This window comes from Nocardia vermiculata NBRC 100427, assembly GCF_001613265.1.
Lineage (GTDB): Bacteria > Actinomycetota > Actinomycetes > Mycobacteriales > Mycobacteriaceae > Nocardia > Nocardia vermiculata.
Window position 1 is genome coordinate 171,315 of sequence record NZ_BDCA01000002.1, and the last position, 113,899, is coordinate 285,213.

Annotated in this window: 113 protein-coding genes and 2 tRNA genes (2 of these 115 only partly in view); 56 read left to right on the plus strand and 59 right to left on the minus strand. The window is 66.0% G+C overall.

The window, feature by feature from the left end; genetic code table 11:
* A protein-coding gene (gene mca / locus NV2_RS04435; RefSeq protein ID WP_067870319.1) for a mycothiol conjugate amidase Mca crosses the window boundary here: on the minus strand, positions 1-472 show its 5' portion. It extends 413 nt beyond the left edge of the window; only the first 472 of its 885 coding nucleotides appear in the window; it begins with the start codon at positions 470-472; its stop codon lies off the left edge, out of view.
* A 182-nt stretch (positions 473-654) separates the two neighbouring features.
* Here mca and NV2_RS04440 point away from each other — a divergent pair, with 182 nt between their 5' ends.
* The gene (locus NV2_RS04440; RefSeq protein ID WP_067869728.1) at positions 655-1,146 is read left to right on the plus strand and encodes a DUF4307 domain-containing protein; all 492 of its coding nucleotides are present in this window, start codon (positions 655-657) and stop codon (positions 1,144-1,146) included.
* A gap of 273 nt (positions 1,147-1,419) precedes the next feature.
* Positions 1,420-1,914, plus strand: a complete 495-nt coding sequence (greA, locus tag NV2_RS04445) for a transcription elongation factor GreA (RefSeq protein ID WP_067869731.1) — start codon at positions 1,420-1,422, stop codon at positions 1,912-1,914.
* Between the two features lie 102 nt (positions 1,915-2,016).
* Here greA and NV2_RS04450 read toward each other — a convergent pair whose 3' ends face one another.
* The 3 genes from NV2_RS04450 to NV2_RS04460 all read right to left on the minus strand — a co-directional run bounded on the left by NV2_RS04450 (position 2,017) and on the right by NV2_RS04460 (position 5,992).
* On the minus strand, positions 2,017-3,165 hold the full coding sequence (locus tag NV2_RS04450; RefSeq protein ID WP_067870321.1) for a cystathionine gamma-synthase: 1,149 nt from the start codon (positions 3,163-3,165) through the stop codon (positions 2,017-2,019).
* A gap of 158 nt (positions 3,166-3,323) precedes the next feature.
* A complete protein-coding gene (locus NV2_RS04455; RefSeq protein WP_067869734.1) occupies positions 3,324-3,944 on the minus strand; it encodes a transglycosylase SLT domain-containing protein in 621 nt (206 codons plus the stop codon).
* 653 nt (positions 3,945-4,597) lie between these two features.
* Positions 4,598-5,992 carry a cystathionine beta-synthase gene (locus NV2_RS04460; protein ID WP_067869737.1) on the minus strand — a complete coding sequence of 465 codons (1,395 nt, stop codon included), beginning with the start codon at positions 5,990-5,992 and terminating at the stop codon, positions 4,598-4,600.
* A gap of 161 nt (positions 5,993-6,153) precedes the next feature.
* On the opposite strand from NV2_RS04460, the gene NV2_RS04465 reads away from it, so the two are divergent.
* Positions 6,154-6,555, plus strand: a complete 402-nt coding sequence (locus NV2_RS04465) for a hypothetical protein (RefSeq protein ID WP_245662438.1) — start codon at positions 6,154-6,156, stop codon at positions 6,553-6,555.
* A gap of 122 nt (positions 6,556-6,677) precedes the next feature.
* Positions 6,678-7,898, plus strand: a complete 1,221-nt coding sequence (locus tag NV2_RS04470; RefSeq protein ID WP_067869739.1) for an acetyl-CoA C-acetyltransferase — start codon at positions 6,678-6,680, stop codon at positions 7,896-7,898.
* Positions 7,899-8,187: 289 nt separating this feature from the next.
* On the opposite strand, the gene NV2_RS04480 is transcribed toward NV2_RS04470, so the two are convergent.
* The 3 genes from NV2_RS04480 to NV2_RS04490 form a co-directional block, all read right to left on the minus strand.
* Positions 8,188-8,457: a type II toxin-antitoxin system RelE family toxin gene (locus NV2_RS04480; RefSeq protein ID WP_067869745.1), complete on the minus strand. Its 270-nt coding sequence runs from the start codon at positions 8,455-8,457 to the stop codon at positions 8,188-8,190.
* Positions 8,454-8,738 carry a type II toxin-antitoxin system Phd/YefM family antitoxin gene (locus NV2_RS04485; protein WP_245662439.1) on the minus strand — a complete coding sequence of 95 codons (285 nt, stop codon included), beginning with the start codon at positions 8,736-8,738 and terminating at the stop codon, positions 8,454-8,456. The genes NV2_RS04480 and NV2_RS04485 overlap by 4 nt, the downstream gene beginning before the upstream one ends.
* An 81-nt stretch (positions 8,739-8,819) precedes the next feature.
* Positions 8,820-9,401 (minus strand): TetR/AcrR family transcriptional regulator, encoded by a 582-nt coding sequence (locus tag NV2_RS04490; RefSeq protein ID WP_067869748.1) that lies wholly within the window; start codon positions 9,399-9,401, stop codon positions 8,820-8,822.
* A 111-nt stretch (positions 9,402-9,512) separates the two neighbouring features.
* On the opposite strand from NV2_RS04490, the gene NV2_RS04495 reads away from it, so the two are divergent.
* Positions 9,513-10,115, plus strand: coding sequence for an NAD(P)H-dependent oxidoreductase (locus tag NV2_RS04495; protein ID WP_067869751.1), 603 nt, complete (start codon positions 9,513-9,515; stop codon positions 10,113-10,115).
* 60 nt (positions 10,116-10,175) lie between these two features.
* Here NV2_RS04495 and NV2_RS04500 read toward each other — a convergent pair whose 3' ends face one another.
* The 10 genes from NV2_RS04500 to NV2_RS04540 form a co-directional block, all read right to left on the minus strand.
* Positions 10,176-10,568, minus strand: coding sequence for a HepT-like ribonuclease domain-containing protein (locus tag NV2_RS04500; protein WP_067869754.1), 393 nt, complete (start codon positions 10,566-10,568; stop codon positions 10,176-10,178).
* Positions 10,558-10,854, minus strand: a complete 297-nt coding sequence (locus NV2_RS04505) for a nucleotidyltransferase family protein (RefSeq protein WP_067869757.1) — start codon at positions 10,852-10,854, stop codon at positions 10,558-10,560. Before NV2_RS04505 ends, NV2_RS04500 begins: the two co-directional genes overlap by 11 nt.
* An 861-nt stretch (positions 10,855-11,715) precedes the next feature.
* Positions 11,716-12,243 (minus strand): hypothetical protein, encoded by a 528-nt coding sequence (locus NV2_RS31310; protein ID WP_157102738.1) that lies wholly within the window; start codon positions 12,241-12,243, stop codon positions 11,716-11,718.
* A 4-nt stretch (positions 12,244-12,247) separates the two neighbouring features.
* A complete protein-coding gene (locus tag NV2_RS04510; RefSeq protein ID WP_067869760.1) occupies positions 12,248-12,973 on the minus strand; it encodes a hypothetical protein in 726 nt (241 codons plus the stop codon).
* Complete coding sequence (locus NV2_RS04515; RefSeq protein WP_067869763.1) at positions 12,970-13,290, minus strand: type VII secretion target; 321 nt, start codon at positions 13,288-13,290, stop codon at positions 12,970-12,972. The genes NV2_RS04510 and NV2_RS04515 overlap by 4 nt, the downstream gene beginning before the upstream one ends.
* Positions 13,291-13,415: 125 nt before the next feature.
* A complete protein-coding gene (locus NV2_RS04520; protein ID WP_245662440.1) occupies positions 13,416-14,183 on the minus strand; it encodes an ESX secretion-associated protein EspG in 768 nt (255 codons plus the stop codon).
* Positions 14,180-15,388 carry a WXG100 family type VII secretion target gene (locus tag NV2_RS04525; protein WP_067869766.1) on the minus strand — a complete coding sequence of 403 codons (1,209 nt, stop codon included), beginning with the start codon at positions 15,386-15,388 and terminating at the stop codon, positions 14,180-14,182. Before NV2_RS04525 ends, NV2_RS04520 begins: the two co-directional genes overlap by 4 nt.
* Positions 15,388-15,897, minus strand: a complete 510-nt coding sequence (locus tag NV2_RS04530) for a hypothetical protein (protein WP_067870330.1) — start codon at positions 15,895-15,897, stop codon at positions 15,388-15,390. Before NV2_RS04530 ends, NV2_RS04525 begins: the two co-directional genes overlap by 1 nt.
* Before the next feature lie 47 nt (positions 15,898-15,944).
* Positions 15,945-16,517, minus strand: a complete 573-nt coding sequence (locus tag NV2_RS04535; RefSeq protein WP_067869769.1) for a DUF3558 domain-containing protein — start codon at positions 16,515-16,517, stop codon at positions 15,945-15,947.
* 384 nt (positions 16,518-16,901) lie between these two features.
* Positions 16,902-18,461 (minus strand): serine/threonine-protein kinase, encoded by a 1,560-nt coding sequence (locus NV2_RS04540; RefSeq protein ID WP_067869771.1) that lies wholly within the window; start codon positions 18,459-18,461, stop codon positions 16,902-16,904.
* 382 nt (positions 18,462-18,843) lie between these two features.
* Between NV2_RS04540 and NV2_RS04545 the strand changes: the two genes are divergently transcribed.
* Together NV2_RS04545 and NV2_RS04550 are read left to right on the plus strand one after the other, a co-directional pair.
* Positions 18,844-19,251 carry a PPOX class F420-dependent oxidoreductase gene (locus NV2_RS04545; RefSeq protein ID WP_067869774.1) on the plus strand — a complete coding sequence of 136 codons (408 nt, stop codon included), beginning with the start codon at positions 18,844-18,846 and terminating at the stop codon, positions 19,249-19,251.
* Positions 19,252-19,391: 140 nt separating this feature from the next.
* On the plus strand, positions 19,392-20,195 hold the full coding sequence (locus NV2_RS04550) for a CPBP family glutamic-type intramembrane protease (RefSeq protein ID WP_067869777.1): 804 nt from the start codon (positions 19,392-19,394) through the stop codon (positions 20,193-20,195).
* 47 nt (positions 20,196-20,242) lie between these two features.
* On the opposite strand, the gene NV2_RS30640 is transcribed toward NV2_RS04550, so the two are convergent.
* Positions 20,243-20,437 carry a DUF397 domain-containing protein gene (locus NV2_RS30640; protein ID WP_084473870.1) on the minus strand — a complete coding sequence of 65 codons (195 nt, stop codon included), beginning with the start codon at positions 20,435-20,437 and terminating at the stop codon, positions 20,243-20,245.
* A gap of 18 nt (positions 20,438-20,455) precedes the next feature.
* Positions 20,456-21,364 carry a helix-turn-helix domain-containing protein gene (locus NV2_RS30645; protein WP_307612843.1) on the minus strand — a complete coding sequence of 303 codons (909 nt, stop codon included), beginning with the start codon at positions 21,362-21,364 and terminating at the stop codon, positions 20,456-20,458.
* Positions 21,365-21,518: 154 nt separating this feature from the next.
* On the opposite strand from NV2_RS30645, the gene NV2_RS04565 reads away from it, so the two are divergent.
* Genes NV2_RS04565 through NV2_RS04575 form a run of 3 tightly spaced genes read left to right on the plus strand, consistent with a single transcriptional unit; the run spans position 21,519 to position 22,734 of the window.
* Positions 21,519-21,800 (plus strand): hypothetical protein, encoded by a 282-nt coding sequence (locus tag NV2_RS04565; protein WP_067869783.1) that lies wholly within the window; start codon positions 21,519-21,521, stop codon positions 21,798-21,800.
* Positions 21,797-22,132, plus strand: coding sequence for a hypothetical protein (locus tag NV2_RS04570; protein WP_157102739.1), 336 nt, complete (start codon positions 21,797-21,799; stop codon positions 22,130-22,132). Before NV2_RS04565 ends, NV2_RS04570 begins: the two co-directional genes overlap by 4 nt.
* Positions 22,129-22,734 carry a hypothetical protein gene (locus NV2_RS04575; protein ID WP_157102740.1) on the plus strand — a complete coding sequence of 202 codons (606 nt, stop codon included), beginning with the start codon at positions 22,129-22,131 and terminating at the stop codon, positions 22,732-22,734. The genes NV2_RS04570 and NV2_RS04575 overlap by 4 nt, the downstream gene beginning before the upstream one ends.
* A 2-nt stretch (positions 22,735-22,736) precedes the next feature.
* Here NV2_RS04575 and NV2_RS04580 read toward each other — a convergent pair whose 3' ends face one another.
* From NV2_RS04580 to NV2_RS04590, 3 genes are all read right to left on the minus strand, one after another.
* Positions 22,737-22,925, minus strand: coding sequence for a type II toxin-antitoxin system Phd/YefM family antitoxin (locus tag NV2_RS04580; RefSeq protein ID WP_245662441.1), 189 nt, complete (start codon positions 22,923-22,925; stop codon positions 22,737-22,739).
* Positions 22,926-23,182: 257 nt separating this feature from the next.
* Positions 23,183-24,031: a Bax inhibitor-1/YccA family protein gene (locus tag NV2_RS04585; protein ID WP_067869793.1), complete on the minus strand. Its 849-nt coding sequence runs from the start codon at positions 24,029-24,031 to the stop codon at positions 23,183-23,185.
* Between the two features lie 128 nt (positions 24,032-24,159).
* Positions 24,160-25,311 carry a class I SAM-dependent methyltransferase gene (locus tag NV2_RS04590; RefSeq protein ID WP_067869796.1) on the minus strand — a complete coding sequence of 384 codons (1,152 nt, stop codon included), beginning with the start codon at positions 25,309-25,311 and terminating at the stop codon, positions 24,160-24,162.
* A 73-nt stretch (positions 25,312-25,384) separates the two neighbouring features.
* Here NV2_RS04590 and NV2_RS04595 point away from each other — a divergent pair, with 73 nt between their 5' ends.
* From NV2_RS04595 to NV2_RS04605, 3 genes are all read left to right on the plus strand, one after another.
* A complete protein-coding gene (locus NV2_RS04595; RefSeq protein ID WP_067870332.1) occupies positions 25,385-25,969 on the plus strand; it encodes an AMIN-like domain-containing (lipo)protein in 585 nt (194 codons plus the stop codon).
* Positions 25,970-26,019: 50 nt separating this feature from the next.
* The gene (locus NV2_RS04600; RefSeq protein WP_067869798.1) at positions 26,020-26,502 is read left to right on the plus strand and encodes a DUF6153 family protein; all 483 of its coding nucleotides are present in this window, start codon (positions 26,020-26,022) and stop codon (positions 26,500-26,502) included.
* Positions 26,503-26,579: 77 nt separating this feature from the next.
* Entirely contained in the window at positions 26,580-27,215 is a 636-nt protein-coding gene (locus tag NV2_RS04605; RefSeq protein WP_067869801.1) for a DUF305 domain-containing protein, read from the plus strand.
* Between the two features lie 75 nt (positions 27,216-27,290).
* Here NV2_RS04605 and NV2_RS04610 read toward each other — a convergent pair whose 3' ends face one another.
* A complete protein-coding gene (locus NV2_RS04610) occupies positions 27,291-27,578 on the minus strand; it encodes a hypothetical protein (protein ID WP_067869804.1) in 288 nt (95 codons plus the stop codon).
* Between the two features lie 227 nt (positions 27,579-27,805).
* Here NV2_RS04610 and NV2_RS31315 point away from each other — a divergent pair, with 227 nt between their 5' ends.
* The 3 genes from NV2_RS31315 to NV2_RS04620 all read left to right on the plus strand — a co-directional run bounded on the left by NV2_RS31315 (position 27,806) and on the right by NV2_RS04620 (position 29,892).
* On the plus strand, positions 27,806-27,970 hold the full coding sequence (locus NV2_RS31315; RefSeq protein ID WP_157102742.1) for a hypothetical protein: 165 nt from the start codon (positions 27,806-27,808) through the stop codon (positions 27,968-27,970).
* A 107-nt stretch (positions 27,971-28,077) separates the two neighbouring features.
* On the plus strand, positions 28,078-29,301 hold the full coding sequence (locus NV2_RS04615; protein WP_067869807.1) for a PucR family transcriptional regulator: 1,224 nt from the start codon (positions 28,078-28,080) through the stop codon (positions 29,299-29,301).
* Positions 29,302-29,319: 18 nt separating this feature from the next.
* The gene (locus NV2_RS04620; protein WP_067869810.1) at positions 29,320-29,892 is read left to right on the plus strand and encodes a hypothetical protein; all 573 of its coding nucleotides are present in this window, start codon (positions 29,320-29,322) and stop codon (positions 29,890-29,892) included.
* A 39-nt stretch (positions 29,893-29,931) separates the two neighbouring features.
* Here NV2_RS04620 and NV2_RS04625 read toward each other — a convergent pair whose 3' ends face one another.
* From NV2_RS04625 to NV2_RS04640, 4 genes are all read right to left on the minus strand, one after another.
* Positions 29,932-30,333 (minus strand): nitroreductase family deazaflavin-dependent oxidoreductase, encoded by a 402-nt coding sequence (locus NV2_RS04625; RefSeq protein WP_245662442.1) that lies wholly within the window; start codon positions 30,331-30,333, stop codon positions 29,932-29,934.
* A 90-nt stretch (positions 30,334-30,423) separates the two neighbouring features.
* A complete protein-coding gene (locus NV2_RS04630; RefSeq protein ID WP_084473873.1) occupies positions 30,424-31,971 on the minus strand; it encodes an amino acid permease in 1,548 nt (515 codons plus the stop codon).
* 88 nt (positions 31,972-32,059) lie between these two features.
* Positions 32,060-33,223: a phosphotransferase enzyme family protein gene (locus tag NV2_RS04635; protein WP_067869813.1), complete on the minus strand. Its 1,164-nt coding sequence runs from the start codon at positions 33,221-33,223 to the stop codon at positions 32,060-32,062.
* A complete protein-coding gene (locus NV2_RS04640) occupies positions 33,220-34,575 on the minus strand; it encodes a purine-cytosine permease family protein (protein WP_157102743.1) in 1,356 nt (451 codons plus the stop codon). Before NV2_RS04640 ends, NV2_RS04635 begins: the two co-directional genes overlap by 4 nt.
* Before the next feature lie 84 nt (positions 34,576-34,659).
* Here NV2_RS04640 and NV2_RS04645 point away from each other — a divergent pair, with 84 nt between their 5' ends.
* The 3 genes from NV2_RS04645 (at position 34,660) to NV2_RS04655 (ending at position 38,484) form a co-directional block, all read left to right on the plus strand.
* Positions 34,660-35,964 carry a glycosyltransferase 87 family protein gene (locus NV2_RS04645; RefSeq protein ID WP_067869819.1) on the plus strand — a complete coding sequence of 435 codons (1,305 nt, stop codon included), beginning with the start codon at positions 34,660-34,662 and terminating at the stop codon, positions 35,962-35,964.
* A gap of 136 nt (positions 35,965-36,100) precedes the next feature.
* Complete coding sequence (locus NV2_RS04650; protein ID WP_067869822.1) at positions 36,101-36,964, plus strand: hypothetical protein; 864 nt, start codon at positions 36,101-36,103, stop codon at positions 36,962-36,964.
* Between the two features lie 104 nt (positions 36,965-37,068).
* Positions 37,069-38,484: an amidase gene (locus NV2_RS04655; RefSeq protein WP_067869825.1), complete on the plus strand. Its 1,416-nt coding sequence runs from the start codon at positions 37,069-37,071 to the stop codon at positions 38,482-38,484.
* Here NV2_RS04655 and NV2_RS04660 read toward each other — a convergent pair whose 3' ends face one another.
* Positions 38,485-39,306 carry an alpha/beta fold hydrolase gene (locus NV2_RS04660; RefSeq protein ID WP_067869828.1) on the minus strand — a complete coding sequence of 274 codons (822 nt, stop codon included), beginning with the start codon at positions 39,304-39,306 and terminating at the stop codon, positions 38,485-38,487. It lies immediately after the preceding gene.
* Between the two features lie 147 nt (positions 39,307-39,453).
* Here NV2_RS04660 and NV2_RS04665 point away from each other — a divergent pair, with 147 nt between their 5' ends.
* On the plus strand, positions 39,454-40,308 hold the full coding sequence (locus tag NV2_RS04665; protein ID WP_067869831.1) for a DUF1266 domain-containing protein: 855 nt from the start codon (positions 39,454-39,456) through the stop codon (positions 40,306-40,308).
* 14 nt (positions 40,309-40,322) lie between these two features.
* Here NV2_RS04665 and NV2_RS04670 read toward each other — a convergent pair whose 3' ends face one another.
* Positions 40,323-41,180, minus strand: a complete 858-nt coding sequence (locus tag NV2_RS04670) for a hypothetical protein (RefSeq protein WP_157102744.1) — start codon at positions 41,178-41,180, stop codon at positions 40,323-40,325.
* A gap of 175 nt (positions 41,181-41,355) precedes the next feature.
* On the opposite strand from NV2_RS04670, the gene NV2_RS04675 reads away from it, so the two are divergent.
* The 3 genes from NV2_RS04675 (at position 41,356) to NV2_RS04685 (ending at position 45,746) form a co-directional block, all read left to right on the plus strand.
* Positions 41,356-42,561: a phosphatase PAP2 family protein gene (locus NV2_RS04675; protein WP_084473878.1), complete on the plus strand. Its 1,206-nt coding sequence runs from the start codon at positions 41,356-41,358 to the stop codon at positions 42,559-42,561.
* A gap of 353 nt (positions 42,562-42,914) precedes the next feature.
* Positions 42,915-44,375: an MDR family MFS transporter gene (locus NV2_RS04680; protein ID WP_067870338.1), complete on the plus strand. Its 1,461-nt coding sequence runs from the start codon at positions 42,915-42,917 to the stop codon at positions 44,373-44,375.
* 144 nt (positions 44,376-44,519) lie between these two features.
* Positions 44,520-45,746, plus strand: a complete 1,227-nt coding sequence (locus NV2_RS04685) for an acyl-CoA dehydrogenase family protein (protein ID WP_067869838.1) — start codon at positions 44,520-44,522, stop codon at positions 45,744-45,746.
* Between the two features lie 6 nt (positions 45,747-45,752).
* Here the strand turns inward: NV2_RS04685 and NV2_RS04690 are convergent, their stop codons facing one another.
* Genes NV2_RS04690 through NV2_RS04700 form a run of 3 tightly spaced genes read right to left on the minus strand, consistent with a single transcriptional unit; the run spans position 45,753 to position 50,895 of the window.
* Positions 45,753-47,054: an amidase gene (locus NV2_RS04690; protein ID WP_245662443.1), complete on the minus strand. Its 1,302-nt coding sequence runs from the start codon at positions 47,052-47,054 to the stop codon at positions 45,753-45,755.
* Positions 47,000-48,817: a hydantoinase B/oxoprolinase family protein gene (locus tag NV2_RS04695; RefSeq protein WP_084473880.1), complete on the minus strand. Its 1,818-nt coding sequence runs from the start codon at positions 48,815-48,817 to the stop codon at positions 47,000-47,002. Before NV2_RS04695 ends, NV2_RS04690 begins: the two co-directional genes overlap by 55 nt.
* Positions 48,814-50,895, minus strand: a complete 2,082-nt coding sequence (locus NV2_RS04700; RefSeq protein WP_067869841.1) for a hydantoinase/oxoprolinase family protein — start codon at positions 50,893-50,895, stop codon at positions 48,814-48,816. Before NV2_RS04700 ends, NV2_RS04695 begins: the two co-directional genes overlap by 4 nt.
* Positions 50,896-51,218: 323 nt before the next feature.
* Here NV2_RS04700 and NV2_RS04705 point away from each other — a divergent pair, with 323 nt between their 5' ends.
* The 7 genes from NV2_RS04705 to NV2_RS04735 all read left to right on the plus strand — a co-directional run bounded on the left by NV2_RS04705 (position 51,219) and on the right by NV2_RS04735 (position 59,922).
* On the plus strand, positions 51,219-51,953 hold the full coding sequence (locus NV2_RS04705) for a FadR/GntR family transcriptional regulator (RefSeq protein WP_067869844.1): 735 nt from the start codon (positions 51,219-51,221) through the stop codon (positions 51,951-51,953).
* Between the two features lie 171 nt (positions 51,954-52,124).
* The gene (locus NV2_RS04710) at positions 52,125-52,679 is read left to right on the plus strand and encodes a MaoC family dehydratase (protein ID WP_067869847.1); all 555 of its coding nucleotides are present in this window, start codon (positions 52,125-52,127) and stop codon (positions 52,677-52,679) included.
* Positions 52,676-53,893: a CaiB/BaiF CoA transferase family protein gene (locus NV2_RS04715; protein WP_067869850.1), complete on the plus strand. Its 1,218-nt coding sequence runs from the start codon at positions 52,676-52,678 to the stop codon at positions 53,891-53,893. The genes NV2_RS04710 and NV2_RS04715 overlap by 4 nt, the downstream gene beginning before the upstream one ends.
* The gene (locus NV2_RS04720; protein ID WP_067869853.1) at positions 53,890-55,263 is read left to right on the plus strand and encodes an MmgE/PrpD family protein; all 1,374 of its coding nucleotides are present in this window, start codon (positions 53,890-53,892) and stop codon (positions 55,261-55,263) included. Before NV2_RS04715 ends, NV2_RS04720 begins: the two co-directional genes overlap by 4 nt.
* Positions 55,264-55,279: 16 nt before the next feature.
* Positions 55,280-56,443, plus strand: coding sequence for an acyl-CoA dehydrogenase family protein (locus NV2_RS04725; RefSeq protein ID WP_067869856.1), 1,164 nt, complete (start codon positions 55,280-55,282; stop codon positions 56,441-56,443).
* A complete protein-coding gene (locus NV2_RS04730; protein ID WP_067869859.1) occupies positions 56,440-57,285 on the plus strand; it encodes an HpcH/HpaI aldolase/citrate lyase family protein in 846 nt (281 codons plus the stop codon). Before NV2_RS04725 ends, NV2_RS04730 begins: the two co-directional genes overlap by 4 nt.
* Positions 57,286-57,570: 285 nt before the next feature.
* Positions 57,571-59,922: an arylsulfatase gene (locus NV2_RS04735; protein ID WP_067869862.1), complete on the plus strand. Its 2,352-nt coding sequence runs from the start codon at positions 57,571-57,573 to the stop codon at positions 59,920-59,922.
* A gap of 44 nt (positions 59,923-59,966) precedes the next feature.
* On the opposite strand, the gene NV2_RS32800 is transcribed toward NV2_RS04735, so the two are convergent.
* Positions 59,967-60,470, minus strand: coding sequence for a winged helix DNA-binding protein (locus NV2_RS32800; protein WP_067869865.1), 504 nt, complete (start codon positions 60,468-60,470; stop codon positions 59,967-59,969).
* Positions 60,471-60,687: 217 nt separating this feature from the next.
* Between NV2_RS32800 and NV2_RS04745 the strand changes: the two genes are divergently transcribed.
* From NV2_RS04745 to NV2_RS04770, 6 genes are all read left to right on the plus strand, one after another.
* On the plus strand, positions 60,688-61,227 hold the full coding sequence (locus NV2_RS04745) for a DUF5994 family protein (protein WP_067870344.1): 540 nt from the start codon (positions 60,688-60,690) through the stop codon (positions 61,225-61,227).
* The gene (locus NV2_RS04750) at positions 61,224-61,442 is read left to right on the plus strand and encodes a hypothetical protein (RefSeq protein ID WP_067869867.1); all 219 of its coding nucleotides are present in this window, start codon (positions 61,224-61,226) and stop codon (positions 61,440-61,442) included. The genes NV2_RS04745 and NV2_RS04750 overlap by 4 nt, the downstream gene beginning before the upstream one ends.
* A 574-nt stretch (positions 61,443-62,016) precedes the next feature.
* Positions 62,017-63,711: an AMP-binding protein gene (locus tag NV2_RS04755; RefSeq protein ID WP_084473881.1), complete on the plus strand. Its 1,695-nt coding sequence runs from the start codon at positions 62,017-62,019 to the stop codon at positions 63,709-63,711.
* Positions 63,712-63,715: 4 nt separating this feature from the next.
* Complete coding sequence (locus NV2_RS04760) at positions 63,716-64,621, plus strand: acyl-ACP desaturase (RefSeq protein WP_210748823.1); 906 nt, start codon at positions 63,716-63,718, stop codon at positions 64,619-64,621.
* 13 nt (positions 64,622-64,634) lie between these two features.
* Positions 64,635-64,919 (plus strand): acyl carrier protein, encoded by a 285-nt coding sequence (locus NV2_RS04765; protein WP_067869873.1) that lies wholly within the window; start codon positions 64,635-64,637, stop codon positions 64,917-64,919.
* 3 nt (positions 64,920-64,922) lie between these two features.
* Positions 64,923-65,921 carry a ketoacyl-ACP synthase III family protein gene (locus NV2_RS04770; RefSeq protein WP_067869876.1) on the plus strand — a complete coding sequence of 333 codons (999 nt, stop codon included), beginning with the start codon at positions 64,923-64,925 and terminating at the stop codon, positions 65,919-65,921.
* 34 nt (positions 65,922-65,955) lie between these two features.
* On the opposite strand, the gene NV2_RS30650 is transcribed toward NV2_RS04770, so the two are convergent.
* From NV2_RS30650 to NV2_RS04790, 5 genes are read right to left on the minus strand one after another with little or no spacing between them, the layout of a single operon-like run.
* The gene (locus tag NV2_RS30650) at positions 65,956-66,255 is read right to left on the minus strand and encodes a hypothetical protein (RefSeq protein WP_084473882.1); all 300 of its coding nucleotides are present in this window, start codon (positions 66,253-66,255) and stop codon (positions 65,956-65,958) included.
* Between the two features lie 30 nt (positions 66,256-66,285).
* Entirely contained in the window at positions 66,286-68,883 is a 2,598-nt protein-coding gene (locus NV2_RS04775; protein WP_157102746.1) for an aconitate hydratase, read from the minus strand.
* Positions 68,880-69,722, minus strand: coding sequence for a citryl-CoA lyase (locus NV2_RS04780; protein WP_067869879.1), 843 nt, complete (start codon positions 69,720-69,722; stop codon positions 68,880-68,882). Before NV2_RS04780 ends, NV2_RS04775 begins: the two co-directional genes overlap by 4 nt.
* On the minus strand, positions 69,719-70,924 hold the full coding sequence (locus NV2_RS04785) for a CaiB/BaiF CoA transferase family protein (protein WP_067869882.1): 1,206 nt from the start codon (positions 70,922-70,924) through the stop codon (positions 69,719-69,721). Before NV2_RS04785 ends, NV2_RS04780 begins: the two co-directional genes overlap by 4 nt.
* Positions 70,921-71,697, minus strand: a complete 777-nt coding sequence (locus NV2_RS04790) for an IclR family transcriptional regulator (protein ID WP_067870348.1) — start codon at positions 71,695-71,697, stop codon at positions 70,921-70,923. Before NV2_RS04790 ends, NV2_RS04785 begins: the two co-directional genes overlap by 4 nt.
* A 154-nt stretch (positions 71,698-71,851) precedes the next feature.
* Here NV2_RS04790 and NV2_RS04795 point away from each other — a divergent pair, with 154 nt between their 5' ends.
* From NV2_RS04795 to NV2_RS04810, 4 genes are all read left to right on the plus strand, one after another.
* Positions 71,852-73,261 (plus strand): FAD-dependent oxidoreductase, encoded by a 1,410-nt coding sequence (locus tag NV2_RS04795; RefSeq protein WP_168436054.1) that lies wholly within the window; start codon positions 71,852-71,854, stop codon positions 73,259-73,261.
* 11 nt (positions 73,262-73,272) lie between these two features.
* Complete coding sequence (locus NV2_RS04800; protein WP_084473886.1) at positions 73,273-74,592, plus strand: MFS transporter; 1,320 nt, start codon at positions 73,273-73,275, stop codon at positions 74,590-74,592.
* 26 nt (positions 74,593-74,618) lie between these two features.
* Positions 74,619-76,106, plus strand: a complete 1,488-nt coding sequence (locus NV2_RS04805; protein WP_067869886.1) for an aldehyde dehydrogenase — start codon at positions 74,619-74,621, stop codon at positions 76,104-76,106.
* Positions 76,107-76,342: 236 nt separating this feature from the next.
* Positions 76,343-77,044 (plus strand): DUF8020 domain-containing protein, encoded by a 702-nt coding sequence (locus tag NV2_RS04810; protein WP_067869889.1) that lies wholly within the window; start codon positions 76,343-76,345, stop codon positions 77,042-77,044.
* A gap of 121 nt (positions 77,045-77,165) precedes the next feature.
* Here the strand turns inward: NV2_RS04810 and NV2_RS04815 are convergent.
* From NV2_RS04815 to NV2_RS04845, 7 genes are all read right to left on the minus strand, one after another.
* Positions 77,166-77,239: transfer RNA gene (locus NV2_RS04815), tRNA-Leu, on the minus strand.
* A 56-nt stretch (positions 77,240-77,295) separates the two neighbouring features.
* Positions 77,296-78,774 (minus strand): peptide MFS transporter, encoded by a 1,479-nt coding sequence (locus tag NV2_RS04820; protein ID WP_067869891.1) that lies wholly within the window; start codon positions 78,772-78,774, stop codon positions 77,296-77,298.
* A gap of 145 nt (positions 78,775-78,919) precedes the next feature.
* Positions 78,920-79,867 (minus strand): Ppx/GppA phosphatase family protein, encoded by a 948-nt coding sequence (locus NV2_RS04825; RefSeq protein WP_067869894.1) that lies wholly within the window; start codon positions 79,865-79,867, stop codon positions 78,920-78,922.
* 102 nt (positions 79,868-79,969) lie between these two features.
* Positions 79,970-80,476, minus strand: a complete 507-nt coding sequence (locus tag NV2_RS04830; protein WP_210748863.1) for a DUF501 domain-containing protein — start codon at positions 80,474-80,476, stop codon at positions 79,970-79,972.
* Between the two features lie 74 nt (positions 80,477-80,550).
* Positions 80,551-81,189, minus strand: a complete 639-nt coding sequence (locus NV2_RS04835) for an FtsB family cell division protein (protein ID WP_067869899.1) — start codon at positions 81,187-81,189, stop codon at positions 80,551-80,553.
* A gap of 66 nt (positions 81,190-81,255) precedes the next feature.
* Positions 81,256-82,545: a phosphopyruvate hydratase gene (gene eno, locus NV2_RS04840; protein ID WP_067869902.1), complete on the minus strand. Its 1,290-nt coding sequence runs from the start codon at positions 82,543-82,545 to the stop codon at positions 81,256-81,258.
* A 154-nt stretch (positions 82,546-82,699) separates the two neighbouring features.
* The gene (locus NV2_RS04845) at positions 82,700-83,437 is read right to left on the minus strand and encodes a lytic transglycosylase domain-containing protein (RefSeq protein ID WP_245662445.1); all 738 of its coding nucleotides are present in this window, start codon (positions 83,435-83,437) and stop codon (positions 82,700-82,702) included.
* 224 nt (positions 83,438-83,661) lie between these two features.
* On the opposite strand from NV2_RS04845, the gene NV2_RS04850 reads away from it, so the two are divergent.
* From NV2_RS04850 to NV2_RS04880, 7 genes are all read left to right on the plus strand, one after another.
* Positions 83,662-84,759, plus strand: coding sequence for a TauD/TfdA family dioxygenase (locus NV2_RS04850; protein ID WP_067869905.1), 1,098 nt, complete (start codon positions 83,662-83,664; stop codon positions 84,757-84,759).
* Between the two features lie 13 nt (positions 84,760-84,772).
* Positions 84,773-85,762 (plus strand): ornithine cyclodeaminase family protein, encoded by a 990-nt coding sequence (locus NV2_RS04855; protein ID WP_174550549.1) that lies wholly within the window; start codon positions 84,773-84,775, stop codon positions 85,760-85,762.
* A 61-nt stretch (positions 85,763-85,823) separates the two neighbouring features.
* Entirely contained in the window at positions 85,824-87,245 is a 1,422-nt protein-coding gene (locus NV2_RS04860; protein WP_245662446.1) for a type III PLP-dependent enzyme domain-containing protein, read from the plus strand.
* Between the two features lie 41 nt (positions 87,246-87,286).
* Positions 87,287-88,330, plus strand: a complete 1,044-nt coding sequence (locus NV2_RS04865; RefSeq protein WP_067869909.1) for a PLP-dependent cysteine synthase family protein — start codon at positions 87,287-87,289, stop codon at positions 88,328-88,330.
* A gap of 49 nt (positions 88,331-88,379) precedes the next feature.
* A complete protein-coding gene (locus NV2_RS04870; protein ID WP_067869912.1) occupies positions 88,380-89,795 on the plus strand; it encodes an MATE family efflux transporter in 1,416 nt (471 codons plus the stop codon).
* 153 nt (positions 89,796-89,948) lie between these two features.
* Positions 89,949-90,425: a pyridoxamine 5'-phosphate oxidase family protein gene (locus NV2_RS04875; protein ID WP_067869915.1), complete on the plus strand. Its 477-nt coding sequence runs from the start codon at positions 89,949-89,951 to the stop codon at positions 90,423-90,425.
* 4 nt (positions 90,426-90,429) lie between these two features.
* A complete protein-coding gene (locus tag NV2_RS04880; protein WP_067869917.1) occupies positions 90,430-90,729 on the plus strand; it encodes an MTH1187 family thiamine-binding protein in 300 nt (99 codons plus the stop codon).
* Positions 90,730-90,823: 94 nt separating this feature from the next.
* On the opposite strand, the gene NV2_RS04885 is transcribed toward NV2_RS04880, so the two are convergent.
* The 4 genes from NV2_RS04885 to NV2_RS04900 form a co-directional block, all read right to left on the minus strand.
* Entirely contained in the window at positions 90,824-91,486 is a 663-nt protein-coding gene (locus NV2_RS04885; RefSeq protein WP_084473969.1) for a nucleoside triphosphate pyrophosphohydrolase, read from the minus strand.
* Positions 91,487-91,566: 80 nt separating this feature from the next.
* Entirely contained in the window at positions 91,567-95,178 is a 3,612-nt protein-coding gene (mfd, locus tag NV2_RS04890) for a transcription-repair coupling factor (protein ID WP_067869920.1), read from the minus strand.
* A gap of 85 nt (positions 95,179-95,263) precedes the next feature.
* Entirely contained in the window at positions 95,264-95,911 is a 648-nt protein-coding gene (locus NV2_RS04895) for a TetR family transcriptional regulator (protein ID WP_067869922.1), read from the minus strand.
* A 221-nt stretch (positions 95,912-96,132) separates the two neighbouring features.
* Positions 96,133-96,774 (minus strand): TetR/AcrR family transcriptional regulator, encoded by a 642-nt coding sequence (locus tag NV2_RS04900; RefSeq protein WP_174550554.1) that lies wholly within the window; start codon positions 96,772-96,774, stop codon positions 96,133-96,135.
* Positions 96,775-97,015: 241 nt separating this feature from the next.
* Between NV2_RS04900 and NV2_RS04905 the strand changes: the two genes are divergently transcribed.
* The 5 genes from NV2_RS04905 to NV2_RS04925 all read left to right on the plus strand — a co-directional run bounded on the left by NV2_RS04905 (position 97,016) and on the right by NV2_RS04925 (position 101,043).
* A tRNA-Gln gene (locus NV2_RS04905) sits at positions 97,016-97,086 on the plus strand.
* 174 nt (positions 97,087-97,260) lie between these two features.
* Complete coding sequence (gene glmU / locus NV2_RS04910; protein WP_067869928.1) at positions 97,261-98,751, plus strand: bifunctional UDP-N-acetylglucosamine diphosphorylase/glucosamine-1-phosphate N-acetyltransferase GlmU; 1,491 nt, start codon at positions 97,261-97,263, stop codon at positions 98,749-98,751.
* Complete coding sequence (locus NV2_RS04915; RefSeq protein ID WP_067869931.1) at positions 98,748-99,728, plus strand: ribose-phosphate diphosphokinase; 981 nt, start codon at positions 98,748-98,750, stop codon at positions 99,726-99,728. Before glmU ends, NV2_RS04915 begins: the two co-directional genes overlap by 4 nt.
* 288 nt (positions 99,729-100,016) lie before the next feature.
* Complete coding sequence (locus NV2_RS04920) at positions 100,017-100,334, plus strand: hypothetical protein (protein ID WP_245662447.1); 318 nt, start codon at positions 100,017-100,019, stop codon at positions 100,332-100,334.
* 73 nt (positions 100,335-100,407) lie between these two features.
* The gene (locus NV2_RS04925) at positions 100,408-101,043 is read left to right on the plus strand and encodes a DUF2461 domain-containing protein (RefSeq protein ID WP_067869934.1); all 636 of its coding nucleotides are present in this window, start codon (positions 100,408-100,410) and stop codon (positions 101,041-101,043) included.
* Between the two features lie 16 nt (positions 101,044-101,059).
* On the opposite strand, the gene egtD is transcribed toward NV2_RS04925, so the two are convergent.
* From egtD to egtA, 4 genes are all read right to left on the minus strand, one after another.
* A complete protein-coding gene (gene egtD, locus NV2_RS04930; RefSeq protein ID WP_067869937.1) occupies positions 101,060-102,031 on the minus strand; it encodes an L-histidine N(alpha)-methyltransferase in 972 nt (323 codons plus the stop codon).
* Complete coding sequence (gene egtC, locus NV2_RS04935; protein ID WP_067869940.1) at positions 102,028-102,840, minus strand: ergothioneine biosynthesis protein EgtC; 813 nt, start codon at positions 102,838-102,840, stop codon at positions 102,028-102,030. Before egtC ends, egtD begins: the two co-directional genes overlap by 4 nt.
* Positions 102,840-104,177 (minus strand): ergothioneine biosynthesis protein EgtB, encoded by a 1,338-nt coding sequence (gene egtB, locus NV2_RS04940; RefSeq protein WP_067869943.1) that lies wholly within the window; start codon positions 104,175-104,177, stop codon positions 102,840-102,842. Before egtB ends, egtC begins: the two co-directional genes overlap by 1 nt.
* 71 nt (positions 104,178-104,248) lie before the next feature.
* Entirely contained in the window at positions 104,249-105,535 is a 1,287-nt protein-coding gene (gene egtA, locus NV2_RS04945; protein WP_067869946.1) for an ergothioneine biosynthesis glutamate--cysteine ligase EgtA, read from the minus strand.
* Positions 105,536-105,767: 232 nt separating this feature from the next.
* Between egtA and NV2_RS04950 the strand changes: the two genes are divergently transcribed.
* Positions 105,768-106,958 (plus strand): aminotransferase class V-fold PLP-dependent enzyme, encoded by a 1,191-nt coding sequence (locus tag NV2_RS04950; RefSeq protein ID WP_067869948.1) that lies wholly within the window; start codon positions 105,768-105,770, stop codon positions 106,956-106,958.
* Here NV2_RS04950 and NV2_RS33050 read toward each other — a convergent pair.
* The 4 genes from NV2_RS33050 to NV2_RS04965 form a co-directional block, all read right to left on the minus strand.
* Positions 106,930-107,088: an ADP-ribosylglycohydrolase family protein gene (locus NV2_RS33050; RefSeq protein WP_168436053.1), complete on the minus strand. Its 159-nt coding sequence runs from the start codon at positions 107,086-107,088 to the stop codon at positions 106,930-106,932. The genes NV2_RS04950 and NV2_RS33050 overlap by 29 nt on opposite strands.
* Before the next feature lie 27 nt (positions 107,089-107,115).
* Positions 107,116-107,694 carry an aminoacyl-tRNA hydrolase gene (gene pth, locus NV2_RS04955; RefSeq protein ID WP_067869951.1) on the minus strand — a complete coding sequence of 193 codons (579 nt, stop codon included), beginning with the start codon at positions 107,692-107,694 and terminating at the stop codon, positions 107,116-107,118.
* Positions 107,695-107,716: 22 nt separating this feature from the next.
* Entirely contained in the window at positions 107,717-108,313 is a 597-nt protein-coding gene (locus tag NV2_RS04960; RefSeq protein ID WP_067869953.1) for a 50S ribosomal protein L25/general stress protein Ctc, read from the minus strand.
* A gap of 282 nt (positions 108,314-108,595) precedes the next feature.
* On the minus strand, positions 108,596-109,258 hold the full coding sequence (locus NV2_RS04965) for a lysophospholipid acyltransferase family protein (protein WP_067869956.1): 663 nt from the start codon (positions 109,256-109,258) through the stop codon (positions 108,596-108,598).
* Between the two features lie 180 nt (positions 109,259-109,438).
* Here NV2_RS04965 and NV2_RS04970 point away from each other — a divergent pair, with 180 nt between their 5' ends.
* Both NV2_RS04970 and NV2_RS04975 read left to right on the plus strand, forming a co-directional pair.
* A complete protein-coding gene (locus NV2_RS04970) occupies positions 109,439-110,020 on the plus strand; it encodes a TetR/AcrR family transcriptional regulator (RefSeq protein ID WP_067869959.1) in 582 nt (193 codons plus the stop codon).
* Positions 110,021-110,073: 53 nt separating this feature from the next.
* Entirely contained in the window at positions 110,074-111,693 is a 1,620-nt protein-coding gene (locus NV2_RS04975; RefSeq protein WP_067869962.1) for a peptide chain release factor 3, read from the plus strand.
* Between the two features lie 42 nt (positions 111,694-111,735).
* On the opposite strand, the gene NV2_RS04980 is transcribed toward NV2_RS04975, so the two are convergent.
* Positions 111,736-112,293: a nuclear transport factor 2 family protein gene (locus tag NV2_RS04980; protein ID WP_084473890.1), complete on the minus strand. Its 558-nt coding sequence runs from the start codon at positions 112,291-112,293 to the stop codon at positions 111,736-111,738.
* Positions 112,294-112,382: 89 nt separating this feature from the next.
* Positions 112,383-113,258 (minus strand): DUF4393 domain-containing protein, encoded by an 876-nt coding sequence (locus NV2_RS32130; protein ID WP_245662448.1) that lies wholly within the window; start codon positions 113,256-113,258, stop codon positions 112,383-112,385.
* 269 nt (positions 113,259-113,527) lie between these two features.
* Here NV2_RS32130 and NV2_RS04990 point away from each other — a divergent pair, with 269 nt between their 5' ends.
* Positions 113,528-113,899, plus strand: the 5' end (the start) of a protein-coding gene (locus NV2_RS04990; RefSeq protein ID WP_084473975.1) for a DUF445 domain-containing protein. Its footprint extends 951 nt past the window's final position; 372 of the gene's 1,323 nt are visible here — the first part of the coding sequence; its start codon is at positions 113,528-113,530; its stop codon lies beyond the right edge, outside the window.

The following is a 113,899-nucleotide window of genomic DNA, read 5'->3' on the forward strand; positions in this document are numbered from 1 at the left end:
CGGGGTAGCGCTGCGGGTCACCGGCCGCCTCGAATGCCGCCATCGAGACCTTGTGGCACATGATGTGGTCGGGATGCGGGTAGCCACCGTTCTCGTCGTAGGTGGTCATCACGTGCGGGCGGAACTCGCGCACCAGCCGGACCAGGGCCTCGGTGGCCTCTTCGAGCTCGACGGTGGCGAAGCTGCCCTCCGGTAGCGGCGGCAGCGGGTCGCCCTCGGGCAACCCGGAGTCGACGAATCCGAGCCAGCGATGCTGCACGCCGAGCGCCTTGGCCGCGGCGGCCATCTCCTCGCGGCGGACGTCCTCGATGCGATCGAGAATCCCCGGCACATCCATGGCCGGGTTGAGAATGGATCCGCGCTCACCGCCGGTCAGGCTGACGACCATGACGTCGTTGCCCTCCGCGGCGTATTTCGCGGTGGTGGCGGCGCCCTTGCTCGACTCGTCGTCGGGGTGGGCGTGGACTGCCATGAGGCGCAGCGGCCGATCGAAGCTGCCGCTCACTTCTCGTTCACCTCGTTGCTCACCGTTTCACCTCATAGTGGTCCGCTGTGCCGGTGGCACGCGGGTGTCCGAACTGCATTACCTATAGTTCCATCCGACGGTCTTTTGTTCCGACCTACCCCCTGATCGAGCCATGGGAGCGACCACACATGAGCGAGGCGGCACCGCAGTCCGACCGGTCCGATTCGGATGGTCGTACTGCCGACGCCGCTACCGGGGCGGCAGCGGCCACCGACCGGGTGTCGAATCGTTACGGCACCAAGCCGACGCGCAGCCGGCGCACGATCGTGATCGTGCTGGGTGTCGGACTGGTCATCGGCGCGATCATCGCCTTCGTTCTGTATCGGCAGTACGGACCCCAGGATATCCAGCCCGATCGGATCGGCTACGACGTGATCGACGATTCGACCATGACGATCCAGTTCAAAGTGACCCGGGAGCACCCGGATCAGCCGGTGGTGTGTGTGGTGCGCGCCATGGACGCCGACACGAACGAGGTCGGCCGGCGCGAAGTCCTGATCCCGGCATCCGACAGCGGTACCGTCGAACTGACCACCACCTTGCGCACCACCGCGCGAGCGGGCAACGGCAGCATTTACGGGTGCAGCGGCAAGGTGCCCGATTATCTAAAGGCCGGCTGATCTCGCCGGAAAATTACGGCTTCTACCAGCATATTTCCGATTCGTGCTAGAATGGCGCGGACACGGTTCCGGACGCTCGGAGCCGTGTTTGCTGCATTGACGGCCAGCGCTGCCGGTTCCCGGGCACACAATGCCCGCGGCACCGTCGGGGTCGAGAAACATCCCCCCGGATCGCTCTAGCCGTCGACTGTTGCTGTGCGCGGGCGCTCGCGCATGCGTGACGGGTATCACGGACCCCGGTACGCCGGGAACAACTACTAGGGAGTGATCGAGATGACTGAGACGCAAGTGACCTGGCTCACACCGGAGTCGCATGAGAGGCTCAAGGGCGAACTCGACGCGCTCATTGCCAATCGTCCGGTCATCGCGGCCGAGATCAACGAACGCCGCGAAGAAGGCGACCTGAAGGAGAACGGCGGCTACCACGCCGCACGCGAGGAGCAGGGCCAGCAGGAGGCCCGCATCCGGCAGCTTCAGGAACTGCTCAACAATGCCAAGGTCGGCGTCGCGCCCACCAAGTCCGGCGTCGCACTGCCGGGTTCGGTGGTCAAGGTCTACTACGACGGCGACGAGACCGACACCGAGACCTTCCTGATCGCCACTCGCGAAGAGGGCCTGCGCGGCACCGACCTGGAGACCTACTCGCCGAGTTCACCGCTCGGCGGCGCGCTCATCGACGCCAAGGTCGGCGAGACCCGCGAATACCGGTTGCCCAACGGCAACATGATGAAGGTAACCCTGGTCAGCGCGGAGCCGTACCACAGCTGATCGGATCCCGGCGGGGTGTGCAGCAGCCCCGCCGAGCGCGAAACCATACGACGAAGGGCCGTACCGATTCCGGTACGGCCCTTCGTCGTATGTCCGATCCTGCTATCCGAGAGCACGCTCGACGTCGGCGAGCAGATCACCGACGTCTTCGATACCGACCGACAGTCGCACCAGATCGGCAGGTACCTCGAGGGCGGAGCCCGCGGTCGAGGCATGGGTCATGGCGCCGGGGTGTTCGATCAGCGATTCCACTCCGCCCAGTGATTCGGCCAGGGTGAAGATCTTGGTCTTCGCGCAGAAGTCGAGCGCCGCCTGCTTACCGCCGGCCAGCCGCACCGAGATCATGCCGCCGAAACGGCGCATCTGCTTGACCGCGACCGGATTGCCGGGATGGTCGACCAGACCCGGGTAGATGACCTTGGAGATCGCCGGATGATCGGCGAAGAAGGCGGCCAGGGTCTCGGCGTTGTCGCAGTGCCGATCCATCCGCAGCGCCAGGGTTTTGATGCCACGCATGGTGAGGAACGCGTCGGTGGGGCCGGGCACCGCGCCGGCGCCGTTCTGCAGGAACGCGAACGCGGCGTCGAGTTCGGGATCGTTCGTGATCACCGCGCCGCCGACCACGTCGGAGTGACCGCCCAGGTATTTGGTGGTCGAATGCAGCACCATATCGGCGCCGAGCAGCAGCGGCTGCTGCAGGTACGGCGACGCGAAGGTGTTGTCCACCACCAGTTTCGCGTTGCCCTCGTGTGCGATATCGGCCAGTGTGGCGATATCACCGATGTTGAGCAGCGGGTTGGTCGGCGTCTCCAGCCACACCAGCTTGGTGTTGGGCCGCAGGGCATTACGCACCGCGTCCGGGTCCGAGACCGGCGCCACGGAGTATTCGATACCCCACTGCGTGAACACCTTGTCGATCAATCGGAACGTGCCGCCGTAGGCATCGTCCGGAATCACCAGATGATCGCCCGGACGAAGGTTCGCGCGCAGCACACAGTCGGTGGCCGCCATACCCGAGGAGAAGGCACGCCCGTAGCGTCCCGATTCCAGCGCGGCCAGATTGGCCTCCAGCGCGGTGCGGGTCGGGTTACCGGTGCGGGCGTACTCGTAGCCGCCTCGCATCCCGCCCACGCCGTCCTGGGCGAAGGTCGAGCTCGCGTAGATCGGAACGTTCACCGCACCGGTCTGCGGGTCGGGATCGAACCCGGCGTGCACGGCTCGCGTGGAGAACCCCAGCTGATCGTCGGTCATGCCGACCAGCCTAGATCCGCGCTGTTCGGCGACCGGAACCGGGAACCCCCGGCGGCGGCCCGATGTGACGCGGGCCATGCGACCCGGCGTGCCATCGGCCGGGCGGCGAGGCGTGACGCGATCCGCACAGCAGGCAGTGACACCGACCGGAGCACGAGTCAGTACGCGGAGTCGACGTTGTCCATCGAGCCGTAGCGGTGGGCGGCGTAGTTGCACGCGGCAACGATGTTGGCAACCGGATCCCAGATGTCCCAGGAGGTGCCGTCGACGTGGTACGCCTCGAAGGTCGGCGGGATGACCTGCAGCAGGCCCTTGGACGGGATGCCGTTCATGGCGTTGATGTCGTAGAGGTTGATCGCCTGCGGGTTGCCCGAGGACTCCCGCAGGACGTTGCGGAGAATGCCGTCGTAGCTGCCGGGGATACCGTTCGCGGACATGATGTCGAGCGCGTTGTGGATCCAGCCGTCGAGGTTGTCCGGATAGACCGGCGGCGGCGGGGGCTGCACCGGTTCGGGTGCGGGCATCGGCGCCGGAATGGCCTCCACCGGGGCGGGGGCAGGCGCGGGCGCGGCGGCGGCAACGGCCTCGACCGGTGCGGCCTCGGCGGGCTGGTTCTTGTCGGCGGTCGCGGCGATCTCGGAGGCCAGCGCCACCGGCTTCACATCGTCGCTCTTGTGGCCACCAGCGGAGGTGATAGCAGCAAAGGCGGCAAAGGCCAGAGTGGCGGACCCGGCGGTGCGTGCGGCCGCCTTGGTTCTACTGCTCGTCGTCTTCGACATTCGATGCGTCCCTACTCGTGATGTTGTCGGCCTCGGTGGCCTGCCGCAGGCAGCACGAATCCAGGGCAGGCCCCTGCGGGACTCACCTCGTGTGCTGCTCGCTTTTCTCGATGACGGAAACCGTGTCGTTCGGTTTCGATGCGACCCGATCTGGCTCGTCGGATCCGGCTGTACAACTCGTTGTCTGACAACCGACGAGGTCACAGGATGGTTGCGGTAGGTTAACGTAAACCCAACGAAAGATGAACAGACGGTGCCGCTACTCGTGATTTACCGGGACGCACCCCGAAGTCGTAGCGCTGACCTGGGGATCTACCTTCAGCAAGAAAGTGCCGTAGATCACAGAAAAATAACGCGTGTCGCACCTCGGGTGGGTGATTTGCCCGTTTTTCCGTCAGTTTCGGCAACTGTTCGGTAACGATCCATAACGAGAGGTAACCACCGGGTGGATAGCGCCGATACCTCTCAATCGGCAATCGACCGGCATGCCGCGGCCGGCCGAGACACCCGCACCTCGCGGCCCGGACGCCTGCCGGACCGTGCTCGAGCACTACGGCCGCACGATGGTCACCCCACCTGCGATCAACACAAAGCCCGCCGATCGCGACGCAGGCGAATCGGCGGGCTCGGGACCGTGTGACGGGCCGGTGGGGTCAGTGGTTGGCGCCCACCGAACCGTTGAGGAAGCCCAGCACATCGTGGCGGGTGATGACGCCGACGGGCTTACCCTCCTCGACCACCATCAGTGCATCGGTGGACTCCAGCGACTTCGTCGCCGCCGAGACCGGCTCGCCCGAGCCGATCAGCGGGAGCGACGGGCTCATATGCTTCGACACCGGGTCGGTCAGCTGGGCGCGCCCCTCGAACACCGCCGACAGCAGATCACGCTCGGAGACACTGCCGGCCACCTCGCCCGCCATCACCGGCGGTTCGGCGCCCACCACGGGCATCTGCGACACACCGTATTCACCTAGGATCTCGATGGCATCGCGCAGCGTTTCCTGCGGATGGGTGTGCACCAGATCCGGCAGTTCGCGCGACTTGCCGCGCAGCACATCGGCGACCGTCGGCTCGGTGGTGCTGCCGTCCAGGCGCGAGCGCAGGAAGCCGTAGGAGCTCATCCAGTTGTCGTTGAAGATCTTCGACAGGTAGCCGCGGCCACCGTCGGGCAGCAGCACCACCACGACCGCGTCCGGATCGCGCTCGGCCACCCGCAGCGCGGCCACCGCGGCCATCCCGCAGGAACCGCCGACCAGCAACCCCTCCTCGCGGGCCAGGCGCCGGGTCATATCGAAGGAATCGGCGTCGGAGACCGCGATGATCTCGTCCGGCACGGCCGGGTCGTAGGCGGAGGGCCAGAAGTCCTCGCCCACCCCCTCGACCAGATACGGACGCCCGGTGCCACCGGAATACACAGACCCCTCGGGATCGGCGCCGATGACCTTCACCTTGCCGCCCGACACTTCCTTCAGATAGCGGCCGGTGCCGGTGATGGTGCCGCCGGTACCGACGCCGGCGACGAAATGGGTGATCGTGCCGTCGGTATCGCTCCAGATCTCCGGACCGGTGGTCTCGTAGTGGCTGGCCGGGCCACCCGGATTCGAGTACTGATCGGGCTTCCAGGCACCCGGGATGTCGCGGGCCAACCGGTCGGAGACGTTGTAGTAGCTGTCGGGATCCTCGGGTGCCACCGCGGTCGGGCAGACCACCACTTCGGCACCGTAGGCGCGCAGCACGTTGCGCTTGTCCTCGCTGACCTTGTCGGGGCAGACGAAGATGCACTTGTAGCCGCGCTGCTGCGCGACCAGTGCCAGGCCGACACCGGTGTTACCGGAGGTCGGCTCGACGATGGTGCCACCGGGCTTCAGCAAACCCTGTTCCTCGGCGGCGTCGATCATCTTGACCGCGATGCGATCCTTCGAGCTACCGCCCGGATTCAGGTATTCGATCTTCGCCGCTACCACCCCGGAGTTCGGGCCCACCACGGAATTCAACCGAACAAGCGGAGTATTACCGATCAGGTCGACAACGTGGTTCGCGATACGCATAGCTACATCGTCGCAGATTGGCCGAGGACGGCTGCGAGTGGTCACGGCGACGTGCGGTCGGCGATGCCGGGCGCGGCGCGGGTGGCTGCACTACTATGCGGTGCGTGAGGATGCCGAAGACAGCCCGCGTTGCCGCCGTCGCGGCCGGGACAGTCGGGGCCGTGACCGCAATCGGGTCCGCCTCGGCCAACGCACAGACCGTCGAATTTCCGCAAACGCCGAGCGTGTTCCAGGGCGGATTGTGCGGTGGAAATATTCGAACCTGGGTCGATACCGATCCGGCCTGGCCCGGCCGGGCGGTCTTCAACGTCCAGGCCCTGGCCATTCAGGGCGTCGGCCCCGGCCAGTATCCGTTCGCACCGCTGTGCAACGTCGACACCACGGTGTCGTGGCGCAACGTGAGCACCGGCGCCGCGGGCGAGTACCGCCTCAACGTGGTCTCCGGCATCTACGGAAGTATCCAGTACGCGGCCTTCCAGAACACCGGGCCCGGACATATCGAGGTGACGGTCAGCACCAACAACCTCAACATCCCTGCCCACGGTGCCTTCGACGTCGGCTGAGTCCCACCGAGAGGACGTCGAAGCGGAGTGAGGAGCGAGGGCACAGTACATTCGGGGTGATCTGTACCGCTGCACCGAAACGGTCCGCCGACCGTTTCGGTCGCCCCGAATAAGGAGTCCTCATGCCAGAGGCCGTCATCGTCTCGTTCGCCCGCTCCCCCATCGGCCGCGCGGGCAAGGGTTCGCTGGTGAGCATGCGTCCGGACGACCTTGCGACCCAGATGGTCCGCGCCGCCCTGGACAAGGTGCCGGCGCTGAACCCCGCCGATATCGACGATCTGATGCTCGGCTCCGGCCAGCCCGCCGGTGAGGCCGGCTTCAACATGGCGAAGGCGGTGGCCACCCAGCTGGGCTACGACTTCCTGCCGGGCGTCACCCTGAACCGGTACTGCTCGTCGTCGCTGCAGACCAGCCGGATGGCCCTGCACGCCATCAAGGCCGGTGAAGGTGACGTGTTCATCTCCGCCGGTGTGGAAACCGTGTCGCGCTTCCCGAAGGGCACCGCCGACGGCTGGCCCGACACCCACAACGGCCTGTTCGCCGACGCCGAGGCCCGCACCGCCAAGCGCACCGAGGCCGGCTCCGAGGTCTGGACCGACCCGCGTGAGGCCCGGAACCTGCCCGACGTCTACATCGCGATGGGCCAGACCGCCGAGAACGTCGCCCAGTACACCGGAATCTCGCGTGAGGATCAGGATCACTGGGGCGTGCGGTCGCAGAACCGTGCCGAGGAAGCCATCAAGTCGGGCTTCTTCGAGCGCGAGATCACCCCGGTGACACTGCCCGACGGCACCGTGGTCTCCACCGACGACGGCCCGCGCGCCGGCACCACCTACGAGAAGATCTCGCAGCTGAAGCCGGTCTTCCGCCCCGACGGCACCATCACCGCCGGTAACGCCTGCCCGCTCAACGACGGCGCGGCCGCCCTGGTGATCATGAGCGACACCAAGGCCAAGGAGCTGGGCCTGACCCCGCTGGCGCGCATCGTGTCCACCGGTGTGTCCGGTCTGTCGCCGGAGATCATGGGCCTGGGCCCGATCGAGGCGGTGCGCAAGGCGCTGAAGATCGCCGGCAAGACCATCGACGACATCGATCTCTACGAGATCAACGAGGCCTTCGCCGTGCAGGTGCTGGGTTCGGCCCGCGAGCTGAACATGGACCTGGACAAGCTGAACGTGTCCGGCGGCGCCATCGCGCTCGGCCACCCGTTCGGCATGACCGGCGCCCGCATCACCGCAACCCTGATCAACAACCTGCAGACCAGGGACAAGCAGTTCGGTCTGGAGACCATGTGCGTGGGCGGCGGCCAGGGCATGGCGATGGTCATCGAGCGCCTCAGCTAGTTACGCGCTTTACTTATCGGCCGGTTCGTCACCTGCACGGTGGCGGACCGGCCGATTTGCGTCGGCATTTCCCGCTGGAAGTCGTAAGTTGGCTCACATGACCGAAGAAGACCCACCGGGATCCGGCCCTGCGGCGAGGGTGAGCGTGTCGCTCAGGGCGGGCACTATTCGCGCGGTCAGAGAGCGCGTCGGCTCACGAGGATTCTCGGCCTACGTCGACGCCGCTGTAGAACGCCAGATCGAGCGAGACCTACTGGCGGAGGAAAACGACCACAGCCGCTGAGCAGAGTCATGTTCGATAGATGTCACGGCGATGGTTGACGTCGACGACGGTGACGACCATTCGCTTGTCATCGATGCGATATAGCAGCCGATAGGTTCCACGGCGTGCCGAGAACCTGTCATCCAGCGGCGGTTGCAGCCGCTTGCCGACACGGTACGGATTATCGAGCAGAGGGCCTGTCATGAACTCGAAGGCCGCAACCGCTACCGATTCACTCAGCTTCCCGGTCAGCATCCGACGAACGGTCGGGGTTGTCTCCAGCGTGTACTGGCTCATGCGCTACGGCGGACCGCAGCACGGCGCTGGGCCATCGCCGTAGCCAATTCATCGGCGGTAACAGTCTCGCCGCGGGCCAGCTCGGCATCCGAGGCAACCAGCCGGCTGACCGTCTCCGGATCGGACAGCACGCTGATCGTCTCCTCGAGCGACTCGAGATCCTCGACCGCGACCAGGACCGCCGCGGGCTCACCATGCACGGTGATAGTGACCCGTTCGTGCTGGTCCCGGACTCGGCCAACCAACTCCGAGAGCGTCGCCTTCACCTCTGCCAGCTTCATAGTCATAAGTATGACCATGTAGCCAACACCGGTCAACCGCCTGTCACGCATACGAGTAGACACTCTCGAATCGCTACCTGGTCAGCGGCTGAGGCGTTCCACGGTCGACACGATCGTCGCGGTGAGTTCCTCGTCCGCCTCGTCCCGGGTCACGGTTCCGATGGCGGCAGCCGCCGACAGCGCTTCGGCCGCACCGAAGATCGCCGTCAATGCGGGAGTCGGAACCGTTCCTTCGGCGACGAACGGTTCGAGAATCTCTCGGCAGCGCTGCGCGTACGCCTCGTCCGAGCGGCGCTTGAAATCGGCGAGCTCCTGCGTCCCCTCGAGTGCGGCGACGACCCCGGTGAGCTCGCGCCCCTGACCGAGGAAACAGTCGACGTATGACGTCGCGATGGCATCGGCACAGGCCGGGAGCGATCTGTCCGCAGCAGCAAGAGCATCGGTCAGGGCCACCGCCTGGCGCGCGTCGTACTCCTCGAACAGTGCGACCAACAGTGCGGACCGCGAAGTAAAATGGCTGTAGACAACAGGTTTCGTCACCTCGGCGATCTCGGCGAGATGCCCCAGCGTCAGCGCGTCCGCACCCTCCCGGCGCACGATCGACCACGCCAACGTCACCAACTGCTCGTAACGGGCCTCTCGCGCCATCCGCACCCGAGCCATCTCGGCCTTCCTCTCACTTCTATATACCGAAAGTAACCTACTAGTGGTAACTTACTCTTGGTAACCTACTTTCAGTACATAGTACTGGCCCGTCGAGAGGACCGATCCGTCATGACCGCCCTTGTCGTTGTCGCCCACCCCGACTCCGAATCCCTCACCCACCACCTCGGCCGGTCGATCTCCACGGCACTCACCGACATCGGAGTGGACACCGGATGGGCCGACCTGCACGCCGAAAAGTTCGACCCACGCTTCACCCTCGCCGACCGCCGCCTGTACCAGGGAAACGGACCGATCCCGGCAGACGTCGCCGCCGAACAGCAACGCCTGAACGACATCGACGACCTGGTCCTCGTCTTCCCCGTCTACTGGTGGTCGATGCCCGCACTCCTCAAAGGCTGGATCGACCGCGTCTTCATCAACGGCTGGGCCTTCGACGACCACGTCACCCCCATCGCCCGCAAACTCGGCCACCTGACCATCCACCTCGTCATGCCCGCCGGCGACGACGCCGACAGCTTCCAGCGCCGCGGATACGACACCGCGATCTCCACCCAAATCGAGACCGGCGTGCTCGGATACTGCGGGGCACGAACAGGATTCACCACCGTGCTACACGAAGCCGAAGCTCTCACCCTTGCGGGTCTCGAGGAGAAGGGGCGGGCTGTGGGGGCGGCGGTGGCGGACGCGGTACGACGGCCGATCGGAGTGTGATTCCTGGGAACTGTCCAGCCACTGGCGGCCTGAAAAGAGTGGTTGATCGAAAGAGCCGATCTATTCGCTGTGGTCGGCTCGTGCGTCCCGGCCCCGGAGCTTCTCGCCGAGCTCCGGGTCGAGGATGTCCAGAAATTCGATTGCTTGTTCAGCCAACACAGGCACGTTGATTGTTGCCGTGTTGTAGACGATGTCCAGGTCTACATCGAAGTACTGATGGATCAGCATGTTGCGCATGCCACGCACCAGCCGCCAGGGAATGTCCGGGCGTTGCGCGCGAGTTTCCTCGGAAATCGAAGACGCTGCTTCGCCGATGAGGGAGAGATGGCGGATAACGGCGTCCTGGCGCAACTCGTCGGCGCCGAAGTGTTCTCGTGACAATCCCTGCAGGTAGGCGGCGACCTTGTCCGCGGAGAGGACGATGTCAGCGAGGAACACCGCGTCACGCCGCATGGAGCACCTTCGCGTCGTCCAGCACGCGATCCCGGACGATCCAATTGAGGCCGTTCTTGGATACGACATCGACCGGGCGCCCGAGGAGCTGCTCGAGTTCGTCACGAAGGCCGAAGAACTCCAACCCCATTTCGCTGCCCGGTTTCAGGACGTACAGCAGGTCAACGTCGCTGTCCGGGCGATCTGTGCCACGGGCCACCGAGCCGAATACCGATAGCTCCACAATGTCGTACTTGTCGCACAGAGCGCGTAGCTGAGGAAGCAGTGCGTCGAAATCTATGGTCATCGCCCCTCCATCCGGTACAACGCCCGACCCGCTACAGCATAGTCGGCGCAGCAACTCCAGTGCGATTGCCGACTCGGCGCCGAGCCGTAGTACCGCAGTACGACCTTCGTCGGCCGCGAACCTCACCGGAACTCGCCGCTGGACCGGCCGCGCGGCCACATGACCATTCACGTCGGCTCTTGCCGGGCCGTTCAACCAGGGCTTAAAGCACAGTTCCACGAGATTCGAACGCGGCCACGAAGTTCGGATGGGCCCGGGCTCGCACTCGGGTGGCATCGTCGATCGGATCGAAACGAATATAGGTTGCCGATCCGCGATAGATCGTGAATGAGAGAACAATTCCGAACGGACACCAGATGGGAAACATCAAGGCAGCCATGGGATGTAGCAGGACGTCCGGAACCGTGTCTCCCAGCACCAGGAAGACAGCCGCAGCAGGCACTATGCCAAATGACGCCAGGAAGTCGCCTAGAAAAGTGATCAACTTGCTCGCTCGGTGACACCTGGTACACAACGGCCATTCCCCTTCGAGAACCACCGATTTACTGGCTCTACGATAGATAGCCCCGGCAGAATATGCATCTTTCGGCCACAAACCGAACATTCTATTACGAAGATATCTGCCGAAGAATATCATGTCATTGCGGGCGGTATCCTGAATCCACTCATCCTCGCTCCGAACGAACCTGAAGTCGGCTTCCGTATTACCATTCACCGATTTCCCGTGCCGCAAGCAAACATCGGGTAGATTTTCATCCAACTGTAGGACGAATGGGTTCCCAAAGTCAAAGTCGGGATCCAATGCAAAATCTTCCCGGAGTTTTGTTCGCAAGAACATGTCACGCGACGGCGAATTTCGCCTCATTCGAGCCATCCGCGATTGCGGCGCTCTTGGAAGTAGAGATCATCTTCATCGGGCTCGTCCGGGATGAATATTTGCTCGCGATTCGGCTTCCTCGTTCCCGGCACAACATTGGCGTTTCTTTGCACTGTCCCCGATCCTGGTGTTGCAGTTTCGGGGCCGGCACCCTGCGATTGCTCCTGCAATGTTGCCGAGTAGGTGCCGTCATCCGCCCTGTTATCGGGGTCTTTTCGCAAACGGTCGAATAGCAGTTCCCCGTCTTCGGCCAGTCGTCGACGTTCGTCGTCCGACATGTCCACAACCCGGTCGACTTGTCCCTCCGGAACCTTGTCGAAGATCTGGGCGAATGTCTCCGAGGTGCCAAAACTACGCAGAGAAGCGCGTCCAGCGAGGACATCGTCGATTTGCCGCCGCACGTCCGGATCCTTCGTTGCGGCGCGAATAATACTCAGCGAGTTCTTCAGATGACGAGATATTCCAACATCGCCGTGCGCAATATCGAATATCGGTCCGGATGGCCGGTCCATCGTGTCAGGCTCCTGGGAAATCGTACGAAGAAGAAGGCAGTGGGGGCAGATTTTCAGGCCTGGTCTGGCTCGACAATGAATTCAAAAGCCCGATGGTCCCATAAATAGTCTTGTAGGCCTTCGAAACCAAATCGACCAGTTTCTGCGCCAACTTTATGATCTGCAGGATGATCGCAGCGGCAGCAGCTTCTTCTGCTGCCGCGACACCTACACCAACTCCCGTCGCTGCAGCGGCCGCCGCAGCCGCTTGCGTAATCCCCAGAATTATCGCCTTATCAGCAAGATCTTGCAGAATGTCCCCGACCAGGCGCCCGAGCTCACGCATTCCGGTACTGATATTGGTGAGTTGGCGGTGAATCTCTTCCAGCGGCCGGACTTGGAAGTCCAGTGTCGCCGACAGGTTTTTGAAATACGCTTCAGACGTGCCTGCAGCGTGACCGTTCCACGTCGCCCCCGCGGTCTGCTGCCAACTGTCGGTGATCGATCGGGAGTATGCGCCATTGAAGCGACCGAGGTTGGCTGCCGCCTCTGCAGCCTTCTGAACACCTTCCCAGTCGCCGGTGACATGTTGGCTGGCCCACCCGAATATGTCGAGGTTCAGAGTCTTCTTGAGTAGCTCCGAGACATAGAAGGCGGGCGAAACGAAATTGCCGCCCGCCAGGTACGACACCATGAACGGCATCGGGTCGCTCGCCTGCGGTTCTTTCAGCGTGCTGTCGGGGCGGGTCATCGCGCGGGCTCCGGGTAGGTCTGATCGAGTTGGCGAGCCTGCTCGTAGTCGGTGGTCCGGTAGAGCTGCGCAGCCTTGCCCAGCTCATCAGCCGAACGGTCCGACAAGGTCTGCAGATGCTTGTAGTTGGCCGTCAGATCCTCCTGGATCTGCTCGACGATTTCCTTGACCTGCACGAAGATGCCGGTCTCGGCGTTCTGCAGTTCGAGCCACTTCGTGACATGTTGAACCGCAGCCCCCGCTTGACCTGCGAGATCGCCCATGGCTCCACCGAACTTATCGAGATCGTCTGGTACCACGGTGAATTCTGCCGGCATGTATCCCCCTGACTTGTGATCGCTGAACCAGTTTTACTTCGGACGAACTATCGAGCTGACGATGCAGGCACTCGGTGATCGCGCCGCCGAGCCGAATGCGTGGGCGCTCCGGCAGGGCGGTCGCGTCACCAGGGTTTGGCCTCCTCGCGCAGGCGTTGGAGGGCGCGGTCGATCCAGCCGGTGAAGCAGGCGGCCAGGTCGGTTGTGGCGGCGGGACGGATGGTGACGTGTTCGCGGGTACGTTGTTGGAGGTAGCGGCCGTCGCCTGTGGCGTCGAACCATTCGGTGGCGTACCAGGGGTCGGGGCGGCTGTGGAGGTAGCCGGTGCGCAGCCAGGCGGAGCCGCCGCCGTCGATGGGGCCGCCGACCAGGCGGCGGAAGCGCTCCTGCGGGCTGTTGCGGGTGGATCCGCGTTGTTCGGGGGATCGTAGGTCGTCGCGGTGGAAGGTTTGGGTGCCCGCGCGGCCGGGCGGGGCCTTGGGCACGATGTGGGCCAGGCGGCTCGCGAGCTGTTCGGTGCCGAACAGGCGGCATTTGATGTCGCCGTGGACATTGTCGGCTGCGGTCTGAGTAAGGAGTACGGCGTGATGTGAGGTCCGGGCGCCGACGATCCGGTATTCGCGTGGTCGGCCTTTACCGAGGATGCTGGACTCGCCGTGGATCTCGATGCGGAGTTCGGACTTCTCGAGGGTGTGGAAGGCGAGGGTGAGGAGTTCGGTTTCGTCGGCGTCGTAGCTTTCGCGCACCGCTTTGCGGTGCGCGGCAAGCGGTTCGGCGGTCCGGAATCGACTGGTGTAGGTCAGTGGGCGCGGGAAGCGGTCGTTGGCGTCGGAGAACCACAGTGCCGCGAAGTCGTCTGGTTCCCAATGCCATTCTGCGATCGATGAACTCACTTGGGTGGCGCCTGTTCGGGGTTGCTACCGATGACACCGCCCGGGATCGTCGGCACGTCGGGTCCGAGTAGTTCTTCGGCGTTCTCCATGGTACGCAACCACTCCGGCAACTCGTGCGTGTTCTCTTCGGAGTCCTGCTTGCCACGTGCTCCGCCCATACCGCCCATACCCATCCCTGGCATACCGGCCCCACCCGGCTTCCCGGCGGCAGCTGCCGCCGGACTACCGAGAGAGCCCGGCGTACCAGGTTGACCGGGAACGCTCTTCCCGGGGCCCCCGCCGGGAAGGCTGCCGAGACCACCGCCGGGGATTGCGGAGGTACCACCTCCGGAGTACGGGCCGCCGGATGTTCCCGATCCCATCGAACTCGGTGTGGTGCCCATACCGGCCGGTGCGGTGCTGTCCAGGGCAGTCGGCGCCGTGGGCGACTGTGCTGCAGCAGGATTGGTGGCTGTCGGATCCTGGGGAGAATCCGAGGTTCCTTGTTCTTCGGGCGTTCCAGGCTGTTCGGTGTCCTCGCCGGCGTCGGGAGTACCAGGGGTTTCGAGTCCGTTCGGCGTATCCCCGCCAGGGCTGATCCCGCCGGGTTGCAACCCACCGGGTGGAATCGCACCGGGAACTCCGGGCCCTTGGTCCGGGTTCCACGAATTCACAGGGTTGGTCGGGCTGTCCGGCACCGGCAGCACGGGAATGCTGGCGTTGGCTTGTGCGAAGGGGTTGACGTAGTGGTTCGTCATGGCGATCCGGGCTTTGTCCTTGGCCTCGTCGATCGCCTCCCGGGAACGCGAGCCGTTGAACAAGCTCCATCCCTCGGGGTTGAAGATGTTCCAGCCCACACCGCTGTTTGGCTTGGGCACATTGAGTTTCGTGTCGGCGATATCCATGACCGCCCGGGCCACGGACGAATGGAGGCTGTCGAGCGCGGTCGACAGATCCAGTGCACGCTGAGCGTAATCGCCGACGGCCTGACGGGAGGCTTCGGCGGCCGGGCCCTGCCAGGCGGCCGAACTGGATTGGCGGATGCGGGCAGCGAAGAAGTCGGCCGCGCGCCCGAAGTCTATCGACAGTTGGTTGTACAGGTCCTTGGCTTCCTGAGCCGGAGTCGTATCGAGAGGATGGAAGGTATTGTAAATCTCCCAGTGCTCCCAGCCTTCGGACGTTTCGTGGTCGTTGATCTTGGAAGGCTCATTCGGAATTTCGGTCATTACCAAGACTTCCCGAGACGCGGAGTCGAACCGGGAAGAATTTCCTTACCGATCGGACTCGACGGCATATCCGCTGTCAACCGGTTGTATTCGGCGGCGAAGGCTTCGTCGGTTTGGACGTACATTTGCGCTATCTGGTGGTGGAGAGTTTGGATGTCGTCGACGATTCGGTAGTGCTGGTCGAGAACGCTCCACACGCAATTTACGGTGTCACCGCTTGTCTCCGAGCCAGCCTTGTCGCGATACCATCCGACCAGCGACTGCGCCAGCGTCAGGTTACGATTCTCCTCACCGAGCCCCCAATTTTCGCGCGCCGAGATTGTCTTGGCAATACCCTGAAGACGCCGGATCTCATCCTTGAATGCTTGGCAGTCTCGCTCGATGTATGCAAACTCATCGGCATTGACCATTACATCTTGACTGAAACTGACGGTAAGACTACCGTCTTGCGCCTGCTGAATAAGACTGGCCAGAGGGCCCGGCTTCTTCGGCTGAGTGTCATCGGCCATAATAAATGTTCTCCCCGCGAACTTGTCTAATAAGTAATCCGCCACACCTAGGCATCGGCCGGAATGGTCGGTACCAACTGTTCAGCAAGACGGGTGGCGACGTCGCATGCTGGAGTATCACCAGTTTTCGACCCCGAAGGGGGGTTATCGATGGAGATCTCCATGCTGCCCCCCTTCATCTCCACATTCATCATACAATCGGTGGTCATATCAGTCTTCGCAGCGTCGTGGTAAGTCAATGCCGGGCGACCGTCGACAGTGAGCTCTTGATACACCGCCCATTTTTTGTTAGCGCGCACCATATCCACAGTTATGTTCGTCGTGGCAAAGTTCGCACTGTATCCATTGGAGACAACCCACAAGCACCCCGTCCACCGGATGCCATCGGCCCCCTTCTGATCAGTCGGCGTCGACCGGTCGAGGAATCCCTCCGACTGCATCACCGACTCCGGCAGCTTGCACCCATCGAACGCGGTCGGCGCCTCGGGAGCGATCGTCGGTGAGGTGGACGTGGGCCCGGACGCCTCCGGCTCCGCATCACCCGAGCTGCACCCGGCCACGAGCACCACCGCACCGGCAGCAAGAACCGCACCCCGAACCAGTTTCCCCCAGCTGCTCATCGCGCCCTTTCCTGCCGGTCCGTGGCTCAGAACGGGGCCCGGACCGGCTCTCCGCCCCCTTGAAGCTCGAATCGAACGGTACCGGCCACGCTGACACCACGCAAAGGAACCCAGACATACTCCGCGCTCCCCGCCCTGCTGGGCACACGATTTGACCCAGTCATCTCGGAATGCCCCGTCAGGACAGCCCAGCCACTCCGGGTACCGACTGCGACCGTGTGGGCCGGCGGCCGATAATACGGAGGGAATTGCTGCATCCGCAATCAGCGCAGTCGACGAATGTAGCGGGATACATCTCATTCTTATCACCGGCAACGTGTCAAATATCGACTATATTCCGGCCAACCTGAAGGTTGTCCCCGATCCGGGTTCAAGCAACCCAGTTCAGAATAGTCCCGTCGCATTGAGGAACGCCTTCAACTGGTCAGCAGTCACAGTCTTTCGAAACCCGAAGTTGATCACCAGCAAGGTGCGGGCACTCCGATAGCTTGCCTGTGTATTGTTGTTGATAAATATCTCGGCCGACTTGTCCGAACTCCGGAACCTGTAATCGGTATCGGTCGAGCCTTTATTCTTGCTCATAACGTCCCGGGACTGCCCACTATCAATCCGTGCATCCAATATTCCGGCAAACAAGCTTTCCGGATACGAACTGAGGCTCGCGGGCCGCAGGATCTGGCACGATACTGTTACGACATCCATGCGCCCGTTGTTCTGATTGTCGGTGTCGGTGGTCTTGGGAGTGCATTCATCAACCGATGCCGACAAGGCAGAAGGGAAGACCGACGTCACGTCGTCCGGGCTTTTCGAAACCGTAGGGTACGTCGGCTGCGAATTGCGGTACACGATGCCCCCAGTTACCGCCACCAGAAAGACAGTGAAGGCAGGTACTGTGATCAGGATCCACAACCGACGTCGAGAGACCTTGGTTCGGACTATCCTTTTCATCACGACGGGGGGAACCGGCGACGGGTTCGATTGCGGTGCCGGGTAGCCCTGGCCGTATACGGGTGGCGGCGCCCACTGTTGTGCCACGGTTGGCGGCGCAGGAAGAGGCGATTGCTGCAGACGGGATACGCCGATAGGCACCATTGTCTGCGCTGATGCACCGACTGTCGCTAAAGCTTCACTCACCGCTGCCGCGAACTCACTACAGCTGGCAAATCGGTCGTCCGGGCGCTTCGCCAGCGCGCGACTCAGCACCGCATCGACTGCAGGGGGAATATCTGGGCGTCGCCCGCTCAACGGAGGTGGGGGTTGCCGCATACTTGCCTCGATCAACGCCACCGGATTGGTCGCTGCGAACGGGGCACTACCAGTCAGTAACCCGAACAGCGTGCATGCCAGCGAGTACTGGTCACAATGGTGATCAACCGGCCCACCTGCCAATTGCTCCGGTGCGGCAAATGCCAAGGTCGCGGTGAATGTCCCTGTCCGCGTCAACCCTCCGACATCGTCACGTAACCGCGCGATGCCGAAATCAGCAAGCAGAACACGTTCCGGTTCCCCGGAGTAGGCATTCGCCAGCAGAATGTTTGCCGGCTTCACATCTCGGTGCAGCACGCCGTGACGATGAGCGTGATCGAGCGCAGCCGCGGTTTCTGTGATGATCCGCACCGCCCGGTTCGCGTCGACGATCCCTAGGGATGCGGCGTCTACACCCGCGACGTACTGCATCGCGATCCACAAGAACGTCCCCTCCTGACCCCGATCGTGGACGGTGACAATGTTCGGATGGTCCAGGCGCGCTACAACATCCGCCTCCCGTTCGAACCGCGCCCGAATCTCGGCGTCGGCAAACAAGCCAGGATCGAGCAACTTCAACGCAGTCAACCGTGGCAGTCTCGGGTGGTGAGCCAGGTATACCGTTCCCATCCCGCCCCGACCGAGAACGCCCTGGATTCGATACCCGGCGAACACCTCCTCGGCACGCAGATCGACCATGCCACAGCCCCCGTTTCGGCGTTCTCGAGAATTAGCGTCCCAGCGACATGCTATCGGAGAGACGGCAACTCACGCACACTCGGCCGCAGCGCTAGCGCGTCCGTCGCGACTCTCTCTGTGTCAACTTTTGCGCCGGAGGCTCCGGAGAAGGCGAGGGCACGCCTGTTCTCCGCGGCATACAGGGGACATCGCCGAGTACGAAGCCTTGAACAAGGCCACTCCGGCGGCGACGGCGTCCGGATCAAGCTTGCGTCAGTTGCCCCTGACACTGTGTCTTACGTGGTTGTAACCGATTGGTGTCCGACAGCATGGTGGCCGTAGTTCAGAGTTTCGTCATCGACGTAGTTGGCGGAGTCGTTTCAGGCGGTAAACACTGGGACCCATGGCTTTCAGAGACGATCCGCGACGGGACCAGTTCTTCGCGCTGCGTACCTTCCGTGCCGACGGTTCGGCGGTGTCGACGCCGGTCTGGCTCGCTCCATCAGATGGGCGATGGTACGGCTACACGCCCGCGCGTTCCTGGAAGGTCCGCCGGATCCAGCGCAACCCACATGTCGAGATAGCTCCTGCCGCCTTCGACGGCACACCTCACGGTCGCTGGCAGTCCGGCACGGGACGGATTCTGCCGGATTCCGACCTTCGTGTCGCGAAACGGGCCATGACCGCGAAGTATGGAAACAAGTTCCGCGTCTTCGTGATCACCACCCTGCTCGGCCGCCCCCGCAGGCGCGGCGGCCGTGCGGTAGGGCTGGAGATCTCCCTCGACCCACCCCTGACGGTTGAGGATTGAAACCATCGTTCACACCGCAGATCTTGGCTTCCTCAGCGTCTTGTTCGAGGTTGGTTTTTCGCTCCGTTGCTCGTGACGGCCCGATCCCCATCGGACAAAGCTTTTGACCTTCTACGAGGTACTGATCGATCATCATCGGAGTGGACGACGCCGCCTCCCCCGCCAAGGCCCGAGAAAATCGCGGCAGCTCTACCGGCGGGCGGCCACTGCTTTTCCTGAGTATCGTTACAGCGCTGTCGATTCCATTCTTCGTCATCGGCTCCGTCACGGACACCGTGGAGATCGGCGCACTGCAGTTACCGGTCAGCGCCATGATGTTCGTGCTGCCGGTCGTAGTTGCCGCCGGCATGGTCTGGCAAGCGGCAGGTCGGGCAGGCGCGGTGGCGTTCCTGCGGCGGGCGGTGGATCGGCCCGTCGGCCCGCTGCGCTGGTATGTACTCGCGGCCCTGGTGATTCCGGTGATCGCCGTGTGCTCGCACCTCGTTGCGCGGTGGACCGGCCAGGTCGGCACTGCGCTACCGCTGTCCCTGGTGGCTGCACCGATAGTGTGCGTGGTGTTCGCGTTCTCGGCCACCTGCGAGGAGTTGGGTTGGACCGCATATGCCACCGATCCGTTGCAGCAGCGGTTCGGTGAGCTCGCGACCGGACTGGGACTGGGCGGGTACTGGGCGCTCTGGCATCTGATTCCGCTGCTGCAGGCCGGGCATCCGGTGTGGTGGATCGTGGGGTGGTTCTGGGGAACCGTAGCCGCACGGGTACTCATCGTCACGCTGCACAACCGCACGGGGCACGGTGTGAGCGCAGCGATCGTGCTGCACACGATGCTCAATGTCACCAGCGCCTACACCCCCGGACTCGATCAGGCCGTCAGCACGATCATCACCGGCATGCTCACCGCCGTGGCTGCCATCGTTCTCCTACTCGGAACACGCACCGCACAATAGGACTCGCACACCGAGGGGCATGTCACCGAATCCGTCACCGACACTCCCTACACCGTCGTGCGGAGCCCCCGCACGAAGGCATCCCACTCTGTCGGCGTGAACCGCAGGACAGGCCCCGATCGATCCTTACTGTCCCGAACACCAACGGTGCCATTGTCGAAGAAGGCAACCTCCACGCAGTTGCCGCCGCCCTCACTGAACGACGACTTGACGTAACCATCACGCGGCCGATCCCCGGTCATGCTGTCCTCATTTCCCTACTACTCCTTCGCGAGCATATCCGCGTTCCGGTCGATCAACTCTCGGCTCTCCTCCACCGGCAAAGCGATCTCGTGCAGTTTCTGCCACAGCCGGTCATGGTCGGCGACCTGAGTGTGGTCTCGCAACAACACATCCTCTGTAAGCGACTCGACGATGGCCAACGGAGGATCGTCAGACGCGAACTCGTAGAGCGACATCGGTGACCGCGGAGCCCTCAAACCGAGGAGTTCTCCACCGACCGGCAGGACGCGAATATCGACCTTCTGGTTGTTGTCGATGAGTTCGAGCAGGTATCTGAGCTGTTCGACCATCGCAGGTTTGGGCACCACGACACGTCGCACCACAGTCTCTTCGACGACCGCTTCGATCCGAGGGCCATCTGTACTCAGTGCGTCTTGTTGGCGCCGCTCTCGGGCGCGTACGTCGACAGGGTTGTCCAACGTGCGGTCGTTGGTAACAGTAGCGTCGTGACGTGCTCGCACGTAAGCGGGAGACTGCAGAAGCCCCGGAACGAGCGCGAAGTCATACCAGCGAATGCGACTTGCGCCCGCTTCCAGGTCCGCCGGCAGCGCTTGACGAGGCGACAAGCCTTTGTATGCGCGACTCTCCCACCATCCGGCTCGACTCGCGTCTCTCGCGAGCGCATAGAACCACTGCCACCGCACCGAATGCTGTTCCACGCCTAAGTGTTCGACGACCCTCATGCTGACGTCAGCGGTTACACGCCGCTGACCGGTCTCGATCCGGGTCAGCAGGGTGCGATCCATCCCGACCTCTTTGGCGACCTGATGGATCGACAAGTCCAGCTCTTGGCGAATCCCACGCAGAGCCTCACCAAGATGAAGCCGCCTGCTGCACGGAGAAAACCGCTGTCCATCGGCCGGCACCGAGCCTGGCGACAAGTGCACACCTCCCGGTCGACACTGTGACTAATTGTCACACCCTGCGTAGCGCACAGCATACCGCGTCGCATTCCCCCAAAACCGTTGCACTGATGTTGTCACTGTGACAATCTTTCACTCTGCTGGGAACAGTGTCGGAACTAGAGCATTGGGGTGTGGAATGCCGATCGCGAGAATCCGGTATCGCAGACGCGAACTCCTTTCGATCACACAGGAACGGGTGCTGCAGGCGCTGAGTTACGGCGGCCTGCTCACCGAAACTCAGATCAGGCTTGCGGCAGGTCTTACCGCGTGGCGCACACGCCAGTCCGTCGCCGAACTCGCCCGGCGTGGACTCATCACTTCCGGTGCGCGGCCGGGACGCTACGAGATCACCCGCGCAGGCCGTAACACATTGACCAGCAATCTGTCCCGCGCTCGGCGTTCGAGCGGAGGGCTGTGACGATGCATCGAAACACCCTGGCCACCAGCAGAACTCCGGACAATCGCAAGGCGGCCGACTGGCGGTTACTCGGCGGATCGGCCCATATTCTCAGCGTCCAGCTCCACGATGAACTGTTCGACGGATACCAATATCCGGATACGCCGATCCCGGGCGCACCGACCGGGCAGATCATCTTCGCGCCACATCACACACCCGACCTCGCCGCCGCCCGCGAACTTTTTCCGCAGCACGAAGACCTGTGGGATGCGGTGCGCAAGGACTACTGGGACGCGGTATCCCCCTTCGGGCCTGCCCGGCACCGTCGTCCGGAAATGTGGAGGCAGCGGTGACAGACAGCAACTCCGCACACACACTGCTCGAGCAGTTGCGTCGCATCGGCGCCTGTGACTGCCGCGCCCTCGACGCCGCCACCGCGTTGGTGAGCGACGGCGAGAAAGTCCTGCTCGCCGCGCAACTCGCCCAGGTCGCCACCCATATCCGCACCCATATCGCCAATCCGAGGGGCCTGCCGCCGCCAGACATCCTGCCGGGCTCGAACTCCGGGCGGCTGAACCTGTCGGTGCAACCGGCGTCGGTGACGGTCGCCGCCGTGTTCGTCCGCAATACCCTGCACGGCTGGGGGTGGGCCGACGTTCTGGTCGATACCGAGTACGCGGTGCGGGAACTGCTCACCGCGTTCGTCACCGCCGTCGAAGCGGCCACACCGACCGCCCCGACCCGCATGACGTTGCGGCTCCGGGCATTGTCACATCGGCGACTGGTCGTCGAACTACGCGACTGCCCAGCCAACGCCGGCATCATCGCCGACGCCGGACATCTGGTCAGCGCACAGGTCGAACGAATCAGCGTCCACTCCGGACAACACACCGCGGCCGGCCGCACGGTCCTATGGTGCGAATTGGCCCGCCCAGAACTCTCACGCTGGATCTGAGATCACTCGACGAGGGAATGCTCGGTGTACTCGCCGTTGTGGGTTGCCTCGAGGCTGCGCATCAATCGAGAGGCGTTGGCTTGGGTCGACATTAGATAGGCTGTCTCGGCCAGGGCGTCGTAGTCATCCTTGCTCGGCAATGCGGCCTTCCCCTTCTCCGATGCGGTTCCCAGGAGCAGCATGGTCGACATCGACCTGCTCGATCAATTCGATATCACACCTGTCGAGAAAGGGGGAGATCGTGGCGCTGGACAGGACGACCGATCTACTGACGCTCGCCGGGAGCGTTCGCGTCCCACCAGAGGTCCGACCGCTCTCATGGGACCAGATCCGAGAGACAGCTTGGCTGGAGCGATGGCGGCGGCAGAGCGGACCCGAACGGTCCTGAGCGAAACGGGAACGGGGTGGTTGTCCGGTCGGACAACCACCCCGTTCACCGGAGGAGCAACTAGTCGTTCTGCAGGTAACTCAGCAGACGCAGGATCTCGAGGTACAGCCAGACCAGGGTGACGGTCAGGCCCAGGGCGACGCCCCACGCGGCCTTCTCCGGCGCGTTGGCGCGGATCAGCTGGTCGGCGGCGTCGAAGTCCAGCAGGAAGCTGAATGCGGCGATGGCGATGCAGACCAGGCTGAAGATGATGGCGATCGGGCCGCCGTCACGCAGGCCGAAGCCGCCGTCGGTGAAGAAGGAGGCGACCAGGTTGCCGAGCATCAGTACGACGACGCCGATCATGGCGCCGACCAGCATGCGGGTGAAGCGCGGGGTGACCCGGATGGCTCCGGTCTTGTAGACGACGAGCATGCCGAAGAACACGCCGAAGGTGCCCAGCACCGCCTGCGCGATCAGGCCACCGCCGCCGACACCGCCGAATTCGACGTTGGTGAACATGAACGACAGCGCGCCGAGGAACAAGCCCTCCGCGGCCGCGTAGCTCAGCACGATGGCTTTGTTGTCCTGCTTACGGCCGAAGGTGGCGACCATGACCAGCGCGAAGCCGACCAGACCACCGACGATCACGAACAGCGGGGCCAACGCGTGGTTGGCCGCGGTGAAGCCGTAGGCGATGATCGCGGCGATGGTGACCACACCGAGGGTGATGCCGGTCTTGGTGACGACATCGTCGATGGTCATCGGCCGGGTGGCCGGCGCCTGCTGCTGATACTGCTGGGTGCCGTACGGATCCTGTTGACCGTACTGCGCGAACTGCCCGGCGCCCGCTGCCGCCGAACCGAATCCCGCGTAGCCGCCGTTCTGTTTCGGCAGATTCTTGAAGATCGGGTTGCTTGTGGTGCGCACCGTTCCCGTGCCTTTCCGAAGTCGCGGTCACGTCCGTCGTGTCCGTACTGAGTATCCAACGTTCCAGCCGAGAGGCAAGTTCCCGAACCGGACAGGAAATCGGACATATGAGACCTGTTCCCTGCAATCTACCCTGACCGACCACCCCGTCGCCCGCTCACGGACCGAGTCACAGTGAATTTGCGATTGCGGCCGATAACTTCGGTGGCACCGACGAGGCGGTCCATCACACCGCGATAATTCAGATGGGTGTTGTAGACGGTCCACAGTTCACCGCCGGGGCGCAGGACCCGGCCGGTCTCGGAGAACATCTTGATCGCGGAGCCGGTGTGGACCGCCGCGCCGACGTGGAAGGGCGGGTTGCACAGCACCAGGTCGGTACTGCGGTCGCCGACCGCGGCCATGACATCGTCGCGCACCACGGTGACGCGGTCGCTCACGCCGTTGGCGGTGGCGGTGGCGCGGGCCGAGGCGACCGCGGCGGCGGACTGGTCGGTGCCCACCACGCTGAGGTTCGGGCGCGCCTTGGCCAGGGCCGCGGCCAGGATGCCGGTGCCGCAGCCCAGGTCGATGGCGTCGCGGGCGTCGGGTTTCATCCGTTTCAAGTGCTGGAGCAGGAAACGGGTGCCGATATCGAGGCGGGGACCGGAGAACGCGGCCCCGTGGGCGACCACTTCCAGGTCGAGTTCGCCGAGCTGTTCGTGCACGGGGAAGCGCTGCGTTCCGGGGGCCTTCGGTCCGGTGGCGGTGATGGTTCGCGATTTCTGCCGACCACGGCTGGCCTGCACGTCGTGGAAGTATTCTGCCAGCACTTCGTTCATCGCCGGGGTCAGATACTTGTCGCGGCCGCCGGCGATGACGGTCACCGACGGGTCGGCATAGCGGGCCACGGCTTCGGCGATTTCGGCGAGCCCGGCCAGCATGCGCGGCAACCGCAACAGGACCACGGTCGCACCCTCGAGCAGTTCGGGCCCCAGCGGATACGCACGGTAGCGGTCGGTCAAGCCGGTGGCGCGGGCATTGTTGGCGAGGGCCTGTTCCCCGGTCAGCAGATCCTGATGGACCCGGATATCGCGCAAGTCGTGGGCAGCGGCGGCACCGAGGGTGAGAGCACCGTACCCGTCGTCGATCACCGTTGTCCGGCCGCCACCGGCGGCAGCCAGCAACTCTCGAGCAGTGTCGAGGATGAGGCGGTCGGCGGCATCCACGGCGTAGAGGTTCACCGCTTCCACATCCGGATACCGCCGCAATCGGCTCAGTACGTCGTCGACCTCCAGCATGTGCACCAGTGTGCTAGACCGTTGCCGTGTCGTCACCGGGACCCCGGCCACCGCACGGCATACCATCGGCCTCATGCGCATCAGGCTCGCATCGACCGTGGTCGCCGGGACGCTCCTGCTGGCGGGGTGTTCCCTCGGCGATTCGGATTCGGTGACCCAACTGCCGCAGACCTCGGCGCCCGCGACCGGTACGACCACACCGAGCCCGGCACCGCCCACGGGCACCTCGCCGCAGAATTCCGAGCCGACCAGAGACTCGCGGCTCACGGTGACCGATATCCGGATCGGCCACCACGACGGGTTCGACCGGATCGTGTACCAGATGGACGGCACCGGCGGACCACCCGGATGGCATGTGCAGTACACCGACCGCGCGATCCAGGACGGCAGCGGCCGGCAACTCGACATCGCCGGCGATTCCATCCTCGAGGTGCAGATCCTGGGTTCGGCGTATCCGTGGGACAGCGCCACCACCCCGTACAGCGGTCCCGATCCCGCGACGAATCCGAGTGCACCCGGTATCGCCGGTGTTTACGGCTCGCAGGTCTACGAGGGCACCACCCAGTCGTTCATCGGCGTGAACGGCGACCGGCCCCCGTTCTCGGTGACGGTGCTGGAAGATCCGGTGCGGCTGGTCATAGATATCGCCACCGAGTAGCGCCACCCCATACCTCCTAGGGGTAATCGGGTGATGGGTAGACTGGCCCGGTGCCCGCATCGGTCCCGCTCCCTCGCCTGTCCGGATTCGTCCGGGCGCTGGGAGTGCTGGCCGTACTACTGGGCGTGGCCGTGATGCATTCGGCCGTATTCGGCACCGGGCACGCCATGGCGGACTCCCCGCAGGCGCATGCCTCGGCGCCACACGAGCCGGTCGCGGCACACGCACCGCCGGGCGCCGAGCACCCCACGACCACCGATACCGCTAGCGCGCCCGCCTCCACACCGCCCGCGGTGACAGACCTCGCACTCGATCCCGAGTGCGCCGGATGCACGGCGCACGGGGGCATGCATACCTGTGTGTTCATCCTCGTCGCGCTCGCTCTGGCGCTGGGATTGATCGTCGTCGCCCGTCTCGGTGCCGATCGAACACACGGCGCCGGCCGGGCGACCCGCTCACACCTGCGCCGCCGCACCCGACCACCGCCGTGGACGGTGCTCTCCCTGGCCGATCTGGCGATTCTGCGGATCTGACGCACCCACGCGGCCGCGCGCACCGCGCGGCCGCGAACCGACCGTCAGTACCTCGTCACGATCCCAGGAGCACAACCATGTTCACGTCCCGAATCCGAATTCTCGCCGCCGCCACCGCCGGTGCCGCCGCCCTGGCCCTCGCCGGTTGCGGTAGCGATGATTCCGACAACTCGTCAACCCCGCCCCCGCCCAGCACCTCGTCCGCGACCGAAATGCCGGGTATGAACCATGGCGGCACGACGCAGCCCGCGACCCGCAGTGATTTCAACGATGCCGATGTCACCTTCCTCACGATGATGTACCCGCATCACGCACAGGCGGTGGAGATGGCCGAGCTGGTGCCCAGCCGGTCACAGAATCAGCAGGTGATTACACTGGCCGCTGCCATCCAGCAGGCACAGGCACCGGAAATGGAGCAATTCGCCGCACTGCTGCACGATTTCGGTAAGCCTGCCCCCAGTGCCGCCATGGATCATCCGATGGACGGGGTGATGACGCAGCAGCAGATGGACGCATTGCGGGCCGCGACCGGCGCCGACTTCGACCGCATGTGGCTGGAGATGATGATCGAACATCATCAGGGCGCGATAGATATGGCCGACACCGAGATCGCCGACGGCACCAACGCGGATACCGAGAAGCTGGCACAGAATATCCGCACCACCCAGCAAGCCGAGATCGAACAGATGCGCGGCATGCTCGCACAGGGCTGATCGGCGAATTCGTTCACCACACACGCGAAAACGCGGGTGTGTCGCTACGACGCCACACCCGCGGTCCTCGGCACCTCAGGTGCCGAGGACGGCGTTCATAATGGTGCCGGCGCTGGTCGCGATGCCGCCGCCGAGCATGGCTCCGGCGATCATCTTCGGCGATTCCAGGCCGCCGCCGCTCCACTTTTCCCAGGCGAAACGGCCGCCGCCGTAGGTGATTGCCATGACGCCGGACAGCAGCACGAACCAGGTGAAGTAGCGGACCAGCTTCATCAGCTTGTCGGCGACCGGCGGGGTTTCCGGCGTGGGGTTGCCGACCTGAGCCAGCACGGTGGTGTACACATCATGTGCGGCAAGAACCATGCTCACGTTCGTTGTCCTCTCGGAGGCTGAGGTGATGCCGGTTGGAGCACAGAGCGGGCTTGATCACATTCATTGAACCGCACCGGTTCCCTCCTCCGCAGCCGGACACACCACATCCATGAAAGCGGCCACCAACCTGCGCCTATAGGTCAACTGACCGGTACTTCAGGCAGTCCGGGACAAATCGGACCCTTGCCGGAACAGGTGGGGCCCGCCACAATCGGCGCATGTCGGTCCAATTCCGCCTCGACGAGGTCGCCGGCTTCGTCCGTCCGGCAGTGGAACCCCACGCCGAGGACCGGCTACCGCTGCGCTTACCGGTGCGCGCCGCCCTCGGCGTGCCTCACCGGGCAGCACCGACGGCAGCAGCCGGGCGAATTGCGGAGACCTGACCGAACATGTTGGGCACGTGGCACTTTCGAGCCGCGCGGGTTGCGACTCCCGCGCGGCGACAGCTATGGTTCCAGCTCGCGTCGCCGGGCAGTGAGGTGCAGCGCAAATGAACGGACGCCCCGGTCACGATGTCCGGATACTCTCGCGGCAACTGGTCGGCCATTTCGCCGAACACGTGGCGCCGTGCTCGACCCTGCCGGGCGACGCCCTGCAGGGCGATATCACCACCGTCACCCGGGTCTGCCTGGAATTGACCGTCGACATGCTGGAAGGCCGCGAACCCGACGAGAAGGTCGCTCGTTTGCAGCGTGCCGCCGCGAACTGGGCCCGCGAAGGCATTCCGATCGACACCGTGCATCACGCGGTGCACGAGGGATTCCGGCTCGCGTTCGATCTGCTGCTCAACCGGACCGATCCGCACCTGCGACCCGAGAATCCGGCGCAACTGCTGTTGCGCATCCTCGACACCATCACCCCGGCGGTATCGCTCGCCTATGTCCGCGAGCATCAAGCCGCGGTGACCGAGCACCACACCGCGGTACACACACTGGTGTCGGCCCTGCTGGCCGGACACCCCACCTCGACCATGGCCCGCGTGAGCGGGGTCGAGATCGAGCCGTCGTATGTGGTGGTGGCGATGAGCATTCCGGCCCATCCGGACGAGTCGCATCCGAATGTGGACGGCAAGGTCGTGGCCCGGCGCAAGCTGCGCCGCCTGCAGACCGCACTGGCCGATCGAGGCGACGGGCGGATGTTGTCGCTGCTGAGCATCGACGGTGGGACGGTACTGGTCCCGGAGACCGAGTGCGACGAAGAGCAACTCGGCGACCTGATCACCGAGTTGTCCGCGGCGGCGCAGGTGGCGGTGACCGCCACCGCGATCACCGCGGCGACCGAGGAGATCTCCGCCGCCGCGGACCGGGTGCACGAACTGCTCGACACGGTGCTGCGCCTGGACAGCCCGCCCGGCCTGTACCGCTTCGCCGATCTGGCGATGGAATACCAACTGACCCGCCCCGGACCGGGTTTGGACCGGCTGGGCACGCTGCTCGATCCACTGGACGGTTTTCCCGATCTGCTGGAGACGCTGCGCCGGCACATGGCCACCGGCCTGTCCCGGCGCCGGACCGCACGTCAGCTACAGGTACACACCAATACCGTCGACTATCGGCTCAAACGAATCGGGCAACTGACCGGTCTGGATCCGGCGCAGCCGAGCGGGCTCTGGTATCTGCGCGCGGCGCTGGTGGCACGCACCTACCGGGAATCGGACAGCTCGCCGACGGGACGCGAATCATTACCCCGAGAGTATGGGCAAAACATTTGCTAGCCGGTAGCCTTCCTGCCGATGGCTACGACTGCGCAACTGCGGGCCGCCCTCGCGGTGCTGTCCGCCGACATCGACGCCGCCGCAAAGGAAGCGGATATTCCGGGGATGTCCGGGACCGATCCGGAGGGCGTCGAACATGCCCTGCTGGCAGGATTGCTGTACCGCATGATGGGTGTCGACCTCCAGCAGTCGCTGATCGCCGCGCCGGACCAGGTTGCCCGGGAGGAACGCGCCCGCGCGGCGGCGCCCGGTAAACCCGTCACCGATCCCGCACTGCGACGGGAACAGTGCGAACAGGCGCATTTCGAAGCGTTCCGGCTCGCCGACCGGATCATCGGACTGCACTTCAGCACCGCGCCCCCGGTCGCAGCGCTGCAAGCCGCCGCGCACACCGCCGAAGCATCCCGGGCCCTGCTGCGTATTCATCGCGACATGCTCGATCCTGCGCCGCGGCACCGCGCGGCGACCGACAACAACACACCAGCGGACTGGCAAGCGATCATCGAGCAGCTGGACCGTGCCATCATCGTGGCCCGCGCGGCTGCCGAGTCCGCGACGGATCCCGATCGTCAGGCCGGTTCGACCGGCTGATCGGTACCGCACCGGTCGAATCGCCGGAGCTCGGGCCGGTTACGCCGTAGGCGGGTTGTTCTCGGCCGGAGTGAGTTCGAATACCGGGTGGTGATCGGCTTCGGCGGTGAACCGCTCCACCGGATCATCGCGGTCGGCCTGGAAGTAGCGGCGGGTAGCGGACGCGATCTGCACATACTGTCGCAGCACCGGCCCTGCCTCGTCCGCCGCCACCTCTCGAATCGTGTAGGCGCGGTGCTCGCGCCGGCGGGTCAGCGTGATCTGCCCCGCGGCGCGGGCGTTGTGCACCCACGCCACGGCCCCGTACGGGGCTACCAGCCAACGGCGACCGTCCAGATCCACGACGGTGACGGGATTGTGCCGGGTCACGCCGGTGCGACGCCCACGAGTGGTGAGCACATACGAATGCGGAACCACACCGGCCCGAGTCATCGCGGTCATCACAGCGTTCTCTACTCGGCGCAGGCGTCCCGGACTGTAGCTGCGCTCCGGGCGAAACTCCGACGGCATATGGCGGTCCACCCGGCCAACCTACCGAGTTCCCTGTTCCGGGACGCCGGTCTCACCACCGGATTCCGCCACCCCGCCGGAGGACGGCGACTGGACGGCCGCTTCCGGTGGGGTGTTACGCAGTACCGAATGCCGCATGCTGTAGGCGAAGTAGACCACCAGGCCGAGCGCCATCCAGATCACGAACCGCAACCAGGTTTCCACCGAGAGGTTCAGCATCAGCCACAGGCAGGCGAGCACCGCCAGGATCGGGATCAGCGGTACCAGTGGCACCCGGAAACCACGCGGCAGATCCGGCCGGGTGCGACGCAGCACCACCACACCGATCGACACCAGCACGAACGCGAACAGCGTGCCGATGTTGACCATTTCCTCGAGCGTGCCGAAGTTGACGAAGCCGGCCAGCATCGCACAGACGAACCCGACCCCGAGCGTCAGCGGGACGGGGGTACCGAAGCGGCCGGTGCGGGCCAGGCGGCGCGGCAGCAGACCGTCGCGCGCCATGGCGAACAGCACTCGGGTCTGTCCCAGATACAGCACCATCACCACGGTCGTCAGGCCCGCCAGCGCACCGACGGAGATGAGGTTCTTGGCCCAGGTCACGCCGTGCAGACCGAAGGCGGTGGCCAGCGTGGCATCGTCGCCCGAAAGATCGGTATAGGGCACCATTCCGGTCAGCACCAGCGTCACCGCGACATACAGGATGGTGACGATCACCAGCGAGCCGAGAATGCCGCGCGGCACATTGCGTTGCGGATTCTTCGTCTCCTCCGCGGTGGTCGCCACCACGTCGAAACCGATGAACGCGAAGAACACCAGGCTCGCGGCGGCCAGCAGGCCGTACCAGCCGAAGTTGCTGTTCCCCGCACCGGTCAGCCAGGAGAACAGCGACTGGTGCAGGCCCTCGTCGGCACTGCCGGGCTGCGACGGCGGAATATAGGGCGTGAGATTCGACGCCTTGAAGTAGGTGACGCCGACCACCAGCACCACCGCGATCACGGCGAGTTTGATCGCCACCGCGATCGCCGAGACCCGGGAGGACACCTTGGTGCCGATCGCCAGCAGGATCGCCAGCACCACGATCAGCAGGGTCGCGCCCCAGTCGAATTCCACCGAGCCGATGTGCACGATCGGCGACCGCGATCCCATCAGCTCGCCCAGATACTGCGACCAGCCCTTCGCCACAGTCGAAGCGGCGAGAGAAAATTCGAGGATCAGGTCCCAGCCGATGATCCACGCCACCAGTTCGCCGAAGGTGGCGTAGGAGAAGGTGTAGGCGCTACCGGCGACCGGGACCGTGGACGCGAATTCCGCGTAACACAGCGCGGTGAGACCGCAGGCGATGGCGGCGAAGACGAAGGCCAGCGACACCGACGGCCCGGCCACGTTCCCGGCAGTGCGTGCGGTGAGGGTGAAGATGCCCGCGCCGACCACCACGGCCACCCCGAAGATGGTGAGGTCCCACGCGGTCAGATCCTTGCGGAGTTTGGAATCGGCCTCATCGGTGTCACGCAGCGATTGCTCGACCGATTTGGTTCGCAGCAGGCCACTCCATCGGGAGTTCGGCACAGACCCGCCCCTGTCCTGCTCTGGCGTCGGCTCGACCACACCGTCTCCTCTGTTGTCACCGTTCCCCCCCGCGATCCGCACGAGCAACCTAACAGCACTCGGTGGTCAGTCGTCGCAACGTGGTCGTGAAGGCCTTGCCCTCGGCCGAAGCGGCCCATTCCGAACGACCGAGAAAGTAGTTACGGTAAGCGATCCGGGCGTCACGCACGCGGCGACTAGGCGGAATCGTGAGAAAGTAATCGATTTCAGACAATTCGTATGCGATGTGCACCAAGGGAAACAGCTCCGGCAACACATCACGCTCGCGGGCATCGAGCGGCCGGATCGCACAGTAACCACGCAGAAACGCGCTCAGCTGGTCGGTGTGGACCACGACTCCGGTGCCGGCGGGCGCGAGCCAGTCGAGCGCGAAGCGTTCGACGGCCGTGGCGATGTCGAACACCGCGACGGTGCGATTGGCGAGCCCGAAGTCCAGCACCGCGGTGATCTCCGTCCCCGACCACAGCAGATTCGTGGGATGCCAATCGTCGTGTGTCCACAGTGCGGGGAGCGCGTCGACACGCTCACCGAGGTCGGATACCGGCCCGCGGGCCGCGAGGGGCGCCCAGGCCCGGCGCCAATCCTGCTGCGCGAGAAACCGACCGACCGGCGGGCGCGCGGCGGCGTAGTTCTCGATCGTCTCGACCGGATCTGTGCACAGCGCCGCCAACAGCGGGCGCGGCGCGCGCACGGGGGCATCGAATCCGGACGACGCGAGATGGAGGCGGGCCAGCATCGCGCCGCCGGCCGCCGCCTCGGCCACCGAGTGATACGGACTCCAGGAGAACTCGTCCCGGTAGCGGTCCTCCCCCACGCCGAGTTCCTGGATCTCGTAGCTGAACCCGTCCCGGGCCACCGCGCGCACGCGCGGCACCGGAATGCCCCGATCACGCACGTGTGCCATGAAGGCGTGCTCGGACGCGAGCGCCGGTAGATCACGCAAGGTGGCAGGCATCCGTTTCACCACGACCCGACGCCCGTCGTCACACCGGATCCGCGCAGCCGCCGACAACGGACGACGGCTGCGCCACTCGATCTCGGCCGAGCCGCCACACTGCCCGGATTCGCCCAGCACCGACTTCACCTCACCAGTGGTGAGCGGCGGGAAATCAGGTGCTACCAGTCCCTGCTCCCCCATTCCGAAGACCAGGGCAGGGTCCTCCGATGCCCCGCGGTTCTGCCGTCCGGCCGGGTTTCCCGGACCGCCGGTCATGGGCGCACCGGTATCGCCCGCGTGCGTTCGAACCGGACCAGGATCGCCGTAACCAGGGCGGCGGCCAGGAACGAATACAGCGACGCCGACGACCACCACCCCGGATGCACCCCGATCGCATCCTGCACCGGCGTCCAGATCCGGGCCCACCACTGCACCGACCCCGGATTGAGCACCTGGTAGACGACGAATCCCAGCGCCCACGGCACCAGCAACAGCGGGCGGGCCGGGGCGTCCTCGGTCAGATCCCAGCCCCGCCGGCCCCGGCCGAAGAAGTAGTCGACCACCAGTACCGCGCACAACGGGACGAATACCGACCCGATCACCAGCAGGAAGTTCGAGAACCCGGTGAAGTCGTGTACGCCGAGCGCGAGCACCGTACAGAGCAGGCCCACCGCGGCGGCCAGCAGCCTGCGATCCACGCGCGGCACCAGATTCTGCAGCGACATCGCCGTCGAATACACGTTGGCGAAGGACTGATCGGACTCGCGCAGCACCAGCACCGCGAAGAACAGCCAGCCCGCCGCCACCCCGAGGAAGGTGTCGAAGATTCGATCCGGATCACCACCGGCCTGCAGCAGCGCCACGATGCCCAGCAGATAGCACCAGGTCTGGGCGAGCGAGTAGCCGGTCATGGTCGCACCGGTCGCGCTGCGGGCGCCGCGGGCGTGCCGGGTGTAGTCGGCGGCCAGCGGTACGAACGACACCGCCACCGCCAGTGCGGTATCCACCCCGGGAAAGAATCCGCTCCACGAGGTATCCGACACCTGCGGCACCGGCTGACGCAGCAACTGGACCGTGAAGTAGCCCATCGCCACCACCACGGCGACGGTGACGTACCGGCGCAGAATATGCAGCACATTCAGCGGCCAGATCGCCATCGCGGTACACAACGCGCCCGCGCCGAGCAGCACCGCGACCCGCGGCAAGCTGCCGTCGGTCAGCGCCTGCACCCCACCGGCGATCACGGTCAGCTCGAATACGCCCCACCCGATGCACTGCACGATATTGGCCACGGTCGGCAGATAGGACAGCTTGGTGCCGAACAGGCCCCGGAAATTCGCCATCGCCGGTGCGCCGGTCCGCGCGCCCACCGCACCCGCCGCCGCGACCATCGCGGTGCCGACGATCGTGCCGAGCGCGGTCGCCAACACCGCGGCCACGACTGGGAGCTGGGGATGCCCAGCGGGGATCAGCACGTAGAAGGCACCGGTGAAGCCGATGAGGCTCACCCCGAGGTTCGCCCAGAAGGCGGTCTGATCTCCGAAGGACAGGGTGCGGGGCGGAGATGTGGTCAGCAGCAGTGGGGCCTCGGCCGAGCGGGCTCCCGGCTGCTCGGGCGGGTTCGACATAACGGAATTCATGCTATCGGTGCTGCCGGTGGATAATCGCCCCGCGCTTCGCCGGCGGGCCCGCTGTCGGTAACCTCGTCCCGGATGGTTAGCGTCTCGACACCCACCCGGCCGGCGCCGGGACCGCAGCTGCCGGGAGTCCGCCGTTTCGGTCGGCTCGTCTGGCTCGTCCCGGCTGTGCTGATCACGATCGCCGTGTGCTGGACGCTGTGGCCGACGTGGCCGCTACAGGCGATCAAGGGCGATTTCATCGATCTACAGGTGTATCGCCTCGGGGTGCAGGCGATGTGGGACGGCGCCGAGATGTACGGCAGCCTCCCCAGAACCTCGGCCGACATCAGCCTGCCGTTCATCTATCCCCCGTTCGCCGCGGTGGCGCTGGGGCCGTTCGCACTGCTGCCGTGGACCGCCGCGGAAATCGGCTTCTTCGCGGTCTCGGTGCTGGCGCTGGCCGTCACGCTGTACCTGGTGGCTCGCCGGGTCTGGGGCAGTGGCGGTACCTCGGTGGTGTTGTGGGCGAGCGCATGTGCGATTCCACTCGGGATACTGCTCGAGCCGGTGCACTCCACACTCGGGTTCGGCCAGGTCAACCTGTTGCTGATGGTGCTGGTCGCGGCGGACTGCCTGCCCCGGCGCACCAAATGGCCGCGCGGCATCCTGATCGGTATCGCCGCCGCCATCAAGCTGACTCCCGCCGCATTCGTGTTGTATTTCCTGGTGAAGCGGGACTACCGGGCCGCGATCACGGCGGCGATCACCGGCGCCGTGGCCACCGGGCTCGCGTTCGCGCTGATGCCGCACGAATCGGTGAAGTACTGGTTCGGCGGCATGGGCAACGTGTCCGGCTTGAGTGGTTCGGCCTTCCGCACCAACCAGTCGATTCAGGGCGTGCTCGCCCGGTTCCAGGTCCCCGAACCCGCCTTCACCGTGCTGTGGGGTCTGCTGAGCCTGGTACTGCTCGTGCTGGTGGTGACGGCGATGCGGCGCGCGGTGGCCGATCCGGCGCTCGCGCTGGCCTTCAACGCGGTGTTCACCCTGCTCGTTTCGCCGATTTCGTGGTCGCACCACTGGGTGTGGGTCGCGCCAGCGCTGCTGGGCGCCGTGGGCGTCGCCGCACGACTCCCGCGCCGCCGGGCACTGCGCTGGTACACGGTGATCGCGGCGACCACCGTGGTCTTCGTCATCGGTCCGCAGAACTGGGAACCCGGTGACGACAACCGCGAACTGGCCTGGACGCCGTGGCAGCATCTGATCGGCGACACCTATGTATGGCTGAGTGTGCTGCTGGTGGCGCTGTTCGTCTACGTCACCCCGCGAGCGGTGAATCAGGAGCCGCTGCTGCCGGACTCCCTGCGGGCGCTGCGGGCCCGGGTGCCCAGCAGGTCCTGAGCCGACACGCCGGACGCAATCGATCGGTAAATTCCGGGCGCACCATCCGCCAACTGCGCTCAGATATCGGCGACACACTACGAACGATTCCATAACACCCCGGTCACACCGCATTTCAGTCGTACCGTAGATAGATATGGACGACAACACGCCGACCGCGGAAGGTGAGACCACCCGCCCGGATCGGCAGCTGATCCAGCGGCGGGAGCAAGCCTGGAGCAATTACCAGCAGGCCTGCGCCGAACTCGCCGGTACCCGGATCCGCGCCAATCTCGACGGATGGAAGCGGTTCCTGCGCATCCTCCCCGGTGCCGCCGTGGATCAGGCCGAGCGCCGGCGCGACGAGATCCGCAGCGAACTGGCCCGGCACTGCGTCGGCGCCGACGCACACGTCTGGGGTGTGCTGTCGGGCGGGGACACCGGAACCTTCGGTGGCCTGTTCGGGCTCGAGCACACCATCGAACAACTCACGCAGCGATACGCGAAGGCCGATCCGCACTGGGTACGGAACCTACGCGGTATCGCCCGCTCGGCGACCGATGCGCGCCCGCTCGCCGCCGAGGGCGACGGCACCGTCGTCGCCGAACTCACCGATCGGGTACTACAGGCCGTGCGGATGGCGCCCGACGACGAGGCACGCCGCCGGCTGGTCGTTCATCTGCCCGGCGGAATCCGCCCGGTGCCCCCGGATCCGGTGCTGCTCAACGAACAGCACGGACCCGTCGTGGTGCAGTACGACATCTACGCCAGCACCATCAAACTGGACAACATCGACGTGCTGCTGCCGTTGCGCCGGATGGGCCTGGGCACCGCGACCCTGCAACACCTGTGCCACACCGCCGACGCCCACGGGATGCATATCGTCGCCCAGTTGGTCCCGACCTTCCGCGACGACGATTCGGCGGTCCCGATTCTGGCGCGCTGGTTCCGCGGACACGGATTCGACGTCACCGAGCGACTGGGCGGCCGGGTCGTGCGGGCACCGGAGAGTATCCGGTAGTCGCGGTTACAGCAATTGCGGCGGCGCGGACGCGAGTCTGGTAGACCGAGAGGCGATACGCGCGAGAAAGACCGCGCGGAGGTCACCCGAGAGGACTACATCAGATGACACCGCCGGTCGCCACCGAGCCCGTCCATGCCTTCACCGACGACGCACTGGGCACCCTCGACGCGGTCGGCCTGGCCGCCGCCATCCGAGCCGGTGAACTCGGCCGCCGGGAGGTGCTGGAGGCCGCCATCGCCCGGGTACAGCGGGTGGATCCGGAACTCGGCGCGGTTCAGGTGGACTGCTTCGACCGCGCCCGGCGCGGGCCGGCCACGTTCGGACCGTTCGCCGGGGTACCGAGTTTCGTCAAGGACAACGCCGACGTGGCCGGGCTGCCCAGCTGCCACGGCTCGGCCGCATTCGTCCCGTCCCCGCGTCGGCGCAACAGTCCACCGGCCGAGCAGTTCCTGCGCCAGGGATTCGTCCTGCTGGGCAAGTCCACCATGCCGGAATTCGGACTGACCGCGAGCACCGAATACGCCGATCGGCCGCCCACCCGGAACCCGTGGAACACGGCACATTCCGCCGGTGCGTCCTCGGGTGGCGCGGCCGCCCTGGTCGCCTCCGGTGCGGTGCCGATCGCCCATGCCAACGACGGTGGCGGATCGATTCGCATCCCCGCGGCGGCCACCGGACTGGTGGGCCTCAAACCGACCCGCGGGCGGATGCTGGCCCAGGCGGGGATCGATCATCTGCCGGTGAATCTGGTCGCCGAGGGCGTGGTGAGCCGGACGGTGCGTGACTGCGCCCACTACTACGCGGCGGCCGAACGGTACCGACCGGCGCCGGGACTGCCACCGATCGGGCTGGTCGAGGGGCCGAGCGGGCGCCGGTTGCGGATCGGGGTGATCCGCGCCGACATCCGAGGCCACCGTCCGCATCCCGAGACCGAGGCGGAACTCGACGCGGCCGCAGCACAATTGGCCGGTTTCGGCCATGAGCTGATCGAACAGCGCTTGCAGGCCGACCTGCGGTTCGTGGACGATTTCTGCACGTACTGGGCGCTGTGCGCGGTGCTGATGATGGCGTCGTTCCAGGTGGAACACGGCCGCCGTTTCGACCCGCGACGCATCGACCGTTTCACCCGCGGGCTCGCCGCGACGATCGCCCGCCACCCGCTGTCGGTGGTGCCGGCGGCGCGGCGATTGCGCGGTGCGACCGCCCTCTACGACGAGCATTTCGCCGAGGTCGACGTGCTGCTGTCGCCGACCCTGTCGCATCCGGCCCCGCCGCTGGGTGAGCAGTCACCGAACCAGCCGTTCGACGAATTGTTCGCCAAACTCATCGATTACGTCGGATTCACGCCGCTGAACAATATCGGCGGCGGGCCCGGGATATCGGTGCCGCACGGGCTGACGAGCGGTAATCTGCCCGGTTCGGTTCAGCTCTCGGCGCCACGCGGCGACGAGGCCACCCTGCTGGACCTCGCCTACCAGCTGGAAGCAGCGGGCACCTTCCCCTCGATCACGGCCTGATCACCGTGTGCGGGTGAGGAATTCGGCGATCGCCGGGGCCAGCTCGGCGGCCACCGGATCGTTGCTCACATGCGGCAGTTCACGCAGCCGGGCATCGGGCAGCACCTCGACCATCCGCTTGGCACCTTTGGTGAGCGCCGGTGCGGAGCGCTGACCGATGAGCAGCAACGTCGGTGCGGTGAGGCCGGCCCAGTCCGTGGGCCGGATCGTCTCACCGCGGCTGAACGGCTTCAGCACCGCGAAATCGTGTGCGGTGGAGTCGGCCGTCGCGACCAGCTTGCGCCACACCGCCGACAGCCGCATGGCCGTCACCACCAGCAGCGGTACCCCCATCACCTTGCTCATGTAGTAGCGGACCGCGCCGGAACGCTTACCGTCGGCCAGGAGCCCGCGCAGCTTCTCCTCGGCATCCTTGGGCGGCACGTGATCCTTGGGGTCGACCACGAACGGCGGTTCGAAGGCGACCACATCGGTGATCCCGTCGATCGCGCCCGACCGCGCCGCCAACAGCGCCAGCACTGCACCCGAACCCCAGCCGCACAGCGCGGCCGAGCCACCTGCCTCGTCCACTAGCGCACGCAGATCGGCGATTTCGTTGGCGCTGTCGTACACACCCGGCGAGTCGGTGCTGTCACCGCGGCCGCGGCGGTCGTAGTTGATCACCGTGAGCCCCTGCTCGGCCAGCGCCTGTGCGAGCTCGACGGTATTGGGCTCGGCCCGATAGCCGAAGGCACCGGCGATCAAGACAACGGTTCCCGCCGCACCTGCGCCGACCCGGTCGAAGGCGATGGTGGTGCCGTCCTGCGACGTCACGGTCTGCATATCTACTCCTTCATGGCGACCGATAATCTGCGGATTGTGCGCCCGGCGCGCCAGTCGAACCTACGCGATGATTGCACCGGTGTGCGCGGGCCGGTCGGTAGGCTCACGAAGTCGAATGTTCACAGGTGAGGGGGTACCGGGTTGACGATGGTCGCCGGACCGCACGGGCTGCCGCGGATCAGCGGATTTCCGGGTTCCGATTTCGATACCGGACCGGACAAGTGGTCGGGCGTCGCAGCCGGCGAGGATCGGATCCGGGCCCTGGCCGTCGGGGCCTACTACGGTCGCAGCTGGCGCGCCTACAACGACACGGTGGCCTTCGCCCCCGAACATCCCGCCGGTTCCGAGACCCGCCGCGAGTCCACGATCGAGGGCCTGCACGAATCGTGGGGCGTCGACAACGGCGACGATGCGCGCGACACCGTTTCCCGCCTGCTCGCCGGCATGCACGCACCGCTGTTCGCGATGGTGCATCCGCTCGCGACCGCGGCCGCGCAGGACACCACCCGGGTGGACCGCAGCGGCCTCGCCGACAGCCATCGCGAGTTCCTGCACACCGTCTCGCAGGTGCGGGGCTACCGCGGTGTCAACGGCATCGACCGCGATTACGACGCGTGGTTGCAGGCCATCAAGTTCGGCATCGTCGACCGGCTGCCGCAGCCGCTGAACACCGACGCCACCGCCTGGGATCTGTCGCGCATCGTCTTCATCGCCCGCGCCGCGCACACTGCGGGGTATCTGGGCGAGGACGAAGCGTGGACGCTGCTCGGTCGTGCACTCTCGAAAGCCCAACAGCACTACCGTAATTGGCGGCAGTTCGCCGCGGGATTCCTCACCGGCGCGATCTTCTGGGCGGCAACCCAGGATCTGGCGGCGGCCAAGGATCAGGTCGACGAGCGCCGGGCGATGATCCGCGGCCTGCTACTGCGGCCGTCGAGCCCGTGGCGGCGGGTCGCACTCCATCCGGGTGCGCCGGTATTCGGGATGTCCCCGTTCCACTGACGCGACCTCCCAGCTCACTGGGGCATGGCACGCAGAATGCCGGCGCCCTCCCATTTGAACTGTTCCGGATCGACCATGCCCAGGTCCCGGCGTTCCACCAGCAGTTGCCATTCACCGAACAGATCCAGCGACGAGGGCCGCGCCATGACGATCGAACCGTCGACATGCTCCATCTCGCAGGCCAGTCGCACCGCGTCGGTGACCCGCGCCAGATTCGCGGAATCGGCGGACAGAAAATCCAGTTCGCTGTCACCGTCCGAGATGCGCATGGTGGCAACCGCTCCGGGCGGTGCCGCCAGATCGATCCGGTCGATCGCGGCCACCGGGAACTCGTATCCCGTCCCGGGACCGACGAACAGCAAGCGCAGCGTGGTGATCACCACCAGTCCCGAGGTACCGCGATACCCGCACGGCGCACACTCGAGGACGTATTCGTCCGCCCGGGCGTAGGCGTGCAGCGCGGCGACCTCCGCCCCGCAGACGCCGGGAGTGCCCATCCGGACCGCGGCCCGCGCCACATCCGGGCGGACCGGACCGTACCGGCCCGGCACGGGACGCGGCGGCGTCAGATTCGGGCGCCGGCGCACGATGCGGCGCATCTCCAGCAGTTCGTCCTCGATCGCGCGCACCAGGGCAGCCGCCTGCGGTAACAGTTCGGGCTCGAGGACCACGGTGGCGGGACCGCGCCGGGTGGGGACACCGCCGACCCGGTAGTCGGGTGCGCGGAAGTAGAGCAGTAACAGCAGATCCCCGGAGTCGGACTCCACGAGACAGACGTCGCGCAGATCGCAGACCCGGATGTCGAGCGCGATCCGGTCGTCGACACTCAACGGTGTGGTGACGACTCGCCCACCGGTGTACCTGACCGCCATCCGCCGCCCCCACACCTCGAGCACTACCGCATCCTCCCCATCCGGCCGGGTGACGTCATCGGGGGCAGATTCTACCGAGATCCGCCGCCCGCCCGGAGGATCCACCGCACCCGCGCGCGAGTCCGCGCACCCGGGGCCGTGTCCGGGCGCTGAACGCGAGTGGCACACTTGCCGAATGCTCGGTGTACACCCCGGAACCACCGAAACCGCGGAGCCGACCACCCGACGGCGGGTGATTCGCTACAGCGTTCGGTTCGCCTACCTGGTAGCGCTGATCGTCGCGCTCGCGACCGGCTTCCTGCCGGGCGGGCGCCTCAACGAGGCCGGGTGGATGATCGGCGGTGTCCTCGCCTTCACCATCGACCGGCCGTGGCGGCAGCATCTGCGCGTGCTGATCGACTGGCTGCCGCTGATCGCGGCGCTGATGGTCTACGACTACACCCGCGATCTCGCCGACAAACTCGGTATGCCGCTGCGGATGAGTGAACTGGTCGACGCGGACCGCTGGATGTTCAACGGCACCCTGCCGACGGTGTGGTTGCAGGAACACCTCGCCGCCGACGGCAGCCAGCCGTGGTGGACTCCGATCATCGGCGCTGTGTACACCACCCACTTCATCCTGCCGTGGGCGGTTGCCGCGATCTTCTACATCTATTCGCGGCCGCTGTGGGCGCGCTACATGCGGCGGATCCTGCTGCTGTCGTATCTGGCGCTGGTCACCTACATCCTGGTGCCGGCCGCACCGCCGTGGTTCGCCGCGCGCGAGGGCGTGATCCACGAAGAGGTCCGCCGCATCTCCGGATTCGGGCTCGGCGTCGTCTCGCCCGACATCAGTGCCCAGTGGCTCGAGGACCACGGCAACTACGTCGCGGCGCTGCCCTCGCTACACACCGCGTTCGCGGTCCTGGTCGCGGCGACCCTGTGGCCGCTGACCAAGCGCTGGTGGTTGCGGGTACCGCTGGTGCTGTATCCGTGCGCGATGGGCTTCACTCTCGTCTACGGCGGCGAGCACTACGTACTCGACGTGTTGCTCGGCTGCGTGTACACGGCGCTCACCGTGCTGCTGACCCACCTGTGGGAGAACTGGCGTGCCGGACGCGCACTGCTGGGACCGCTGCCCGCGGTGGTGAGCAACAAGGCAGCCGCGGCTGCGGCGGCCGCTGCAGGCGGCGATGACACCGACCGTCCGGACGACACCGGCGGACCCGGCGGGCCCGGCGGCGAGACGCAAGAACGCAGCGGGGCTGGAGACCGCAGCGGGGCTACCGCCCCTGCGGAGCCCGACCCGCTACGTACGAGTGGCGAAATGAAATCCGAGAGCGCCGAGAAGGACGAGATCCGAACGGCATCGGCAGCCGCCGCGCCGACACCGGCGGGATAAAGCGGCACCGGTACGGGGCCGGTCGTGGCATTCGGGACGGACCGATGAGGGAGCTCCGGCGGGCGTAGGTTCCGGTTCGGCATCGGCCGCCGGCCATGGCGCTGTGAGCAGCGTCTCTCTGCCGCGGCCTGCCGCCGACAAGCCGCAGGTGAGACACCTGTAACTCGACTCCGCACCCTACTTCCGGCCCGAAAATCGCGTGCTTTCCGGCTCGATGCACCGGAATACTGTCGCGGCACCGACGAGTTGAGTGGGTCACGATCGTCTGTTCTCATATGGCGTTCAGGGCCCTCGGGGTGGCTCGGACGTCGGTCGCGGAAATTCCGCGTTCGCGCACACCCGGAGGTAAATCGATGTCCGCCGAATCCGTCCACCGCTCGACCGGTGGGCGCACCCCCGCGGTGATCCGGTTACTCGTGCTGGCCACCTTCGTGGTGATCCTGAACGAGACCATCATGACGAACGCGATTCCGCGTCTGATGGAGGATCTGCACGTCACCGAGCGGTCCGCGCAGTGGGTGTCCACCGTATTCATGCTCACCATGGCTGCGGTCATTCCCGTCACCGGCTGGTTCCTGCAGCGGGTGTCGACCCGTCGCGCCTATGCACTGGCGATGACCGTATTCCTGGCCGGCACCGTGATCTCGGCGGTGGCGCCGACCTTCGCGGTACTGCTGGTCGGGCGGGTCGTTCAGGCCGGTGGCACCGCGGTGATGATGCCGCTGTTGATGACCACACTGATGACCGTGGTGCCCGCCCAGGATCGTGGCCGGGTGATGGGCAATGTGACCCTCGCGATCTCGGTCGCCCCGGCAATGGGCCCGGTGATCTCCGGCCTGGTGCTGCAGATCGCTTCCTGGCGCTGGCTGTTCCTGTTCGTGCTGCCGATCGCCGGTGCGGTCACCTTCTTCGGCCTGCGCAAACTCGAGAATGTCGGCGAACCCGAAGCCGGCGCGATCGATTGGCTCAGTGTGGTGCTGTCGGCGCTGGGCTTCGGCAGCCTGGTCTACGGACTGAGCAAGTTCGAGATCGACAATTTCCTGGTCCCGAGTCTGATCGTGCTTGCCGGGGTCGTCCTGATCGCCGTCTTCGCGCTGCGGCAGGTCCGGTTGCAGCGCACCGGTACCCCACTGCTGGATCTGCGCGTCCTGCTGGCCGGCACCTACACCAAATCGCTGGTGCTGATGGCGGTCGCCTTCCTGGCGATGATGGGCTCGATGCTGCTGCTGCCGCTCTACCTGCAGAACCTGCGCCACCTCAGTCCGCTGGAAACCGGCCTGCTGGTGATGCCCGGCGGCCTCGCCATGGGTGTACTGGGTCCGACCATCGGCCGGTTGTTCGACCGTTTCGGTGGCCGGTTGCTGGTCATTCCCGGCGCGATCGGTGTGACCGTGGCGCTGGCGGGCTTCACTCGGATTTCGCTGACCATGCCGTACTGGCAGTTGCTGGTGCTGCACATCCTGCTGATGGTGTCGCTGGCCGCCGCCTTCACCCCGGTCTTCACCCTCGGCCTGGGTGCGCTGCCGCAGCACTTGTACTCCCACGGCAGTTCGATGCTGGCCACTTTGCAGCAGGTGGCCGCGGGCTTCGGCACCGCGCTGGTGGTCACCATCATGTCGGGTCGCGCCACCTCGCTGATCGACAGCGGGACCGATCCGATGCTCGCCCAACTGTCCGGAATGCAGCTCGCGTTCGGCGTCTCGGCAGTGCTGGCGGTGATCGTGATCGTGGCGGCGATTCTGCTGCCGAACCGCGCCCCCGAACCGGCCACGGTGGTCAGTGAGTCGGAGGAATTGGAGTTGGCTAGGGACTGAGCCCATCGTCCGGTGCGCCCGCGATCCGAGACCGGTCGCGGGCGCACCGGCGTTTCGGCCTCGGGTCGAGGACGGCTCACCACCGCAACTAGAACGTGTTCTATATTCGAGGGGACGGTTCCGCCAACCTCGGGAGTTCACGATATGTACCAGTGGTCCGACGAAGATCTGATGCTCCGCGACGCGGTGCGCGGCTTCATCCGTAAGGAAATCGAACCCAACGTCGACCAGTTGGAGAGTGGCGAACTTCCCCCGTTCGACATCATCCGCAAGCTGTACGCCACCTTCGGGCTGGACGAGATGGCCCGTGAGGGGCTGGAGAAGACGCTGGCCAAAGAAGCGTCCGGGGAATCCGGCAAGTCCGGTAAGTCGGGCGGATTCAGCGGTTCGGGCAGTATGGCCGTCATCCTCAATTCGGAGCTGGCCGGTTCCAGCCTGGGCCTGGTGGCGTCGATGGGTGTGAGCCTCGGGCTCACCGTCGCCACCATCCGCAGCCACGGCACGCTGGCGCAGAAGAAGCGCTGGTTGCCCGAACTGGTGACCTTCGAGAAGGTCGGCGCCTGGGCGATCACCGAACCCGATTCCGGCTCCGACGCCTTCGGCGGGATGAAGTCCTATGTCCGCCGCGACGGCGAGGACTACATCCTCAACGGCCGCAAGACCTTCATCACCAACGGCCCGTACGCCGATGTGACCGTCGTCTACGCCAAGCTCGACGAGGAGGACGGCACCGACCGGCGCGACCGCAAGGTGCTGACGTTCGTGCTGGACAAGGGGATGCCGGGCTTCGAACAGAGCAAGCCGTTCAAGAAGATGGGCATGAACTCCTCGCCCACCGGTGAACTGGTCTTCGACAATGTGCGCCTGACCCCCGACCGGCTGCTCGGCGAAACCGAGACCCCGAAGAAGGGCGACGGAAAAGACAGCGCCAAACAGTCTTTCGCCGCCGAGCGAATCGGCATCGCCTCCCTCGCCCTGGGCATCATCAACGAATGCCACCGCCTCTGCATCGACTACGCGAAGTCACGCACCCTGTGGGGCAAGGAGATCGGCCAGTTCCAGCTGATCCAGCTGAAGCTGGCCGAAATCGAGATCGCCCGGATCAACGTGCAGAACATGGTCTTCAACGCCATCGAACGCACCGCTGCCGGCGAACAGGTCACCCTCGCGGAGGCGTCCGCGATGAAGCTGTACTCTTCGCGCGCCGCCACCGAGGTGGCGATGGAAGCGGTCCAACTGTTCGGCGGTAACGGCTACATGGCCGAGTACAAGGTGGAACAGCTTGCGCGCGATGCGAAGTCGCTGATGATCTACGCGGGCAGCAACGAGATCCAGGTGACCCATATCGCCAAGGGTCTGCTGGCCGGCTGACCCCGGCTAGTTCGGCCGCGCCGAATGCCAGTCCGTCACCTGCTGATACCGCCGTCCGACCTCGAAGAGCAACGCCTCTCGATGGGCGGCGGCGGTGAGCTGGGCACCGATCGGCATCCCCGAGCCGGGATGAAACCCGACCGGTAGGGCGAGGGTGGGGCCGTCGTGCAGCGACCAGGGGTAACTGAACTGCCCCATGCGCCGCGATTGCGCGACGACATCCGCCCCGCCGTCCACCGGCGGAACATCGATCGGCATGGTGGGCGTGAGCACCACGTCCACCCGGTCGAATACGTCGGCGAGACCGCGCCGGAACTCGGCGCGCCTGTTCCGCACCGCACTGCGCTCGGCCTCGGTGATCCGTAGCCCCAGCGAAATGCGTTCCAGGGTGGCGGGCTGAAACACCTCGGGAGAGTTGAGTATTCGATCGCGATGGCAGTGCGCGAGGTCGGCGTAGATCAACGTGTAGACGATGTCCTGCGCCTGCTCGGCGCCCGGGATCCGCACCGGTACCACCTCGTAGCCGAGGTCGGCGCACCGGTCGGCGGCCGCGCGCACAGCGGCAGTGACCGCGGGATCGACATCGTCGGTGACGAAGACCTCCGGCACCCCGATGCGCCGCACCGGCGCGACGGCCGGTGCCGGTCCGGTCCGCAGGACCTCGAAGATCCGGGCCACCTGTTCGACCGTGCGTGCCATCGGTCCCACCGTGTCGAACGATTCACTGACCGGGAAAACACCGGCATTGCTGATCGCACCCCAGGTCGGGCGCAATCCGGTCACGCCGCAGGCTGCGGCGGGTAGCCGGACCGAGCCGCCGGTATCGGTGCCCAGCGCAGCGGTCACCAGGCCCGCGGCCACAGCGGCGCCCGATCCACCGCTGGAACCGCCCGGGACCCGGGACGGGTCCCACGGGTTGACGACGGCCCCGGCCGCCGAGTTGCCGGAGGTGACCCCGACCGCGAATTCGGCCATATTCAGCTTCGCGACCAGTTGCGCACCGGCATCGCTCGAGCGGCGCACCACCTCGGCATGGGCGTCGGGAATCCGGTCGGCGAAGAACGCCGATCCGCAGGTAGTGGGCACCCCGGCGACGTCGATATTGTCCTTGAGCCCGATGCGCAGGCCGCGCAACGGACCGTCGCCCCCGGACCCGACCGGCGGATCGATCCAGGTCACGATGCTGTTGGTGGTGTCGCCACCCCGACGCGGGGCCGGGCCGCGGAACTCCGCCGCCCGGCCCCCGGGCTCGTTCAGGACCGACTCCCGGCCCGCAGTGCGGCGGTAGCCGCGTCGTCGACGGTCCACTCGTCGGTATTCACCACGACACCGTAGTCCCGGCGCGCATCCTCGGCGGTGAGGTATTCGTCCCACACATCGCTGAGCACCTGGAACGGATCACGTACGAACGGGTCGCCGAAACCGCCACCGGACGGCAACTTGATCTCGAGCGTCTCACCGGCGCGAATGGTTTCCTGGGTGACCTTCGAGAACAGCACCTCCTCACGATCGGTGCCGGCGTTGCGGGTGAACGAACCCGCGACGCCGTCGCGACCGCCGAGCGCACCCGCCGGTGGATCGGACCGGTTGTCGGCCTCCGAACCGAGGAAGGTGTCGGTCTCCATCAACCATTTACGCACGCTGCCGATGCCACCGCGCCACTGTCCCGGTGCCGGCGGTTCATCACGCAGTTCGTAGCGCAGTGCGCGCATGGCGTGATTGAGTTCGAGTTCCTCGATGGGATTGTTGCGGGTGTTGGCCATCAGCGCGTCGACGCTGTCCATCCCGTCCTTGCCGTTGCGGCCACCGTAGGAACCCTCGTTGATTTCGATGTACACCCAATAGGATTCGCCGTCGGGTGCGACACCCGAGTACGCGATCGCGCACAGTGCCGCCGACGAACCCGCCACCGCATGCGCCGGAAGTACCGGTGCCAGCGCCAGATTGATCGAGTCGAACACCCGGTTCACCTGCGAGAAGCGCGCGAAGCACGAGGCCGGAAAATCCGGGTTGAAGATGGTGCCCTCGGGGGCGTAGGCACGCACCGGCCGGAAGCAGCCGTCGTTCTGCGGAACGAACTCCTCGGTCACCTCCTCGTCGAGCAGGATGGTGCGGATCGCCGAGACCGCTACCGGCAGCACCGATCCCTCGAAGGGCACATTGAACGCGGTCGGCACCTGATCGTTGGAACCGGTGAGGTCGATGAGGATGTCCTCTCCCTCCACCTGCACCCGCACCGCCACCTTCAGCGGCACCCCGCGATTCTTGCCGTCGTCGTCGAGGTAGCCGATCGGCGCCTCGTAGCTGCCGTCCGGGATCTCGCGAATCCGGCTGCGCAGCATGTTCTCCGAGTAGTCCATCCACCGTTCGGCGGCACTCATCACGGTGTCGAGGCCGTACTTGCCGAGTAGTTCGAGGAAACGTTTCTCACCGATACGGGAGCAGGCGATCAATGCCTCGAGGTCGCCGCGGTTCTGTTCGGGGGTGCGCACGTTGTCGAGAATGTGCTGGATGAGGTAGTCGTTGCGTACTCCGGCCTCGTAGATCTTCATCGAGTCCATGAGCTTGCCCTCGGCCCAGACGTCGACGACATCCATGCACAGTCCGGGGAAGTTTCCGCCCACATCGGAGACGTGACCGGTGCATCCGGCGAATCCGATGTGCTCACCTTCCCAGAAGATCGGGATGATGATGCCGTAGTCGGGTGAATGCGCCGCACCGTGATACGGGTGATTGTGCAGGATGACATCGCCGGGTTTGTAGGTGCCGGCCAGCCTGCGGTTCACTCCGCGAATGTAGGCCGGAATCGAACCACAGTGCATCGGAGTGGAATCCGATTCGCACAGTTCGCGGCCGTTCACGTCGAAGATGCCGGCGCCGAGATCTTCCGACTCCCGGATCAGGCTGGAATAGGCCATCCGGTAGAGGACCTGCGCCATCTCCTTGGCCATCGATTGCAGCGCACCGCCGATGACGCGCAGCGTGATCGGGTCGACCTGGACGTCGTTCCAGGTGCGGTGGGATTCGCCCGCGAGCGATACACCGGTCGTGGGCATCAGCGTCTTGCTCATGCGGACTTCCTCTCGATGATGATGTGGCCGACGGCGTCCACGGTGGCGTGCTGATGCATGCCGACGATGGTGGTGGAGTCGAACTGCTCGACGATCGCCGGTCCGTCGAATTCGTTGCCGGCCAGCAACAGTGAGCGTTCGTAGACCGGAGTGTCGACCCACTCCGGCTCGGTCTCGTCCGCACGCCAGAACAGTGCGCGAGTGGTCGTCTTGACTGCGGCCGACGCATCGGCGCTCCCCGTGCCGATCTCGGCGATCTGCACATGCGGCACGGCGCCGACACCGGTGACGCGAATATTGATCAGCTGCACCGGCTTGTCGTCGAAGCGCTGCGAATAGGTGCGTCCGTGCGCCTGATGGAAGGCCTCGGCCACCGATTTCACCCAGACGTCGTCGATCTCGCCATCGGGCGCCGGCACGCGCAGTTCGTAGCCCTGGCCGACGTAGCGGCAGTCGACACTGCGTTCGAGCGAAATATTTTCCGGCGCAACACCATCGGATTCGAGCTGGGCGACGGCCGCCCCGGAGAGCCGATCCATCTGCTCGTTCAGCAGGCGCAGATCCGGATCGGCGGAGGAGGTCCACACCGTGGTCGGCACCTCGTAGCGGATATCGGTGGTGAGCAGGCCGACCGCTGAGGTGATGCCGGGGTGGCCGGGCACGATGACCCGTGGGATGCCGAGCTGGTCGGCGATCTGCCAGGCGAACAGCGGACCGGCCCCGCCCTCGGCGATCAGTGAGAAGTCGCGCGGGTCATAGCCTTTGCGCACCGAGTGCAAACTGATCGCCTCGGTCATCGAATGCGCCAGGATCTTGAAGATGCCCATCGCGGCCGCGTCGAGGGTGGTGCCGAGCTTGTCGGCGATATGGGTACCGATCGCGGTGCGGGCGAGTTCGGGCTGCACCTCCATGGTGCCGGACAGGAAACTGTTCTCCCGCAACCAGCCCATCGCCACCATGGCGTCGGTCGAGGTGGGCTCGGTGCCGCCGCGGGCGTAACAGGCCGGGCCCGGCACGGCACCGGCACTGCGCGGGCCGACCCGGAACATACCGCCCTCGTCGACCACGGCGATCGAACCACCGCCGGCGCCGATCGTGTCGACCTCCGCCATCGGCACCATGGCGTGATAGTCGCCGATGCGGGTATCGAGCAGATGTTTCATCCGCAGGGCGCCGTCGGGCGCGACGCCGATATCGGCGGAGGTACCGCCGACGTCGAGGGTGATGACGCTCGGGAAACCCGAGGCCTTGCCGATGGCACAGCCACCCAGCAGACCGGCCACCACACCGCTGGTGAGCAGCGAGACGGGGGTTTCGCTCGCACTGCGCGAGGTGACCAGACCACCGGCCGACGTCATCAGGTGGACGTCGTCACCGACCTGCGCCGCGCGCGCCTTCTGCGCGAGGTTCTCGATATAGCGGGAGGTCTTCGGGCCGATGAAGGCGTTCAGCGCGGCCGTGGAGAAGCGTTCGTACTCCCGGTATTGCGGGGCGACCTCACTGGACAGCGAGACGAACACCTCCGGGTACTCCTCGGCGATGATCTCCTTGACCCGCTTCTCGTGCGTGGCATTGCGGTACGAATGCAGGAAGGCGACCGCGATGGCGTCCACGCCGCGTGCGCGCAGCAGCCGGACCTGCTCACGTACGGCGGTCTCGTCCAGCGGAATCAGCACGGTGCCCGCGGCATCGATGCGCTCGGGCACGACCCGGCGGTTGCGCCGTGGCACCAGCTGCCATTTCTGCCACGGCAGATCCTGATAGTTGGAATAGTTGAGCGGCCGCTTCTTGCGCGCGATGTGCAGCAGGTCCCGGAAGCCTTCGGTGGTGATCATGCCGACGTCGCAGCCGTTGTGCTCGAGCACGATATTGGTGGCCACCGTGGTGCCGTGGAAGAACATCTCGATATCGGCGGGGTCGATCCCGGCCCGCGCGGCGAGCACCTCGATACCGTCCATGGTCCCGATCGACGGGTCGTGATTCGTCGAGGGGGTTTTGTGGACGACCACGCTGCCGTCGTCGTCCCACAACACGAGGTCGGTGAACGTGCCGCCGACGTCGACTCCAATTCTCTTCATCAAGATTTTCCATTCTTCCGGCGCCCACGAGGGAGCGGAGGGGACGACCGAGGCGGAATGCCGTCTCTCGAGGTCGGGGGACCACCGCGCGAGGTGATGGAAGCCATCGTGCTTGAGACCGCCATAGAAAGCAATACCTCAGATGTTTCGTAGGTAAAATCAGGGTTACGCCGAGAAGTATCCTGAGAAGAACGGCGAAAATGCCCCTAATTGACGGATGTTTACCCTAGGCTCGGCGACCGAAGCATCTCGGTACTGTCGGCCGGGTGAGGCTAGGCTCGGCGATCAACAGCCAGCCCGTTCGAACAGAAGGACCCAAGCCGGTGACCGAAGCGACGACAGGCGACGCACCCAGCAAACCCGGACCCGCCTACGCGGTTCTGGCCGAGCAGTTGCGCAGCCGAATCCTGTCGGGCGAACTGCCACAGGGCGCCCGCCTGCCGAACGATACCGAACTGACCGCCGAGTTCGGCGTGGGCCGCAGCACGATCCGTGAGGCGTTGCGATCGCTGGCGAGTCAGAATCTGATCACCACCACCCGCGGTGTCACCGGCGGCAGCTTCGTGGCCTCACCCAGCATCGGGCATATCAGTGCCAACCTGGAGACCGGCGTGGCACTGATGGCCGCCGCCGAAGCCGTCACCGTCGATCAGCTGATGGAGGTGCGCAATCTGATGGAGGTACCGGCCGCCGGCATGGCGGCGTTTCGCCGGACCGAGGAACAGCTGGACGAACTGCGGGCTGCGATCTTCGATCCGAAGGGCATCCAGGGCCCGGACACCTACGCCAAGAACCAGGAGTTTCACCTGGTATTACTGCGCGCCACCGGCAATCCACTACTGGAGCTGATCACCGCACCGGTGTTCCGGGTGCTGGCCACTCGCTTCGGCCGCGACCACGCTCCCGGCGGCTTCTGGCACTGTGTGGATCACGACCATCGGGCCATCCTGGAGGTCGTCGCGGCCGGCGACTCGATGGCCGCCATCGATCTGATGCGCCGCCACCTGGACCACCTGGGCGATTCCTACCGCCGGATGGACCGGCTGCGAACCGAGTGAGCTGTCGCGGGCACCCCCCGCCGACCACCAAAACATCTGCTTTTTACTGAGATCAGTGCGGAAATATCCGCCGCACTGAGCCGCGAACTGCGTCGATATCACCCCTTGACGTTCTAAATGTCTGATGTATTGTTCGAATCACGCATTCGCTGAACGAACTGAGGAGATACGGTGGCAGTGCATGAGGCTGTTCTCGGACACTTCTTCGAGGACTACGTCCTGGGTGACGTCTACCAACACCCCATCGGACGGACGATCTCCGAAGCGGACAACACCTGGATCACGGTGCTGTCGATGAATACCAACCAGAACCATTTCAACGCCCACGTCGCCGCACAGAACCCGATCACCGACGGCAAGGTGATCGTCAACTCCGGCCTGACAGTCGCTGTGGTGCTGGGACTTTCGGTGCTCGACATGAGCCAGAACGCGATCTCGAACCTGGAGTTCACCGAGATCAAGATGTCGCACCCGGTCTACGTCGGCGACACGATCTACGCGGAGAGCATCTGCACCGGCCTGCGCCTGTCGAAGTCCCGCCCCTACGCCGGCATCGTCTCGATGATCACCCGAGGGCTGAACCAGGAAGGCACCGAGGTGATCTCGTGGAAGCGCTCGGTGATGGTCGCGACCCGCGAGAGTGGCATCGGGCAGAACTATTTCCCGGAGGCGAAGGACGGCCCGCTCCAACTGCCGGCCACGGACACGGAGGACACGCAGCGATGAAACCGTTGGAAGACGTCCGCATCATCGCGCTGGAACAATACGGCGCCGGCCCCTTCGGTAGCGTCCACCTGGCCGACCTGGGCGCCGATGTCATCAAGATCGAGGACCCCGCCGTCGGCGGCGATGTCGGGCGCTACGTGCCGCCCTACACCGAGGGCGAGGACTCGCTGTTCTTCGAAACCTTCAACCGCAACAAGCGCAGTCTGTCACTGGACCTGTCGAATCCGTCCGGCCGCAAGGTATTCGAGGATCTGGTCCGCACCAGCGATGCCGTGTACTCGAATCTGCGCGGCGACGTGCCCGCGAAAATCGGTATCACCTACGACGATCTGAAACATCTCAACCCGGAGATCGTGTGCTGCAGCCTGACCGGATTCGGAATGACCGGGCCACGGTCCACCGAACCCGGTTACGACTACATCCTGCAGGGCTTGGCGGGTTGGATGAGCTTGACCGGCGACCCGGACGGCCCGCCCACCAAATCCGGTCTGTCCCTGGTGGATTTCTCCGGTGGATTCGTCGCCGCGCTCAGCCTGCTGTCCGGACTGCACGCCGCTCGGCGCGACGGAGTGGGCGGTGACTGCGACGTGTCGCTGTACGACACCGCGATGTCGCTGCTCACCTATCCGGCCACCTGGCATCTGAACGCGGGTTTCGAACCCGTGCGCACCAAGAACTCCGCCCATCCGTCACTGGTGCCGTTCCAGGCATTCGAGGCCTCCGACGGCTGGCTGGTGGTGGGCTGTGCGAAGGAGAAGTTCTGGGAGCGGCTGGTCGTCGCGATCGGCCATCCCGAGCTGGGCACCGATCCTCGATTCACCACTTTCGCGCTGCGCGGCGAGCATCGCGACGAACTGCTGCCGATGCTGGAGCAGATCTTCGCCGGCAAGCCGGTGCGGCACTGGTTGTCGCTGCTGCGTCCGGCCGGAGTGCCCTCGGGTCCGATCAACGATGTGGCACAGGCACTCACCGAACCGCACACCCTCGCCCGTGACCTCGTCGTGGCGACCGAGCATCCGCGGTACGGAACACTGCGGCAGGTGGCCTCGCCGGTCCGCTTCGGTTCCACCCCACCGCAATACCGCCGTGCGCCCGAGCGCAACGAGCACTTCGACGAGATCATCGGTGCCGAACTGGGCTACGACGACGAGACGATCGCTCACCTCGCCGCACAGGGCGCCTTCGGTCCCGATGCCGACCGGTCCCGCGCATGATCTCGCAGACGCTGGCCGAATGGGCACATGATCTCGTCGCCGACGCGCTGCCCGCCGAGGTCGTGCACGCGACCGCCCGCCACCTGCTCGACGGAGTCGGCAATGCTGTCGCCGCCCGCCGGCTCGGTTACGGCCGCGCCGGGTTCGAGGTGGCCGACGCGCTGGGCGGGCCGCCCGAAGCACGGCCCCTGACCGGCATGCGAGCCCAGTCGGCACCTGCCGCCGCCATGGCGACGGCGGTGCTGGTGCATGCCCTGGATTTCGACGACACCCACGCCGGCGCGCTGGTACACCCGACCGCGGTGACACTGCCCGCCGCATTCGCGGTGGGACAGCAGACCCGGGCCACCGGCACACAGGTGCTGGCCGCCACCGCGATCGGACTCGAGGCGGCCTGTCGACTCGGCCTCGCCAGCCCGCACGGTTTCCACAGTCGCGGTCTGCACGCCACCGGCGTGGTCGGCCCGCTCGCCGCCGCACTGGTCACCGGTCGCCTGACCGGGCTCACGACCCGTGAGCTGGTCGATGCCCTCGGCATCGCCGGTTCGGCCGGTGGCGGGCTGCTGGAATTCCTCGATACCGATGCCGACACCAAGGCTCTGCATCCCGGTACCGCCACCCTCAACGGCATTCTCGCCGCGCGGCTGGCCGCCGCCGGAGCCGACGGACCACCGTCGGTACTCGAGGGCAGGCGGGGACTCTACGCGGCCCTGTCGGCCCGCGAAGCCGATCCTGCAGCCATCGTCGCCGAGCTCGGAACCCGGTGGGAAGCAACGAATATCGGTATCAAGCCCTATCCCAGCTGTCAGCTCATGCACGTCACGCTGGATGCCGTCGCCGCCGCCGTACCCGAGGCGGGCATTGACCCCGCGCACGTCGCCGACATCGAGGTCCGGGTGCACCCGGATTCCCTGCCCATCGTGTGCGGGCCGAATGCGGGAGTCGCCGCGCCCCGCAGCACCTACGACGGCAAATTCGATCTGCCCTGGAGTGTGGCGGCGCTGCTCCACGACGGCACGGTCGACATCTCGACCTACACACCCGACTCCATCGCCCGCGCGGCCGTGCTGGCCACCGCGCGCCGGGTACGTGTCGTGGAAGCCGCGACCGACGGTCCGGCGGCCTCGGCTCCCGGTCGTGCCGTCATCACTCTCGACGACGGCCGCACCCTGCACGGTCACGTCGCGGGCAGCCGCGGCACCAGCGCCTTCCCACTCGACGACGCACAACTGCGCGCCAAATTCCTTGCCAACTGCGCGAGTCACGACCGGGCCGGTGAACTCGCGGACCGGATCCTCGCGCTCGCCGACGAGCCGGACCTGTCCGCGATCCTCGACCTGGCCGCGACGATCGCCCCCGTCCCCAACTGACGTTCCAGGAGTCACCGTGGATTTCACCTTCAACGAACAACAGCTCGATTTCCGGAATGCCCTGCGCCACTTCGTCGACAAGGAGATCGTCCCGGTGGCCGGGGAATGGGAACGCAGCGGCCGCTACCCCACCGAGATCGTCGACCACATGAAGGCGATGGGCCTGTTCGGCATCACCACCCCCGAGGAATACGGCGGCATCGATCTGGACAAGGTGTCGTTCACGCTCGTCTACGAGGAGCTGGCCCGCGGCTGGATGGGTATCGCCGGCATCGTCGGCAGCCACAATCTGTCGTGCTGGATGATCAACAAGCACGGCACCCCCGAACAGAGGCAGCAGCTGCTGCCGAAGCTGGCCAGTGGCGAGTGGCGCACCGGTATCGGGCTCACCGAACCGGGTGCGGGTACCGATCTGCAAGGTATCCGGACCACTGCCCGGCGCGACGGCGACCACTACGTGATCAACGGCGCCAAGACCTGGATCACCAACGCGCGGCACGCGAATGTGCTTCCGGTGCTGGTGAAAACCGATCCCACCGCGACGCCGGCACACAAGGGCATGAGCATCCTGCTGGTGGACACCACCACCGACGGTTTCGAGGTGCAGCGCGATCTCGGCAAGCTCGGATACAAGGGCACCGAATCCTGCGAGATCCTGCTGAACGACGTGCGGGTGCCCGTGGATGCACTACTCGGTGGTGTCGAGGGCCGGGGACTGCAGCAGGCGTTGTCCGGGCTGGAGATCGGCCGGCTCAATATCGCCGGACGCAGCGTCGGGATCGCGCAGGCCGCCTACGACGCGGCACTGGCCTACGCCAAGGAGCGCACCGCTTTCGGGCAGCCGATCGCGGACTTCCAGGCCATCCAGCTCAAGATCGCCGATATCGCAACCCAGCTGCAGGCGGCCCGGCTGATGACGTATTGGGCGGCGTCCCAGGCCGATTCGGGTAAGCGGGTGGATATGGAGGCCGGAATGGCGAAGTACTTCGCCTCCGAGACCGCGATCAACGCCAGCCTGGAATCCATGCGCATCCACGGCGGCTACGGATACTCCACCGAATTCGTCGTCGAACGGCTCTACCGGGACGCACCGCTGATGGCGATCGGTGAGGGCACCAACGACATCATGCGCACCATCATCGCCAAGGCACTGGTGGCCGGCACCGGAGTTGTCGGGTGAGGCCGCTGACCTACCTCTATGTCCCCGGTGACGTCCCGCAGCGGTTCGACAAGGCGCTCACCTCGGGCGCCGACGCCATCGTGCTCGACCTCGAGGATGCCGTCGCGCTGAACCGCAAGGACGAGGCCCGCACCGCAGTGGCCGGCTGGATCGCGGCAACCGATCCCGGGCGAGTGCAGGTGTGGGTGCGGGTGAATCCGGGGGCTTTGCAGGACAGCGATATTCGCGCGGTGGCCCACCCACGGCTGACAGGCATCTGGTTGCCCAAGGTGGATTCGGCCGCCGACGTCGAACGCGCCGACCGGCTCCTCACCCACTCGGCTTGTCCCGACGCCGAAGTCTCGGCGCTGATCGAAACCGCTGCGGGCGTTTTCGACGCCCTGCCCATCGCCCGCGCACCCCGCATGAGCTTCCTGCAGCTGGGTGAGGTCGATCTGGCGAGCGAGCTGGGCGTGGCCGCCGAACGCGACGACACCACACTGCTGTTCGCCCGCAGCCGCATCGTCGCCGCGAGCGTCGCCGCCGGCATCGCCCCTCCCCCGGCCGCGGTGTCACGGAACTTCCGGGACCTGGATACCTTCCGGGCCGACACCCGGCGCCTCGCCGAGCACGGCTTCGCCGGACGAGTCTGTATCCATCCCGCCCAGCTGGCTCCGGTGCGCGAAGTCTTCACCCCGGACCCCGAGGAAGTACGTGCGGCCCGTGCCGTCCTCGCCGCCTTGGACCGTGCCGATTCCGGTGTCGCACTCGATGCCCACGGTTTCCTCATCGACGAGGCGGTAGCCAGACAGTCCCGCGCGATCGTCGAACGCGCGGCAGCGGCGGACGTTTCCGCGAGCTGAGCCGACCCCATTGCGCGGCCGAGCACTGAACTTCGCAAAGGCTGCCTGCAGGCACGTTCTGGTCGGTATTCTGTTACTTCGAGGAAGGTGTCGATCGACCGGACTGTGGACCTACCCGGCCATCCCACCCTCCGCTGCGTGATTGCGGCTTTCAGCGCACCGCCGAGCTGGGAGCGATCGTTTCGGCACCGACGCCGCCAACCATTTCCTGCTGCGCTGGACGTATGCCGTGGGTGCCGATGAATCGACGGCGGACCGAGAACTTTTCCGCTCCCGAGGTGGACGATGGCCAAGAAGTTCGAAGGACATATCGCGCTCGACATCCGAGATTCCGTTGCAGACTGGGCGCCCTACGCGGAGCCGGCTGCTCCGCGTGGCGCGCCCAATGTGCTGTACCTGGTGTGGGACGACATCGGAATAGCGACCTGGGACTGCTACGGCGGTCTGGTCGAGATGCCCAGTATGAAGCGCATCGCCGATATGGGCGTGCAATTCACCCAGTTCCACACCACGGCGCTGTGCTCGCCGACCCGCGGGTCGCTGTTGACCGGCCGGAATCCGACCTCGATCGGCATGGCGACCATCGAGGAGTTCACCGACGGATTCCCCAGCATGTGCGGGCGGATCCCCGACGACACGGCCTTGTGCTCGGAGGTACTCGGTGAGCAGGGCTGGAATACCTACGCGGTGGGCAAATGGCATTTGACGCCGTTGGAGGAGGAAAATCTGGCGTCCTCGAAACGGCACTGGCCGCTGGGACGCGGATTCGAGCGGTTCTACGGATTCCTCGGCGGCGAGGCCGACCAGTGGTATCCGAATCTGGTCTACGACAATCACCCCGTCCCGCCCCCCGGTTCGCCGGAGGACGGATATCACCTGTCGCAGGACCTGGCCGACAGGTCGATCGAATTCATTCGGGACAGCAAGGTCATCGCGCCGGACAAACCGTGGTTCCTGTACCTGTGCCCGGGATGCGGTCACGCACCGCACCACGTGGCCCGGGAGTGGGCCGACAAATATCGCGGACGCTTCGATATGGGCTACGAGAAATACCGCGAAATCGCCCTGGAGAATCAGAAGCGGCTGGGCCTGATTCCCGAGGACACCGAGTTGTCGCCGATGAACCCCTACGCCGAAGTCACCGGCGCCCAGGGGCAACCCTGGCCGGCCCAGGACACGGTGCGGGCCTGGGATTCACTGTCCGAGGACGAGAAGCGACTGTTCCGCCGGCAAGCGGAGGTATTCGCGGGATATCTGTCCTACACCGATGCCCAGGTCGGAAGGCTGCTCGACTATCTCGAGGAGAGCGGGCAACTCGACAATACGATTATCGTCGCCCTGTCCGATAACGGTGCCAGCGGCGAAGGCGGGCCGAACGGGTCGGTCAACGAGATGAAATTCTTCAACGGCTACATCGATACGATCGAGGACAGCCTGACGAAACTCGACGAACTCGGCTCACCCAGCACCTACAACCACTACAGCCTCGGCTGGGCCATGGCCTTCAATACTCCGTACAAGCTGTACAAACGCTACGCCTCACATGAGGGCGGAATTGCCGACGCCTGCCTGATGTCGTGGCCCGCCGGAATCGCGGCGCGGGGCGAGCTGCGCCACCAGTACATCAACGTCTGCGATATCACCCCGACCGTGTACGAGCTGCTCGGCACCACAGCGCCCGAGACGGTGAAAAACGTCAGGCAGCGTCCACTGGAGGGAATCAGCTTCCGAGCGGTACTCGACGATCCGAATGCCGACTCCGGCAAACACACCCAGTTCTATTCGATGCTGGGCACGCGCGGTATCTGGCATCGCGGCTGGTTCGCCGACGCCGTGCACGCGGCCTGTCCGTCCGGCTGGGGACATTTCGATTCCGACCGCTGGGAACTGTTCCACCTGGACCACGACCGCAGCCAGATCAACGACTTGGCGCAAATAAACCCCGACAAGCTGGAGGAACTGAAGCAGCTGTGGTTCGCCGAAGCCGAGAAATACGGCGGGCTACCGCTCTACGACCTCGATATCGTCTCGGCCATGCTGCGTGACAGGCCGACCTACGGGAAGGCCCGCGATTCGGCGATCTACTACCCGGACAGCGCCGAGGTCGGGCCGGGCGCGGCACTCGAGATCCGCGGTCGCTCCTTCGCCCTGCTCGCCGAGACCACGATCGAGCACCCGGATGCGGAAGGAGTGTTGTTCGCCCATGGTGGGCAGCTCGGCGGGCACACCCTGTTCGTCCGGGATTCGCACCTGCACTACATCTACAACTTCCTGGGCGAGGAAGAACAGCTCATCGTGTCCGACCGCCCGGTGCCGGTGGGCGATCACATTCTCGGGCTACGTTTCGAACGACAGGGCACCCGCGCCGACAACTTCACCCCCACCGGCGCAGCGGTCCTCTACATCGACGAGGAACCGGTCGGCTCGATCGACAGTATGCGCATCCAGCCCACGGTCTTCTCCGGCGTCGGGGAAGGTGTCCGAGTGGGCCGCGACACCGGGCACGGGGTCTCTCGCCGCTACCCCGCACCGTTCCCCTTCACCGGCGGCACCATCCACCAACTCATCGAGGACGTCACCGGCAAGCCGTACCTGGACCTGGAAATGGCTGCCGCCGCGGCATTCTCACGCGATTGAACCGGCAGTAGGCGGATGCGAGCACTGTACTCGCCGCGCCGTATTCACGCGCCCGACGACGTCTGTCCGGGAACGTCGCGCAGGACCGTGTCCCTCCTCGGCACGTCGTGTCGGGGTCCGGTTCCCAGATCACGTTCCACGGTGGCGAGTAGCCCGGCGAGACGGTCGTTGACGTCGTCCAGGGCATCGCCGGGAAGAGCGGCGCGCACCAGGGCTGCTTCCCGATGGGTACGCTCCGCCGTGGCATTCGCCCACAGTTCGTGACCGGCCGGGGTGGCACGAATCGGCCTGCTTCGTGCGTCGGCCGCGGCACCGTCGTTCTCGATGAGATCCGTCTCCGTCAGACGTTTGATCCGGGTGCTCACCACCACGGAACCCCCGGCGGCGACCTGCGAGCCCGCTTCCCGAAGCAGCACGGAAACCAACCCAACGACCCCGACAAGGCCGCCGCGGCCATCCTCGCCGTAGTCGACTCTCCCCGGCCACCCCTGCGCCTCCCCCTCGGCCCCGAAGCCGTCACCCGCATCCGCACCAAACTGCGCGACCAACTCGCCTCGATCGACGAGTGGGAAGAACTGGCCATCGACACCCGAGTGGACTGATGGGGCATGTCCACTGTGGACCGCAACGCTTCGCGGCCGCCCGGCGACCACCCCGCGTAGGCTGGTTGTATCGGCGACACACCGCATGCGACCGAATAGACGCCGCATCGTTGACCGATTCGCACAATTCGGCCGACTCGCGGCCGAGGCAGGAGCGTCGATCATGACGCGACATACCGAACGCACCCGTACCGAGTCGTCCGGCGACATGGCAGTACGCCTGCGACTCAAGCCCGACTCGGAGAAGACCGGCTACGTCGACGGCGCGTGGTGGCCACGTGAAAACGACCTGGCTGTAGAACTTCCGGCGCTGCTCGAGATTGCCGAAGGCCGGCTCGGCTCGGTTCGCCGCGTCACGTACCGGCTCGGTGAATGGGCGAGCGCCCCCGGCGAGGTTGTCATCGATGGGAGGAGCATCCGGCTCGAAGGGCACCCCGGCGGCACCGTCAATACGATCGAACTGCTCAACGCCGGCGACCGGCGGCTGGTCCTGCTGGTAGTTCCGCCGTACACCGATGCTTCCGAGGCCTTCGCCGCGTTGACCTCCGCATCGACCGACAGCGACACCTCCACCGTGGACGAGCTATTGATGATCAGCCCGGAAGAACGAGGCGCCCGCACCGACCGTGCGGCAGCGGAGCACCGCTGGAATTCCGAACGCGGGTCCCTGCTCGACCACGCGTCCCACGGGGATACTCGATGATCACACTTGTCGTGTTGATCATCGGTATCGCGATCGGCGCCACCGCGATGGCTGTGGTCGAACGACGCTGGCGCAGCGCACACTTACCGGCCGGGCGGACACTGTCCGAACCGTCCGACTCCGCAGCCACCGCAACCAGTCTCGACCGGAACGAGAACGCCGGCGGCTCGCGGCATATCCGCACCCATCCCAGCTGGCGGGACCGACTCGAGTGAACCCGCCGAACGCCTCTCCCCTCGCCGCGACCACGTCGAAAAACGGGGTCCGCCCATCCAGCGGACCGTCGACGAGCCATTGCGCGGCCAGCCACGGCAATTCGCCCGGGACGCTCCCCAGTACGAACCATGCGGCCGCCACCGACGGTTCGAGACAGCGGCGGCGATCATGTAATTCGTTCACCCGCAGGGCCCTCCTCGCCACCGTGCACCACTCCCCCAGGAGTGTGACCGATACCGACAAGCACGGCCACTGAATACGCCTGTCCATGATCGCCTCGGTCGATGGTTGCCTGCGGCCGCACATTCCGGCTACTGGCAACACTCACGCCTTTGCTCGACGTCGGGCTGTAGTTCGCGAGGGCAGCTTGCACAAACTCCTGGACCGGATGCGTGGCGGGGCTCGACAGGTCGTGGACGCGGCAACCGCCGGTAGGTTGCCGCGTCAACCTTCTCGACAGCGGGAGTAGCTGCACACCCGCCCTAGACTCCGCGCAGACAGAACCGGTACCAGCCGTTTGCTGAGCTTGCTGGTCCGGGTCTCTGCCATCACTGTCTCGACGAGGACCCTTTCATGGACACCGCTTCAGGCCTCTTATCGGCGCAGAGTCTCGGTTCGGCGTTGACCGAGCTCACCGCCCACCACACCTTGCGCGACACCACGGTCGATTTTCCCGACGGCGGCCATGACGGCCGTCGTCTCACTCTCGCCCGATTGGATGACGGGTCCTCGTATTTCGCACGCGGGTTGCTGCGTGCGGGAATCGGTCCGGGAGATGTCGTCGGGATCGCCGCACCGGCCTCCGCCGCGTTCCTCGTCGCGTGGTTCGGCATCGTGCGCGCCGGCGCGGTGGCCGCGGTGCTCCCCATCACCGCTCCCGATCGCAACGAACAGGCCGCTCGACTGGAGCATCTGGTCGGAGCGTCGGACATGCGAGCGGTGGTCGCCGCCGACACATATGCCGCTGTCGCCGAGGAACTGCGTCGGCGCTGCCCCCGGCTAAGTATCCTCCCCATCACGCAGGCGAGCCCGGACCACGGCACCCTGCCCCGCATCGACGCCGACGACCTGGCCGCCATCCAATACACCTCGGGGAGCACCACGGCTCCGCGAGGAGTGACATTGACCCACCGCAATATCCTCACGGGCCTCGCTGCCATCGCATCGGGGGCGGACCTGACGCTCGACGACGTATGGGTGCAATGGACGCCCCTGTACCACGATATGGGCCTGTTCGGCCTGCTGACCAGCCTGCTGAACGGCTGCCCGACGGTCTCGACCGCGCCCCGCACATTCGTGCGCAGACCCGAACGCTTCCTGAGCATGCTCGCCGAAACCGGCGGCACCATCACCACCGGGCCGAATTTCGGCTACGACCTCATGATCGAGGCGGCCGAGACGAGAACCGAGGCGATGGCCGACCTCGATCTCTCGCGCTGGCGTCTCGCTTTCAATGGTGGCGAGGTGATCTCGCCGCATACCGTCGCCCGGTTCACCGACGCGTTCGGCGGCCGCGGTGTGGCACCGTCGGTGATGTATCCCGTCTACGGAATGGCGGAGGCCACGCTGGCGATCACCTTTCCCACTGTCGGTTCCGAGCCGGAAACCCTATGGGTCGACCGCGACCGCCTGGCCGAAGACGGCACGGTCCGGCGGGTGTCTCCGGGCGCCCCGGCAGCTACCGGACTGGTCCGTGTGGGTCGGCCGGTACCCGGCATGCACCTGCGAATCGCTGGTGAGTTCGGAGAGGAATGCGCCGAAGGGCACTTGGGCGAGATACAGATCGCGGGTGAGGCTGTCACGGCCGGATACCACCGCAATCCGGCGGCGACCGCGGAGCTCTTCGAGGACGGCCGGCTGAAAACGGGGGATCTCGGTTTTCTCGTCGATGGCGAATTGTACGTTGGAGGCCGGCGCAAGGAGATGGTTATCGTGCACGGCCGCAACTACTTTCCGACCGATGCCGAATACGTGGCCCGGCGTGTACCGGGTGTGTACCGCGGCCATGCCGTCGCCTTCGCCGATATCGACCACGATTCGGCCGGCGGTTCTCACGAGTGTCTGGGCGTGATAGTGGAATCCGAGGAGCCTTCCAGTTCACACGATGACCTGGCCACGCTTGTTCGTAAGCACGTCACCACCGAACTGGACCTGGCCGCGGTCCGTGTGCATGTCGTGCCGCCAGGGTCACTGACCAGATCGACCAGCGGCAAATGGCAACGCTTGGCCGCCGCGACGCGCCTTGCCCGGCAACAGAATCGAGGATAGCGCCGTGACCGCCGAAATCACCCGCTCCGAGATGGCGATCGCGGCCGACCTGGAGTCGGCCGTCGCGGACAATCTGCATCGGCATATCGAGTACGGCCGCGAATGGTTTCCCCACCAATACGTTCCCTGGAGCAAGGGCACCGACTTCGACGGGCCGCTGGGAGGCCGTGGCTGGTCCCCGGAGCAAAGCACACTGACCGAGCCTGTTCGGGCAGCACTGGTGCTGAGTGTGCTCACCGAAGACAATCTGCCGAGCTACTACCACGTGATGCTGCACACCTACGGCGGTACCGGGGCGTGGCGCGAATGGGTCCACCGGTGGAGCGCCGAGGAGGCACGTCATTCCACTGTGCTTCGCGATTACCTGCACACCACGCGAGCAGTGGACCCGGTGCAGCTGGAACGCGCCCGCATGGCACAGATGTCGACCGGATACGACCAGGATTACCAGGGCGTTCTGCACATGCTCGCGTATTCCACGCTGCAGGAATGGACGACCCGGGTGGTACACCGAAATACCGGGGCGGTCAGCGGCGACGCACGGTGCGAGGCCATGATGTCCCGGCTCGCCATGGACGAGAACCTGCACATGATCTTCTTCCGGAATCTGCTCGAGCAGGCATTGGAGCGCGATGCCGACTCCGCGATGGTCGCCATCGCCGAGGTACTCGCCGATTTCCGCATGCCGGGGCACGGGGTGGAAGGCTTCGCGAGCATGGCGAAACAACTCTCACTCGCCGGAATCTACAGCGCCGGAGTGCATCACGACGCTGTCGTCGTCCCGTTCGCGCGCCACTTGTCACTGCTCGATCGCACCGGCCTGGGGCCGGACGGCCGGGCCGCGCAGGACCGCATCGGACGGTACATACGCCGGCTCGAATTGGTCTCCCGCCGCTTCCAGTCGAACTAACCGAGGATCGCTCATGCCCCACCCCAGTCCCGAAACCCACGCCGAATCGAGCACCGCCGAGGTCGTCCGGCAGCTCCTGTCCCAGGAGTTGCGGACTACCGTCGAACTCGACCAGGTGATCGTTGATCTGCCGGAAATCGAGTCGGTCAAGTTCATGCGCCTGATCACCCGAATCGAAGACCGGCTCGACATCACACTCGACGATGAACAAGTGTTCGCGGCAGTCACCGTCGGCGACCTGGCGGCGGTCGTCGACGCTGTGCGAGGGCACAATCCGGTCGCCGGACAGTCGGAGTAACGCATGTCCACTCCGCCCCGGGCCGCGTCGGTGGGCATCGCGGCCGCGGTGACCGTCCTCCCCGACGGCCGCGAGACCGCGCGCAGCTGCGGACTGTCCGAGGACGACGCAGCTGTCTGCGATGCCGAGGACTACCTACAGGTCGCCGTAGGCCGTGGAGATGACCCGATTACGACTCTCGCCGTGCCCGCGGCGGCGCTGGCGGTCCGGCACAGCGGGTACCGGCCCATCGACATCGATCTGGTGATCTACGCCTGGACGCATCATCAGGGCAGCGAAGTGCCGGCTCCGCACAGCCGCGTCGCACGTCTGCTCGGGGCGCACCGGGCCGTCACGATGGGCGTTCAACAGATGTCGGGCGGCGGATCGATCGGTACCGAGATCGCCGCCGACATGGTGAACTCCGGTCGCTACCGCTGTGCGCTGGTGGCCACGGCCGACATCTTCGACGACACTGCGCAGACCCGATGGGTGGAGCGCGGTTCGCGCGGCATCCTGCTCGGCGACGGAGCCACCGCCATGATCCTCGACCGCGAACCGCGTCCGCTGACCGTGCGGGCGATCGCCTCGGCCGGCCGGCCCGATACCGAATTGCAGTTCTTCGCCGCCTTCGCGCCGGACAATCCGATCCGCGACACTTCCGAGAGCAAGTCGCTGAACCCACGCGCCGTGCCGGTCATGCGCGCGGCCGTCACCGAGGCGGTCACCGATGTCCTCGCTGCCGCCGGACTGGCTCCCGACGATCCACGCATCGAGCTGGTCGTCTTCAGCAGACTCGGCCGAACGCTGCTGCGGCGGGTCTACTATCCCGCATTGCCGCCGGGACTACCGCGACCGATCACCTTGACCGGAGAGACCGGACATCTGGGTGCGGGAGACCTCCTGGCGAACGTGTCGCATCTGCAGGACCGGCGACCGATCACCCCCGGAGCGTACGCACTGCTCGTGAGCATCGGCATGGGCTTCAACACCACCGCGATGCTCGTACAATCCACGCCGTAGGCGAGAACGCCGAAAACAAGCCCCACGAGTAGCCCTACGGTCGAGCGGGCTGATCCGGTCCGAAGCCACCATACGGTTGCAGCGGAATGACGCGAAATTCCGACATCTCCTTCTGCGTCAACGGAAATGTCGCAACGATAGACTCCGCCACGCTGAGAGATTCGGCTTCGAGAATAAAACAGGCTCCGCGAGTATCTCCACGCAACCAGATTGCCCGTACGACCCCATTACTGTACAGCCTGCGCACCGCCTGGGTTTCATCCGGAATTACGGCCGCAAATTCGGATTCGTCGAATCGGTTACTGAAACGCTCTGTAATCACCATGAACTGCACATACGAAACGTTATCCGATAAGATCGGATTTCACCACTCGGAGATTATGGTATCCGACACATTTGCAGATTCCTGATGCCTCTTCCCGCCTTCATCGAGTGTTTCCAGAATTCGAGGCAGCACTCCCCCCGCCCGTAACCATTCGGACTCCGTTTGGGAATCGATCCGCGTGCGGGCACTCGCGGTGTGTACGATTTTCCCGCGAAAACGCGCTACGATCGTCAGCTCGGCGTTTCGTATTCGTTCCGGATCAATTCCGATAATGTCGTATTGGTCTGCTTCGACTTCGTGCAGACCCTCGCATTGGATCGGCAAGATTCCCATGGCGGCAAGGTTGGTCCGGTGGATGCGCTCGAAACTGGCGGCGATCACGGCTCGGATTCCGAGCAAACGCGTGACTTTGGCTGCCCAATCACGCGCCGAACCGGCTCCGTATGATCGACCGGCCACAACGACCGCGGGAATGTTCCGGCGCTGATATTGTGCCGCTGCGTCGTGTACCGCCATCACTGGCCCGTCGGGTAGAAGCCGCGTCCATCCGCCGTCCCGGTCGGCCAGTTTGTTGCGCAGCCGGGGGTTGGCGAAGCCTCCGCGCAGCATGACGTCATGATTCAGCCGTCGCGAGCTGTAACTCCCGAGCTCTCCCGCGGTGATTCCACCTCGGAGCAGCCACGCTCCCGCTGCCGATGCCGGCAGGATGCGCGACACCGGCGAGATATGGTCGGTGGTGATGTCATCACCGAGAATCAGCAGGGGGCGAGCAGCGAGGATATCGCCGGCGACGATCGGTTGGCACAACGAAGAATCGGAAAACGGCGGACGCCTGATCATGCCGGTTTCGGGCTGCCACACATAGCGGTCGCCATCTGGAAACGCAATATCTTCCCAGAGCCGTTGCGCCTGTCGCCGACGAGCTGTCGCCGTGTGTGGAGGGCTGTCTGCCGATTCGATGGCGCAATCGATATCGTGCTCGCTGGGCCATATATCGCTCAGCATCACCGGTTCGCCGTCCGTTCCCCTACCGAGAGGTTCGGCGTCCAGATCGATCGTGGTTCGGCCGGCAATCGCGAAAGCGACCACCAGCGGCGGGGATACCAGGTAGGCGTCGACGACATCGGGGTGGATCCGGCCGGGAAAATTCCTGTTGCCCGACAACACGGCCGATACACGTATGTTGCGACCGCGGATTTGATGGGCGATCTCGGTGGGAAGCGGCCCGGAGTTGCCCATGCAAGTCCCGCACCCGAACCCAGCGATATGGAAGCCGAACGCGTCGAGGTGGCTCTGCAGTCCACTGGCACTCAGTAGTTCAGCAGTCGAGTGCGAGCCTGGGGTGAACGAGGTCTTCGTCCATGGAGCCGGAGCCAAGCCCCGTGCAGACGCGTTTCGGGCGAGCAGTCCGGCAGCCGTGATAGCGCGCGGATTGGATGTGTTGGTGCAGCTGGTGATGGAAGCGATCACTACCGCGCCGTCGACCGGCCCACCGACGTCAACCGCACCGTCTACGCTCCCGAGGGTCGATATCGGCCGGACTTGGTGGGGGCGGCTGGGACCGGCGACAACGCGTTCGACCGTGTCGAGGTCGAACTCGATGAGGTCGTCGTACTCGGGCTCGTCACCGTCGAGCATCCCCTGGGCCGACAGATACGCTGCTGCCGGCCGGTGCGGACGGGCGGTCCCGGCCAGGTAGTCGAGTGTGCGGGCATCGGGCGGAAAATACCCCATGGTTGCGCCGTACTCGGGAGCCATGTTCGCGATTGTTGCTCGGTCGGGCACCGACAGGATCGACAGCGCCGGCCCGTGGAACTCGACGATGCGCTGCACAACGCCGTAGTCGCGAAGCAAAGCTGTGAGGGTCAGGGCGACATCGGCGGCGAGCACACCGGGTTTGGGTGTCCCGGTGAGCCGGACCCCGATGACCTGCGGTACTTGGAGCAGGATCGGTTCTCCCAGCGCAGCCGCGGTCGCCTCGATTCCGCCCACTCCCCAACCCGCTACAGACAGCCCATTGATCATCGTCGTGTGGCTGTCCGTACCCACGACAGAATCGAAACCCGCCAGCGGCGTACCGGTGACGACGTCGGCCAGAGTCTCGAGATTCAGTTGATGACAGATTCCCGTGCCCGGCGGGATGACGCGCAGGTGCGAAAATCGGCGCTGCGCCCATCGCAGGAATCGGTAGCGCTCAGCATGGCGCTCGTATTCACGTTCGAGATTGGCCGTCGCCGCTGTGGGGGTCGACCACGAGTCCAACTCGAGTGCGTGGTCCACGACAAGGTCCATGCGTCGCCGCGGAGCGACCGAATCGGCGTCACGGCCGAGTTCTACCGCACGTTCGGCCAAGGTGACCATGTCGGCAAGGACCGGGATGCCGGACGCGTCCTGCAGGAGTACTCGCTGGGGGAAGAAGGGCACCGAGACCGAGGCGTCACGCACTGCCAAGGCCCGCACATGGTCGGCAGTAGCGGTGCGGCCATTCTCGTGCCGCAGAACATTTTCCACGAGAACACGGGTCACGTACGGAAGCTGCCTCAGCGGTCCCGCGCCCGCCTGTTCAGCGGCCGCGAGGCTGAAGTAGGTGCGACCGTCCGGCAACGCCCGCACCGCATCGAAGGTATCTGCGATCACCGGCGCGGCACCTCGCGCTCGGGGTGCCCTCGGTAGGTCGGGAGTAGGGGCGGCGGGATCGGGCCCTTGATCCGGCGGCCGGACTGCGACTCTTCCCAGGAATGCGCGAGAATTCCGACCGATCGAGACAGCACGAATAGTCCCCGACCCAGTTCCGGCGGGAATCCCAACTCGCTGTAGACAACAGCCGTGGCGCCGTCGATATTCAACGGGACCGGTCTGGAGCACCGTGCGGCCAGTTGACGTTCCAGCTCCTCGGCAACGGCGAGGTACCGTCCGCTGACAAGACCACGTGCAGCCTGATCCGCGACAGCATGTAATAGCGGATCACGCCGCGGATCACGCGGATGAAAACGGTGTCCGAATCCCGGTACGTGCCGGCCGGTACGACGGAATTCACTCAGTGACGCACCGACTGCTCCGACAATGTCGCTACTTTCGGAGGCAGCCTCGATCGCGACCAGGAGCTGCATGCATTGCTGCCCAGCTCCACCGTGCACGTCGCCGAGCATTCCCACACCCGTGGACATCGCGCCCTGGAGTCCCACTCCACAGGTCGCAGCCATGCGGGCGGCCGCGATCGACGGTGCCTGCGGGCCATGGTCCACCGCGGCAACAAGCGCCTTTTCCAGCAGGCTCGCCTGTTCATTCGTCGGTAGCTCGCCGCGCACCATCATCCAGATGGTTCGAACGAGCCCGGCACCACCGATCAAGTCTTCGATGGGGTAGCCGCGCAGGCGAATGACTCCGGGCTCGATGTCGGATATGTCGGTGGACCACCAATCGGCCACGTCATCGGCCGTGGTCTCACGCACTGCTTCCCGTCGTGCTGTGCTCATATCGCACCTTCCTGCTGAAGCCGGGCGATGTCGGTACTGCCGTATCCCAGTTCGGTGAGGATGGCGACAGTGTGTTCGCCGAGCTGCGGGGGGCGACTACGTGGTGGTACTGCCTCGCCGTCGACTCGCGTCGGCGATCCGAGTACCCGGTATTCGCGCCCATCCTCGGTGGGAGACGGCACCGCCGTGATGAGGCGGCGATGCTCGATCTGCGCGGAAGCAAGGGCCTGGGGAACAGATGCCACCGGAGCCGCCGGCACCCCGGTGTCGAGCAATATCTCGTCCCACTCCGCAGCGGTTTTCTCCTTCAACGAGCGCTCCAGTTCTGCCCGCAGCTCTTCCCGATTGAGTTTTCGGTCTTCGCGGCGGAGGAAACGTGGGTCGTCGATCAGCTCTGCCCGCCCGAGCACTCGACACAGGGTTTCGTACTGCTCTTGTTTGTTGGCCGCGATATTGAGTGCGCCCTCGGCGGTGTCGAATGTTCCCGATGGAGCGGAAGTGATGTTCTCGTTTGCCATCGGCTCGGGGTCTCGGCCGGCGATCAGGTGATCGGAAACGACCCAGCCCATCGAGGTCAGTGCCGCGTCGAGCATGGAGGTGTCGAGGTAGGCGCCCTGCCCTGTGCGGCGCTGACGTACCAGAGCGGCAGCAATCGCGAACGCGGCAGACAGTCCGCCGAAGCTGTCACAGACCGGATAGCCGACCCGCAGGGGTGCGGTCTCTTTGGTGCCGGTGACGCTCATGATCCCCGATAGTCCCTGAATCACCTGGTCATAGGCGGGCCTGGCCTGCATCGGACCGGTTGCGCCGAAACCGGAGACGGCGCAATAGATCAGGCCCGGATTGATTTGCCGTAGTCGATCCCAACCGAACCCGAGCCGTTCGAGCACACCGGGACGGAAGTTCTCCACCAGGACGTCCGAGGCAGCGACGAGCTGAGCGAAAACATCGGCGCCACCGACGGTCTTGAGATTGATGGTGATCGACCTCTTACCGGCGTTCTGAGCCAGGAACGATACTCCGAGCCCCTGGGCGGACAGTTCCGGGTCTGCGCCGAGTTGGCGCGCCAGATCTCCGGTTTCCGGGGTTTCGATTTTCACGACGTCGGCGCCCATGAGGGCGAGCTGATAGCCGGCGAACGGGCCGGCCAGCACGTTGGTCAAATCCAGCACGCGTACGCCCCGCAGCAGATCTGTCGTCACAGAAACACCTCCACCGGGCCGAGGCCGTTGACACTGATCGCGCGAGCCGCCGCGGTGACGGTGTCGACGTATCGCCCGACCCGGTCGGCGGTGAACCGTGACGTGGGGCCACTGACCGATACCGCCGCGATCACCCGACCGTCGGACCCCACGATCGGCGCCGCAACAGCGGACGCCCCGAACTCGCGTTCACCGTGCGAGACGGAGTAGCCGACCTCGCGGATCGTATCGACTTGCGGTTTCAGCTGCTCGTAGCTCAAACCCGGTTGGTGTGCGGCAACTTCACGCAAGACCGTTTCGGGCGCGTCGAGCAGCAGGATCTTCGCCGAAGCCCCGGTGGACAGCGGATACGGCACGCCGACTTCCACCACGCTACGAACTGTTGCTGTGCCTTCGATCTGTGCGACTGCCACGCGGCTCGAGCCCTGGCGGATATAGATGTTGACCGTTTCGCCGGACGTGTCCACCACCTCCTGCATGCACTTCGTCGTTTCCTCACCCACCTCCCACAGCGAATCGGCCAGCTTGACCCAGCGCAGAAACCCGGGACCGGGGCCGTAGGTGGAGTCACCTCCGCCGATGATCAACCCCAACGATTCGAGGGTGGCCAACAGGCGCACAACAGTGGTCTTGGGCAGCCCGGTCGATGCGACGATTTCGCGGAGCTGGCGGGTCGGATGGCGTTCGTCGAATAGTTCCAATACCTCGACGGCGCGCGCGATGCTTCGCACACCACCGTCAGCCCGCGAGGGTGCGGTCCCAATATCAGCCATACCGCCACTATAGACCACTAGGCGGTTCATACAAACCACTTGATGGGTTGACGCTCTCGGCATCGATGTGTTTCGCTGGTCACACTTCCACCGAACCACACATCGGTCCGCATAAACCATTGAGCGGTACGTACGGCCCCAGAAAGGGAGTCTCGTGAGCCATAGCGCCCGACATCACCAAGCCGATCTGATAGTCGTCGGCTGCGGAGCAGGCGGCCTCGCCACGGCAGTCCGATTCCTCGAGTCCCTGCCCGGCGGTCGGGTGATAGTTCTCGAGCGAACCACCAAGAGCCGCCGCGGTGGCAACACCGCATGGACCGGCGGCTTCCTCCGACTCGAGGCAGACGGCGCACCAGCGACCGACTTCTCGGCCCGGATGCATGCGTTGAGCGACGGAAAGACCGACCCCGCGATCATCGATCGGCTTGCAGCACACGCCCAGCCCACCGTGCAGTGGCTCGCCCGCAACGGGGTCGGCACCAAGACCGACCTCACGTACTTCCTCACCTCTCAGGGGCCACGCCTGATGCCGGTCGGCGGCGGCGCCGCGATAGTGGAGGCCCTGGCCGCCCGGGTCGAAGAACTCGGCGGCGAAATCCACTACAACACCACCGCGCAAGGTCTCATACAGGACGCAGACGGGGCAGTAACCGCCGTCGTGACCGACGGGAGCAACCGATACGACGCTCCCACCGTGGTGCTGGCGTGCGGCGGTTTCGAAGGAAGCTCGCATCTTCTCGACCACTACCTGGGCGAACACGGACACGAACTCACTCCGATCGCACCAGGCGGCCGGTCCAACCGTGGCGAAGGGATCGCTATGGGCATCGCAGCCGGTGCCGCCACCGATGGCCAGTTCGAACGGTTCCACGGCGAACCGGTCGACGCACGCACCCCCGCGCCGGAAGCGCTGGTGATGGTCTACCCCTACGGCATTCTTGTGGACCACCGCGGCCAGCGCTTCGTCGACGAGGCCGCCGATACGCCGGACAACACATTCGAATCGGTTGCGTACCACATCTGGCGCAACGCCGATCAATTCGCGTACGTCGTTGCGGATCAAAAGCTGATGCGCCACAACATCGCCCGTGCGGTACTCACAGATCGCGAACCCGAAACCGCCGGCACCATCGCCGAACTGGCGCAACGTCTCGATATCGATCCCGATGCACTGAGCGCGACGATCGCAAGCTACAACGCGGCATCCCAACCGGGTCCCCTCGATGTCACTCGATTGGACGGAGTCGCAACTCAGGGACTGGAACCGCCCAAATCCAACTGGGCGCGTCCCTTGGACGAAGCACCTTATGTCGCCTGGCCGGTACGGTGCGCGATCACCTTCACCTTCGGCGGCCTGAAGACCGATCAACACGCACAGGTGATCGACCGCACGGGTGCACCGGTGCCCGGCCTGTACGCGGTCGGCGAAGTCGCCGGCGTCTACCACCGCAAATACCCAGGAGCCACCTCCGTGCTGCGTGCGCTGGTCTTCGGACGCATCGCCGGCGAAACGGCCGCGGTCCGAGCAGGTCACCTCTGCACCGCACTTCACCCCGAACTCTGAGGCACAGCACGATGACAACGATCACCACACAGTCGGCCGGGCCGGCCCGGCGCGCAGCCCTCGCGGGCCTGGTCGGAACGACCATCGAGTGGTTCGACTTCTTTATCTACGGGCTCGCCGCCGCGCTCGTGTTCGGCAACCTGTTCTTCCCCTCCCTGGATCCGCACAGCGGACGGCTGGCCTCCTTCGCCACCCTCGGCGTCGCGTTCATCGCGCGTCCGATCGGCGCTGCCATATTCGGGCACCTGGGCGACCGGCTCGGCCGCAAAGCCACACTGGTCACCACTCTGGGGATCATGGGCACCGCCACCGGCCTGATCGGCGTACTTCCGACGTATCACACCATCGGTATCGCCGCTCCCCTGCTGCTCATCGTCTTACGCATGCTCCAGGGCGTCGCGGTAGGCGGAGAATGGGGAGGCGCTGTCCTGATGTCGGTCGAACACGCACCGAGCGGAAAACGCCGCCTCTACGGCAGCGCACCCCAGATGGGCAGCCCGCTCGGACTCATTCTGGCCACCGCGGTCATGGCAGCGGTCGCTACACTTCCGGACGACCAGTTGCACGCCTGGGGATGGCGCGTCCCGTTCCTCGCAGGCTTCGTCCTCGTCGGCATCGGGTTGTTCATCCGTTTGGGCGTCAGCGAACCCGCGCAGTTCGCCCACCTCAAGCACTCCGGTGAGACCTCGCGCATGCCGCTGCGCGAGGTGTTGTCGAGCGGGCTTCGGGGGCTGGTTGTCGGCACCGGCCTGCAAGCCTCGGTCAACGTGGTCTTCTACCTCATCGCGGTCTACTTCCTCACCTACGCTACTGCTGCGCTCGACATCCGGCGCAACACCGCCCTGCTCATGGTCATGGCCGCGGCGGTGGTCGACCTGCTCGTCCTGCCGTTGATCGCCGCCGCGAGCGACAGAATCGGAGCGCGTTCGATATTGCTGTTCGGCACCGTGTTCACCGGCGCAGCGGCCTATCCATTCTTCTGGCTTCTCGACGGCGAACAACTTGTCGAATCCACGATCGTCCTCACCGTCATGCTCGTCGGTGCCCACGCCACGGTCTATGCAGTGGTATCCAGCGTGGTCGCCGAGCAGTTCGAGACCCGGGTTCGCTACAGCGGCACCGCCATGAGCAATGCACTCGGCGCCCTTCTGTTCAGCGCACCGACGCCGTTGATTGCCGAAGCTGTCGTCGGAGATGGATCTCGATGGTGGCCCCTCGCCCTCATCACCCTCGGATCGGCCGTCATATCCATGGCGTCCGCCGCCACGATCTCACACCTTGCCACGCCGGCCGGCGACCTTCGATCTGCCGCAGAACTTCCCGCCGCCTGACCCCCGAAAAAGGAGAACCAATTCCGATGACCGCCACCGAGAGCTACATGATGCTCATAGACGGCGCTTGGCGTACCGCCTCCGACTCGGCCACCTTCGCATCGATCAATCCGTTCGATAGCAGAGCATGGGCGTACGTGCCGGCTGCCACATCCGACGACGTGAACGAAGCCGTGGGCGCCGCCCGACGAGCCTTCGAAACAGGCCCGTGGTCGAGGTCGACCCCAGTGGAACGAGCCACGCTGCTTCGCCGCCTCGGTGATCTGATCAAGGCAGACGCCGAAGAACTGGCACGGATTCAAGTGCTCGAAAACGGAAAACTCATTCGTGAAGTGGGTGGGCAGACGAACGCGTTGGCCAATCACTGCTACTTCTTCGCTGGAGTCGCGGAAAGCCCCCTGGGGGAAACACTGGCCTGCAGCGTTCCCAACATGCAAGCCTTCACGGTCCGTGAGCCGATCGGTGTCGTCGCTGCCATTACGCCCTGGAACAGTCCGCTGGCGCTGCTGCTGTGGAAACTGTGCCCGGCTCTCGCCGCCGGTAACACGGTCGTCGTCAAACCGTCGGAAGTCACGCCGGTGTCCACGCTCGCCCTGGCCCGCTTGTTCCAAGAAGCCGGCTTCCCGGACGGAGTCGTCAACGTCGTCACCGGCGCCGGACCGGTCGGTGCGGCATTGAGCTCTCACCCCGGGGTCGACAAAATCGCATTCACCGGCTCCACGGCGGTCGGAAAGAAGATCGCAATGACCGCGGCCCAGCGCCTGGCGAGGGTGTCGCTGGAACTCGGCGGTAAGTCACCGAACATCGTTTTTCCCGATGCCGATCTTCCCGTCGCAATCAACGGCGTCATCGCAGGCATCTTCGCTGCGACAGGTCAGACCTGCATGGCGGGTTCCCGCGTGCTCGTACACACCGATATCTACGACGAGTTCGTGCGCATGTTGGCCGAACGCACCGAGCAGATCAAACTCGGCAACCCCCTCGACCCGGAAACCGAAATGGGTACCGTGGCATGCCGGGCGCAATACGAGAAAGTTCTGTCCTACATCGAGGTGGCAAAATCCGAGGGCGCCCGTCTGGTCACCGGTGGCACACGCCCGAACAATCCCGAGTTTGCCGACGGCCTTTTCGTGCGGCCGACGATTTTCAGCGATGTCACCAACGATATGCGCATCGCACGAGAAGAGGTATTCGGCCCGGTCGCGGTCGTTATCCGCTTCGACGACGAGAACGATGCGGTGTCCATCGCCAACGACACGGCATTCGGTCTCGCAGCCGGTGTCTGGACTCATAACATAGCCCTCGCACACCGTATGATCAGGCGATTGCGTGTCGGAACCGTCTGGATCAACAACTACCGCAAAACCAACTACGTTGCACCGTTCGGCGGATTCAAGGAGAGCGGAATCGGCAGAGAAAACGGTGCGCACGCCATCGAGGAATACACCGAGGTGAAAACTGCCTGGATCGACATGGGAAATACGATCGCGGACCCGTTCAACCCGCGGGCCTGACCCACATCATCACGAACGCTGAGCCCGGCGACGTGCCGGGGAGACAACGCAGTCACACGAAATTTCGTACCGCGTCGGCGGACAACGGCACTGAAATATGACCGCACCAGAGAATTAGATCCCGCAATATCTTGTTTCCATTGCCGGCAGGAACGACCGGAATGGGAGGCGGGGCAACTCATGTCCGTCACCGGCGTGAAGCCATTCAATCAGCACCAACCCGAAAGTCACCTTCAATGATGAAGAAAATTGCTATTACCGTTGCACTCACGACCGCCATGTCGGTTCCCGTCTACGCCGCTGCATCTCCGGGCACGAACCCCCATCCCGGCGCCGTGAATTACACAGCGACCACGAACCGGAACTCAACCATCATCACTACAGACGCCGGATCACTCACCAAGGACAACGACACGCTCGAAATCAAAGCCCCGAACGGAACCGTGCTGGCAGGGACAGCGCTGACGTTCCGGGTCGACGATTTCGAATTCCCGATCGCCGCCGAAATCCATGACCGCACTGCCACACTGACGCCACAGTTCGACCTCGCCCACGCGACGTACAAGCCGGTAGCACTGCCCTTCGAAGATCAAGCGCCGTTCAAGACCCAATACGATCGCGAACAAGCGGCCTGGAACCGGCTCAGCAGCACCATTCTGATGGGAGCAACCGTCGGCACGCTCGTCGGCGGAATCAGCGGCGGAGCGGTGGGCTGCCTGCTCGGAGGCATCGCCGGCGCTACCGTTGCCGCAGCCACCATCGTCGGCCTCTTCGGCCCGTTCGTTCCCGCAGCTGCCGTCGGTTGCATCGGTGGCATCGTCGCCGTCGGCGCGCTCGGCACCCTCGCGGGCCAACTACTCGTCGCGGCCCCCGTAGCCGTCATGGCCGCCGTGCAGTATTTCACTACCATCAATCAGCCCTTCCCCGCCAAGCCGTAGCCGCGACGACAACCACTGCCAGCGCCGTAATCCGCCTGCGCGCCGGCGGCGGTACCGGAGCGGCGGGCTCATCCGAACGCCAGGATGAGCCCGATAACACCCCCTACCTGCACCTTCTCGGTGCCCCCGGTCGGATTCGAACCGACACTGTGCGGATTTTAAGTCCGCTGCCTCTGCCAGTTGGGCTACGGGGGCGGCTGGGATAGCGTACCTAAGTCGTACGTCCGTCTAGGAATTGTCCGGAGATTTGCTCAGTGCACGCCTTCCATCAAGCGGCTGACCTGCGGGGCCAGGAAGTAGACAGTGACACCCACCACGATCGCGACCGCGCCGGTGATGCCGAAGTACGCGACTTCGTGGCCGGGATCGTAGAACTCGGACAGCACGCCGGACATCGAGGTGCCGATGCCCACCGAAAAGAAGTAGAGGGCCATCATTTGAGCGCGGAAGGCCTCTGGGGCGAGCTGAGTGGTAACCGCGAGGCCGATGGGTGAGATCAGCAGTTCCGAGATCGCGAAACCGGCCAGGATGACGAACACCAGCAGGGCGGGTACGGATTTGTCCCCGAAGCCGGCCAGGGGGACGAACAGCAGGAACGATGCGCCCATCCCCATCACGCCGTAGGCGAACTTTCGCGGCGTGGTGGGGGCCCGGGTGCCCAACTTGGTCCACATGAGCGCGAACAGCGGCGACAGGGTGATGATCCAGACGGGCTCCTCCGAGCCGATCCAGCTCGACGGCGCGGTCCAGCCGAACAGGGTCCAGTTCATCCGTTCGTCGGAGTAGACGGCCAGCACCGTGAAGATCTGCTGGAACAGCGACCAGAACACCGCGTTGGCAACGAACAGCGGTATGAAGGCCCGCACTCGGACACGCTCCACCGCAACTACTTTCGGACTGGTCAACATCAATCCGAAATAGACTATCGATACCGCCGCGATCACGCCGGTCGTAACCCACGACAGATTCGACAACCGCACCAGCCCGGACCAGATTGCGGCCACGACCACCACCGCAGCTGCTACGACGAACGCGCCGACTCGGCCGATTTCCGCGCGCCGCAGCGGATTCGGCACCACGCGCCCATGGGCACCGAGGTTGCGGCGGAAGACCACGTACTGAATCAACCCCAGCGCCATACCGACAGCAGCCGCACCGAAACCGTAGTGAAAACCGAGGTGAGTCTGGAGCAAACCGGTGAGCAGCGGCCCCACGAAAGCACCCAGATTCACACCCAGATAGAAAAGCGTGAAGCCACCGTCGGCGCGGGCATCGCCCTTGTCGTAGAGCGTCCCGAGCAGCGACGAGGCGTTCGCCTTCAACGCGCCCGAGCCCAGCGCCACCAGCACGAGACCGACTCCGACACCGGACAGTCCGGGCAGCACCGCCAGCGCGATATGCCCGGCCATCACCACCACGCCGCCGTAGAAGACCGTGCGTTCCATCCCCAGCACGCGATCGGCCAGCCAACCACCCAACACCGTGGACAGGTACACCAGGCCGCCGTAGGCGCCGACGATGCCGGTGGCAGTGGACTGCTCGAGCCCCAGACCACCGTCGGCGAGCGAGTAGTACAGGTAGTACCCGAGGATGGTGAGCATCCCGTAGAAGGAGAACCGCTCCCACAGCTCCACGCCGAAGAGATTGACCAGTCCGATCGGATGACCGAAGATCGTGCGTCCCGGGGGTCCCGACGGTTGCTCCTGCGCGAGCGGCTCCACCGTACTCATGGAAGGAGATTCTTCCGGACCCCGCCGCACCGATCGCGGAAATCACGATCATGTCGTGCGGACAAAAGCCTTCTCGGCATCTACTGCGCCTGAGAAGTCCGGACCTACGTGGTAACGCTCCGCCGCGGCCTCCGGTCCAGCCTTCTCAGGAGATGGACAACGCTATTCCGTCGAGGATGTCGTGTTCGCTGACGACGAGCTCGGAGATTCCCGCACGGCGGGCGAATTCGTCGGCGAGCACCTCGGTGACGACCGCGCCGCCGCCGATCACGTCCACCCGCCCCGGATGCATGGGTCCGAGGGCTGCGCGCTCGTCGTGTGTCATCCCGATCAGGCGGTGGCAGACCTCGCGCACCCGGTCGAACCCGAGACGGGTGAGATGGATACGGCTGGAATCGTATTCGGGCAGATCGAGGGCGACCGCGGCGATCGTGGTCATGGTCCCAGCCACACCGACCCAGGTGTGCGCACGCTCCACCGGAACCACACCGAAGGCCTGCGCCAGCTGCTGCGAAGCGATGAAGCGCGCCGAAGCGACCTCCTCACCGGTCGGCGGGTTGCCGTGCAGGCATCGTTCGGTGAGCCGCACACAGCCGATGTCGGCCGAATACGCCGCCTGCACACCGGAGCTGTCGCCGACCACCACCTCGGTGGAACCGCCACCGAGGTCGACAACCACGAAAGGCCCTTCGGCATCGGACAATTCGCCGACCGCACCGGCGAACGACAGCCGTGCCTCCTCCTCGCCGGTGATGACCTCCGCCTGCGCTCCGGCCACGACGCGGCCCAGTTCCACCCCGGTCATGGTGAAGAAGTCGTCGCGGTTGCGGGCGTCGCGGGTCGCGCTGGTCGCGACCATCCGCACCCGGCTCACCCCGGCCTCGAGCATGAGATCGACGTAGTCGTGCAGCGCCACCCGGGTGCGCTCGATCGCCTCCGGATTCAGCTCGCCGGTAGCGTCGACGCCCTTGCCGAGCCGCACGATCCGCATCTCGCGATGCACATCGGTGAGCCCGCCCTCCGGCGTGGGTTCGGCGATCAACAGCCTGATCGAATTCGTTCCACAATCGACGGCGGCAACGCGGTCACTCATTCGTCACTCCTGTGATCTGCGGGACACCCGCACCCGGTCGCAACGACGACCCGCTGCGCGATTATCGGTCATCGTCGCTCCTGTGATCTGCGGGACACCCGGTCAGCCTCGGTCGGTTTCCGGCTGGTACCGATCGTAGGTGGGCCAGTCCTGCGGGATCGCCGTACCGCGCAAACCGGTATCGGCGGCCAGTGCCACGGCTTCGTCACCGAGCAGGTTCAGTCCGGGCCCCTTCGCCAGTGAATGTGCGATCAGCACGTGCAGGCATTTGACCCGCTCGGGCATACCGCCGCCACTGAAATCGGTCCCCAGCGACTCGATCGCGTCGCGTTCGGCGAGGAAGCTCTCGTGCGCGCGACGGTAGGACGCGGCCAGTTCCGGATCGGTCGCCAGCCGCTCGGTCATTCCGCGCATCAGGCCCTCGGCCTCCTGGCGGCTCGCCTCGGCGGTCAGGCGCGGATCGGTGAGGTAGTACAGCGTGGGGAACGGGGTCCCGTCGGGCAACCGCGGCGCGGTCTTCACCACGGCCGGCTGACCGTCCGGGGTCCGGTAGGCAATGGCGAGGACTCCGCGCGGTGTGCGGCCGAGTTGCCGCGCCACGATCTCCAGATCGGCCTCGCTCGGAGCATCGCTGCCCGCGCCGGGAACCCCGCCGGAAGTTGTTTCGGGCGTAGCGGGGTCGGTCACCTGGGTTCTCCTTCGGGACTGGGTGGCGGCGGCGCCGCAGGGGGTGGCGGGGTCGTGGTCTCGGGTTGGGGTTGCGGCTCGGACATGCTGCGCCACAGCTGCGTGTACCAGGGGTCGGGGGTGCGCGCGCGGGTGGTCGGCACCGGCACCGCGGGTTGTTCGATGCCGGGCACCTGCACGATGTAGGCGGTTTCCCCCGGCATCACCAGCCGCAGCCGGTCGCGTGCCTCGGAGCGGATGTAGGCGGGGTCCTGCTGCTGCGCCCGGCGGTCCCGCAAGCGGGCCAGATCGCTTTCCAGTTCGCGACGCTGCTCGGCCAGCTGGGTCGCCTCCGAGCGCTGGCTGAAGTAGGTGCGCATCGGCACAGCGAGGGTCAGCGCGAGCCCGCAGAGCACCGCGGCGAGGATGACCGCCCGGCCGGTGGACAGGCCGAGTATCCGCCGGTCACTGTCCGTCTTCTTCGACCGCGGGCGACGGGTGCCGGTCTTCGTGGCGGGCGAACGGCGCCGGCCCGCACGCTGACCTGCCGCGGTGCGTGCGGAGCCCGAGCGCGCCGGTTTGGCCTTGGCCGAACGCGACGAGCGGCGGTCACCACGTCCTGCCGGACTGGTACCGCGCGCCCGTCGCTCCGTCATCCCCACACCTCGAAATCGCCTGCTGTTCCGCGCCGGCGACACGCCGCGCAGCCGTGTGCGAGGCTACTACCCCTCGAACACGAACCGGGGGAACGCGACGTCACCGGCGTAGCGAGCCGAATCACCGAGCGCGTCCTCGATGCGCAGCAGTTGGTTGTACTTGGCGACACGCTCGCTGCGAGCGGGCGCACCGGTCTTGATCTGACCGCTGCCCACCGCGACCGCCAGGTCGGCGATGGTGGTGTCCTCGGTCTCGCCGGAACGGTGGCTCATCATCGACTTGTAGCCGTTGCGGTGGGCCAGTTCGACCGCGTCCAGGGTTTCGGTGAGGGTGCCGATCTGGTTGACCTTCACCAGCAGCGCATTGGCGGCCCCCTTGGCGATGCCGTCCTCGAGCCGTTCCGGGTTCGTGACGAACAGGTCGTCGCCGACCAGCTGCACCTTGTCGCCGATCAGATCGGTGAGCGCGACCCAGCCGTCCCAGTCGTCCTCCGACAGCGGGTCCTCGATCGAGACGAGCGGGTAGGCCGACAGCAGCTCGTCGTAGAACTGCGCCATCTGCTCGGCGGTGCGCTCGGTGCCCTCGAACTTGTAGCCGGTGCCGGGGCTGTAGAACTCGGTGGCGGCGACGTCGAGAGCCAGCGCGACATCGCGGCCCAGGGTGTAGCCGGCCTTGGCGATCGCGGCGGCGATCAGATCCAGTGCCTCACGGGTGCCGCCGGCCAGATCCGGGGCGAAGCCGCCCTCGTCACCGAGACCGGTGGACAGACCCTTGGCCTTCAGCTCCGACTTGAGGGCGTGGTAGACCTCGGCACCCCAGCGCAGCGACTCCCGGAAGGTGGGCGCACCGATCGGCGCGATCATGAATTCCTGCACGTCGACACTGGTGTCGGCGTGCGCGCCACCGTTGAGGATGTTCATCATCGGCACCGGCAGCACATGGGCGTTCGGGCCGCCCAGGTAGCGGAAGAGTTCCAGCCCCGAGGACTCGGCCGCCGCGCGCGCCACCGCGAGCGACACACCGAGCAGTGCGTTGGCACCGAGACGGGACTTGTCGGGGGTGCCGTCCAGATCCAGCAGCGCCTGGTCGACGCTGCGCTGCTCGACCGCATCCAGGCCGATGACGGCCGGTGCGATCTCGCCGAGTACGCCCTCGACGGCCTTGCGTACGCCCTTGCCGCCGTAACGGTCGCCGCCGTCACGCAGCTCCACGGCCTCGTGCTCACCGGTGGACGCGCCCGAAGGCACCGCCGCCCGGGTCAGCGTGCCGTCGTCGAGAGCGATCTCGACCTCGACGGTGGGGTTACCGCGTGAATCCAGGATCTCGCGAGCTCCGACCTGTTCGATGATGGCCACGAAACGACACTCCTTCGGCTGCTGACAAATCAATTCGGGGGCCCTGCCCACCGCCGTCCATGAGCAAGTCGCACGGCGGGCCCGTGCGCCTGCGAGCCTAATGGGTGCGGCGGCGAGGTTACGACACAGGTGTATCGACGCCGGGTCGCGGCGATCAGGCTCGGCGGCCGACGCTGTAGGCGGCGGCCTTGGTGCGGACCGTCGCCATATACGTAGTGGACTGGTTGTAGGTGAGTACCGCGCGCTTCCAGCCCTCCTCGGTACGCAGATCGCCGCCGCTGACACACAGATAGCGGGCCGCGGTCAGTGCGGCGTCGTCGATGCTGTCCGGGTCGGCGTAGCCGTCGCCGTTGGCGTCCACACCCCAGTGCTGCCAGGTTTCGGGCAAGAATTGGAAGGGCCCCTCCGCACGGACGTACACCGGACTACCGGTGCGCGCGCTGGCCTCGGTGTCGACGATCTCTGCGACACCGGGCGATCCGTCCAGCGGTATGCCGCGGATCGGCGGTCGCACCACACCGTCGGCGTCGAGATGGGAGCCGCCGTGCCCGCCGTGCTTGCTCTCCACGCGCGCGATCCCGGCCACCGTCGTCCAGCCGATACCGCACTCCGGTCGGGAGCCGGCCATCGCAGCGGCGGCGTATCCGTAGGCCTCGAGCGCGGTCACCGGGATTCCCAGCGCATCCGACTGCCCGGCAGCCCAGTCGCGCAATTGTTCGGCACTGCGCCCGGGCGCCTCGAGATCGATCGGCGGAACGGGGGTGCCGACCCCCGGCGGGATCCCGTCCGGGATCGGCGGCAGGTTATCCGTTACCGCACATCCGGACAGCAAGGCGACCGCCGAGACGGCGGCGAGCACGAGGAGCCGGATACCGGGGAATGTCGAACGCACCTTTCCATCATCCAGATTCACGGCGCGCGAGCACGGAGCACCGGCAGCGACATTCACGCGAACCGGCATACGATCAGCTAATTCCACGACGCCCGCGATGCCGAAACGCTATGTCCACCGGCGGCTTTTAGGTAAGCCTTGCTTAAGGCTGCCTAACCGACTACCTTCCCTTTCCGAGTCTTCACCGCCTACCCGATCCCCCATTGTCAGGAAGGGACATCCTGGTGAAAAACGTTCTCCGCGAACGTAAGACACTCCACCTGGAAAAACTGGATCCGATCGACCGCCGTGAGCTTCCCGAGGAAGCCGCGGCGGCCGTACTGTGTCGAGCCGAAGAGATTGCCGTCACACTCGCCGAATCACCGGCGGCCCACCGCACCCTCGACCATCCGGAGCTGATCCGGCTGGTCGACACCCACGCCGCCGCCTTACCCGGCGCGGTGCGGACCGCACTGCGACCACCGGACACCGCCGCGGGCGCCACGATCATCGGCCGCCTACCGGTCGACGACGGCGACCTGGGGCCCACACCCCGCGACTGGCGCCATGCCGCAGATCCCGCCTGCCCGGCATCGTTTCGCCTGGATATCGCCATGTTGCTGCTGGCGCGCTGCGCGGGCGAACCGTTCGGCTGGCAGGGCCAGCAGAGCGGGCGCCTGGTCAACAACATCCTGCCGACCCCCGGACACGAAGACGAGCAGTCCGGCGCGAGCAGCACCATCCTGCTGAGCCCGCACACCGAGGATGCGTTTCACCCCGAGCGTGCCCACCTGCTGTTGCTGGGATGCCTGCGGAATCCGGACCGCGTCGGCACGACGGTGTCCTCGATTCGGCAGGCGGAGCTGGATTCCGACACTCGTCGACGGCTCGCCGAACCGGTGCTGCCGATCCTGCCGGACGTGTCCTACGGCGAGGATTTCTCCGCTCATCGCCCCGCCCCGGTCCCCACCGTCGCCCCCGGCGCGGCGGGGCCGACTCTGCGCTACGACCCGGCCTACACTCCACTCGACGATGCCGACCCCGAATACCGTTGTGCGTACGGTCATCTCGGTAGCGAGCTGGAAAGGACCTGTCACCGTGCGGTGTTGGAGCCGGGCGAGTTGCTGCTGATGGACAATGATGTGGTCGTGCACGGCCGGGTCCCCTTCACGCCCCGCTACGACGGGACCGATCGCTGGCTCAAGCGGGTCAACATCCGGTTGGCACGCCGGCGCGCACCGGAAGAGGCCCGGGAGAGCGGGTACGGCCAGGTGACGGTACGGCCGTTCCCTGCTGCGGGGGAGGAAATCTCGAACAGACCAGTGAACCGAGGAATGCAGTGAACCGAGGAAAGCAGTGAGCAACCGCCCCACCCCGTTGCGCGTACTGAGCCGCAGCGATCTCGCCGATGTCCCGATCGCCCCGCTCGATGTGGTGCGGGCGGTCGAAGACGCCTATCTCGCACTGGCACAGGGTGAATCAGATAATCCACGCAAACTCAGCGTGGCCCACCCGGACGGGTGGTCGGTGGCCTACGCCATGCTCGGCCGGGACGGACGCCGCCGGGTCGTCGCGATGAAGACGTCCTACAAGTTCGATCCGAGCCACGACCGCAGGACCAAGCGGTACTACACCACCATCACGCTCTACGACGATGCCACCGGCAGTCCGATCGCAATGATGGACTGCTCCCGGGTGGGCGCACTGCGCACGCCGGCCGTATCCGGACTGCTGGTGCGCGAGACGATCCGGCCGGGCGCCCGCAACGCCCTGTTGATCGGCACCGGCACCCAGGGCCGAAATGCCCTGCCGCACCTGATCGCCGCCAATCCGCAGTTGGATCGGCTGAGTGTGTACGGCACCCATACCGAAGGCCTCGAAGCCGTCGGCCGGTATCTGCGGGCCCACGCGCCGCACCTCGATCTCGAGGTAGCCGACGATGCTCGCGCGGCGGCCGCTACGGCCGATGTGGTGCTGGCGACCGCCGGCCCGGGCACCGACGTCGCACTGGAATCCTCGGATCTGGCACCGGGTTCGGTGGTCGTGCTGGTCGGCTACGGCCTGGCACCCTCCACCCTCACCGATGCCGACCGGGTCATCGCGACCAATGCCGAACAGATGTCGCTGACCGGCACCGATATGGCCGGGCCGGACGGCCGGCTGCGCCCGGTGGACGCCGAGCTGCCCGCAATTCTCGCCCGGCGGGCCGCCGGCCGGCGCAGCCCGGACGAGCGGATCTTCGTCTACAACAGCGGGCTGGTTCTCACCGATGTCGCGGTGGCGCATGCCCTCGCCGAACGTGCCATCGCCGAGGGACGCGGAACCGAGGTGGCACTGTGGGATTGAGCGCCACGAGGCCGATTCCGTTCATACCGGGCACACCGCCGCACAGCGGGCAGCCCGGGCAGTGACCACCGACTCCACGGCCCGGCGGCCCGACACCGCACCGTCGGTCACCGACGCGCACCGGACACCCCCTGTCGCGCCATGGACAGCGGAAAGCCCCGACGCACAGTCGATCACCGCGCCGGCCATGACTGCCTATCGCGATGATTGGGAGCAGCGACTGCTCGCCGATCCCGACCTGCTCGCCGATATCGCCCACGCGGTGGGCGGACCGTTCCACGTGCTCTATCCGGCGCGGGTCGGCAGCAATATCGACGCGTTCCACCAGCAGTTCCGGCGCAGCGGCGTCATGGGCGCGATCTTCTACGGTAAGAAGGCGAACAAATCCGGTGCGGTGGTCCGCGCCTGTGCCGAACAGGACGCCGGCGTGGATGTCGCGAGCACCGGCGAACTGAGTACCGCACTGGCACACGGCATCCGCGGCCGCGACCTGATGGTTACCGGCCCGGCCAAATCCGATGAACTGCTGTGGCTGGCGGCCCGGCACGGGGCGTTGATCGCCGTCGACGAACCGGGCGAACTGGACCGCCTGACCGTGCTTGCCGCCTCCGCACGGGTGCTGCTGCGGGTGCTACCACCGGATTCCACCAGCCGCTTCGGGATGACCGACGCCGAACTGGATACGGTGCTGATGCGGGCCGATCCGGCACAGATCCGGGTGGAGGGCTTCAGTTTTCATCTGTCGGGTTACGACCCGATCGCCCGCTCGGAACTGGCCGCCGCGCTGATCGGCCGCTGTCTGCACGCCCGTACCCTCGGACATCCCGTCACCACGATCTCCATCGGTGGCGGTTTCGGCGTGGAGTACCTGCCCGAAGCCGCGTGGCGGAACTTCACCGACGATCCGGACCATTTCCACGGGGGTAAGCGATTCGGGTCCTACTACCCCTATCACCAGCGGCCGGCCGGCCCGGCCGCGCTGGCCGCGGTACTCGATCACAACGACCTGGCACGGGCGTTACGCGGTAACGATCTTCGCCTCGCCATCGAACCCGGCCGGGCCCTGCTGGATCGCGCGGGCAGTTCGGTGTTCCGGGTGCAAGGGGTGAAAACGCGGACGGCGCGGACGGTTCCATATCAGATCCTGACCGTGGACGGCACCAGTCTGAGCCTGTCCGAGCAGTGGTTCGACAGTGAGTTCCTGCCCGATCCGGCGCTGTGGCCGCAGCGAGCGGGCACAGTCACTCCCGGGTGCGTCGGTGCATCGACCTGCCTGGAATCGGATCTACTGAGCTGGCGACGCATCCCGCTCCCGCGGCCGGCCGCCGTCGGTGATCTGCTCGTCTACCCGAATACCGCCGGATACCAGATGGATTCCAACGAGTCCGCATTCCACGAACTACCGATCCCGCCCAAAGTGCTGCTGTCCGAGCGCGCAGCGGGATCGTCCACCGGCGCGCTGCGCTGGTCGCTCGACCGCTGATCATTCCCAACCGACAACAATCCTGCCCGGAGGAGACTCGCATGCCGATCGTCACGCGCGTGACGGACCTGATCGGAAATACGCCACTGTTCGAGTTGGCCGTCACGCCCGGCGGGACTCGCCTGTTACTCAAGCTGGAGCAGTTCAATCCGACCGGTGCGGCGAAGATCCGGATGGCGCGCGAAATGGTCCTGGACGCCGAACGGCGAGGTTTGCTGGAAAGTGGCGGGCATATTATCGAGTCCACATCCGGAAATACCGGACTGGGACTTGCGGTGGTCGCGGCCGAGCGTGGCTATCGGTTCACCGCGGTCGTGGATCACCACGCCTGTAAGGACAAACTACGCGCGATGCGAGCCATGGGCACCGACCTCGTCTACGTCGCCGACGCCGGTGACGACAGTCTGGCGACCTCCGCCCGCGAGGATCTCGCCGAGGAGATGGCCGCCGCCCGCGCCGACGCGTACTTCACCGAGCAGCACAACAACGCGGCCAATCCGGTGGGCTACTACGCGGTCGCCGACGAGTTGCTCGAAGATCTGGGTCGGGTCGACATCCTGCTCTCGGCCGTCGGGACCGGAGGATCACTGTTCGGCACGGCACGCCGTTTGCACGACCTCGGACATCCCGCCCGGGTGATCGGCGTGGAGCCGGTCGGGTCGATCGCCTTCGGCGGGCCGGGCGGGCCGTACTGGCAGTCGGGCACCGGGACCCCACCCGGCGCGACCGTGGGTACCGCGGTGGACTATTCGCTGCTGGACGAGGGCGTGACGGTGTCCGACGTGGACGCTTTCGCCACCGCCCGCGCGGTGGCACGGCGATCCGGGCTGCTGATCGGCGGTTCCGCGGGCGGCTCGGTCCAGGTGGCGTTGCAGCGGCTCGAGGAGTTCGAACCGGGGTCGACGATCGTCACCATCGTCTGTGACGGCGGCGAGAAGTACCTCGACACCGTCTTCGACGACCAGTGGATGAGCGATCGCGAACTCCTCGACTACACCGCCGAACGGGCGGTCGAGGACCTGTTGGACCGCTACGCTCCCGCCCGGCCCGCCGAGACCGGACGAGATCTGGTGGGTGTGCGATGAGCCCCGCACCCACCGCCGCCCGCCCGCACCTCGACCGGGAGGTCCCCCGATGAAGCCCGGCTTCGTGACGGCACTGACCGGTCCCCGTGGCGGCGACGGCAGGCAGCTCACCGCGCTCGCCACCCCGATCGCGCTCACCCAGCTCGCCCAGGTCGCCATCTCCACCACCAATATCGCGTTGATGGGCAGTCTGGGAGTCGATCAGGTGGCGGCCGGTGGCCTGGCGCTGGTGTTGTTCAACCAGATCCGCACCATGTGCGTCGGGCTCATCACGGCCAGTGGCAACCAGGTGGCGACGGTGGTGAGCCGGGCCGAGCAACAGCAGCGGCGCGCGGATCACGAGATCCGCGACGTGGTCCGGTCCAGTTTCCTGATCGCCACCGCGGCCGGGGTACTGGGAGCGCTGATCCTGGTCGGGCTGGGGTACTGCCTGCAGTGGCTCGGACAGGACACCGCGATTCTGGAGCAGGCCCGGCCGATGATGATCGCGCTGGCGCCGGGGCTGCTGCCGTGCCTGTGGTTCCAGGTACTGCGGCAATACACGGTCGGGATGCGGCGGCCGCAGGCCCTGTTGGTGGTGACGCTCGGTTCGGTGGCGTTGAATGTCGTCGTCGCGCTGGCCCTGATGCACGGCTGGGCCGGTCTGCCCGCGCTGGGACTGACCGGTGTCGGCGTGGCGTCCTCGGTGGTCTTCCTGGTGACCTTCGCGGTGTTCTGGATGATGGTGCGCCGCGACAACACGCTCGGCCCGACCCTGCCGGTACGGATGTGGCCGGTCCGCCGCGCCACCGTCACCGACGAACTGCGGCTGGGCACCCCGATCGCGCTCACCTACGGTTCGGAAGCCGGGATGTTCTCGGTGCTGGCGTTGGCCATGGGCACGCTGGGACCGGCGGCGCTGGCCGCGCACAATGTCGTCTACCAGCTGGTCTACATCGTGTTCCAGGTGGCGGTCGGCCTCTCGCACGGTGCGTCGATCCTGGTCAGCCGCACCGTGGCACGCGAGGAGTATCGCCGCGCCCGCTTACTCGCCGGTATCACGCTGCGCCATGCCGCAGTGGTGGCCGGACTGGTCGGGGTGCTGTACCTGCTGGCCCCGGATCTGGTGCTGCGCCCGTTCCTCGCCGGGCACGACAGCGCGACCATCGAGGTGGCGCACGGGCTGCTGTTGATCGCGATCGTGCTGCAGTTCTTCGATGCCGCGCAGAACATCGGTAACGGTCTGCTGCGTGGCGTGAAGGACACCCGCGCCGGTTTCCGGTTGTCGCTGGTCGGGTACTGGCTGGTCGGCCTGCCGAGCGCCTGGCTGCTCGGCTTTCCGCTGGGCCTCGGCGCGGACGGAGTCTGGTGGGGCCTCACGGCGGGACTGGCCACGACGGCCGGCCTGATGCTGCGCCGGTATGTCGCATTGCTGCACCGTCAGGAGAAGGCCGAACCACGGCAGCTCGCCGACAGCGTGCACTGAAGTCCGCCGGTGCGCCGGTGGTCGGCGCACCCTTTTCACCAGCACGGACTCGTCCCCGACGGTCGCTGTCCAGCACGTATGCGACACAACGGTTTACACTGGGGTGCCAGGCGCGGCTGCCGTGGCCGCGTCAGCCGATCGTGAGGTGACGAGATGGTAGCCAGTGCCGGGGAACGCCAACAGCCTGCCACCGAGCATCCTGAACTGGACGTACTACCCACCTGGCCGTTGGATACCATCGCGGTCCTGTCCACCACCGATCCACTGCCGCACGCCATTCCGGTGAGCTGGCCGGTGCGGGCCGGGGACCGCCGAATCCTGTTGAGCCTGAAATTCGATCGCGGTTCGCTGGCCCGTCTGCGCGAGCGCCCCGAGGTGGCATTGGTGATCCTCGCGGGCGGCAATGTGGCGCTGTGTGCCCGCGGCCGCGCCGAGGTGATCGCCGATCCGATGCCCGGCGCGGAAGACTACGTGGCGGTCGCGATCGACGTCGAGGTGATCGACGATCATCGCCAGGGCGCCTTCGAGGTGGAAACGGGCATTACGCGCAATGTCCTCGACGAACCGGAACTCGAGTATCTGCGCTCGCGTGTCGCCACCTTGCAGGAGATGGCCGCAGCGAACAATTGACCATATGATCGCCGCCTTCTCGGTCACCCCGCTCGGCACCGGCGCGGACGTGGGCCGCGCCGTCGCCGAAGCCGTCCGTATCGTGCGCGCCAGCGGGCTGCCCAACGAAACCAACGCCATGTTCACCAGCATCGAAGGGGAATGGGACGAGGTGATGGCAGTGATCAAGCAGGCGTCGGACGCGGTACTGGCGGTAGCGCCACGCTGCAGCCTGGTGATCAAGGCCGATATTCGTCCGGGAGTGACCGGCGCGCTCACCGCCAAGGTCGACACCGTCGAGCGTTACCTCGCCGAAGACAGCTGACCGCTACCGAACCGGACCGCCGACCGCTCCGCTGGAGCACACTCCGCCGCACGGCCGGTAGTCGGACGGCACGGCCGCACGCTCAGATGCCGTACTACCGCCGCTCGGCTGTGGTGCGCCAGTAATCGCACCACTGATCTGCCGTCAATGGTGCACGGAACCCGCGATCCGCTTCTGCCGCATCCTCGGCCGCGCGGATGGACGCCGCGAAATCCAGGGTGGCCTTGCGTAGCCGCTCCTCGGCGCTCTCCGGCCCGCCCAGCTCGATCACTCGCAGCGAGTCCGGAACCAGATCATCGGGCAGTCCCGCCTTCGCGCTGCGGGAGCGGACCTTTTCCGCCAAGGCCAGCGCGGGCTGGGCCATGGCGATACCGTCCAGGCACGACCGGCGCGCCTTCTCGGTGAGTTTGCGTTCCTCCCAGGCTTTTTCCTGTGCCGCGACCTTCGCCTCGAGATCGGCCTCGAAGTCCGATGCGGCATCGGCGCCGGCCGGATCGGACAGATGTGGGCTGCGGTGCACGAGCTTGGCGACCAGTGCGGCGGCCACCTCGTCGACGGTGAACTCTCCCGCCGCCTCGGCGATCCGGGAATGGAACAGCACCTGCAGCAGCAGGTCCCCCAGTTCCTCCTTGATCGTCTCGGCATCGCCCTGCTGGATCGCATCCAGCAGTTCGTAGGTCTCCTCGAGCAGATACGGACGCAGCGAGTCGTGGGTCTGGGTGACCTCCCAGCCGCCGAACCGCCACAACCGATCCATCACCTCGGCGGCCTCGTTCAGGCTGCGCGCGATCACCGCGGAATCCGCTGCCGGGCCGGAACTCCCGGATTGTGCCGCACTCACCCGACCGGCACCTCCGCGGCCACCGCGAGGTCGACCATCCCCTTCGGCTTCCCGTCGAGCGCCAGCAGCAGATCCGCGACGAACTGCAGCACGGCCACATCGCGGACCCGCGCCGCACCGACACTGTCCTCGACCCGCGGCAGCGGCATCTGCACGATGGCGGTGGTCGGACGATAGGTGGCGCTGGGGTACAGGCGCTTGAGCCGCAGCTGCTTGGAATCTGGAAGCTGCATCGGAGACACCTTCAAGGTGGTACCGGTGACGCCGACCTCCTGGATGCCGTACTCGCGGCACAGCAACCGCAGTTTCGCGACCGACACCAACCGGCCCACCTCCACCGGCAGCGGTCCGTACCGGTCCACGAGTTCCTCCACCACCGCCGACAGAGCCGAATCATCCTGTGCCGCAGCTAGTTTCCGATAGGCCTCGAGCCGCAGCCGGTCGCTGGCGATGTAGTCCGGTGGGATGTGCGCATCCACCGGCAGATCGATGCGCACCTCCTTGACCTCTTCGTCGGTCGTGATGGGGCGCCCGTCCGCGGCAGCTCGATAGGCCTCGACGGCTTCACCGACCAGCCGCACGTACAGGTCGAATCCGACGCCGGCGACGTGGCCGGACTGTTCGGCGCCGAGCACGTTACCGGCGCCGCGGATTTCCAGATCCTTCATCGCCACCGCCATACCGGCACCCAGATCGGAGTTCTGCGAAATGGTCGCCAATCGGTCGTAGGCGGTTTCGGTGAGCGGCTTCTCCGCCGGATACAGGAAGTAGGCATAACCGCGTTCGCGGCTGCGCCCGACCCGGCCGCGCAGCTGGTGCAACTGCGACAGACCGAGCGCATCGGCGCGTTCCACGATCAGCGTATTGGCATTGGAGATGTCGAGACCGGTTTCGATGATCGTGGTACAGACCAGCACATCGAACTCACGTTCCCAGAAGCCCTGCACGGTCTTCTCCAGCGTGTCCTCGTTCATCTGACCGTGCGCGACCGCGACCCGCGCCTCGGGTACCAGATCACGAATCCGCTTGGCCGCCTTGTCGATCGAGGACACCCGGTTGTGTACATAGAACACCTGGCCGTCGCGCAACAGCTCGCGACGCACCGCCGCGGCGACCTGTTTGTCGTTGTAGCCGCCTACATAGGTGAGGATCGGATGCCGTTCCTCCGGCGGAGTGAGGATGGTCGACATCTCGCGGATCCCGGCCAAGCTCATCTCCAGGGTGCGCGGGATCGGCGTCGCCGACATGGTCAGCACGTCGACGTGCGTACGCAGCGCCTTGATGTGCTCCTTGTGTTCGACACCGAAGCGCTGTTCCTCGTCGACGATGACCAGGCCCAGTTCCTTCCAGCGCAGACCGGTCTGCAACAGCCGGTGCGTACCGACCACGATATCGACGTCACCGACGGCCATACCGTCGATCACCTCGCGCGATTCGGCGGGATCGGTGAATCGCGACAGTCCCTTCACCGTGACGGGGAAGCCCGCCACCCGCTCGGCGAAGGTCTGCAGATGCTGTTGCGCCAGCAATGTGGTCGGCACCAGGACGGCGACCTGCTTGCCGTCCTGTACCGCTTTGAACGCCGCTCGCACCGCGATCTCGGTCTTGCCGTAGCCGACGTCACCACAGATGACGCGGTCCATCGGCACCGCTCGCTCCATATCGGCCTTCACCTCGGCGATGGCGGTGAGCTGATCGTGGGTTTCGGTGAACGCGAACGCGTCCTCCATCTCCTGCTGCCACGGTGAGTCGGGGGCGAAGGCGTGGCCGGGTGCAGCCTGACGGGCGGCGTAGAGCTGCACGAGCTCGGTGGCGATCTCACGAACAGCCTTGCGCGCCTTGCGTTTGGTGTTCGACCAGTCGGAACCACCGAGCTTGGACAGGCTCGGCATCTCACCGCCGACATAACGCGAGAGTTGATCCAGCGAATCCATCGGCACGAACAGCCGGTCGCCGGGCTGGCCCCGCTTACTGGGCGCGTACTCGATGACCAGGTACTCGCGGCGTGCACCGCTGATGGTCCGCTCGATCATCTCGACGAACCGGCCGATGCCGTGCTGATCGTGGACGACCATATCGCCGGCCCGCAATGCCAACGGGTCGACCTGATTGCGGCGGCGGGCGGGCAGCTTCTTCCCCTCCCCCGGCGCGGTGACCCGGTTGCCCGTCAGATCCGATTCGGCGATCACGACCAGCTTCGCGTCGTCGAACACGATGCCGTCGTGCAGTGAACCGCACAGCACGCCGACCACCCCGGGCGCCGGTGCTGCTCCCGGTTCCAGCGGGGCCGCCGGAACCTCGGCGTCGGCGAGGCGTTCCTGAATACGTTGTGCCGTACCGTGCCCGGCGACCACGACGACCGCCCGGCCGCCGGTGGTGACGTGGGCGCGCAGGGAAGCGAAGACCGTCGCGACGAGTTCTTCCGAACCCCGCGCCGCGGGTGCCGACAGCACCGGCAGCACCACTTCGGCCGGATCGTCGGCGGCGAGTGGGCTCAGCGTCCACCACGGCATGCCGCGCGAGTCCGCGCCGGCGTGCACCACATCGAGGCCGCGGTATGCGGAGGAGGCCAGGTCCAGACCGTGCGCACCCAGCGGGGCCGCACCACCGAAGGAGGCCGCGGTCCACGACGCCTCCAGGAACTCCTGCCCGGTGCGCACCAGGTCGGCGGCGCGGGTTCGGATCTTCTCCGGATCACACAGCAGCACATGCGATTCGGCCGGCACCACCTCGGTGAGCAGCTGCAATTGCCCCGGCCGCAGCACCGGCAGCAGCGCCTCCATCCCCTCCACCGGGATCCCCTGCGCCAGCTTGTCGAGCATCTCGACCAGGGCAGCATCGGCGGGATTGTCGGCGGCGACCTTCGCCGCGGCCTCACGCAGGTCCTCGGTGAGCAGCAGCTCCCGGCAGGGCTGGGCCACAACGAGTTCGACCTCGATCTCGGTGAGCGAGCGCTGATCGGCGACCGAGAACGCGCGGAGCTCGCTGATCTCGTCGCCCCAGAATTCGACTCGCACCGGATGGTCGGCGGTGGGCGGGAAGATATCGAGAATGCCGCCGCGGACCGCGAATTCACCACGCTTGCCGACCATGTCGGCACGCTCGTAGGCGAACTCGACCAGCCGTGTGGTCAGTTCCTCGAAATCGAATTCCGCGCCGACCCGCAACACCACGGGCGCGATCTCGCCGAGGTCCGGCGCCATCGGCTGCATCAGCGAACGCACCGTGGTGACGATCACGTGCAGTGGACTCGCACCCGGATCCTCCGGATGAGCCAGCCGCCGCAACACCTGCAACCGCCGCCCCACGGTGTCCGCGCTGGGTGAGAGCCGCTCGTGCGGCAGCGTTTCCCAGGAGGGGAACAACGCCACCCCGTCGCCCAGGATCTCCCCGAGCTCGACGGTCAGATCGTCGGCCTCGCGCCCCGTGGCGGTCACCACCACCAGCGGTGCGGAACCTGCCACGGTCGCCGCCACGAACGGACGTACCGCCGCAGGCGCGACCAGCTGCACGGACGACCGCCCGATCAGTTCCCGGACCTGCTGGAGCGCGGTATCGGCACCGGCCACCTCGGCCAGTCCCGCAAGAGGTGGACGACGGCTCGGCATGAAAGAACTCCCAAGGGCGCAGATCAGCGAATAGGCGGCCTATCGAGTGTAGTAGTCCTCGGGCGAGCGCCGATCGGAGGCCGAGTCAGGGGATGTATCTCCGCAGCCTGCGGGACGCGAACTCGCGGAAGTAGGCCAGCTTCTCCTCGGGCACCAGGGCCGGTAGCAGGAAGAACCACATCCGCTCCATCCGGACCGCCATCTGGTCGATGCTCTCGGTCCCGACCGCGGTGATGTGCACTCCCGCGTTCATTTCGTGCAGCAGCATGCCGACGGTCTGCGCATCCAGCTCGGGTTGCAGGTCGCCCTGGGCGATGGCGCGTTCGGCGAGCAGGATCTGCGTTTCGGCCCACTTCTTGGTGATGTTCTCGCCCGAGGCGCCGCGGTAGTCGCCGATCTGGTGGGTCAGTTTGAGCATCGCGCCGACCATGGCGTCGTTCATGGTGAGGTCGGCGACGACATAGGAGATACCGACAGCGGCTTCGAGGGCGGGCACCCGAGGGTCGAAGAAGCCCTGGCACGCTGCCCGCAGCCGGTCGTTGCCCTGATCCACCACGGCACGAGCGAGTTCTTCCTTGGAACCGAAGTGGAAGTACAGCGCACCCTTGGTGACGTTGGATTGCGAGATGATCTCGCTGAGGCTCGCGTTGGCGTAGCCGAGCCGCAGAAAGACGTCGGCGGCGCCCGACAGCACCGAGTCGCGGGTGATCTCCGCACGCGCTTGCCTAGCCATCAGATCCGCCTGTCCTCAAACCAGCCATCCTGAAGTAGACCGATATCCCGAAGTTGACCGACATCACAGCTCGAACAGCACTTGAAGGTTGGATGAACCGTACCATCCGACCGGCCGTCACCGGCGGAATCGAGCATCAAGACCAGTCTCCTTCATCAATGCTGGGCTCAGCGCCCAGTTCGGGGCAGGGTTCGTGGTGGAGTTCAACCCGATCCACATGATTACCCCGCACTGTCGTGGCCAACCATGTCGGGCGGTGCGGCGGTCGGCCATTCGGAGGCCAATTGCGGGTCGGCCTCCAGATGGGTGAGACCGTTCCAGCACAGGTTCACCAGATGTGCGGCCACGACCTCCTTGGACGGCTGCCGCTCGTCGAGCCACCAGCTGGCCGCGGTGGCAACCATGCCGACCAGCGCCTGTGCGTACAACGTGGCGAGGCTGGTATCGAAGCCCCGGCGGCCGAAATCTCCGGCGAGAATGTGCGCGACCTGGTTGACCGCCTCGTTCAGCAGGCTGGAGTAGGTGCCGTCGGCGGCCGACGCGGGCTGGTCGCGCATCAGGATGCGGAAGCCGTCGGTGCGTTCCTCCATATAGGTGAGCAGCGCCAGCGCCACCTGTTCGAGACGAACCCGCGACCGGTTCTGGGTCAACGACGAGGTGATCATGTCCAGCAGGGTCGACATCTCGCGGTCGACCACGACCGCGTAGAGTCCTTCCTTACCGCCGAAGTGTTCGTAGACAACAGGTTTGGATACCTGCGCCCGCTGTGCGATCTCCTCGATCGAGGTGGCGTCGTACCCGCGCTCGGCGAACAGGGTCCGGCCGATCTCGATCAACTGCTGCCGCCGCTGCGTGCCCGTCATCCGCGGGCGCGGCGCCCGATTCACATCGCCCGAAGTCATCGCTCCCGCCGCCTCCCTGCGATACCTGTACGTTGGACAGACAACTCTTCCAGACCCCGGCCCATCGATTCCCGGGACCCCGGAACAGAATTTTCTGAAGCCTTCCCACCGGCAAAATTGGCCGAGACACCGGCCGGCGTGCGAGGATCAGACCGCATGCCGTGGCGCAGCGGTGGATCTCGGTTATCCTCCGGTGCGACAATCCGCCGTAGTGTAATGGCAGCACCACTGATTTTGGTTCAGTTAGTTCAGGTTCGAGTCCTGGCGGCGGAGCTGGCGACGAGGTCGTGATCCGTGTGTTCCGGTCCGACCGGTGTCCGAGTCGGCGCAGCCGACCGAGGCCCGGTACCGTCGCCGCGGCCGGGCGCGAGTGCACTAGGGTGTGGGCGGTCGGCCTGCTGCCGGCCACGACAGCCCACCACGATGACAGGCAGCCCAGGGAGATCCATGCCACAGCAGACCGCCGTCGTCGTTCTCGCCGCCGGCGCCGGAACCCGAATGCGGTCGAAGACACCGAAGGTGCTGCACTCGCTGGCAGGGCGCAGCATGCTCGAACACGCACTGCACGCAGCGAACGAGATCGACCCGACCGCGTTGATCACCGTCGTCGGCCATGATCGCCAACAGGTCGGTGCCGCAGTGGATTCCGTTGCGACCGAACTGAGTCGCGAGATCGTCTCCGCCGTGCAGGAGCAGCAACTGGGCACCGGGCATGCGGTGCAGTGCGCGCTGTCGGCACTGCCCGAGGACTTCTCCGGCGATCTGCTGGTCACCTCCGCGGATGTGCCACTGCTGGACGGACACACCCTGTCGGCACTGCTGGACGAACATCGCAGCTACCACCCGCGCTCGGCGGTGACGGTGCTGACCTTCGTCCCCGACGACCCCAACGGGTACGGCCGCATCGTGCGCGACGACGAGGGCGGGGTCCTCGAGATCGTCGAACATGCCGATGCCACGCCGGAACAGGCGGTCATCGGCGAAGTCAATTCCGGTGTGTACGTCTTCGACGTCAGCGTGCTGCGACACACGATCAGCCGTCTCACCACCGCGAACGCCCAGCACGAGCTGTATCTGACCGATGTGCTGAAACTCGCGCGCGAGGCCGGACATCCGGTCCACGGCGCCCGGCTGGTCGACGCCGCGAAGGTCACCGGCGTCAACGACCGGGTACAGATGGCCGCGGCCGCCCGCACCCTCAACCGCTACATCCTGGAACGGCACATGCGCGCCGGGGTCACCATCATCGATCCCGCGACGACGTGGGTGGACGCCGGTGTGCGGATCGCTCGCGACGCGGTGCTGCGCCCGGGCGTGCAGTTGCTGGGCAACACTGTGATCGGTGAGGACGCCGAGGTGGGACCCGATTCGACGCTGACCGATGTGGTCGTCGGCGAGCGGGCCTCGGTGGTACGCACCCATGGTCAGGGCGCCACCATCGGACCGGATGCCACCATCGGGCCGTTTGCCTACCTGCGCCCCGGAACCGTCGTCGGCGACACCGGCAAACTGGGCGCCTTCGTGGAGGCCAAGAACGCCACGATCGGCGCGCATTCCAAGGTTCCGCACCTCACCTACGTCGGCGATGCGACGATCGGCGAGCACAGCAACATCGGCGCATCGAGCGTGTTCGTGAACTACGACGGGGTGAACAAGCATCACACCGTGATCGGATCCCACGTTCGCACCGGCAGCGACACGATGTTCGTCGCACCGGTGACGGTCGGCGACGGCGCGTATTCGGGGGCGGGTACTGTGCTGCGTAGAAACGTTCCGCCGGGGGCGCTCGCCGTGTCGGGTGGTGCGCAGAAGAATATCGAGGGCTGGGTGCAGCGATACCGTCCGGGGACGGCCGCTGCGCAGGCGGCGGCAGACGCGATCGCGGCCGACCACAGGGCGAGTCAGGCAACCGAGCAAAAGGATGGCAACACAGAGTGACCGCGTTCTCCACCGACAACCAGAAGAATCTGATGCTGTTCTCGGGGCGCGCTCACCCCGAGCTGGCCGAGCAGGTCGCGAAGGAACTCGACGTCCCGATCACACCGCAAACGGCTCGCGAATTCGCCAACGGTGAGATCTTCGTCCGCTTCGAGGAGTCGGTGCGCGGCTCGGACGCCTTTGTCCTGCAAAGCTTCCCGGCACCGTTGAATCAGTGGCTGATGGAACAGCTGATCATGATCGACGCGCTGAAGCGTGGCTCGGCGAAGCGGATCACTGCCGTGCTTCCGTTTTATCCCTATGCCCGCCAGGACAAGAAGCATCGCGGACGCGAGCCCATCTCCGCCCGCCTGATCGCCGACCTGCTCAAGACCGCGGGTGCCGACCGCATCATCACCGTGGATCTGCACACCGATCAGATCCAGGGCTTCTTCGACGGCCCGGTCGACCACATGCACGCGCAGATCCAGCTCTCGGAGTACGTGCGCGCCCACTACAGCACCGAGAACTGCACCATCGTCTCCCCCGACGCCGGCCGGGTGAAGGTGGCCGAAAAGTGGGCCGACGCCATGGACGGCGCCCCCGTCGCGTTCATCCACAAGACCCGCGACCCGCTGGTGCCCAACCAGGTCAAATCGCATCGCCCGGTCGGTGATGTCGCGGGTCGCACCTGCATCCTGATCGACGACATGATCGACACCGGCGGCACCATCGCGGAAGCGGTGCGCGTGCTGCGCGAAGCGGGAGCCGGTGACGTGGTCATCGCCACCACCCACGGCGTGTTCTCCGCCCCCGCGGCCGAGCGCCTCGCCTCCTGCGGCGCCAAAGAGGTCATCGCCACCAACACCCTCCCGATCACCGACGACAAGAAGTTCCCCTCCCTGACCGTGCTCTCCATCGCTCCGCTGCTGGCGCGCACAATCCGTGAGGTATTCGAGAACGGATCGGTAACCGGCCTGTTCAACGGCAACGCCTAGCTCCCCCGCCTCTCCGCGATTTCAGCGTGTCGTCGGGTGGGTGGTCGGGCTGGTTGTCGGGCCCACCCTGCGTACGGGGTGCGTTTCGGGCGTGCCCGGTGAGTTACCCATGTGCTTGCGAGATCAGTCGTCCCGTTGGTTCGCTTCGGTCGTTTGTCGGCTCGATTCGGTTGGCGTCGGGGCGGCTGGTTTCGTTTGTTTGTCACGCTTGTGGGGGATCAGCGGTAGCGTTGGGGTGAGTGCATTGGGTGCTCGTTATGTGCTCGGCCTGCGAGGAAGGTGGGTCGGATGGCCGACGAACGCGATGGATACCGGGTAACCGACGAGGTGTTCGAGATGGGCGATGAAGAGCGCGAGGATCTCGATTACGACCTGGGTGAAGACGACCAGGCCGACGAGGTTCGCGAGTACCAGCGCTACATCTACGATCCGCCGGCGAACCTGGAAATCACATATCACGAGAACGACGACAACGGGCGGCTCGGCATCGGCAGCGAACTCGATCAGGAGTGGACCCGGCGACGGCATCGCCAGGAGCTGCGGGACGAGGACTACCGGGCGGCCGAACTGGCCGCTATCGAAGTTGTCGACGGGCCCGGCGACTGAGGCCGGAGCCAGAAAGACGGGCCGGGAGAGGTCCGTGGGTGGCGGTGTCCGTGGTGCCGGTTAAGTTGGCGGGATGAGCGGATTCGACGGGTTCCCGTTCGCCGGGCTCGATTTCTACGAGGATATGGAAGCCGACAACTCGAAGGCTTTCTGGACCGCGCACAAGCACGTCTACGAGACGTCGGTGCGGGCGCCGATGACGGCGCTGACCGCGGAACTGGAAGAGGAGTTCGGTACCGCGAAAATCTTCCGGCCCTATCGCGACGTGCGGTTCTCCAAGAACAAGACACCCTACAAAAGCCATCAGGGGGCATTCGTCTCCGTCGCCTCGGGCGCCGGGTGGTACGTGCAGATCGGCGCACCCGGGCTGTTCGTCGCGGGCGGGGTGTACTCGATGACACCCGAGCAACTGGCACGGCTGCGCACCACCATCGACACCGAGGTGCGCGGCAACGAGCTACAGGCGCTGCTCGACGAACTGACGGCCGCGGGCTACGAGCTCGGCGGAGACAAACTGAAAACCAAACCCAAGGGTTATTCGGCCGACCACCCGCGCATCGAACTGCTCCGGCACAAGTCCCTCGTGGTGCGCCGCGACTTCGGCGCACCGGACTGGCTGGAAACACCGCGGGCGGCAACCGAAATCCGCGATACCTGGCGGGATATGCGGCCACTGGTGGACTGGCTGGGCGCGGTGGTCGGCCACTGACACGCGGCAACCGATGTCAGCGTCGTCCGGCGAGGACCAGTGCGAAGCGATCGTCGGAGTCGGTCCACACCTGCTCGGTGTCGAACCCGGCAGCCGCCAACTCCGCGGTGAGCCCGTCGACCCGGAACTTCGCCGAAATCTCGGTGCGCATCTGCTCCCCCTCGGCGAAATCGACGGTCAGGTCCAAATCGGCGACCGTGACAGTCATCGCACGGGTCGCACGCAACCGCATCTCGATCCACTCGTTGTCCGCATCCCAGTGCGCGATATGGTCGAAACTGTCCGGATCGAAATCGGCGGGCAGCCGAGAGTTCAATACGTGCAGCACATTCCGGTTGAATTCGGCGGTGACACCCGCGGCATCGTCGTAGGCCGGGACCAGAATCGCCGGATCGGTCACCAGTCCCGCGCCCAGCAGCAACTGCTCCCCCGGTTCGAGAACCTGCTGGATGCCGCCGAGGAATTCCGCACGTTCGGCGGCGACCATATTGCCGATGGTGCCGCCCAGGAAAGCGATCATCCGGCGGCCACCCCGAGGCAGGTTGTGCAGTGTGTCGGTGAAATCGCTGACCACACCGTGCACCGCGAGACTCGGGAATTCCGCACCGACCTGCTGCGCCGCGCCGCGCAGCGCGGACACCGAAACATCCTGCGGTACATAGGTCTTCAACGGGCCTTCCGACAGCAGCGCGGACAGCAGCAATCGTGTCTTGGCGGCCGAACCAGACCCCAGTTCGACCAGCACCTCGGCCTGGGCGGTCCGCGCGATCTCGCCGACGACGCGCTCCAGCAGAGCACGTTCGGTCCGCGTCGGGTAATACTCCGGCAGCGCGGTGATGGCCTCGAACAACTCACTACCGCGCGCATCGTAGAACCACTTGGGCGGCAGGCTTTTCGGGGTGGAGGTGAGCCCGGTGCGAGCATCCGAACGCAGCGCCGCATCGAGGTCGCTGTCGGTGAGATGGATGTCGAGCGTCGGTTCGATCATGTCAGGGCCCTTTCGCAACTATCCGCGAAGTCGTGGTCATCGAGTGATTCGATATGTAAACGCCGAGGTGACACGGACACCAGTTGTCGATCCGGAATCGGCTGCCAGCGTGGATGGTCGTCGTACGGTTCCGATGCCACGACCACGGAGTCGTCGACGGCGAGCACCGACAGCGAGTGATACACACTGGTCGCCCAGAGATTCTCACCATCGCCGAGCAGCAGGTTCAACCGCGCATCCGGCGCCTGGTCGAGCACGCGTCGCACCACCCGTGCCAACGTCCGACGGTGCCGGACTCCTGTGCTCCTCACCTTCCCGCCCGGCCCGCTCTCCTCGGCGGACAACGCGGCATGCAGAATCACCCACAGCGCCGCCGAATCTGTCGCCGATTCGGCCTCGGTCAGGTCCGCCCCGAATTCCTGCGCCACCGCGGGCAGGACCCGGCGCCAGTCCGGAATCACCCCGTTGTGGCTGAACGCCCACCGCCCATCGACGAACGGCGCGCAGGCACTCCGTTCCACCGGCATACCGACAGTGGCCGATCGGACCGCGGCGAGCACCGAGGTGGAGCGCAGCTGCGGCAGCACCTCGTCCACCGCCGGATCGGTCCAGATCGGTGCCGGGTTGCGGTAGCGGGTGGCCCCCTCCTGCGGCGTCCACCAGGCGACGCCGAATCCGTCGGCGTTGATCGTCCCGCCACGGCGCATATCGCGCGGCGCCCAGGACTGGGTGCGGAGCGAATGCTCGCCGCGGGTGAGCACGTCACCGACCGCGACCGGTGGGCCCAGATAGCCGAGATGGCGGCACATCAGCGCTCGTCCGGCCGCAGGTCGCGGGCGAGGCGGAACCCGGAGAAGATCTGGCGGCGGATCGGGTGGTCCCAATTGCGGAAGGTGCTGCGGCAAGCCACCGGATCGGTGCCGAACGACCCGCCACGCAGCACCCGGTAGTCGCCGCCGTGGAACACCTCCGAGTACTCGCGGTACGGGAAGGCCTCGAACCCCGGATACGGTTCGAATCCGGAGGCGGTCCACTCCCACACGTCGCCGATCAACTGATGCACCCCGGCGGGTGAGGCACCGGTCGGGTAGGCCCCGACGTCGGCGGGTTCCAGATGCACTTGACCGAGGTTGGCGGTGTTCTCGTCGGGTTCGGTATCCCCCCACGGGTAACGGTGGCAGCGCCCGGTGTACGGGTCGTAGCGTGCCGCCTTCTCCCATTCGGCTTCGGTGGGCAACCGCTTTCCGGCCCAGGTGGCGTAGGCCTCGGCCTCGAACCAGCACACGTGTACCACCGGCTGCTGCGGCCGCACCGGGCTCAGAATGCCGAAGACCGTGCGCCACCAGGTGTCGTCACTGTCGCGCTGCCAGAATTGCGGTGCCGTGAGCCCGGCGTCGAGGCGGTGTTTCCAGCCGCGCCGGGACCACAGCTCGGGGCGCTCGTATCCACCGTCGTCGATGAATGCCTGATACTGCGCATTCGTCACCGGAGCCGCGTCGATGGCGTATCCGGGCAGCTCGACGCGGTGTTCGGGACGTTCGTTGTCCAACGCCCACGGATCGGTGCTGGTGCCCATGGTGAACGCCCCGGCCGCGATGATCACCTCCTCGCCCACCGGCACACGGGCCGCGGGCGGGGCGGTGGCCGACAGCGCCGGGGTGCCGGGGCGCAGCTGATGGGTGGCCAGCATCGTCTCGCAGTGCTGCTGTTCGTGCTGGGCGATCATGCCGAAGGCGAAACCGTTGTGCACCAGCCGATGCCCGGCCAGCGGGCTGGCCTCGAGCACATCCCAGACCTTGTCGCGCACGGTGTGCACATAGCCGCGGGCCTGTGTCGGGTCGAGCAGCGGCAGTGCCGGCCGGTCGGCACGGGCATGCCGGAAGGCGTCGTAGAGGTGATCGATATCGGCCCGGACCGGCTCCCGGCCGCCGACGTCGCGGACCAGCCAGAGCTCCTCCTGATTGCCGATATGGGCCAGATCCCACACCAGCGGGCTCATCAGCGGGGAGTGCTGTGCGACCAGGTCGGCCTCGTCGACCGCCTCGGTCAGGGCGGTCGTGCGCTCACGCGCCCTGGTCAGGACGGCTTCGATCGCACCGCGCAAACGCTGCGTTGCGGCGTGGTCTGTTCCGGCGTGAACGGTCATCGGTGTTCTCCCAGGGGTCGTGCCCGGCGGCCTCGTCGCACCGAGCGCGGTGTGCGTGGGTCGTCATGTCGTCACTGTGTATCCGGTTCGAGTGTGGGACGCGTGCTCACTCCGTCGGGTGTGCGTGCGTCGCGGCAGCGGCGGACCGCGTCCGCAATCTGCCCGGCTGCGATGCCGGTGCGCGCGTTGTCCGCTGCCAGGGTCAGCAGGTCGACTGCCACCGAGCGGATCTGCGCCTCGGCCAGCCCGCAGCGCGAGGCGCGCGACCATTCACCGGCGACCGGCTCGGCTACCGCGGCCGCCTCGGTCACCACCTCCGGCGCCGACATCAGCGCGTCGAGCACGTGAATCGGCACCGTCCACCGGTCCCCCGGCTGCGCGTCCAGATAGCGGACCTCGAGATGGCCGGCGGCGCGCACCGGCGGAAACAGCGTGGTGAGGTGATAGTCGAGATCGGCCACCTCCGGAGCCCGCCCGATCTCGTCGTCGAGCGCACCGCACAGCCAGTCGGCGAAACTCGCGCCGGGCGGCGCCGACCAGTCGGCCTCGTTCTCACCGCCGCGCACGCACAGCAGCGGCACGTCCAGCGCCCACCGGGCGTACTCGGCGACCGGATCGCCCCAGGTACGGACGGGTGGGCGGGTGCGGGTGTGGTCCAGGCGCAGCCAGGTGCGCATGCGTTGGGAGGCCCAGGTTCCGGTCGGAGCGCCGTGCAGGTCCGGGGAGCAGGCGAAGGCAGCCACCAGCGCCGGTCCGATGGCGTACAGGGTGTTCCACCGGGCCGTGATTTCGGGGCGGTCACCGCCGGCATCCACACTGACCTGGGTGGCGGCGGTATTGCACATCATCAGCTTGCCGTAGGGCCCGATGCCGGCGAACGAACGTTCCATGGCGTGATAACGCGGGAGACGCAGCAGCCGGCGGGCCCGTCGATCGGCGTCCGCGGCGGCGGATACGGTTCGGATGGAACGTGTTTCGAGCAGCCCGGCCAGGAAGCGGGAATCCGCGAGCAGCCCTGCGCACAACTGCGCGGCATCGTCGAAGGGGGCGCTGGACAATTCGATCTGCCCGCCGGGCTCCAGCGTGATCCGGCTGCCACCCGGCAGGGGCTTGGCGGGAGAGCCGGGGGCGATGGTTCGCGGTGCGTAGGGTCCGAGCGCCTCCGCGAGCACCGCGGGCCGGGGACGCGTGTCCGGCGCCGACGACTCACCGCAGACGGTGAGCCACTCCAGTTCGGCACCGATCAAGGAGGGCGGACCTTGTTTGAAACACACACCTCCCACATATGCCTCCGCAGCGGCACGCGAGGACAGGCCGACACCCGGTTCGGCCGGTGATCTATCCACCGTTACCGCCATGCCTACCTCCGCTCGTCCCGCGGGACACCCACCGCGTCCGGCCGACCCACCTGCCGGCCCTTGCGTGTAGTCGTGCGGCGGAGGACCGATCCCGGATCTTCCGCCGACTCGAACCAGAGTAACCGCGCCTACCGACACGTAACCGGTCGAAAAGGTGAATAAGGTGGTCATCCCCGGCGTCGAGGCCCCTGAATCCGGACCTGCGCGGTCCCGATGGCCTACCGTCGATCGGGTGCTCGATACCGCCCGCATCCGCGCCGATACCCCCGCCTACGCCGACCGCACCGGGGAGCCGCCGGTATTTCTCGACAGTGCCGGATCATCACTCCCACCCCGCGTCGTACTCGACACCGTCATCGAGCATCTGCGGCGTGAAGCCGAGATCGGCGGGTATCGCGCCGCCACCGAACGCCTCGACGATCTGGCCGGGGTGAAATCGGCGATCGGCACCCTGATCAACGCCGACCCCACGGCGATCGCGCTCAGCGACAGCGCCTCCCGCGCCTGGAGCGACTTCTTCTACGCCGTACCGCTGGTCCCCGGCGACCGCATCCTGATCTCCGGATCCGATTATGCGAGCAATGCGATCGCCGCACTGCAGCGCGCGCGGGCGGCCGGCGCGACCGTGGAGGCGATTCCGAGCGACGAGACCGGGCAACTGGACCTCGCAGCACTGGACTCGATGCTCGACGAGCGAGTGCGGATCGTCTCGCTGCTCCATGTGCCGACCAACGGCGGCCTGGTCAACCCGGTCGCCGAAGCCACCCGGATCGCGCACCGGGTCGGCGCGCTGGTCCTGCTGGACGCATGCCAATCGGCGGGCCAGCTGCGGCTGGATGTCGCCGAACTCGGGGTGGACGCGATGTCGGCGACGGGCCGCAAATGGCTGCGGGGCCCGCGGGGGACGGGCTTTCTCTACGTCCGCCCGCAGGTGTGCCGGGAGCTCGAACCCAGCCGGCTGGATCTGCACAGCGCGTCGTGGACCGGACCGCAGGAGTACCGCCTGGCCGCAGGCGCCACGCGGTTCGAATTCTGGGAATGCGATGTGGCGGCGCGGCTCGGTCTCGGTGCCGCCGTGCAGTACCTGCTCGACGTCGGCCCCGATGCGGTGTTCGCCACGATTGCCGCGCATGCCCGCCGGCTGCGCGAGGGGCTCGGTGCCGTCACCGGGGTGACGCTGCGCGACCTCGGCACCGCCCATGCCGGCATCGTGTCGTTCACCGTCGACGGTCGCGATTCGGTCGAGGTGTGGAAGCAATTGCGACAAGCCGATATCACGGTGACCGTGAGTCACAGCGGATCGACGCTGCTGGACATGTCGGCGCGCGGACTCGACTCGGTGGTCCGCGCCTCACCGCACTGCTTCGTCGATACCGCAGAACTCGACCGTTTCCTCACCGCGGTGGCCGATCTCGCGCGCTGAGTGGATACCGGTCCGCCAGCGGCACCCGGTCGCCGTACACCAATGCGATCGGCCGGCCGAGCGCGTCACCGACCGCTCCGCCGAGTAATACGCCGCGGAACCGGTCGTAGATCAGTGTGTGGCCCTGCACCGACGCATCATGGCAGACGCTCGCAGCTCAATGCAGTTGATTCTGCGCGTATTCCAGCCCGGCACGGAGTAACAACTCCACCGCGTCGGCGGTCTGTTCGACCAGTACCGGAACTTCTTTACGTTCGGCCGCGGAGAACGGCTTCAGCACATAATCGGCGGGATCCTGACGGCCCGGCGGGCGGCCCACGCCGAAACGTACCCGCAGATAATCCTTGGTGGACAACGCATTCGAGATCGAACGCAAACCGTTGTGGCCACCTTCGCCGCCACCGCGCTTGAGTCGAATACTGCCGAACGGCAGATCCAATTCGTCGTGGACGACGATGATTTCGGTCGGCGGCACGGAGAAGAATCGCGCGAGTGCCGCGACCGGCCGTCCGGAGAGATTCATATAGGTGCGCGGTTTGGCCAGTAGTACTTTCCGGCCGTCGAGTCGGGCCTCCAGCAGATCGGCGCCCGACTTCTTGTGCACGGTGAACCGGCCGCCGATGCGCTCGGCGAGCACATCGGCGGCCAGGAAACCGGCGTTGTGCCGAGTGCGTTCGTATTCGGTCCCGGGATTACCCAGACCGACGACGAGCGTCGGCACATTCGATTCGGTCATCGAGAATGAACGGCACGCCGAATTATTCGGCGGCCTCGCCCTCGGCCTCGGCCTCACCCTCGGTCTCGGCGGCGGTCGGCGCGGCGATGATGTTGACCACCAGCTGCTCGGCATCGCCGTACAGCGCCACACCCTGCGGCAGGGCGATCTCACCGGCGGTGATCTGGGTGCCGGCCGGGATGTTGAAGACCGAGACCTCGATGGTCTCGGGCACGCTCAGGGCATCGGCCTCGAGGGACAGGGCGTTGAGCTCCTGACGGACCAGGGTGCCCGGGCCGGCTTCACCGGTCAGCGAAACGGGCACATCCACGACGACCTTCTCGCCACGCTTGACGATCAGCAGGTCGGCATGCTCGATGTAGCGGCGGATGGGGTGCACGACCACGGACTTGGTCATGGCCAGCTGCTTCTTACCGTCGATCTCCAGGTCCACGACCGCGTTGGTGCCGTGCTCACGCAGGATCGCGGCGAAGGCCTGGGCGTTGACGGCCAGGTGCTTCGGGGCCTCACCGTGGCCGTACAGCACGGCAGGCACATTGCCGTCGCGACGGGTGCGGCGCGCTGCGCCCTTGCCGAATTCGGTGCGGGTCTGGGCTTCGAGGACGCTGACGTCGGACATGACTGGAATTCTCTCCTACGGCTTACCGGGGCGGACGGTGTACTGGCCAGGTACTGTCCGGAATTCGGACGCCCTGACAAAAGGGTCTGCTCGTCGGGCGACGACCGCACGACAACGGCCGGAAGCCGAGTCGCGCCGATCACGGTGTGCACTGGGTACGACACCCTCGCCGAGACAACCCGAGAACAATAGCATGTGACCGAATACGCCCCGCACAAGCCCCTGATGCGATAAAGCAGGCCATATTTCGACCGCCGGAATTCGCACCGCAACCGCGCCGAATCAGGCCGATTCCGCCCGGAAGGTCGCGGCATAGCAATCGATATATCGCCGTCCGGATCGCATCGCCAACTCCGCCATCAGATCGTCGGTCGCAGCACGCACCGCGGACCGATCGATCGGCTCGAAGTGGCGCGCCGGAGCGAACACGATGCGCACCTTGCCGAAACGCAACAGGCGACGGCCGCGACGGTTCACCCGGTCGGTACCGGTCAGTGCGACCGGAACCACCGGCGCACCGGTCCGCATCGCCACTCGGATCACGCCGGTCCGGCCGCGATAGACCTGCCCGTCCGGGGAGCGGGTGCCCTCGGGGTGGATGCCCCATACGCCGCCGGATTCCAGAATCCCCGCGGCGGCCGCCAGCGCATCGGCCGAGGCCGAACCACCGGTCCGATCCACCCGCACCTGCCCGGTCGCCGTCATGACCCAACGGTTACGCCGGCCACGCCACCCCGGTTCGTCGAAGTACTGACTCTTGGCCAGAAAGGTGATGCGCCGCGGCAGGACCAGCGCGAGATACAGCGAGTCGATCGCCGCCAGATGGTTGGCGGCAACAATCACCGGCCCGTCGGCGGGAACGTGGTGCAACCCCTCGACCCGCGGACGGCCCAGCAGGCGCAATACCGGCCCGACCAGCACGAACTTCAACAGCCAATACCACATACTTCCCTCGGCACCTCTCTCGTAGACAGTGTCTACAGAAGCATAGTAGACACTGTCTACAACTCGGATTCGTTGCACCTCCGGGTGGCAGCCACCGATGGTGAGACCACCACCGAGCGCCGCACAGCCCGACCCTCCGGTTCGCACTCCGGCGCGGGCAGACGCGCGACAATAGCCCGCATGGGTGTGGACGAACCGGTGCGGGAGCGGCTGGTCGACGCGGGTGTGCAATTACTCGAGCAGGTCGGCGCGGCACAGCTGGGATTGCGGGCCATCGCGCGGGAGGCGGGGGTCTCCCACGGCGCACCGCGGCGCTACTTCCCTACCCACAGCTCGCTGCTGGCGGCGATCGCGGCACGGGGGTTCGCCGATCTGTCGGCTCGTTTCACCGCTCACGATGCCGCGTCCACCCGGGATCGGGTGGACCTGCTGGCACACGAGTACATCGACTTCGCGGCACGGAGACCGCAGATGTTCACCCTCATGTTCCGGCACGATCTGCTGGAAGGTTCCGGGGAAAACCTGCGTCGCGTCACGCTGCCGATCTACCAGGACTGGACGGCGCTGATCGCCGAATGTGTGCGTGACCGCGACGGCGAACGCGCGTTCGGACTGTGGACCAATCTGCACGGCATCGCCACCCTGGTCGCCAACCGCAACGTGGAGCTGATCGCCCCGGATACCGAACTCGACCGCTTAGCGGCACGAACCGTGCGCCTGCACCTGTCCGGCGGCCCGAATGACCGGACCGGCCCGGAGTGACGGCACCACGTATTCTGATATTTTCCCCAGCCCCGTGAAGAGGAGCCGCTCCCGTGAATTCCCCGTCAGCCAGCACGACCACATCCGGGCGGGTGGCGCAGGAAGCGGAACGGCGGCGCACCTTCGCAGTGATCTCCCACCCCGACGCCGGTAAATCGACTCTCACCGAGGCCCTGGCACTGCACGCCAAGATGATTTCCGAGGCCGGTGCCATTCACGGTAAATCCGGCCGCAAATCCACCGTCTCGGACTGGATGGAAATGGAGAAGGCGCGCGGCATCTCGGTCAGCTCCACCGCGCTGCAATTCGAATACGGCGACTGCGTCATCAACCTGGTCGACACCCCCGGTCACTCGGACTTCTCCGAGGACACCTACCGGGTGCTGACCGCCGTCGACGCCGCGGTCATGCTCATCGACGCCGCCAAGGGCCTCGAACCACAGACCCTCAAGCTGTTCCAGGTGTGCCGGCACCGCGGAATTCCGGTGATCACCGTGATCAACAAGTGGGACCGGCCGGGGCGCGCTCCGCTGGAACTGCTCGACGAGATCAGCGAACGCATCGGCCTGATCCCGACCCCGCTGTTCCTGCCGGTCGGCATCGCCGGCGACTTCCGCGGTCTGCTGCGCCGCGGCGAGGACGGTGCCGCGGCCGAATACATCCACTTCATCCGCACGGCCGGTGGCGCGACCATCGCCCCCGAGGAGATGTTCACCCCCGAACAGGCGCTCGAACGCGAGGGCGAACCGTGGGAGACGGCGGCGGAGGAAAGCGAACTGCTGTCGGCCACCGGTCAGGACCACGATCAGGAGATGTTCCTGGCCGGGCAGACCTCGCCGGTCATCTATGCCTCGGCGATGCTGAACTTCGGCGTCCGGGAATTGCTCGACACCCTGGTCGCACTGGCCCCCGCTCCCGGCCCGCGCGCCGATATCGCGGGCACCGAGCGGGAACCCGCCGAGCCGTTCAGTGCGGTGGTGTTCAAGGTGCAGGCCGGTATGGATGCCGCACACCGCGACCGGCTGGCCTTCATGCGCATCGTGTCCGGCGAATTCGAACGCGGGATGGTGGTCACCCACGCTCAGACCGGCCGCCCGTTCGCGACGAAATACGCGCTGACCGTATTCGGCCGGGAACGCGCCACGGTGGACACCGCCTATCCGGGCGATGTGGTGGGCCTGGTCAACGCGACCGCGCTGGGCCCGGGCCACACCCTGTATGTGGACAAGAAGGTGGAGTTCCCGCCGATCCCCTCGTTCGCTCCGGAGCACTTCGCCACCCTGCGGGCGCGCAGTGCCGGCAAGTACAAGCAGTTCCGCAAGGCCATCGACCAGCTCGATTCCGAGGGTGTGGTGCAGGTGCTGCGCAACGATCTGCGCGGCGACGCCTCCCCGGTACTGGCGGCCGTCGGCCCGATGCAGTTCGAGGTGGTCACCGCCCGGATGCAGGCCGAATTCAACGTCGAGACCCAGCTGGATTTCCTGCCGTATCAGTTGGCTCGCCGCACCGATTCCGAGTCGAGGGCGGAGCTCGACCGCCAGCGTGGTGTGGAGGTCTTCACCCGCAGCGACGGCGCGATACTGGCCCTGTTCAGCGACAAGTGGCGGCTGCAGTACATCCAGAAGGAAATGCCGGAGCTGACCCTGGAACTGCTGGTCGCTGCCACGGACTGAACTCGGGCCACATCGACACCGGCCGACCGGGTTCCGCCCGGATCAGCCGATCGCCTCGTCCGGTTCCTCCTCGGCGTGCTCGGGGAGGTCCTCGATATTCGATACCGCGGCGGGGATATCGGGCATCGGCGCTCCCTCTCCCGCGTTGACACCCCACCGGCTGGCGGTCAGCCGCAGGCTGGGCAGGTCCGAGAGCGACAGCACCACCTCGTAGGTTCGCTCGTATCCGGTGTGGGCGATGCGCCATTGCCCGTCGTCGCAGCGAACATAACGATCGGTGTAGAATGCTGCCCCGCGCAGCAGCATGTTGTGGCCGGGGATCAGAACGGTGTCGGCCAGATACCAGGTACCGGTCGCGGCGTTGCCGTCGACGTCGATCTCGGGATGGTCGCACCGATGTTCGGTGATGATGTGCGGACCGAGGGTATTGCGCATGAAGGCCAGGAAGGCGTCACGCGACTCGAACTGCAGGTACTCGCTGTAGGTCGCCGTCGCTTCGGGCACCATCGTGTCGGCGAAGTCTTCCCACGACTTCGTATCCAGTGTGCGCAGATACCGGAACTTCAGCCGGCTGATCGCGGAGACGGCATCGGAGTCCATACCTCAACAATCCCACCGGATTCGGCGAATCTACGCAGATCGGAAAATCTGTATCGGATTGCTATACAAGGACGCGACCGCCGCCCCGGTCAGGCCGGGTTTATGGTGAAGCAGGTCTTGCAGAAGTCCTCACCGAATTCACTGAGGCGCAGGCTTTTTCGCACAATCTTGGGTACCCTGCCGGCCTGTTTGAGCGCGGTTTCCACGATCGGCTGGACCTCGAGCACCATATAACGGCTCAGTACCACGGGATCGTCGGATGTGGTCAGCAGGCCCAGCCGACTCAGGTTGATCAGATAGAGCCGGGACCGGTCCGGATAGCGGACCCCGGCCTGCTCGGGCACCGAGGTCAGATCACCGGCCACCAACTCGGAGCCGATCCCCAGCGGGCGGTTGGTGCGCACATCCACCGAGGGCTGCGGACCGTTCAGCGCCATGAAACGCAGGATGCGCGCCTCGTCGGAGGACAGCTGGTCGAGGATGCGGTCATAGGCCGGATGCACATCCTCGGTGAAATACACGTCGGCCGAGCGGGCGAGCAGGTTGTCACCGCGGCGGCGCAGATCGTCCAGGGTTGCCGAGCGCACCAGCCCGCCGGTCTGCGGCACCGCCGCATGCCCGTTGGAGGTCGGAACGTAGCTGACGATCTCGCGAACCGACCCCTCGGTCACCCCGAGCACACTGCGTGCGACGGACTGCAGTGCGGCACCGGTCCGTTCGGCGATTTCGGTGGAGGATTCGCCGTCCAACGCGGCCTGAGCGATTTGTTTGCTGACCTCGAAGCCGGTGCCGACCGCCCACTGACCGCCGCGCACCGCTGTGCCGGCCGCGAGTCCCGCCGCCCGGAAGACACCACGGATCATCCGGGCTTCATTGCTGATCTGACGCTGCTCTACTTCCGAGCTGCGTTCCACAGCGCGGGCACCGGGACGGACCACATCCTGCCGGGTCCTGTCGTCTGCCACGTCCTTCTCCGAATATCGCCAGGTGAACGAGTCCGCTCACATACGTTTACCCCACCGGTTCCGGCTATTCTCGCCGCTGCCGCTGTTCGGTGTGACATTCCGATCGCCGGATGTGATCGAAGTCTCTGGTACTTACGCTACCGTGTAGCGGCTTACATCCCGAATTGGCCCCGGTCACAGAATTCGCAGTAGTGTTCGGCTGGCCGACGGGGCACCTCGAGGTGTCGGTGTGGCGGCGGTCACCGATCAGGGGTCGGCAGGAGGGTGTCGTGCTGGATAGTTTGCTGGGGTTTCACCCGACGATTCTGCTCGAGTTGATCACGATCCCCCTGTTCACGGGCGTTATCGGCTATATCACCAACTGGACCGGCATCCTGATGCTGTTCAAGCCGATCCGCTTCCACGGTTTCACCATGCCCGGGCTGAAATGGTTGTTCCCGTATCTGCCGAAACGCATTCAGGTCCTGCCGCTGTTGCAGTACGACGGACGCGTGGGATGGCAGGGCATCGTGCCCTCGCGGGCGGACAAGATGGCCTCGATCGCTGTCGACAAAGGCCTGTCCAAGCTGGGTAGTGTCGCGGACTTCTATCGCGAACTCGAACCCGACGAACTCGCCGCCCACCTCACGGTGATGGCGCAG

What these genes read in the sequence shown, in the direction of transcription:
- pth (WP_067869951.1), bottom strand. Translation starts at nt 107,694, where the DNA reads ATGACCGAATCGAATGTGCCGACGCTCGTCGTCGGTCTGGGTAATCCC.
- NV2_RS04835 (WP_067869899.1), bottom strand. Translation starts at nt 81,189, where the DNA reads ATGACGGAGCGACGGGCGCGCGGTACCAGTCCGGCAGGACGTGGTGAC.
- egtD (WP_067869937.1), bottom strand. Translation starts at nt 102,031, where the DNA reads ATGATCGAACCGACGCTCGACATCCATCTCACCGACAGCGACCTCGAT.
- NV2_RS04490 (WP_067869748.1), bottom strand. Translation starts at nt 9,401, where the DNA reads ATGGCTCGGGTGCGGATGGCGCGAGAGGCCCGTTACGAGCAGTTGGTG.
- NV2_RS04895 (WP_067869922.1), bottom strand. Translation starts at nt 95,911, where the DNA reads ATGGCTAGGCAAGCGCGTGCGGAGATCACCCGCGACTCGGTGCTGTCG.
- NV2_RS04515 (WP_067869763.1), bottom strand. Translation starts at nt 13,290, where the DNA reads ATGCCGGCAGAATTCACCGTGGTACCAGACGATCTCGATAAGTTCGGT.
- NV2_RS04655 (WP_067869825.1), top strand. Translation starts at nt 37,069, where the DNA reads ATGACACCGCCGGTCGCCACCGAGCCCGTCCATGCCTTCACCGACGAC.
- NV2_RS04875 (WP_067869915.1), top strand. Translation starts at nt 89,949, where the DNA reads ATGGTAGCCAGTGCCGGGGAACGCCAACAGCCTGCCACCGAGCATCCT.
- egtA (WP_067869946.1), bottom strand. Translation starts at nt 105,535, where the DNA reads ATGGCGGTAACGGTGGATAGATCACCGGCCGAACCGGGTGTCGGCCTG.
- NV2_RS04660 (WP_067869828.1), bottom strand. Translation starts at nt 39,306, where the DNA reads ATGCAGACCGTGACGTCGCAGGACGGCACCACCATCGCCTTCGACCGG.
- NV2_RS04545 (WP_067869774.1), top strand. Translation starts at nt 18,844, where the DNA reads ATGGCTTTCAGAGACGATCCGCGACGGGACCAGTTCTTCGCGCTGCGT.
- NV2_RS04510 (WP_067869760.1), bottom strand. Translation starts at nt 12,973, where the DNA reads ATGACCCGCCCCGACAGCACGCTGAAAGAACCGCAGGCGAGCGACCCG.
- NV2_RS04640 (WP_157102743.1), bottom strand. Translation starts at nt 34,575, where the DNA reads ATGTCGAACCCGCCCGAGCAGCCGGGAGCCCGCTCGGCCGAGGCCCCA.
- NV2_RS04970 (WP_067869959.1), top strand. Translation starts at nt 109,439, where the DNA reads ATGGGTGTGGACGAACCGGTGCGGGAGCGGCTGGTCGACGCGGGTGTG.
- NV2_RS04925 (WP_067869934.1), top strand. Translation starts at nt 100,408, where the DNA reads ATGAGCGGATTCGACGGGTTCCCGTTCGCCGGGCTCGATTTCTACGAG.
- greA (WP_067869731.1), top strand. Translation starts at nt 1,420, where the DNA reads ATGACTGAGACGCAAGTGACCTGGCTCACACCGGAGTCGCATGAGAGG.
- glmU (WP_067869928.1), top strand. Translation starts at nt 97,261, where the DNA reads ATGCCACAGCAGACCGCCGTCGTCGTTCTCGCCGCCGGCGCCGGAACC.
- egtC (WP_067869940.1), bottom strand. Translation starts at nt 102,840, where the DNA reads ATGTGCCGCCATCTCGGCTATCTGGGCCCACCGGTCGCGGTCGGTGAC.
- NV2_RS04595 (WP_067870332.1), top strand. Translation starts at nt 25,385, where the DNA reads ATGCGCATCAGGCTCGCATCGACCGTGGTCGCCGGGACGCTCCTGCTG.
- NV2_RS04980 (WP_084473890.1), bottom strand. Translation starts at nt 112,293, where the DNA reads ATGGACTCCGATGCCGTCTCCGCGATCAGCCGGCTGAAGTTCCGGTAT.
- NV2_RS04500 (WP_067869754.1), bottom strand. Translation starts at nt 10,568, where the DNA reads ATGCGGCGTGACGCGGTGTTCCTCGCTGACATCGTCCTCTCCGCGGAC.
- NV2_RS04700 (WP_067869841.1), bottom strand. Translation starts at nt 50,895, where the DNA reads ATGAAGAGAATTGGAGTCGACGTCGGCGGCACGTTCACCGACCTCGTG.
- NV2_RS04750 (WP_067869867.1), top strand. Translation starts at nt 61,224, where the DNA reads ATGATCACACTTGTCGTGTTGATCATCGGTATCGCGATCGGCGCCACC.
- NV2_RS04615 (WP_067869807.1), top strand. Translation starts at nt 28,078, where the DNA reads ATGAACGGACGCCCCGGTCACGATGTCCGGATACTCTCGCGGCAACTG.
- NV2_RS04735 (WP_067869862.1), top strand. Translation starts at nt 57,571, where the DNA reads ATGGCCAAGAAGTTCGAAGGACATATCGCGCTCGACATCCGAGATTCC.
- NV2_RS04755 (WP_084473881.1), top strand. Translation starts at nt 62,017, where the DNA reads ATGGACACCGCTTCAGGCCTCTTATCGGCGCAGAGTCTCGGTTCGGCG.
- NV2_RS04670 (WP_157102744.1), bottom strand. Translation starts at nt 41,180, where the DNA reads ATGGCGGTCAGGTACACCGGTGGGCGAGTCGTCACCACACCGTTGAGT.
- NV2_RS04665 (WP_067869831.1), top strand. Translation starts at nt 39,454, where the DNA reads ATGGTCGCCGGACCGCACGGGCTGCCGCGGATCAGCGGATTTCCGGGT.
- NV2_RS04695 (WP_084473880.1), bottom strand. Translation starts at nt 48,817, where the DNA reads ATGAGCAAGACGCTGATGCCCACGACCGGTGTATCGCTCGCGGGCGAA.
- NV2_RS04580 (WP_245662441.1), bottom strand. Translation starts at nt 22,925, where the DNA reads ATGTCGACCATGCTGCTCCTGGGAACCGCATCGGAGAAGGGGAAGGCC.
- NV2_RS30640 (WP_084473870.1), bottom strand. Translation starts at nt 20,437, where the DNA reads ATGACCGGGGATCGGCCGCGTGATGGTTACGTCAAGTCGTCGTTCAGT.
- NV2_RS04960 (WP_067869953.1), bottom strand. Translation starts at nt 108,313, where the DNA reads ATGTCCGACGTCAGCGTCCTCGAAGCCCAGACCCGCACCGAATTCGGC.
- NV2_RS31310 (WP_157102738.1), bottom strand. Translation starts at nt 12,243, where the DNA reads ATGGACCGGCCATCCGGACCGATATTCGATATTGCGCACGGCGATGTT.
- NV2_RS04485 (WP_245662439.1), bottom strand. Translation starts at nt 8,738, where the DNA reads ATGAAGCTGGCAGAGGTGAAGGCGACGCTCTCGGAGTTGGTTGGCCGA.
- NV2_RS04450 (WP_067870321.1), bottom strand. Translation starts at nt 3,165, where the DNA reads ATGACCGACGATCAGCTGGGGTTCTCCACGCGAGCCGTGCACGCCGGG.
- NV2_RS04590 (WP_067869796.1), bottom strand. Translation starts at nt 25,311, where the DNA reads ATGCTGGAGGTCGACGACGTACTGAGCCGATTGCGGCGGTATCCGGAT.
- NV2_RS04455 (WP_067869734.1), bottom strand. Translation starts at nt 3,944, where the DNA reads ATGTCGAAGACGACGAGCAGTAGAACCAAGGCGGCCGCACGCACCGCC.
- NV2_RS04770 (WP_067869876.1), top strand. Translation starts at nt 64,923, where the DNA reads ATGTCCACTCCGCCCCGGGCCGCGTCGGTGGGCATCGCGGCCGCGGTG.
- NV2_RS04610 (WP_067869804.1), bottom strand. Translation starts at nt 27,578, where the DNA reads ATGGTTCTTGCCGCACATGATGTGTACACCACCGTGCTGGCTCAGGTC.
- NV2_RS04825 (WP_067869894.1), bottom strand. Translation starts at nt 79,867, where the DNA reads ATGAGTGACCGCGTTGCCGCCGTCGATTGTGGAACGAATTCGATCAGG.
- NV2_RS04635 (WP_067869813.1), bottom strand. Translation starts at nt 33,223, where the DNA reads ATGACCGGCGGTCCGGGAAACCCGGCCGGACGGCAGAACCGCGGGGCA.
- NV2_RS04495 (WP_067869751.1), top strand. Translation starts at nt 9,513, where the DNA reads ATGACCGCCCTTGTCGTTGTCGCCCACCCCGACTCCGAATCCCTCACC.
- NV2_RS04800 (WP_084473886.1), top strand. Translation starts at nt 73,273, where the DNA reads ATGACAACGATCACCACACAGTCGGCCGGGCCGGCCCGGCGCGCAGCC.
- NV2_RS04460 (WP_067869737.1), bottom strand. Translation starts at nt 5,992, where the DNA reads ATGCGTATCGCGAACCACGTTGTCGACCTGATCGGTAATACTCCGCTT.
- NV2_RS04480 (WP_067869745.1), bottom strand. Translation starts at nt 8,457, where the DNA reads ATGAGCCAGTACACGCTGGAGACAACCCCGACCGTTCGTCGGATGCTG.
- NV2_RS04675 (WP_084473878.1), top strand. Translation starts at nt 41,356, where the DNA reads ATGCTCGGTGTACACCCCGGAACCACCGAAACCGCGGAGCCGACCACC.
- NV2_RS04790 (WP_067870348.1), bottom strand. Translation starts at nt 71,697, where the DNA reads ATGGCTGATATTGGGACCGCACCCTCGCGGGCTGACGGTGGTGTGCGA.
- NV2_RS04645 (WP_067869819.1), top strand. Translation starts at nt 34,660, where the DNA reads ATGGTTAGCGTCTCGACACCCACCCGGCCGGCGCCGGGACCGCAGCTG.
- NV2_RS04765 (WP_067869873.1), top strand. Translation starts at nt 64,635, where the DNA reads ATGCCCCACCCCAGTCCCGAAACCCACGCCGAATCGAGCACCGCCGAG.
- NV2_RS04870 (WP_067869912.1), top strand. Translation starts at nt 88,380, where the DNA reads ATGAAGCCCGGCTTCGTGACGGCACTGACCGGTCCCCGTGGCGGCGAC.
- NV2_RS04810 (WP_067869889.1), top strand. Translation starts at nt 76,343, where the DNA reads ATGATGAAGAAAATTGCTATTACCGTTGCACTCACGACCGCCATGTCG.
- NV2_RS04805 (WP_067869886.1), top strand. Translation starts at nt 74,619, where the DNA reads ATGACCGCCACCGAGAGCTACATGATGCTCATAGACGGCGCTTGGCGT.
- NV2_RS04565 (WP_067869783.1), top strand. Translation starts at nt 21,519, where the DNA reads ATGCCGATCGCGAGAATCCGGTATCGCAGACGCGAACTCCTTTCGATC.
- NV2_RS04685 (WP_067869838.1), top strand. Translation starts at nt 44,520, where the DNA reads ATGTACCAGTGGTCCGACGAAGATCTGATGCTCCGCGACGCGGTGCGC.
- NV2_RS04885 (WP_084473969.1), bottom strand. Translation starts at nt 91,486, where the DNA reads ATGGATCGGTTGTGGCGGTTCGGCGGCTGGGAGGTCACCCAGACCCAC.
- NV2_RS04820 (WP_067869891.1), bottom strand. Translation starts at nt 78,774, where the DNA reads ATGAGTACGGTGGAGCCGCTCGCGCAGGAGCAACCGTCGGGACCCCCG.
- NV2_RS04880 (WP_067869917.1), top strand. Translation starts at nt 90,430, where the DNA reads ATGATCGCCGCCTTCTCGGTCACCCCGCTCGGCACCGGCGCGGACGTG.
- NV2_RS04625 (WP_245662442.1), bottom strand. Translation starts at nt 30,333, where the DNA reads ATGACCGCGATGACTCGGGCCGGTGTGGTTCCGCATTCGTATGTGCTC.
- NV2_RS04720 (WP_067869853.1), top strand. Translation starts at nt 53,890, where the DNA reads ATGATCTCGCAGACGCTGGCCGAATGGGCACATGATCTCGTCGCCGAC.
- NV2_RS04440 (WP_067869728.1), top strand. Translation starts at nt 655, where the DNA reads ATGAGCGAGGCGGCACCGCAGTCCGACCGGTCCGATTCGGATGGTCGT.
- NV2_RS04535 (WP_067869769.1), bottom strand. Translation starts at nt 16,517, where the DNA reads ATGAGCAGCTGGGGGAAACTGGTTCGGGGTGCGGTTCTTGCTGCCGGT.
- NV2_RS04920 (WP_245662447.1), top strand. Translation starts at nt 100,017, where the DNA reads ATGGCCGACGAACGCGATGGATACCGGGTAACCGACGAGGTGTTCGAG.
- NV2_RS04745 (WP_067870344.1), top strand. Translation starts at nt 60,688, where the DNA reads ATGACGCGACATACCGAACGCACCCGTACCGAGTCGTCCGGCGACATG.
- mfd (WP_067869920.1), bottom strand. Translation starts at nt 95,178, where the DNA reads ATGCCGAGCCGTCGTCCACCTCTTGCGGGACTGGCCGAGGTGGCCGGT.
- NV2_RS04650 (WP_067869822.1), top strand. Translation starts at nt 36,101, where the DNA reads ATGGACGACAACACGCCGACCGCGGAAGGTGAGACCACCCGCCCGGAT.
- NV2_RS04680 (WP_067870338.1), top strand. Translation starts at nt 42,915, where the DNA reads ATGTCCGCCGAATCCGTCCACCGCTCGACCGGTGGGCGCACCCCCGCG.
- NV2_RS04780 (WP_067869879.1), bottom strand. Translation starts at nt 69,722, where the DNA reads ATGAGCACAGCACGACGGGAAGCAGTGCGTGAGACCACGGCCGATGAC.
- NV2_RS04865 (WP_067869909.1), top strand. Translation starts at nt 87,287, where the DNA reads ATGCCGATCGTCACGCGCGTGACGGACCTGATCGGAAATACGCCACTG.
- NV2_RS04605 (WP_067869801.1), top strand. Translation starts at nt 26,580, where the DNA reads ATGTTCACGTCCCGAATCCGAATTCTCGCCGCCGCCACCGCCGGTGCC.
- NV2_RS04525 (WP_067869766.1), bottom strand. Translation starts at nt 15,388, where the DNA reads ATGACCGAAATTCCGAATGAGCCTTCCAAGATCAACGACCACGAAACG.
- NV2_RS04505 (WP_067869757.1), bottom strand. Translation starts at nt 10,854, where the DNA reads ATGACCATAGATTTCGACGCACTGCTTCCTCAGCTACGCGCTCTGTGC.
- NV2_RS04715 (WP_067869850.1), top strand. Translation starts at nt 52,676, where the DNA reads ATGAAACCGTTGGAAGACGTCCGCATCATCGCGCTGGAACAATACGGC.
- NV2_RS04620 (WP_067869810.1), top strand. Translation starts at nt 29,320, where the DNA reads ATGGCTACGACTGCGCAACTGCGGGCCGCCCTCGCGGTGCTGTCCGCC.
- NV2_RS04540 (WP_067869771.1), bottom strand. Translation starts at nt 18,461, where the DNA reads ATGGTCGATCTGCGTGCCGAGGAGGTGTTCGCCGGGTATCGAATCCAG.
- egtB (WP_067869943.1), bottom strand. Translation starts at nt 104,177, where the DNA reads ATGACCGTTCACGCCGGAACAGACCACGCCGCAACGCAGCGTTTGCGC.
- NV2_RS04900 (WP_174550554.1), bottom strand. Translation starts at nt 96,774, where the DNA reads ATGACGGGCACGCAGCGGCGGCAGCAGTTGATCGAGATCGGCCGGACC.
- NV2_RS04530 (WP_067870330.1), bottom strand. Translation starts at nt 15,897, where the DNA reads ATGGCCGATGACACTCAGCCGAAGAAGCCGGGCCCTCTGGCCAGTCTT.
- NV2_RS04470 (WP_067869739.1), top strand. Translation starts at nt 6,678, where the DNA reads ATGCCAGAGGCCGTCATCGTCTCGTTCGCCCGCTCCCCCATCGGCCGC.
- NV2_RS31315 (WP_157102742.1), top strand. Translation starts at nt 27,806, where the DNA reads ATGTCGGTCCAATTCCGCCTCGACGAGGTCGCCGGCTTCGTCCGTCCG.
- NV2_RS04965 (WP_067869956.1), bottom strand. Translation starts at nt 109,258, where the DNA reads ATGTGGTATTGGCTGTTGAAGTTCGTGCTGGTCGGGCCGGTATTGCGC.